This window comes from Methanobacterium alkalithermotolerans (assembly GCF_018141185.1).
Classification (GTDB): domain Archaea; phylum Methanobacteriota; class Methanobacteria; order Methanobacteriales; family Methanobacteriaceae; genus Methanobacterium_F; species Methanobacterium_F alkalithermotolerans.
Genome location: NZ_CP058560.1, coordinates 230,685 through 346,027 on the forward strand (window position 1 = coordinate 230,685; position 115,343 = coordinate 346,027).

The window sequence follows — 115,343 nt, forward strand, 5'->3', positions numbered from 1 at the left end:
AAACTCACCCCTTTTAATGGTTAAATTTATGTTTTTAAGGGCAAAATTTTCCTGATGAGGGTATTTGAAATTTAGATTGGTAATTTGCAGGGCAGGGTTAGTCATGAATATCAACTTAGTATGCTTTAATTTTTAATAGGTATCAATATCAGCTATATTTTAATTCAATATTAACTGGTTAGAAAGGAAAAACAGGGTTATTATCCAGATAAAAGACTAAACCCATGGTTATTATCATAATTCCTAAAAATAGAACATCGTTTTTTCCTATAGTTAATTTTTTAAGGCTGCTACGTGATTTATTACTTTTAAAAGCTCTGGATTCAGCGGCTATGGCTATTTCATCCGATAGTTTAATACTACGAATTATGAGGGGAATGATTATCCCACGATAAATCATGGATGGTCTTCGGATATAGTCCCATTTACTCAAATGAATCCCTCTTAATTTAAGGGATTGGAATATTGATTCTGCTTCCCGGGCCAGGGTGGGTATATAGCGCAGGGTTATGCCCAGGGTGAAGGTGATGGAAGTGGGTATCCTCATCTGCTGCAGTGACTGGGCAAATCTTTGGGGTGGGGTGGTAAAGGCAAATAATAAACCGGCACAGATGATAATAAAAAATCGGGCCAAAAAGGGACTGAAATATTCCAGAGCATAATTAATATCCCGGGTTATAATAGCAGTAAGGGATATGGCTGCTGCTGCAAATATTAAAAAAAATCCCAACAAGGCAGATACCCTTTTTAAGGTTTTAGAAAAAGTCAGTAAAATGATAAGTCCTGCTCCTATACTTAAAAGAAGGAATATGTTGTTAATTATGGTACACATCAGGGTAATGGCCACCACCAGTATCAGTTTAGTCCGGGGATCCAACCGGTGAATCAGGGAATAGTCTGAGTCAAAATCTCCCATAAAAGGTGAAAAGATGGTGGATAGTAGGTTTATTCCATCGCCCCCGCTTTTTTAAGTTCCACTGATATCCGGTACCCAATAAATCCTCCCCCGGCACCCAGTAAAGCTACTATAACTGCCGATACAATAATAATCATGGGGCTGAGGATATTGGTTGAAAAACCCAGGATGAAGGGAAAAGTTAAGATAACCAGGGTTTCCATAAATTTACCCACACCACATGCTCCTAAGAGTGAATTTCGGCTTCCATATTCTCCAAAGAATATTTTTGTGAATCCATCGGCAGCTATTCCCCCCAGTAGTGTGGCTGGAAGTAAGGGTAAAAATGCAGGTAAGATGAATCCACAGATGATACCATTTATTAATCCTATAATGGTGAAAGTTCCAATCTTTTTTACTTTAGAAAGACCAATGGCAATAACTATGGATACAAAAAAGGCAGATACAATTGATTTTAAAGGATCAATAGGTGTAAGGGCAGATATCCCCAGAATTGTTATGGTTTGCACGATATACATTAAAGCTATGATTATTCCAATAAAAGAAAGGTCTCTTGTGGTGAATCTTCCAGTTGAATTTTTATTCATATTATTTCCTCCAGATAGAAGCAGGGTGACAGGAAGCAATCTGCCACTTCCTCCAGGATGCCCATACTTCGGTTTTTGGTTTCAGCATTGACAAATACCATATTAATGTTTTTATTAAATTGTGAGAGCTTTCTCAGGTCCTCTTCCAGGTTGGATTCCATGAAGACATTACATCGACCATCAGAAATCACCACCAGGGTAGGTGTAACATTTTTTTCATCCTGGAGTATTTCCAGAGCCTGGTAAATAGCAGGAGTTAAGGGAGTCTTACCTCCGGTAGGTAGTTTTTCCAGGGCCTCTTCAATACGCTGTACATCCCGGGTGGGTGCTGATAATAGTTGTGCTTCATCACCCCGGAAGGCCATGAGGGCTATCTTATTTTTCTTTTCATATGATTCCTTGAGGAGTAACCAGGAAAGGGATTTGGCCAGTCTTATTTTTTTCTCCAATCCCATGGATGATGATGAATCCAGTAGAATCAAATAAAGGGCATCACCCCGGGAAACCCTGACCTTTTCCATTAAGTGTTCTGGTAGAACCTCCAGTTTGCCATTTTCTCTTATGGCTTTTTTAATGGTGGCATCAATGGCCACACTGGTAGGCTTTGAGTTTTCCCGGGCTTTAATGTATTTACCCCTATCTCCCACTACCGGAGAGTTACTTTTTCCTTGAATGGCGCTGAAGGCTTTTTTTTGGTTAATATCTTTTTTTATCCTTTTTTTCTTCTCGAAATCGAAAATTTCTTCTTTTTGGTGATTTTGCTGCTGGATAATCTGCTCCAGGGTTTTAAGATTTAGTTCCTCTTCTTTTTCGAAAGGCAGTTGCTTCATCCGGTGTTTAAGGGCCATTATAGCTGCTTCTTTCACATCTTCAGCTGTGACATCCTTTCTACCATCCAGGGCCGCCAGTGCCCGGGATGTTTTTTCCATAACAATATCTGCCCGATGGGTCTTAATTCCCAGCCCCGTGGTTATATCCACGATCATCTCCAGCATATCTTCTGAAATCTTAACCAAGGGCAATTGCTCTTTGGCCTGGATAATTTGCTCTTCTAGTTTTTTTTGCTTTTTAAGGAACCTATTTTCAAATAACCAGGGGTCTGTATCAAATTCTCGGCGATACTCCATGATTTTAAGGCGTTCTTTTTTGGTATTGAGAGCCTGGATATCAACACTCAGACCAAAACGATCCATGATTTGAGGTCTTAGCTCTCCTTCTTCCGGGTTCATGGTTCCCACCAGTATGAAGCGGGATGGGTGGTAGATGGATATTCCTTCCCTTTCCACGATATTTACCCCCATGGCTGCTGAATCCAGTAAAACATTAACCAGGTGTTCATCCAGCAGGTTAACTTCATCAATGTAGAGTATGTTACGATTAGCCCGTGCAAGAATACCCGGTTCTAATGCTTTATTACCCTCTTCCAAGACTTTTTTAATATTTATACTGCCAATTACCATGTCTTCTGTGGCCGATATGGGTAAATCAATAATTTCCATGGGTTTTTTCTGTGAAGGGAGTTTTCCATTTTTTTTGTGTTTTTCCTGACAATCAGGACACATCAATTTTAATTCCCGGGGATGGCAGTTAAAGGGGCATTCCGAGACTACTTCCAGGGAAGGTAAAAGATGAGATAGAGATCTAACAGCAGTAGACTTTCCAGTACCTTTATCTCCTTTGATGAGAACTCCCCCAATACCCGGATCAACTGCATTAATAAGTAACGCTTTTTTAAACGAATCCTGCCCCACCAGGGCTGTAAAGGGGAATATTACAAATTTGTGATGCATCGATTATCACCTTTTTTACCTGAACTAATGCTAAGCAACTTTAATCACTGTTTTTCTAATTTGAAGTAAATTTAAAGTAATACTCTATATAATATTTTCTCCATCTCAATTATTATTACAAATCAAATGAAACATGCTTCCACAGTAATAATGATTCAAAAAATTAATACTTTCAGTACGTTAATATATAAAAGAGTTAATAATAGGGCAGTAAAATACCACTTTAATAGATAGTTATCTAATGAATTACTGCTTCGTAGCAGTAAGGAGTGGTAAATTAATAATACTTTTTTTATTTTACACCGGTAGATTATAATAAGATTAGTTCTATCTCTTTTTAGTCAAATTAAAAATTAGTAAAAAAAATCTGAATTTAAATGGATATTAGTTAACCTTCAAAAAATCATCCAAACGTTTTAAGGCATTTAATCTGATTTTAGAATCTAATTTACTATTGTCCAGTGCATCCTGCAGAGTCTGGATGGAATTATCATAAGTTTTTTTATCTACTGGGTAGGGAAAACCATCCTTGCCTCCGTGGGTGAAACTGTATTTGACTGGATCTTCCCAGCTGGCTGGTTCTCCATATATCAAATCAGAAATAAGAGCCAGGGCCCTTATTTTTTTAGGTCCCATACCCTTTAACATTATCAATTCTTCATAATTTTCCGGCTGAATTTGCCAGGCTTTTTCCAGAACCTCAAAGTCCTTGCTGCTAAGGTCCATATCCAGAACAGGATGATGGGCAGGCATATCCAGTTTTTTTGGAGGAATAGTAAAATCTGTTAGCAGTGATTGGGAATTTTTATTCTTAAAATATTTTTGCAGATGGCGGGGTCCATCACAGATTAAATCCACACTTATATCCCGGGTGTTTTTACTAAATTTAGAGGTCATATCCAGGGTTTCTGATTCTTTTTGGTCGCAGGATATGGCACTGTGAGGTTCTTCCAGGTAATCCTCCACCAAAGACCCCAGCCAGTGATAGCGACGGGCATAATTATTCTTCTGGTTCATTCCCTGTTGTACCACCGCCCAGTTACCATTTTCATTTAAAAAAAAGCTGTGTTGATATAACTGGTAGCCATCCTGTATACAGGAGTTATCAATTTTAGCAGTTAATTTACTGGATAAAATGAGTTTTTCACCCTGGTAACTGTTTATGGTGAAAACATCCAGGGCTTCTTCTATCTCCTGAGGAGTCTTTCGGGAGTGCTTACCCTTACCCCCCAGTACCAGAACTCCCTGATTTCCTCCAAGAAGAGCAGATTTTAAAGCAGCGCAGGTAGTGGTGGTGGTACCAGAGGAGTGCCAGTCAAAACCAAGAACGCAGGATAGTGCCTGAAAATAAAAGGGGTTGGAAATGCGATTTAAAAATTCATCCGTCCCATATTCTTCAATGGTGGCCTGGCTAATAACCCCGGCCAGTTTAATCATACGGGTAAATAGCCAGGAAGGGGGATGGCCCCCATGTAATGGTAAATGGGCGATTCCTTTTTTTTGCATCTGAATCATTTATAAATTAAAAGAAAATATACAGCTGGGAGATCCAGAGGCAATAGTGGACCGGCGATTAATCTCCCCTTCCAGATTGGTCCATTTAAAACTGCGGTTAATCATGGACTGGCAATTTAAACAGAATATGGGGTTTTTACAGGATTCATCTATCCAGGGGCAGTTGTCAAATTCTATAAAAAAGCTGGTGGTTTCAGATTTTAATCCTATTCTGATACCTAAATCAGAAAAAACCGAGGTAATCCAATCCACATATGCTTCAAAGATTTCTTCTGCAGAGTCATAATCAATACTATTATCGGAAAGTGCTTTATCAAAACCCGGTCTCATATCTAATTCCATTCTATCTGCAAATACATTGGCCAGTAATTTGCGCATTTCAGTTTCATCCGGAGTGGTTGATCCCGGCATGGCCCGTAGAATGAAATCATAAAAGTCGGCTAGAATCCTTTTTTTCAATATTTCATTTTGTTTTTTAGAAGAAGCATGTTTATATATTGCCATTTCGATATTAGCATTAATTTCACTTGATTTGAAAGGTTTTATTATGTATCCATAGGGTTCTGTTACCTTGGCCCGGGAAAGCATCTCTTCATCAGCATAGGCAGTCAGATATATCACCGGTATATCCTGCTTTTTTCTTATTATCTGGGTGGCCTCAATACCATCGATTTCACCTTTTAACACAATATCCATTAAAATAATTTCAGGATGATTTTCTCGGGCAGATTTTATTGCATCTTCCCCGGTGGCCACCATATCCACCACACTATGGCCTAAATTTTGAAGCTTATGTTTAATACCCATGGCCACAATACTCTCATCTTCCACCACTAATACTCTTGCACCCATTAATTACACTCCTATAATATTTTTTATGGAAATTCAATTATAATCAGGATAATTAGTCAATTTAATATAGGTAACCGCTTATATTCTCTTTTTATATTTAAGTTCTTTAAACAGTATCCGGTAACTGGAAGGTCTTTCAATCTCCAGTTTGCCATCGATTTGATTAACCAGGTTATTTACTATCTGTAAACCCAGGGTATCAGTTTTTCGAATATCCAGATTCTGAGGAAGACCAATACCATCGTCAAATATCTCCAGAGAGTAATTACCATCACTTAGCTTGTGTAAAGAAACATTAATTTTTCCCTCACCCTCAGGGAAGGCATATTTCAGGGAATTGGAAACCAGTTCATTTATAATAAAACCACAGGGTATGGCGGTATCTATCCCCATGGAAACATCATCCACATCAAGTACCGGTTCAATCAGTTCTTTATCAGTCCCATAGGAAAAAAAGAGGTCACTTACCAATGTTTGCACATAATCCGGTAAATTTATCCGGGATATCTCCTGGGACTGGTACAATTTTTCATGTATTAAGGCCATGGATTGTATACGGTTCTGGCTCTCTTTATATAAATCAATGACTTTCTGGTCTTTAATTTGAGCAGACTGCAAAGTTAAGAGTGTGGATATGATTTGTAGGTTATTTTTCACCCGGTGGTGGATTTCCCTTAAAAGGAGTTCTTTTTCCTTTAATGACCTTTTAATTTTATTTTCTGCAATCTTTCTATCGGTGATATCCATAAATGATATCAAACCCTGATTGGTGCCAGGTATCATATCAAAATTTGCAAAGAAATTTTTTTTCTCACCATCTTTATTTACCAGGCTAACCTCGTAGTTTTTAGGTATGGCTGATGAATTAAGGCGTAAAATACGGTGATAGCCTTCCATCCTTTCAATATCTTCTGGTGCCACAAAATCAAGCCAGCTGAGCTTACACTCAACTTCTTTTTGACTGTATCCTGAAAATTTTAAAAATTCACTATTCACCAGAGATATGGTCATATCTTTTTCAAAAATTAAAGTTAGAGTACCGGTATTTTCAAATATGGCCCGGTATTTGCTTTCAGAATCTTTTAGTGCTTTTTCTGCTTTTTTTTGCCGGGTGATATCCCTTCCCACACCTACAATGGATATCACTTTACCCTCCTTATCCAGAACAGCTTTGTTGGCCCAGGAAATACATCGTGTTCCATCTTTGGTGAAGATTTCCTGTTCAATTAAACCAGAATATGGAGCTTTGCACAGGCGTTCTAAGAAGTTCTGCATTATATGACGATTATTATGAGGAAGTAGATTTAGAAAATTCTCTCCCAGGAGATCCTCTTCTTTTTGGGAGAAGATTTCACAAAATGATTTGCTTATAAATAATAGCCTTCCCTCCAAGTCCAGTTTTATTATAAGATCGGTCTGGTTTTCCACCAGTAACCGGTATTCTTCTTCCCTTTTTTTTAAAGCTTTTTCGGCAATTTGCCTTTCCCTTTGTTCTTCAGATTCTTTTAATGCCCTTATAACTGAGTGAGGAAGTTTAGATAGATTATTTTTCAGTACATAATCTGTAGCACCTTCTTTAAGCATTTCTACAGCGAAATCCTCCCCAATTTTACCACTTACAAAAATAAAAGGGATGTGAGGTGATTTCTCCAGGGTGATTTTCAATGCAGATAAACCATCAAAATGGGGTAGAGAATGGTCCGCCAGTATAATATCCGGTTTAAAAACAAAAAGAGCATTTAAAAAATCATTTTCTGTATCCACAATGAGGGGAATGTAATTTAATCCTTCCTTTTTTAGTTCCCTCTCCACCAGTTCAGCATCTAAAGGAACGTCCTCTAGAATTAAAACCTTTATTTTATCTTTCATTTACAGCCTCATATTTCCCCAAATAATGATCTATCAGTTCTTATACAGCAGGAGGGTTGTTTATGAGCATCCAGTAAAGTCCCAGGGTGGATACAGCATCTATGAATTCATCAAATTCTACAGGTTTACTGACATAGCTATTGACTCCCAGTTCATAGCTTTCCACAATATCCCGGTCTTCCTGGGAGGAGGTCAATACCACTACCGGTATTTTACGGGTGTTTTCCTGGGCTTTAATTTTTTGTAAGACCTCCAGTCCATCTACCTTGGGCATTCTCAAATCCAGTAAAATCAATTTAGGTAAGTCTTCTGGATTTCTATGGGAATAATCCCCTTGAGCAAAAATGAAGTCCAGGGCTTCTGCTCCATCTTTAACCCAGGCCACCTGGTTTGCCAGATTTTTTCTCTTTAGCGCCCGCATGGTTAATTCCGCATCAGTGGGATTATCTTCCACCAGTAATATTTCCACTTCATCAAAACCCATTAAATCACCTTTTTTAGTTTATTTTGATATCATACTAATTATTTATAATAAAGTGAGTATTAATTTATTTTTATTATCTAATATTTATCACTTCATTTTTGTTTGGAGAAAATATGTCAGTCCCTTCGATTATTTTAAAGTATTATAATTTTTTTTAAAATATTCTTCCATCCCGGCATTATTCATTTTCATGTGGCAGGGTAAAAAATATGGTGGCTCCTTCATCAACTGCTCCTTCACCCCATACTCTTCCATGGTGACGTTTAATTACTCTCTGTACAATGGATAGGCCTACTCCTGTGCCTTCAAATTCTTCCGGGCTATGTAATCTCTGGAATAGTCCAAATAATTTATTTATATACTTCATATTAAAACCAGCCCCATTATCCTTAACAAAATAGGTGGTTTCCTTTTTACCCTCTTCAAAACCCACTATTATTTCGGCAGGATTTTTATTACGGGTGAATTTAATAGCATTGCCAATAAGGTTGCTGAATACCTGATATAAAAGTGCCCGGTCACCATAGGCAGGAGGAAGATCTTCTACTATGAAATTTATTTTTCTGCCCTCGGTCTGGTTATCAAATTCTCTATAAACAGATTCTACCAGGCTTTTTATGTCCACATCCCCCTCTTTCATTTCCTGTCTACCAGCACGGGATAAAAGGAGAATATCATCAATTAACTGGCCCATCTTTTTTGTATTTTCCCGTATGATATTTAAAAGCCGTATTCCCTCTTCATCAAGGGTTTCCTCATAGTCTTCAACCATTATTCTTGAAAATCCATCTATGGCTCTTAAAGGCACTCTTAAATCATGGGATACTGAATAAGCAAAAGATTCCAGTTCCTGGTTGGCATCTTCTAATTTTTCTGCCTGTTCTTTTAGCTGTTCATTTAAGCTGCTCAGGCTTCTTACCTTTTCTATCCTCTCAGATAGTAGAGCCACCATAACCACAATCAGCATAAGGGAAATCAAACGGAAAAGACTATCAGAAATATCATATCCTAAAGTACTGGATAAAGGCTGGAGTATGATTAATATAATGGCCACTGCAATAGGTATAACTATTAAAAACCTCTTACGAGACCCAGACATACCCATTACCAGGGGAAAAGTTAAAAAAGCAGAATAAGACTCTCCAGGATTAAGAAAATAAGAAAAATCAAGGGGATTATAAAAATTAAAAACCATAAGCCCCAAACCAAATAAAATAATAGCGAAACTACCCCTAAAGACAGGGGAATGATGGTAATTAGAAATCATAACTATAGTATATCTTTTTAATTAATAATAATTTACTATAAGTTCTTTAAATAGGGTATTATATGAGAAAAAGAGCAGGCGGGTTTATATAAAACCTTTAATTTTTTTATAAAAAATATGAAACCAGTAATAATAAAAAAAGTTAAATAATATCTTAAAATAATTAAGGGAGTTAATCCATGCTTTTTTCTCCCTTAAGCTGAGAATTTAACTCCCTGGATAGAGGAGTGGAGTTTTTAGTTAATATTTCCTCTAAATAATCCCCGGTAAAGGTTCCGCTTTTTGCGAGCTCTTCTGGTGTTCCCTGGGCTACCAGCAGTCCACCACCATCTCCTCCCTCCGGTCCCAGGTCAATTATATAATCTGCAGTTTTAATTACATCCAGGTTGTGTTCTATTACCACCACAGAATTTCCAGAATCAGTTAAGCGACCCAGTACATGTAACAAACGTTTAATATCAGCAAAATGCAGTCCCGTGGTGGGTTCATCCAGTATATACATGGTTTTACCGGTGCTTTGCCGGGATAATTCTTTAGCCAGTTTAATTCTCTGGGCCTCTCCTCCCGAAAGGGTGGTGGCAGATTGTCCTAAGCGTATGTATCCCAATCCCACATCATCCAGGGTCTGTAATTTTTTCTTAATCCGGGGGATATTTTCAAAAAAGTGCAGTGACTCTTCCACCGTCATATCCAGTACTTCGGCAATATTCTTACCTTTATAACGAATATCCAGGGTCTCTTCATTGTAGCGCTTACCCTTACAAACCTCACAGGGGACATATACATCAGCCAGAAAATGCATTTCAATTTTTATGATCCCATCCCCACTGCAGGCCTCACATCTACCACCTTTTACATTGAAACTGAATCTACCAGGCTTATATCCTCTCATCTTTGATTCTGGTGTTTCAGCAAATATTTCCCTGATATGGGTAAATACTCCGGTATAGGTGGCTGGATTGGAACGAGGGGTTCGTCCAATAGGTGACTGGTCAATGATGATGATCTTATCCACATGTTGGGTGCCTTCTATTCTATCATGGGCCCCGGCATGCATGTGCTTGCCATTAATTTTCTCATAGAGGCCCTTGTAGAGTATTTCATTTATGAGGGTACTTTTTCCTGACCCGGATACCCCGGTGATGCAGGTGAATATTCCCAGAGGTAGTTCCACATCAATATTCTGGAGGTTGTTTTGCCGGGCTCCATAGATGGTGAGGTATTTGCCGTCAGGTTTTCGCCTGCTTTTGGGGACATCAATGAATTCTCTTCGGGATAGGTAATTACCGGTGATGGAATCCTCACATTCCATTATCTCTGCCGGGGTTCCGGTGGCCACCACATGACCACCATGTTCCCCTGCCCCGGGACCAATATCCACCACGTAATCCGCAGATAGTATGGTTTCCTCATCGTGTTCCACCACAATCAGGGTGTTTCCAATATCCCTTAATCTTTTAAGGGTTTCTATAAGCCGCACGTTATCCCTTTGATGCAGTCCAATACTGGGCTCATCCAGTATATAAAGCACACCCACCAGCCGGGAGCCAATCTGAGTAGCCAATCTAATCCTTTGAGCTTCTCCCCCAGAAAGGGTACCTGATGATCGATTTAAGGTGATGTAATCCAGACCCACATCCACCAGAAATTTTAACCGCTCATTAATCTCCTTTAAAATCTCCTGGGCAATGAACTCTTCCCTTTGGCTTAATTCAAGACTCTGGAAGAATTTCTGAGATTCTTTAATAGGCATTTCCACTGCCTGGGATATGGATATCCCTCCAATGGTAACTGATCTGCTCTCGGGACGTAAGCGGGTACCATCACACAGGGGGCAGTTATGGTCACTCATAAATTTCCCCATGTAGGTACGCATGTAATTAGATTTAGTCTCCATGTAGATCCGTTCCATACGGGGTATGACACCTTCAAATTTACGTTTAACATGATAGGAACGGTTTTTCCTTTTAAAGCTGAATTCAATTCTCTCTGGACTACCATAGAGTATGGCTTTCTGGTATTTTGCATCCAGATTTTGGAAGGGAGTGTCCATACTGAATCCAAAATGACCAGCTACCGCCTTTAACATCTGCTGGTAGTAATTTTCCTTATTTATGGATTTACTCCAGGGTACTACTGCACCTTCATTTATAGATAACTCAGGATGGGGTACCACCAGATCAGCGTCGATTTCCAGTTTACTGCCCAGGCCATTACATTCGGGACAGGCCCCATGGGGACTGTTAAAGGAGAACATACGGGGAGAGATTTCTTCAAAATTTATGCCACAGTCCACACAGGCAAAGTGTTCACTGTATATTTTTTCCTCATCAGGGAAAACTACCACCACCAGCCCTTCACCTAATTCCAGGGCGGTTTCCACTGAATCAGCCAGCCTTCTTTTGAATTCCACATCCAGCCGGATAACCAGCCGGTCCACCACCACTTCAATGGAGTGTTTTTTATTTTTATCCAGGTTGAAATCTTCTTCCAGATCGTGTATTTCACCATCAACTCTTACCCGAACAAATCCTTTGGTGCGTAGGTTTTCAAATACTTTATGATGTTCTCCTTTACGGTCTTTAACCACTGGAGATAGTACCTGGATTTTAGTACCTTCACCGGCAGTTATTATGCTTTCTGTGATTTGTCCGGTGGTTTGCTGTGATATCTCCTTACCACAACTGTAACAATGGGGTATGCCTATCCGGGCAAACAGTAATCGGAAGTAATCATATATTTCAGTGATGGTACCTACCGTTGACCGGGGATTCATCCGGGTTGTTTTCTGATCTATGGATATGGCGGGTGATAAACCTTCAATATAATCTATTTCCGGTTTTTTCATCTGCCCTAAAAATTGCCGGGCATAAGCAGATAGTGATTCAACATAGCGGCGCTGTCCTTCAGCATATATGGTGTCGAAGGCCAGGGATGATTTGCCCGATCCACTTATTCCGGTTATAACCACCAGCTGGTCCCGGGGTAGGGCCAGATCAAGGTTCTGGAGGTTATGCTCCCTTGCTCCTTTCAGGACAATTTTTCCTTTCTTATCCCCTGTTTTATTTTTCATTAGCATATAACTCCCTTAAAAATCTTAAATATACGTTTAATTAATAATTTCCTGTAATTTTTAACAAAAAACTCATGTGAAGTAGATAATTAATTTCTCTTAAATTTTTCATTAATCGGATATGATAAGGTAAGAATTTAACTTTATTTTATTATAATTTTTAGTAACCAGATTAGATTAATCAATTTAAAAAAGGATAGTTATTTAGCAGAAACTCCCTTTAATAATATGAGCTGGTCTCTGATTTTAGCTGCAGTTTCAAAGTCCAAATTGGAGGCGGCATCCTTCATATCCTTTTCTAAATCCTTAATTAATAACTTTAATTCGTCTTTAGGTATTTTCTTAAAGTCATCCACATTTTCCAGTTTCTTATCTACTTTTTTCTCTTTAAGGCTACGTACCACATTACGGGCCTGTATTTTATGTTTTTTATTGTATTCTTTTTGCATTTTACGCCGGTGGTTGGTGATATCCACTGCTGATTTCACTGATTCGGTTATCTCATCTGCATATAAAAGAACCTGTCCTTCCACATTACGGGCGGCTCTTCCTATGGTCTGGATTAGTGAGGTCTGGGAACGTAAAAATCCTTCTTTATCTGCATCCAGTACAGCCACCAGGGATACTTCAGGTAAATCCAGCCCTTCCCGTAAGAGGTTTACTCCTACCAGACAATCGAAGTCCCCTCTACGCAGATCGTCAATGATATCTATTCTCTCCAGGGTGCTGATTTCAGAATGAAGGTAGCGTACCTTTATGCCGATTTTAGCATAATATTCTGTTAAGTCCTCAGCCATACGCTTGGTAAGGGTGGTTACCAGTACCCTCTGATTTTTTTTAACCCTTTTCTGGACTTCATGGAGTAGATCATCCACCTGATTAGTTACCGGTCTTACCATCACTTCTGGATCCAGAAGGCCGGTGGGTCGGATTATTTGTTCCACCACATTCAAGCTCCGGGTGAGTTCATAGGAAGATGGTGTGGCTGATACATAGGCCACTTTATCCACCAGGTTTTCAAATTCATCGAATTTCAGGGGACGGTTTTCCAGAGCAGAAGGCAGTCTAAAACCATAATCCACCAGTGTGGACTTACGGGCCTGATCACCATTATACATACCTCTTATTTGAGGTACAGTTACGTGGGACTCGTCTATGATAGTTAAAAAGTCTGAAGGGAAGTATTTTAAGAGACTGTAGGGAGTATCTCCCCATTTTCTTCCACTCATATGCATGGAGTAATTTTCAATCCCCGAGCAATAACCCATTTCTTTCATCATTTCCAGGTCAAATCTGGTGCGCTGTTCCAATCTTTGAGCTTCAACCAGCTTGTTTTGTGATTTTAAAACTGTTAACCTTTCTTTTAGTTCCTGTTCTATATCTTTTAATGCTTTATCCATTTTTGCATCGGCTATAACAAAGTGCTTTGCAGGGAAAATAATGGTTCGTTCCAGGTTTTCAATTTTTTTACCCCTTAAAGGATCTATTAAAGAAAGGGAATCAATTTCATCTCCAAATAATTCTATACGTAAAGGTTGAGTACCATGTACCGGGTTAATTTCAATAACATCACCTCTAACCCGGAAGTGTGCTCTATCAAATTCTATGTCATTACGCTCATACTGCATATGTACCAGCTGGGAGAGGATTTCCTCCCGGGAAATATTATCCCCTACTTTTAAAGATAAGATGAATTCTCCATAATCTTCCGGTGCACCTATACCATAAATACAGGATACACTGGAAACCACTATCACATCATCCCGGGATAAAAGGGACTGGGTGGTGGAATGCCTCATTCTATCAATTTCTTCATTGATAGATGACTCCTTATCAATATAGGTATCAGACTGGGGGACATATGCTTCAGGCTGATAGTAATCATAGTAACTTACAAAGTATTCCACCGCATTATCTGGAAAAAACTCCTTGAATTCCTCATACAGCTGGGCCGCCAGAGTCTTGTTATGGGATATAACCAGGGTGGGTTTTTGCAGTTTTTCAATTACATTGGCCATGGTAAAGGTCTTACCCGAGCCTGTAACCCCCAGCAGGGTTTGCTCCTTGAATCCCTTATTAAAACCAGATACCAGGGAGTCTATGGCTTTGGGTTGATCCCCTAGAGGTTTATAATCTGATGCAAGCTCAAATTTTTTCATATATTTCCACTCGAAAAAAAATCATGTTATTTAATTTAAATCTAAGATTATCAATAATAGGAATAATGTTTATAAAAGAAAATGATATTATCCGGATGGATTTTTGATTATTGGAAAAATAAGATAAATAGCTGATTAATTAAATTTATATTATTATCTAAAATTGCACTTTATCCTATAAAAACTTTGCCCCAATAAAGTTATGATTTTCTAAAAATGTAATTTTCCTTCTTTACAAAGCTCAAAAAACCCATAAACTTTACATTCTCCTTTTTTAACATTTAATAAATTTAAAATCACCTTTTATTCATATAATGTCCCTCGCCTTACAGATTAGTTTTTCCCAGGAGCATTTGAAAAGTAAAACTCTGCAGGAGTAAAAGGGCATTATAAATTTTTCTAAAATAAAATAAAAAAGGGGCTATTAACCCCGGATTCCAAAAAGTGACCGGACTATTTTGATTCTTCTTACCATCTCATAGGTTAGCAGGGTCATAACCAGGCTAATGGCCATGATAAGCACAATCTGCAAGGCAATAGCACCAGGGATAAAGCCAATGATGTAATAAGCGGCAATGTTAATCCAGGCTATGTGGAAAATATAGATAGGAAAGGAAGCCGCTGCCAAATAAAGGGTGGCTGAATTATTAAATTCAAGATAATGCTTACCCATTCCCATAATGCTCATTACAGCCACCAGTACCAGGGTATTGACATAAAATGCCTGGAAAAGAATGGAGAATATATCCGGGGATGCGGTGCTGTTTACACCCTGGAAGTAGATAGTAATTAAAATAGCAGTTAAAACTATAAAGGTAATAAATAAAGGCCATCGGCGCTTTTCCAACTTGTTTTGAATGCCCTCATCAGATAATAAGAAATATCCAAAGAGGAATAATAAGAAAAATTGAACCAGACTTTTTTCAGGGGCCAGGTTAAGAAAAAAACTCCCGATACTCAGAGGTATTATAAAGAGTAACATATGGGGTATGTTGATTTTTTCTAGAGGTAATTTCCAGTTAGCATTTCTATATTTTAAGATTATAGGTAGAGCTACCAGGGAAATTATAAACAAGTATAGCAGGAACCATAAGGGTCCAATTCCACTACCATAGGCATCTCCTGCAAAAGCTGGCCAGTTAGTTAAAAAGTACCACCAGAAAGAGAGGAAATTTCCAGTATAACCATTGTATAAAAAACCGTAATAGACCCATACCGGAAGTACGAATATTATTCCGGCTATGGTTGGAATTAAAAGTTTACTCACTCTTTCTTTAAGATATTCCGTTTTATTTCTTTTTTTTAGAGCGTAAAAGGTGCTTATTCCAGCAATGGCAAATAATAGTTGCATGAACCAGTTAGAAAATAATAAGATAAAAACCGTGGCAAATGTGTTACCACTAACCATTATAATGTAATCAATCCCCAAGTTATTATACATCAATAGAGTATGATAGGGAAAAAGAAGCATAATTATCATCCAGCGCAGATTATCTAAAAAATATAATCTCATATCCTATTCTCCTGTATTTTTTTGAATTCCAAATATAATCCTCCTTAATAGTAGTTTACAATTTTTATAGAACTCTAATGTTATATATCTTTATAAAACCAGGTTTATATGAGAATCTATACCGGAAAACTTATAAAATGCTTCCATTTAAGAATTCTATGGAAAATATGGTTTAAGGGTGATAAAAAAAATTAAGAGTTAAATTGGTTATAAACTATATTAAATATAAATCATTTATAAAACCGTTAATAATATTTTTAAATATATTTTTATTATTTTATAAATATTTTGAGGTATAATATCTTGTCCACCAAAGTTGATTCTGCAGATGATTTACCAGATAAAACCGGGGTTTATATCATGAAAAATGCCCGGGATGAAGTAATTTATGTGGGTAAATCAGTATCCCTGAAAAAAAGGGTTAAATCATATTTTAAAGAGGATCTGGATTCTCCTAAAACCCGGGTTTTAATGAATCAATTCCATAGCCTGGAATATATAATTACTGATACGGAAAAAGAAGCACTTATCTTAGAGGCTACCTTAATTAAAAGGCATCGTCCCCAGTATAATGTACGGTTAAAGGATGATAAACGCTACCCTTATATAAAGATTACCCGGGAAAATTACCCCCGAATCATTATTACCCGGAGCATATCCAGTGATGGATCCCACTACTTCGGTCCCTTTACCGATGTGGGATCTGTTCGGAAAACTCTTAAATTTATAAAAGCCTTGTTCAAAGTTAGAGACTGTAAAAAAATGGATGGTCCATGCCTCAACAGTCAAATTGATCTATGTTATGCTCCCTGTGCTGAAGGTATATCCCGGGAGGACTATCAAAAAATAATTGACAGTATAGATCTTTTTTTCCAGGGAAAATACTCCCGGATAATAAGCTCTTTAAATAAAGAAATGAAAGAAGCTGCTATAAGCCATGAATTTGAAAAAGCCGGTGTATTAAGGGATCAGATTAATGCCATAAAAGATGTGATGGAGCGCCAGTTTGTGGCCTTTACTAACCAGCTGGATCAGGATATCATTGCCGGTTCTATTGATAAGAAAATGGCAGTCATGGTTGTTTTTTCAGTAAGAGAAGGTAAGATAATGGGTAAAGATGATTTTCTTATGGCTGGTGTGGAAAATTCATCACCAGAAGAGATACTGTCTGCCTTTATCAAGCAGTACTATGCCAATCCCCGCTATATCCCTGGAGAAATCATTATTCAGTACCCGGTACCGGATCAAAAAATAATCAGAGAATGGTTATCTGATTTAAGAGGTGCTGCTATAAAAGTAACCATTCCTCAGAAGGGACATAAGTACCGCCTCCTGCAGATGGCATCTAAAAATGCTTCTGTTATAAGAAATCAGGAAAAACAGGTTAAAAATGCTTTAATTGACTTGAAAAAATATTTAAAGCTGCCCCACATGCCCCATATTATTGAGGGTTTTGATGTTTCCAATATTGCAGGTAAATCAGCAGTAGGATCCATGGTACAGTTTCAGGATGCTAAACCCCGTAAGGGAAAATACAGACGTTATAAACTAAAGACTCCTGGTCCTGATGATTATGGTATGATGCAGGAATTGATTACCCGGCGCTACCAGAAAATTATAGAAGATGGAGAATCACCCCCTGATTTAATACTGGTGGACGGAGGAAAGGGACAATTAAAAGTAGCACTTAACGCATTAAAATCACTGGAATTAGTCCATATACCTGTAATTGGACTGGCTAAGGAATTTGAACATGTATTCATACCTCAGACTGCTGAACCCTTGATTTTACCCCGTAATTCAGAAGCCCTCTTTTTATTGCAGCGCATTCGAGATGAAGCCCACCGCTTTGCCGTTTCATATCACCGTAAACTTCGTTCTAAAGAATTAGAGCATTCTCCCCTGGATGATATTAAAGGAGTGGGTTCTAAAAGAAAAATGAATTTGATGAGGCATTTTAAAGATGTGGAAAAAATAAAAAAAGCAAGCCTGGAAGAAATAATGGAAGTTAAAGGCCTAAATCGCCAGGTGGCGGAGAATATATATTATCATTTTCACCCCCACAGCAATAAATAAAAATGGCCATATATTTTTAAACTCAACATAAAAAAATTTCCAGCGCTTTTTTAAGCAAATTCATGTACAAAAACCTTGAAAAAATGTCTGAAATTAGTATAATATTCATATTTTAAGAGTATTTTTCAATATAAAGATTGAATTTAAAAAGATATTAATATCGATAAGAGGCACTGTCAAAAACTTGGGGGTTTTTGATTTTATGTTTTTGATAAAAAATTTTTAAATTCTTCTAAAAACCCGTTATTTTATAAAATAGAAACCTAAAAACTTTTATAATAAATGGAGCATAGTATTTTGCATGCAAAAAACAAAAACACTTGCTCCAATTACTGATTTGTTTGATCCAAGTTATAAACTTTCCTATTTTTGCGAAGGTTTGTCAAAATATGTTGAAAATCAACTAAAATCCTGCAAAAAAGAATATAAAGTATCTAAAACATTAAAAACATGGCATAAAAAAGATATTTTTCATATTGAGATGTTGGAAGCCTTTTGTCCGGAATGTTTCACCAGATCCGTGATCAAAAATGGTGTTAAAGGAAGAAAACTCATATTTTATAATAAAAAAAAGATTAAAACCGAAATTCAAGCATATAAATGCAAAAAATGTAATAAAAAATTTAATACAGATATATCAGAACTTATTGAGAATAATAGTAATTTCACGCGTGATTTTAAGAGTAAATGTCTTGAATTAGTAGGTTTATTCTTTGGATCATTGCGTAACGTTGCTTATAAAGTTAAAAAAGACACAGGAATCCATATTTCACATCAAACAATTGAAAACTGGATCCTTGAATATAAAAATAAAAAAAAAGATTCTAAATATCGTTATTCGGGATATTACATTTTTGATGTAGAGTGGGTTAAAATTAAAGGTGTATGGAATTACCGATTCACTTTAATCGACAGTAAACAGGATATTATTGTTGCAGACAAAATATACTCTAAAGAGAATTCTAAGAACATCAAAGAGTTTTTAGATCAAAATACTCGAAATAAAAATAGAATTGCCATTACCACTGATTTAGATGAGAAATATAAACCAATTATCGAAGAATTAGGGTTTAAACACCAATGGTGTTTATTTCACACATTTAAAAACTTTAACAAAATCATAAAGAACTATATTAAACAAAATAAAGTATCAAAAGAAGAAATAAACAAAATAAAAGAAGAAAAAGAAGAAATATTCAATTTATTTCAAGTTGGATCATTAAAAAATGCTAGAAATAAATTTAACCAAGTTTTAGTTAAAATTAAAGAGTATTCGAAGATTATTCAATTTATTATCATTAATTCGTTGCGTCCTTACTTTAAAACTTTCTTCGCGTTCTTAGATGATAAAAATATCCAGCGAACATCTAACAAAATAGAAAACATCTTTCAAAAAACCTTTCCTAAAAGTGTTAAGAAGCTAATGAAGATTAAAAATGGTGTAATGTCACGAATAAACATCAGAAAAGAAATTCAGTATCAGAAAAAGGTTTTCGACAATTAACCCCCAAGTTTTTGACAGAGCCCGATAAGACCATAAATTATATTAGATTAGGTTAGCATCATAAAAATTAGACTGAAAAGGTATAGTCTGGCTTATTGGCTATAATTTTTAATAATATGATGGATAAAATATTTTCTAATTGATTCATCCAGAATTTCTTACAGAGGGATAGAATGGCAGATACAAAATTACTGGTGGTTGAAGACGAGAGTATAGTGGCCATGGATATTAAACACAGGGCTGAAGGCCTGGGCTACAATGTTCTGGATATTGCTGCTTCAGGAGAAGAGGCCATAGAAAAAGCCAGAGAAACTGAACCTGATCTAATTTTAATGGACATCGTTCTTAAAGGAAAAATGGATGGTATTGAGGCAGCAGATTTTATACGTGATGAATTTGACATACCGGTGGTATACCTTACTGCTTATTCTGATGAAAAAACTCTGGGCCGGGCCAAGTTAACCGGACCCTTTGGTTATATCATCAAACCATTTGAAGACCGGGAACTGCACAGTGCAGTGGAAGTGGCCCTCTATAAGCATAAAATGGATAGTAAACTAAGAGAGAGTGAAGAGCGATATCGATCTCTTTTTGAGTCCTCTCCAGATCCCATACTTTTGCTGAATGTGGATGGTAGTATCAGTTTCATGAACCGTCAGATAGAAAAAATTACTGGTATACGTCGTAAAAAATTAATGGGTAAACCCCTACTTGAGTTTTCAAATCTGGGATTTATGGAAAAGAGGCAGATTAATGACTTCTTGTCTTTAATTCCTTCTCTTATTGAAAAAGGTAGAATGAATCCTCTGGAACTTAGTCTGAATGATAAAAATGGTAAACATCTTTATTTTGAAATACATGCTTCTTATATCAATTCATCTTCCCCTGAACCCCTTATTCAATTAATTGGTCATGATATCACGGATAGAATTAAATCAGAAAAACAAAGAGAAGAACTCATCCGTGAAAAAGCTCGGGTGGAATTATATGGGTTTGTGGTTAGTGCGGTTCCTGTATTTGCCTCATCTATCCCTCCCCAATTACGCAATACTATTATTAAAAATTTTGCAGATCGTTTTGAAAAAAATGTAAAACCCAATTTCTATGAAGAAATGAACCGGCAGGATTTAATTAAAGTCATAGAAGATAAGAATCCTGAAAGGAAAAAAGAAGTATTCGATGCCTATCTGGAATGGATACAGGAACTTTTACTCAACCTGGGTATTCAGACCAGTTTAAAGGAATCTGCACCAAAGTATCGTCTGAAATTTGAAACTTTCCCCTGGATGGATGAAGCCCGGAAGAATCCTATTTTTTCATTGATTTTTAGAGCCATCATGATCAGGAGTTTTACCTGGACTGGAATTAAGGGAAATGTGAACCAGTGCTCCAGTTTAATTGAAGGTTCTAAAAAAATGCAGTTTGAATTTTACGTCCCTTTATAATATTCCTCTTGTAATTGTTATCAATTATCTAAATTTAGGAGGGGAGTTAGTGGAAAGGATAAAAACTGGAATTAAAGGATTAGATGAAATAATAAGTGGTTTTCCACAAGGTAGAACCATAATTTTAACTGGAGATGCCGGATCAGGTAAGACTATTTTTGCCCTGCAATTTGCAAAAAGCAGCTGCCTGCAGAATAAAAAAACCGCTTATATAACCACCGAGGAAGATGAAGGGGATTTACTAAGACAGACTGATTCATTCAAATGGGATATGAAGCACCTTATGGATAAGGGAACTCTTGAGTTTGTGGAACTGGCGGGATTAAGGGCCCGGGTTACAGAAGCTGAAATGAATATTGGTGTGGAAGCCATGAAGGGTAATTTTGAAAAATTAATCCATGATATCAGTCCAGATCGGGAAGTGGTAATAATAGATAGTTTAGGAAGCCACACCGCTAAACTGACCCCTTATGAGTTCCGGGATCGTTTTGACTTATTGATTTATGAATTAAAAGAAAGAAATATAACTGCTTTAATTATCCTCGATAGTGCCACCTCTCAGGAATTTAATGAACTGGCTCTTTTTGCAGCTTATGGTGCCATCAAGCTCATGAAAAAAGAGAACCCTTATACCGGTAGAAGAGAAAGAGTAATGGATATCATTAAAATGAGAAGTACCCGCACACCTATTGAATTTATAACCTATGAAATACGATCAGATGGTATTTCACTTATAAGTGAATCAGAAGATGAATAACTTAGAAAGGGCTTATTTAATTGAAATTCCAATAAATTATTCCTAATACTTTTTTTAATACCTACTTTAAAAATAAAAAAATAATGTTAATTTTTAAGAATAAAAAGTTTGTTTTTAAATTACAAGCATTCCAGGGCCTTAACCAGCAGATTCACTGTGTTTTCAATATCTTCCATACTGGCTATACTAACTGTGGTGTGTATGTAGCGGGTGGGAACAGATACTACTCCTGAGGGTATGCCCTCCCGGGTTAGATGGATTGCAGTAGCATCAGTGGTACCCCCTTCACTTACTTCTAATTGCACCGGAATCTCTTCCTCTTTAGCCGTAGTAATTAACCATTCTTTAATTTTAGGATGCGTAATGATACCCCTTCCACTAGCATCAGTTAAAATGATGGCTGGTCCTTTCCCGATTTTAGCTGGAGCTTCATCTTCTTTCATTCCCGGGTGGTCTCCCGCAATGGTCACATCCAGTGCCAGTGCAAAATCAGGGTTTATTTTAAATGCTGATGTTTTAGCGCCTTTTAACCCCACTTCTTCCTGCACGGTACCCACTCCATAGATATTTATATCACAATTTACTCTTTTAAGAGTCTCCATCATGATTAAACATCCCACCCGGTTATCCAGTGCTTTACCAGTTACCAGGGAATTAGGTAGTTCGAAAAAGTCGTGTTTAAAGGTAATAGGATCTCCAATTTCAATTAATTCTTCTGCTTCTTTTTTGCTGGTAGCCCCTATATCAATGAACATATCCTCATAAGAGGTTATCTTCTTTTTTTCAGCGGCTTTCATACGGTGAGGAGGTTTCGATCCAATAACCCCAATAAGCGGTCCTTTTTTAGTATGGATGTATACCATCTGATTAAGGACCATCTGATCATTGATGCCCCCTATCTTGGAAAATTTAATGAAGCCTTTTTTATCGATATGGCGCACCATTAAACCTATTTCATCCATATGTGCAGCCAGCATGACCTTGGGAGATTCAGGTTTTCCTTTTTTAAGGGCGATGATATTTCCCATACGATCCTTTTCTATGTGGTCCACATGGTCCTTTAATTCACTTTCAATAAGATTTACCACTTCACTTTCAAATCCAGAGATACCAGGTAATTGAGATAGCTTTTTCATTAATTCCTTCATTTTAAATTCCTCATAATTTGTAAAAGTTTTTTTTAAAAAAGGTAAGAAAATTTTCCCTATTTTAATAAGATTTTTTATATGCTTTTTTATAGAATGTAAAAGATTTAAAGTGATTTAATTAAAATTAATATCCCAATAATGATTAATAGAAACTGAGGCCATGCCGCCAGGTATTGTGGTGGGATTAAACCTGTATTTATTGCATACCATAAAAATCCAATAACTATCAGGACTAAACCGGCATAGATACCCAGGTTATTTCTTTTATTTTCTTTATTTTTTTTAAAATCTCTTTTTGGTTTTTCTTCAGACTGGTTAATCTGGATTTTCTCATCCATAAAATCCCTCGGTTATATTTAATAATGATATGTAACTCATTTTATTAACTTATTTACTATTATCTGTTTTTTGGGAAAACTATTATCTGTTTTTTGAGAAAACTATTATCTGTTTTTTGGGAAAGATTATTAAATATTATTTTAAAAGGGGATTATGGTTTTTATTAAAATCCTCTCTGTTGTTGTTGTTTCCATTAATCATTTATATGGATTAGGGCCAAGTTTCTTATATGATACCGGAAAGCCATCCCCGTTATGAATCATTGCTACTTAGAGAAAAGATAGTAAAAGCCTTTAAAAAGGGTATCCTGGCTGATTCCGGGATGATAGCCCATGGAAGAGGAGAAGCATTTGATTACCTCTTGGGAGAAAAAACCAGTAACCCTGCAAAGAGCGCTATAAAAGCCGGAGCAGCAGCCATACTTCTATCAAAAAATCCTGTTTTTTCAGTAAATGGTAATACTGCAGCTCTTGTGGCCGAGGAAATGGTGGAATTATGCCGTATTAGTGGAGGGAAACTGGAGATTAATCTCTTCCACCGCACCCCCCAGAGAGTAAATGCCATAGAACATGTATTAAAACATGCTGGTGCAGAGAAAGTATTAGGATTAGATGATGAGAAATTAAAATATTTAGAGGGAATCGAAAGTCCCCGGGCCACCGCCAGTGCTTCTGGTATCTATGATGCTGATGTAATCCTGGTACCTTTAGAAGACGGTGATAGAGCAGAGATTTTGCATAAAACAGGAAAAATAGTCATAACCATTGACTTAAACCCTCTGTCCCGGACCTCCCAGATGTCATCAATTTCCATAGTAGATAATATTGTAAGGGTTTTACCCCTTTTAATTCAGGAAATAAACCAATTAAAAAGGGAAAAAAAAGAAAATCTACAGCAAATTTTAGATAACTTTGATAATCAGAAAAATTTGAAAGAGTCTCTACATGTTTTTAAGTTAAAAAAATAATTTTAAATTAGATATTTTATTGTTATGAATGCAAAAATGAGACCTATTTAATAGATAATCAGTTAAAATATTATAAACAAATCTACTTTTTAAAAAATAATCATATAATTATTCTAATAAATGAAGTGAAATAATGATAGTAATGGGTATATCAGGAATGCCAGGATCAGGTAAAGGAGTTATATCCCGTATGGCCCATAACAGGGGTCTTAAAGTTATTCGGATGGGGGATGTTATCCGGGATGAGGCCCAAAAAAGGAAGGCCGATGTGGGTGAAACCGCGGTAACCCTAAGAAAAGAATTCGGGGAATACGTGGTGGCTAAAATCTGTGTGGATATAATAAAATCAGATTACGCACATCTGGTTGATGAAGAAAGAAATTATCTTATTGAAGGAATCAGAAGCCATTATGAAGTGGAGATATTCCAGGAAAACTTCCCTCAATTTACTGTGATATCTGTTTTTTCCAGTCCTAAAACAAGATTCAGGCGTTTGAAACGAAGAAGACGTTCAGATGATTCATCAGATTTTTTGGAATTCAAAAAAAGAGATGAAAGAGAATTAGGTTTTGGTATTGGTAATGTTATTGCCACCTCCGATTACCTGATAGTAAATGAGGGCCCTCTGTGGAAATTCAAAAATGAGATTAAGAAAGTTTTAAAAAAGAGCTTAAAATATTAAAGGATTTTGAGATTATGCAATGTTCTCTTAAAGTATATACCCGGGTTAATCCCACTGAAGACCCGGAGAAAGTTAAAAAAGCAATAACCAACATATTTAAACCAGGTGAAATGGAAATTGGGTCTTCCAATATAACCTTACATGCCGGTATAGATTCTCTATTGAAGCTGAAAGAGGATTTAGAACAAAGAAAGATTAGATCCTGTGCCCGGAGTGTGATGAAAGTCCAGGGAAATAAAATAAGTTTCATGCTAAGTAAACAGGCAGCTCTCGTTGATGTGGTTAATCTACTTGAAAGTGACTCACCATTAGGAGAATTAGAAGTAGAAATAACTACCTCTGATGTGGAAGGGTTACTTAATTGGCTGGCACCTGATATAGAAGATGATTATTAAAAAATTTATAAATCGGTTATTAAATTAAAAAGAGTATAAGAGAAGGTTTATTAATAAATTAAGAGAAATAATTATTTATCTTCTAATACTGCCTCTTTTATGAGGTAATATCCACTATCCACCTTAAAGTGGTTTTCTGCTTTAATTATATTGATTTTCTTTTTAAATAAGGGGCCATCCACCACCAGGGTTTCTGCTTCACCACCTTCAAAGGCCATGTGGATACCGAATTTATCATGAAGTTTTTTTATATCTTCTAATGCTTTCTGGTCAATTATTCGACCAAGCCATGATTCATCCAGGCCTTCAGCAGCCACTCCAGTTACAATCACCTGATAGCCCTGATTAATAATATCCTGCATGTATAAGTAGGGATCCACGTCCCATAAAGGGGCTATTGATTTTAAATCCAGCTTATGGCATAAATCATCAATACGACTTTTTTGATAGGTGGAGGAGAGTGCTCCAGAATAAATTCCTTCTACCCCTCTATTTTTAAGTTCGGTTAAAGCAATTTCCAGATCATTTAATTCTTTTTCCTTTTCTCCCCTGGTTTTAGCCTGTAAAAGAGGAATATCCAATGCCTCAGCAGATAACTCAGTTATATGGATATTGGGAACATGATACATGTAGGAATCTGGATTTTCAGATATCATGGAGAGAAGATACAGGACCTGGTGGCCTTCTTCTTGAGCTTTTTTAAGGGCCATGGTACTGTCTTTACCTCCTGAAAATAGAACAGCGACTTTCATTATTATTCCTCTTTTCTGAATTTGTCCTTAATTTTTTGAAGGTAAATTAATATATTATCTATGAAAATCCCTGCCAAACCAGTTATCATCCCTAAAATTCCACAAAATAGAATAACATTTAATTGTCCGGGCATCATCTCTCTTAAATTAGAAACCTGTTCCTGCACCGGGCCTTTTACACTGGTAACCACCACCTCTTCTTTAGAAATTTCATTAGCCAGATTGTCCACCTGGGATGGATCTGCTTCTATTCTTACATGCACATTACTATAACGGGTACTGATACCTCCGGTGAGCATCAGCCAATCAGATAAGGTTTTTATGGCCTTAATAGGGTTGTGTCCTTTTTTTACATTGAGTATAATGGTTCCATTGGTATAAACTTCATAGGACTCTATATTAGGATCCACTATGGCGATTCTCTCCTCAATCATCTTTTGACGTTCCTGGGTGAAGTTATCAGTTCGGATAATTATCCCACTACTCTCCACATTACCCACACCTTCCATAGCCTGAACATCACTTATGAAGCGATCTAAATCAATATTGGTGGATACATCCACCATGATTATCTCGGGAGAATCACTGGTAAGCTGATATAGTCCCCGGGCCATTTGCGGAACATCCTCATATACGGGTGAGATGAAAAACGCACCACCCACTGCTCCTATCATGAAACCTAAAAATATGACAAATAGCAGGTTCTTTTTACCTATAATGGGAGTTAAAAGGGCGATGGAAAATATGAAAATCAAGAGTACTATAAATAGCACTATCATTATAATTGATACCCAGGTGTCCATGTTTATCGTCTCTATTAGAATTCTTTAGTAGCTACTATGTTCCCATTGACCTTATTAACATATACTTCCTTTTCCAGTTTATTCTGTTTGTATAAAGGAACTATCCATACAGAAATGGTTTCATTATTAATTTTTATACTACCTGAGGCAGGTTCCCCGGTACGAAGACCAGTTTCAGCGGCTATTTCTTTGGCCTGCTGGCTGGTTATATTCAAAGAAGTAGTGTTGGTCTGGGTGGTGTTGTTACTTTCACTGGAGCTGGTGGTAAAGGGCATGGTACGCAGTGGTTGAGGAGCAGGAGTATCGTTTTGGACTATTACCTCCCCGGGACTGTGTAACGGATTGTAGGCATATATTAAAATGATAAGAGCTATTACCCCTAATCCAATTAAGGCCTTTTTTTCCCAGCTTAAATCCAGATCCATTTATTAACACCTGAAAAATGAGTTCTCATAAATTTTATTATAGTGTATAGTTGACTATATAAAAAAGTTTTGAATAATTTAAGAAGATGAAATTTTGAAAAAATTAAATAATTAAATTTTGGTGAATTTTATGGTTCCATTATCATTAAAAGCCGTGTATTTTTCCCCTTTATTCATGGTAACCGAGTTTATATTGGTTTTAGGAACCAGACGTATATCAATGGTGCTGCCGGCATAGTTAACTTTTACCCAGCCATTGGTGGTAACATCCACCGATATCTCCATATCCGAGGGTATGGTGATGTTGGCCGAATATCCCCGGCCATTAGTGTATACGGTGTTTATAGTGGTGGCTACTCTTTCTCCCACCATACGGGCTCTTCCCAATTCAGAAGTTGCTGCTCTATCTGTTTCACCGCCAATAATGCTGATTAAACTGCCTATTATGATCATAGCTATTAAGGTGGCAAATAATAAGTCTACGGTTGCTACTCCCTGGTTATCTTTAAACAATTATATCACCATTATGTTAGTTATAGGAACTGGATAGGTCAAAGTAATTTCTATAAAAGGTGGATAGATAAAATATGGAGCCTGCCGGGTCTCTCATTAAAGGCCGGTTATTACCAGATATCCTAACTTCTATTCCTGATCCGGTCCGGTAAATACCCCTCAATCCTAAGAAGTATTCATGATCCACAGCAGAAATGGTTCTACTACCCCCATACTCTTCCATTAAGGGGTTTCCTATAACAAAAGTACTCATTCTAACTTCAGGTGGGCTACTGGAAGTGGTATTGGTATTATTTTCCAATCTATCAAAGAAAGATAAACCATAGGGATCCGGGAAGTAGTAGGGACGAGGAGTAATCCCTGAAGGGTTACCAGTTCCATTTAAATAATTCCATAGCTCATATAATCTAGCATTAGGATTATCCACTACATCATCCATATGGAAGTCCTTACCGGTATAAGGAGAATCCTCATAGTACGGTGATTTAAAAATTACATTGGAGTTTCTTTCTTTAGAATTTACCCAAACATAAGGGTCTTCCAGGCCACTTATAGAAACATAAGAAGTTATAGGTGGTGTAACACCTTCATAAACCTGATCTTTTTGTACCACCTTGATGGGTACGCCTCCCCGTACATGAACATAAAATCCAAAGGGATCATCCTGACTGATAGTTACATCATTCAGGTACAGAGTTTGATTGGTATAATTATTGATGGGAATATTGTTAATAAAAATTTCACGACCGGTTTGACGTTCTAATTCTTTACAGCTTTCTATCAACTGTACATTTAGTGAATTAACAATATTTTGACGTATATGCTGTTTACTGGTCCCGGAACCAAAGAAGGGGTTTGGTTTATATATATTATCATCTATTACTTTCCGGGTGGCATTGTAGGCTGAATTTCTACCTGCATCGGCTGAAGATTTCTCAATAATACTGAAAATATTTTGAGCTGTATTATAGGTTACATCTCCCCCAATGGCTATAGTGGCCAGGGTATTGGATTCATTAACTATTTCTCCAAAATTTATGGCAATAACTAATACTGGTATTAAAATAAGTACTGCTATGGGGCTGAACACATATCCTTTTTCATCCATTTTTATCCCCTCATTGCCTCCATAAATCTAACCTTACCGGTATGTTATTGGGTAAATCACCAGTATATAATGCTTCAGTTCGTAAAAGTGATTGATCAATTGGAATTCCCGATTCAATTAAGGCCTGTTCAAGTTTTTGCCGGGCTAGTTGTTGAGCAACATCAGCATTTGAGGAATAACCAACGGTCCACATGTTTTCTAAAAATTCAGGATAAAGTATGGATACCCGGGTACCAGAATATATTTCGGCATTACCATCCCAGTCTCCAGATTCCCAGTAATTGCTAGGGCCTCTAACCCGAACTCTTATTCTATAGTTTCCGGGGATAAGAGTATAATTTCCAGCATTTCCAGTGGTAAATACTTTGGGGCCGGCGGCATCCAGTGATGCAAGATTAATATAATAAGGAATGGTGGTGTTGGTGGGGAATAAATCAACCCAGGTCCCACCACGCCGAATCTGCACTTGCAGACTTCTGGTGTCCATACCTGAACCTACAAAGAGATAGGCTTCTTTAGCACCTTCTCGTATGTTAACCTGAGGATTTACTTCTTGAGTATAATCATTACTATTAGCCTGGTAGCTACTGAAAGGGAAATTTTCCCAGAGAATAGGTAATTTAGTATAACTAACGGAAGTATAACAATCAACCAATCCTACAAAATCGTAGTCAGTACTGGGGACATGATCCCAAATAGTAATCCTTATTCTATTATTTCCTTCCCGAAGATATTCAGGAGGTATGTATATAATACCGGGAATATTTCCATAGCCATCACCACGAGCACTATAATCTACACCATCAAAATTAAATGAACAGAAGATGGTTCTCCACTGGCTACCATCCCACACCTCCACCATAGCGTTATCAGTACCACCATATATATTCATGTTTACGGTGGCATCCATTATTCGTATAGGTGGAGAGACTCCTGATCGAGGTAAATCAAATTCTTGTATTACACTTACCGCTGAACCTGCACGAGTACCACTAACAACAGATGTAGGAAAATTTGTTATTACAAAGGGCGTACCATCATCGAAGTTATCCAGTTCATTCCGATTACTTACAAATGTTGGCCAGTTCATTACCCTCCTTGTAGTAAATGAGGACACATTACCTGTATTTAAATCATATATTCTGCCATATTCATTGGCAATGCCATTTCCACTTAGATCCTGAGGGTTAGGCACAGCTAATCCAGCAGCATCAGTGAAATTAAATCTATCATTGATTATTCCCTTAGGAACTTTGAAGGTTGTAGTGTAATTACCTATAATTGAAAACCAGGGTAAATTATACCTATTCCGATTTGAATAGCTAATATCGCGGAAATTAACATAATAATTATTAATACCTGTTGAAAGGTGAGCAGGATTAATTATTCCTCTATAATTATACATTCTAGTATTAGTACCGGGCCTATAATTTAAAAAATTGAACTGATTAGGATTTGCCAGATAATTATTTCCATTAATAACTGTATTAGCACCATATGAGGATAAATTATTGTCCGCACTGGATCCAATTAGAAAATAAGCTCCGGTAATAGTAGACCCCTGGGGAACAGAAAACGGTATGTTTTGGATGCTAGATCCTCTACCCCAATAGGGATAAGAATACAAACCACCGCTATTTCCCCAGGGATCAAAATTAGTAAGCCAGTTGTGAAAATTCCATAAGGTGGTGGTTACATTAACCTGTTGATCCTCAAATTCAGCTTTTTCCAGTTTATACCAGGCCCTGCCCATCCAACCTTCCTGGGGAGCAGAAACCACTTCCACCCGGGAAGTAACATCATTAGCCAATAAAAGTCCCCGGTTATCTTCAACAGCAGGATTAGAACCTAAAGTTAATTTATATCCAGTATTAGAGGGAATAAGATAATCTAAAGACTCTCTTAATAATTGATCGCCTTTTGCAGTTTCACCCTGAGCATAATAAGTTGAAGCGGTGGTCAAAGTACCATCCAGCTGCATAACCCGCAGTGCATCGGCTGCAATAGCATCCAGACTCTGCTGGTCCTGTCCGGCAAAACCAGGTACCATGTAATATGATATGAAGGCTGCACTAAAGACCATGAATATGGCCAGGGCCAGAACAGCATCTGTGGTAAATATTAATCCTTTATCATCCATTGTAATCACTTAACCCATACATACATCACGAATCTTCCTAGTATTGGCCGGGCATTTTCCAGGGTAATCTGGTCTTCTGGTGTTCCTTTTGGAACTCGTACCACATAAGCATCAAAATATTCACCTGGTTTACTGGCCACCTGCTGAAGCACTACACTATTATCCCGAAGTTCAGTCTGATTTTGTAAGATATTACTGGGAATTATTCTCCGTACAAAGGGAATATTATTTTGAAAATCATTTGGGGGTACAATAGTCTGCCCATTAATCACTACCCGGGCTGAGGTTATTCCATAATTATAAACCAATACATAATAATTGAACTGATTGTTATATGCCATATTGGTTTGAAAGGGGTTAGGAGGAGATGTGAAATCCCGGGGAGATCCAGTATTTCTAACCCCAGTTCCTTCTGATACCACTTCGAATTTGGCCAGCTGCACCAGTCTTTCCACCCGGGCAATATTTTGAGCAGAATTATTATAAGTACCTAAACTGTAATAGGGAGAATTATTCCGGGCAGTGGTAATATTAATAAAATACCCATACTCGGGTCCAATCAACTCATTCAGATTAGTTGAATTTAAGCCACCCAGCTTGGCCGAGGATATATCGTTTTCAATAGGGGCCTGGGCACTGTCACTGAATTTGGCAATACCCACTACACTTGGATTTCCTGTTTGTTCCCAGTTATGGGGTGTTCCTGATGTTTCCAGAAGAGCACTTGCGGCATCAGTGGCAACCCTTTGCAGAGAACTTTGATAAACCCCTTCCTGGGTTAAATAAAACATAGCATCCATATCAGCAGTAGCCATTCCTAATAAAATGGTTAAGGGTATCAGGGCCAGTAGTAGATCCAGAGAAAAAACATATCCTTCTGAATCATCTTTTATTTTTCTCAATTTCTTCCCCCATATCAAACTATTTCTTTAGCATTGTTTACATCTTTATTTAGCAATATTTATATAACTTTCGCCCTAATAAATAGATATATATTATGAAACAATTTAAGGAAATATTTTAATGATTAAAATGGATAAAAAAGGTCAACTATCGGCAGAATTCATATTATTAGTGGGCTTTATACTGGTAATAGTTTTGATATTTGCTTCAATTGCTGGTGATCAAAGTGAAGTGAATTCGGTAGTTGCTTCTGCAAAGCAAGGTGCTTCCGAGGCTGTTTCAGAGAGGGTTTTTGTAAATAATACTGCCACCTCGGTAAGGGTAACCACGGTAACAGTTACTGGTAATGAAAATAAAACCATACAGATTCGTTTATCTAAAACTATTAGTCCAGAATTTAAAAATTTTGTTTTAAATAGTTCTTTGAATGCCGTGGATGATTTAGGTTTCAACCGTACTGGTAATGTCATAACCAGCAATCGTTATCAATACACCATAACTATAGTTCCTTAATTATTTTTTTTATGGATTTGATAATTTGATATAAAATAGCTATTTGATGTATTAAATATAATAAATCATTTTTATTTTAAGAATAAGTAATCAGGATGATGGATGGAGTTTATCCAGTATACTCACCGGCTTATTGCCATTCATACTCAGTAAACCACCCTCCAGCTGGAGTTTTACCCACTCATTTTCTGCCACAGAATGGTTATTATTTTCCACAATGTAGATATCTGGTTTTACATTGGATCGTATATCATAATCCACCCGGACATAGGCCGTTTTTTTGCCTGGTTCAATGACCTGGCCATAAGTATAGTTACGGTGATAGCGTATACGAAATACCAGAAAGACTACCGCTACACAGATTACTGCAAAGAGTAAAACTGAGAGTGATGGTAAAAACTGGAAGGGAAAAGCGGTAGATAGAGCAGGGTTGTCGCCCACCAGTACCAGGACAATTCCCACTGCCAGGTACATTAAAAAGAAATCCCGGTAAGCATTGAAATCCTCAGAATACATTAGTTTAACCTTTTTAAATAAAAGGTATAAGCTTAAAGCCACAATTACTCCTCCCACCAGGATTAATAATATCCAGGAAAAGAAGTTGAAAATATAGAGTATGGATACCACTATAAATGAACCGGATATTATCTGGAGTTTAAGTATAGTCTGTTCTTTTTCCTGGGAACTGAATTTATCCAGGGCGGGAAATGTAATTTCATTAGCAGGAGAATCCGAAACAGGTGAATTATTAATATTTTCACTTGAATTTGAGTTTTTTAAATCTTCTTTAATTGAATCACGGTTAATCTGATTATTGATTTGTGATTTCATTTTAGATAAATCAATACCGGATATTTTTTCTTCTATCCCGGATTCCCTGCGGATATTGGAAATATTCTCCTTAACTTCCTTTGTATCAATACCTCTTAATTTTTGGGGAATATGAGTAATTCCAATAACACCTGCTCCAATTAATGAAAAGAGTTTGAATAATAAGTCGCCAAATTTGTTAAAAATATCCATTATTACACATCCGAATAATAATTTTTTAAATATTATTAATATTCTAATGATTAATATAATTTGTTATTATAATAAATATATAGGGAAGTTATCTTTTTAAATTTGAGTTAAAGCCACATCCAGATAATTTCTTCCAATAACCCAGTTTACGGTTACCCGATACCATCCCTTGCTTACTGCAGTGGTGGCATTATTTAAACGATAATTTACAGTGGAATTAACAAATTTAGTCCCTTCAGAATAAGTTATATTCATGCCCACAATATTATTGGCAGTATTGAGATTAGTACCCTGGGGGATATAGATATCCATGGTCCTTCTGGAACCGGGTCCATTGGAGTAAACTATATCTGCTGCACTGGAAATACTCTCCACTGCGGTTTTTGCATCAGAGACCATGGATACATCCATACTAGCATCAATAGAATTTCCAATTAAGGGAATGGTCACCGTTCCTAAAATAATTAAAATAATCAAAACAAGCAGTAAATACTCCACTGAAAGCTGTCCTCTCTTGTCCATTCTTATCATGAAATTCCCCTAATTTATATTTTATAAATATAATTATATCCCCTCTAATATAAATATTGATGCATGTACATCACCATTTAAACTAGGTAAAACTCTGTATGAGTCTAAGAACTATAAAGGCCAGGTCCCCCAGAATCAGGGATATTAAAAGACCGATTAAAATGGCCGGTGCAAAGGGTACTCCCCTTTTTACCCGGAAACTATCTTCAATTTTTCCTTCATCCCTTAATTTCATTAAAAGCTTAATATTATCCGGGGTAAGACCAGCTGCCAGGGTACCTATAATCAATTTACCCTCAGGCATACTCATCCCGGTTAAATCACCTTTTTTGGCTGAAGATTTAATTTTACTTAAAACCCCCTCCTCATCAAAATAGTATTCGCCTTCCCTTTCATATAAACTATATGCAGAGATCATACCCTCTTTTAAACCCTTGATTTTTAAATCATCCTGAAGAGCTTCCTTATTAACCGAGGTTAATAATTTCTTGATGATGCCAATAAGGGTGAGAACTAAAAATAAAATAATTATTCCAGTGAGAGTTAGTTCCCAGTTATCATATAAGGCATATGCCATGGTTAAAATGATAACCGTGGCCTTTACATAATCTGGTAGTTTAGATATCACCAGAACCAGGACCAGGATAATAATAAGTGAAAGTAGAATAAACTGGAAAGGTATAAAAGGTAAAAGCAAGAGGGATAGGGTGGCAGCAGAGGTAATTATCAGGGTGCGCAGCAGGGTTTCTTTATAATCCTTTAACGGTGAAATCAGTTCCTGGAGTACCTGTGGTTTTTCCCGGTAACCTATATAGAACACAAATAAGAGTAAAAAAGGCAGAGTGGATAGTATACTATTTACAATCACAGTTAACGGGAAGGGGTAAGTTGCCACAAGAGGTAGATTAAATCCAAACATAGTATAATTTACAATAAAAGGTTGGAAAGGTAGAAGAGCAGCTAAAGCCGTGAATAATTTAACATCTCCTCCTGCCCAGGCACCTAATCTCCAGAAAAGGTATCCTAAACCAAAGATAAATGCAGTGAAAATTACACCATAAATTATGAAAATATAAAAACCAGTTAAAATGGAAAATATTCCGTTAAGGAGAAGTCCCAATCCAATTAAGGGGAAGGTGAGTTTGTTGGAAATCACTCCCTCCTTTATATCAGAGTAAGATGCATACAGGCAGGCTAAAATAGCAATTATGGTACATAATAGAGGAATATTGTAGATCATTAATATCACACTTTATAATTATATTTATCATAAAAATTGCAGGGAAAAACCCCTGCCTGAAATGATGAATTATTTTTTCTTATGGTCCAGGGTGGCCTGCATAAAGGATACAAATAGAGGGTGGGCCCGGTTGGGACGTGATTTAAATTCAGGATGGAACTGGCAGCCTAAAAACCAGGGATGGTCTTTTAGTTCTATTATCTCCACTAAAAAGTCATCCGGAGAAGTACCTGAAATAATAAGTCCCTCTTCTTTTAACTGGTCCCGGAATTCATTATTAAGTTCAAAACGGTGCCGGTGCCTTTCCTGGACTATGTCCTGCTGGTAAGCCTGGTGGGCCAGGGTACCATTTGCCAGTTTGCAATCATAGGATCCCAGGCGCATGGTACCCCCCATGTGCTTGATTTTTTTCTGTTCTTCCATCATATCAATTACCGGGAAGGGTGAATCTTCCAGAAATTCCGTACTGTGAGCTTCTTCTAGACCCTGCATCCGGGCAAACTCTATAACCATACACTGCATACCCAGACAAATACCAAAAAGAGGTAATTGATTTTCCAGGCAATAGCCTACCGCTTCCAGCTTTCCAGAAATTCCCCTTTCTCCAAAGCCTCCTGGTATGAGGATGGAGTCCAGTTGTTTAAGTTTTGCTAAGTCAATTGTTTCTTCAGCACTAATCCATTGAATGTCAACTTTAGCCCCTATGTGGGCTGCAGCGTGTTTAAGGGATTCACGTATGGAAATATAGGAGTCTTCTAATTCGATGTATTTTCCCACTATTCCTACCTTTAATACTGGTTCTTCTTTTTGCAGGGATTTAACAATATCTCTCCACTGGGAAAGATCATGGCTATCTTCTCCCACCCCTAACTTAATTCTTTCAATAACGTATTTACCCACATTTTCCCGATCCATTACCAGAGGTACCTCGTAGATAGAGGGTACATCCGGAGCATTGATAACTGCTGTGGGTTCCACATCACAAAAATGAGCTATCTTCCTTTTTAAGGGATTATCTATTGGTTTTTCACTCCGGCAAATAATCATGTCCGGGTTAATACCTGTGCTGCGTAGTTCCTTGGTGGAATGCTGGGTGGGCTTGGTTTTAAATTCTCCTGCAGCTTTTAAGTAGGGAACATAGGTTACATGGACAAACATGACATTGTCATGACCTTCTTCATTACGCAGTTGCCTTAGTGCTTCTAAAAAGGGTTGGCTTTCAATATCACCTACGGTACCTCCCACTTCTACTAACACCACATCGGCCTGGCTCTGGGTGTCGATTTTACGAATCATTTGTTTGATTTCATCGGTGATATGCGGTATAATCTGCACACAGGATCCCAGATAAGAACCCTTTCTCTCCTTATTTATTACGGAATGATATACCTTTCCAGTGGTTATATTGGATTCTCCGGAAAGATTAACATCCAGGAATCGTTCGTAGTGTCCTAAATCCAGATCAGTTTCCATTCCATCATCAGTCACAAATACTTCTCCGTGTTGATAAGGATTAAGAGTCCCTGAATCCCAATTTAAATAAGGATCAATTTTAATTGCCGTTACTTCCAATCCATAAGATCTTAAAATTCTCCCAATAGATGCAGCAGTAATTCCTTTTCCAATTGAACTTACCACACCACCGGTTACCACGATATATTTAGCCAGATGAATCAACTCCTCACTTTACCATTAGAAAAATATTGTTATACTTGAATAAAAATTATGAAAATAGTTATGAGTATTAATTTTTTAGTTATATTATCAACCCTTTAGTTACAGGAAAAAAGGATTTAATAAAATATTTAAGAATTTTAGAGTAATTAAGTTTTTTTATAGTCTGCTCCTTACAAAGACATCAGTTTATGGATTAACTGATAGGCATAATCCAGTTGTAGAGACCCGGATTTAGCTGAAAATTCATCATATTTAGATACCCCATCCCCCTTATTCAAAGAAGAATAAATAGCACAGGGAATTGGATCCATGGTATGGGTTTTAATGGGAATAGGGGTGGCGTGATCAGGTAAAAGAGCCAGGGCAAAGTCCTCATAAGAAGGTAGATTATCCAGTAAAGGCCCTAAGATTTTAGCATCTATTTGTTCTATGGCCTTTATTTTTTCGGTGATATCACCAGCATGTCCTGCTTCATCAGGAGCTTCCACATGTATAAAAAGCAGGTCATGATCTTTTAAAGCTTCCACTCCATATTCACCCTTAGCCTTATAATCGGTGTCAAAGTATCCTGTGGCCCCTGGTACATTAATATTATTCAATCCCAGATAAACTCCCAGTCCTTTAATTAAATCCACTCCAGTTATGGTAGAGCCTTTAAGCCCATATTTATCTTTAAATGATTCCATATGTGGTTTTCCACCCTGACCCCATAACCAGATCATGTTGGCTGGTTTTTTACCCTGTTTAATACGTTCCTCATTAACAGGATGGTTCTCTAGAACCTTTTTAGAATCCAGAATTAAATTATTTAATGTATGGGCCGGGGGATTATCCTCAGGAATCAAATAATCCTTAATAGGGCTACCTACAATATCATGGGGAGGAGTGGTTTTAAAAGAGCCGGAAATCTTTTCATCATATAAAAATAAATGACGGTAACTGATACCTGCATGAAACTTTCCTGTATTTAATTCTTTATTTAAGGTTTTAATCAGGATTTCTGCTTCTAAGCTGGATATGTGCCCGGCATTAAAATCTTCCAGAATCCCTTTATTTTCCGTAATTAAGTTACATCTAAAGGCAATTTTATTACCAATATCCACCCCCATACTGGCAGCTTCCAGTGGTCCCCGACCAGTATAATATTTTTGGGGATTATAACCCATGATAGAAAGGTTGGCCACATCTGATCCTGGTGGCATACCCTGTGGTATGGTTTTAATCAGCCCATTTATTCCCTGGTGGGCTACTTCATCCATATGGGGTTTGTGGGATACTTGTAAAGGGGTTTGATTATTAAGTTCTTGTAGAGGGTAATCCGCCATTCCATCCCCAATTAAAACTACGTACTTCATTTAAATCTCCATTAATATATCTATCTAATTTATATTCTTCTAATTAAAACAAGATTAAAAAAGTTCCCAGAAAAAAAATATCTATCATTTAACTAAGTTTTTTTCCAGATATTAACCAGGTCACTTAAAATAGCAGAAGCAGTTTCCAGTGATCCTGCTCCCAGGCCTACCACCGTGACTTCATCAGCCAGATCTGTTTTCAAGGTAGCCATATTCAGGGTGCCGTCCACCGCATAGGGTGAGTCCTCTTTAACCAATCGCGGGGATACCGAAAGAGAATAAGGAGATACTTCTGCAATTAATTTGATTAAATAACCATCTTTTTTAGCCAAAGCTATGGCTTCAGAGGTTATGTGAGAAATACCCTCCACCTTCACATCTTCCAGAGTGAAATCCGTTCCTAAAATAGAATTAGCAAGTATAACCGTCTTACAAGCAGCATCAGTTCCTTCCACATCTTGAGTAGGGTCTGTTTCGGCAATTCCCAGGGCTTGTGCTTCCTGTAAGGTATGTTCATAGGAAGAACCCTCCCGGGTCATACGGGAGAGTATGAAGTTGGTGGTTCCATTTAAAATACCCAGAATAGATTCAATCTCACAGCCAGGTAAGGTGTCATGGGCAAAGTTAATTATGGGCATGGCCCCTCCTACTGATGCTTCATATTTAAATTGAACATTATTTTCCCGGGCCAAGCTCATGAGTTCCTTATAAAATAATGCCAGGGGTCCTTTATTAGAAGTAACCACATGCTTTCTATCTTCTAGAGCTTTTATTATTAAGGATTTAGCTGGCTCGGCATCTTCGATATTGGTAGGAGTTACCTCCAGGAGTACATCGTAGTCCACCATATCCATGGTTTTGGAATTTTTCAAGTCAGGGATTCCAAATTCAGGGTATTTGCAAACCTTTCCAGTCAGAGCTTTAGTTTCTAATAGTAAATCCACATCCAGACCTTCGGAGGATATTGCTGAACCAGAAGTATCAGTTACAGCCACTAACTTCAAGTCCAGGCCATATTTATCATTTAAATAATCATTTTTCATGGATATGACCCGGGCTACTCCCTGGCCAACTGCTCCAAATCCCATTAAACATATACGCATAAAAAATCACACCTGATAAAAAAATTATATTTGTTCAAAAAAAACCTGACTCCAATAACCGATAATAATATTTCTAAATTAAACCTCGTTGATAACCTTGAAATCTTTAATATCTGCTATTTCCTCTATTTTATCTATGAATATGTCCCGGTTTCCATATTCAGCTTCTACCACAATTTTAGCAGAGGAATCCTGATTATTTTCCGATAATTTTAATTCCAGATCTGCCACCCGTACTCCTTCTAAGGAGTTTATATTATCCATGGTGTCCTTAACATCTCGATCCACAATATTTCCAATTAAGAGGGTGGTTATTTTTTCTTTTAAAACTATACCATCCACGGCCATTACCTGGATGTTAAGTTCTTCTAATTTCTTTAAGACCACATCCAGAGTATTTTGATCCCCTTCAATAGTTATTTGAACTGGAACCATCCCTTTATCTGTTTTTATATCTCTCTGGTGAATAACAGTTACAATATTCGCACCTAAAGTTCCAATGGGACCTAAGACTCCCACCAGCTGCCCGGGGACATCCTGCAATTCCAGCACCAAATTTGTTCGCATCATATCTCCTCATAAATATTAAATAAAAATAGAATTATTTAACCCATTTACTCTTCTCAGCAATGATATTTCCGGCTTCATCCACCTTAGCATTGCGCAGTATTTTTTCAGGATTTTTTTCATAGGCAATATCCTGCCGGGTGAGGTTAAGGTTGTCCACAATGTAGTGGGTTTCTTCCAGTTCAGGTATATTCTCCAGTGTACGGGAAAATTCTTCCAGGATCTTTTCTGCTTCTTTTTCGATTTTCATGTTTTCCCTCCCAAATATATATGGATAAGATGTATTTTTAAAATCTATTAATCAATAATAAACATGCTTCTTTACTTTACTATGGGATATTATAATTAATAAACCCCTATAATTCTAAATAATCATTATATATTTTTTTTAATTAAAAAAACATTAGGATCATGATATTAATCTTGATTTTTCCTCATTTTAAATTTATGCCCTGATTTAAAAGATCCCTGGTTTAAAATATGTATTTTTTTTAAGTCCAGCCTAACACAAACACAACAAATCCACTAAAAACCCCTCAACATAACCCCAACCAACACCACTAAAAGCCCCTTAAATCTTTCAAAAAGGATTCTTCATCAAAATTTTTAAGTACTTTTTTAATAAGTATTTTATGAATCCCTGATCCATATTGAGCTGCTTTTTTGGGGCGTAAAGCAATAAAGTCCGGCATCCCACAATCCTGGGCTACCTCCCGGAGGATGTGCTTTCTTAAAGGATCATTTTCATCCTGGATTTTATAGTCCACAGGTGTATCCAGGGCCACTTTTATAACTTCCCTATCCAGATAGGGAACCCTAAGCTCCACACCATGGGCCATGGTAACTGCATCATCCCTTTGCAGGTTAACCTTATATATGTTCTCTATATCATGCTTTAAAACTTCCTGAACATAATCTTTCCCTGAGGCATAGTCCTTCAAATAACGATGGTAACCCCCCAGGAGTTCATCCGCACCCTGACCAGTTAATACCACTTTAAGGCCATCACCAGATGCTAAAGAAGATGCCAAATATAAAGGCATACCTACTCCTATTTTCATTACATTAAATTCTTCTATGGCATTTATGACCGGTTCTAAAGTGGATTTAACCACATCTTCATCCACCACATAGGTTTTTAGTTCCAAATCCAGAAATTCAGCTGCCTGGCAGGCATAATCCATGTCCGGTGAATTTTCGGTTCCCACCGTATACAGTGTAGTTTCCACCCTCAATTTTTTTAATAGTAGTGCCAGGAGGGTGCTATCCACCCCACCAGAAAAAACCAGCCCCGCCTTTTCAAGGCCTCTGGTTCTTTTTTCCACTGCATTTATCAGGGATTTTAAAAGCTCTTTTTTTAAGATTTCTTTACTGGGAGGCTGATTTAAAGCAATTAGATTGTCCTTAAATGGTTTTTGTAGTTGAAATATTTTTTTATTAGAGATTACATGTCCGGGTAAAAGTGCATGCACTTCTTTTATTCCTATTTTCCATAGGGCTTTACGTTCTGAGGCAAAAGCCCAATATTTAGATGGTATTTCTCCATAGTAGAGTGGTTTTACCCCTACCGGATCCCGGGCCACTACCAGTTCATCTCCCTTTATTAGGGCAAATGCATAATCCCCATCTAATTCATCCATGGTTCTTTTAAGTGATAAGACCAGATCATCTTCCTGGAATTTCTGGACGAGTTTTAATATCACTTCACAGTCTGAATCGGTTTTAAGTTCCAGATTAAAACATGATTCCAGTTCTTGATAATTGTAGATTTCACCATTACACACAAGTACCATGTCTTTATCCACCAGGGGCTGAGTTGATTCATGACCCACTATGGATAATAGGTGGTGACCCACACCGCGATTTGCTCCCGGTATATTGATTTGACATATGTCTCCTTTTAGGAGGTTCCCCTCAATCCAGTATCCAGAATCATCTATTCCACGATGTTTTAAGGTATCCAGCATCCTTTTAAGAGGGATGGATATATCCTGACCGGTGATTCCTGCTATAGCACACATTTTATCCTTTTTTTTAATCTTAAAAAATAGATTGAAAAAGTAGAGGTAATAAATCAAAAAATAAGTTATAAAATTAATTTAATTTTTCAAAGTAAGTATTCAACTACATTTTGCATCAGATCCCAAACAAGCAGTGCAGTCTGCAGGTATTTTATCTTTTTCTTTATGGATCTGGCATAGAACATCCTCGGTTTTAATCATCTTACATATTTTGCAGGTCCTGGGAATGATATCCTGTTGGGTGGCTGTTTCTTCCTTTAAGTCATGGGCAAATTCTTTAATCATGGCCATAATATGGTCATTGAATTTAATACCATGACCTCGCTTATCACTAATATACTGAGAAACAGCAGGCTGAGTAATATCCAGTAATTTAGAAATTTCTTTCTGTTTCATACCCAGTTTAAGTAACTCTTTAGCAAGTTCAGATCTTATGGTGGGAATGACATACCATACCACCATTTCACAGGGGGGTTTCACATTTATCACTTTAATTTTTAATGTAATTTTTTATAATTTATTTAATTACTTAAATACCTTCACCTTCAGAAAATATTTCCCCAGTTTCTGATTGGCGGGTTAAAATAATCCTACAGGTTCTTTGAATAACCTCGGTGGATGTTGATCTACCTTCCTTAAGTTCTAAAGCAAATTTTTTGATCAAATCCATGGTCTGGTCATTGAATTTAATACCATGACCTCGCTTATCACTAATATACTGAGAAACAGCAGGCTGAGTAATGTTAAGTATCTTGGAAATCTCTTTCTGTTTCATGCCCAGTTTAAGTAACTCTTTAGCAAGTTCAGATCTGATTCCCGGTATGAGATTTACCTGTGAGGTTTCAAATGTTATATCCAATTTTATCACATATTAAATTTTATTATATAACACTTGTAATTAATGTCATATAATAAAATTGTGTTGAGTGTTTATATATATAGTTATATGCCTCCCCCTTCTGAAAATATTTCTTCCAGATTAGTTTTTTTGCTGATAAATTTATTGTCCTTCATTATTTCAGAACTTATTCCCAATTTCTGTATGTTATTTTCCATCTCTTCTTGTCGTTTTAAAATGAAATCAATAACTTCTGCCACAGGATCCGGAAGGGTTCCATGTTCCAGGTCAATAGCACATTTTCGCATTTCCTGAACCACTTTTCCTGGGATACCTACACATGTAGCACCATCTGGAATTGAATTCAAAACAACAGATCCTGCTCCTACTTTAGAACAACTCCCAATGGTAATGTTTCCAATAATCTTTGCACCTGAACCAATTACCACTCCGTCCTTTATGGTAGGATGTCTTTTTTTCCTCTCTAAGCTGGTGCCTCCCAGTACCACACCCTGATAAATTAAGACGTCACTGCCTACTTCTGCAGTTTCACCAATAACCACACCCATACCGTGATCAATAAATATTCGGCGGCCCAGGGTGGCTCCGGGATGAATTTCTATACCAGTTAAAAAACGGGATATGGCGGAGGTAAATCTTCCTAAAAATAATAATTTATGGTTCCAGAACCATTGGGATAGACCATGGAACCATATTGCCCATAATCCCGGATAACAGAAAAATATTTCCAGGGTGCTCCTGGCAGCAGGATCCCTCATACGAACCATATTCATATCCTCTCTTATCCGGTCAAACATTTTACCACCTAATTAATATTTTTATATTCTAATGAGGGAACATGGCCTGGTCATAGGATTTGTATAGTTCATCAAATACCCATTCAGTACTCAGGTAACGTTCTCCAGTATCAGGAAGTACAGCTACGATTAATTTGCCTTCATTTTCTTCCCTTTTAGCCAGTTCTAGAGCGGCCCATGTAGCGGCACCACAGGATATTCCTCCGAATATTCCTTCTTTTCGAGCTAATTTTAACATAGTTGCAGCTGCATCTTCATCTTTTACTGTTATGATTTCATCTATTAAATCTGTTCTTAAAATATCAGGTACGAATCCAGCCCCAATACCCTGAATTTTATGAGGTCCTTTTTCACCTTTAGATAAGACTGGAGAAGCTTTTGGTTCTACTGCTACCGCTTTAAATCCTGGTTTTCTATCTTTAAATACTTCTGCTATGCCAGTTATAGTTCCTCCGGTACCTACACCGGCTACGATCATGTCTGCTTTTCCTTCTGTATCTCTCCAGATTTCCTCGGCAGTGGTTTCTCTATGGATTTTGGGGTTGGCTGGATTTTTGAATTGTTGAGGCATGACTGCGTTGGGTATTTCCTGAGCTAGTTGCTCAGCTTTAGCAATTGCACCACCCATACCTTCTGCTCCGGGAGTTAAAACTATTTCTGCTCCAAAAACTGCCAGAAGTTTTCTTCGCTCTAGGGACATGGTATCAGGCATGGTTAATATCAATCTATATCCTTTGGCTGCAGCAACGAAGCCTAAGGCTATACCAGTGTTCCCACTGGTTGGTTCAATCAGGACGGAATCCTCTTTAATCAGTCCTTGTTCTTCACCGTACTCTACCATTGCCACTCCAATTCTGTCTTTTACACTGCTAACAGGATTAAAAGCTTCTATTTTAACTACTACATCGGCTTTTAGTCCTTTAGTAATATTATTCAACCTAACCAAAGGAGTATTTCCAATGGTTTCGGTTATGTCATTTGCAATTCCTCTTTTAAGTTGGGGTAATTTAACCATTTGATTCACCATTTTTTCTATAAAAACCACTATATAACCATTGTTATATAACAATTGTTATAATTTATCTCATATTCACTTATAAAGTTTTCTATTCTTTAAAGCAAAATATCTGCTTAAATAATAATTTAGAATTAATATTATTTGTTTTTTGCTTTAATTTAATCTCTGCCACCTTAATACATATTCTTGCACCTGATCAAATACCGTGGTAACAGCAATTACCACCAGTGATACCACAATCATACCGGCTAAAACTGCACCGTAATTGGCAAATTGGCCTTGGGACTGGAGATACCATCCTAAACCAGAGCTGGAACCAATGATCTCCGCAACCATCAAGGTTATAAAGGATATTATCAGTCCTATTAGTGCTCCCTGGAATATTGATGGTGCAGCCCCAGGTAACAGTACCTTCCATAGGATGGTCCTATCTGATAATCCCAGTGTCCGGGCTGAATTAATCAAACGGTGGTCAATATTAAACACCCCTCCTACCACTCCCACCAAAATAGGCCAGAATGCTCCGATAAAAATAACAAATACCGAAGAAACAAAAAAGCTGGGTAGAAGAGCTATAGCATAGGGGATATAAACTGTGGGAGGAATAGGTCCCATAGCTTTAGCCGTAGGATATGCAACATTATATAATCTCTTTTTCCATCCTATGATTAAACCCAGAGGTATGGCAGTAACAATAGCCAGCAAATATCCAGTAATAAGTAAAAATAGTGAACTGAATATTCCGGTAATAATCACTTCATAATCCTGGGCATATACCGAGAACACTTTCTCCGAGGATGGTAAAAGGTTGGGGTCGATTATGGAAAACCAGCTTACTATTTCCCACACTGCCAGTATAAGTCCTACCAGCAAAAATATATCATTTACTTTATCATATTTAGTACTGCTTCTGAAAAGCTCTAGGGCAAATAATGCCAGGATTATAATTATTAATCCTGTAAATAATATTCTACCTTCTTCAAACTCCGCCCCAGATGGTTTAATCCAAGTAAAGGCTAAAAGAGCCAGAAAAATAAGAATTACGGCAATAGACTGTAAATTGAATTTAATTCTTAAACTTCCTGATCTACTTTCTTTTTTAAAAATCAAGCCAGATCCCTCATGTGTTTTTCCTGTTCAGATAGCGCATCCAGCATTTCTTCATTTAATATGGATAAAAGATCAGATCTTAGCCTAATATATTCCGCACACTTTACCAGATTACTCCTGCATCGGGGTCTTTCAAATTCAACATCAATTATATCCTTTATTTTCCCGGGGGAGGGAGTTAAAATCACGATCTTATCGGATAGTAATATGGCTTCGTCCACATCATGAGTAACATACAAAGTTGTCTCCCGGGAATGGCCTCTGCTCCACAGATAAAGCAATAAATCTTGCATATGAATACGGTTTAGTGCATCCAGAGCACCAAATGGTTCATCCATTAAAAATATTTTAGGATCTGTGGCGAACATGCGAGCAATAGCTAATCTTTGGCGCATGCCTCCGGATAAGGTATTTGGAAATTTATCCGAAAAATTGGATAGTCCTACTATATCAAGGTATTTTTTAGCCTTGGCAGACATTTCTCCTTTACTGGAATTTTCATTAGTATGTTCAATGGCAAAATATAGATTTTCATAAGAAGTCATCCAGGGAAATAAAGAATAGTCCTGAAAAACAATACCTAAATCCGGACCTGGCCCCTGGACTTTTTTACCTCCTACCCGGACTTCACCCTGACTAGGTTTTTTAAGTCCAGCTATAATATCTATGAGAGTGCTTTTTCCACATCCACTAGGCCCGATAATAGACACAAATTCACCATCTTGCAGATGCAGATTAATATTTTCCAGGACGAAAAAACTTCGGTCATCTACTTCGTAATGCATGGAAACATTTTCAATCTCTATTTTAGTCATTTTTATCACTTAAAAGAAAATAAAGGGGATATTCCCCTTATTTATTCATTCAATTTGGCGTATTGTTCTAAGAGTTGTTGGTATATCTGATTATTCGGATTTTCCTGGGCTAATTGATCCAAGGCGTCCTTATAAATGGTGGTATCGATTGAATTTTCCAGAGCAGTTGGATCCTTAATCTCATCATATCCTAAAATTTCCAATAGCTCCCAGTATTCCAAAGTACCTTTTTTATTAGGGTCCGGTGACAATGACAAGTTTTCATCATATAGAGCTTGTTTTAAAGCTTCAGGATCCATTTTTACATATTTTCCCACGGCTTGTACACTACCATCTGGGTTATTCTGGTAATAATCATAGGCTTTTATTAAGGCCCTTTCAAATCTTACCCATTTATCCCGATCCTCTTCCACCTTACTAGAGGTGGTAACTATTCTGCAGCAGGGGTGATCTGGTTCATACTCATTGGAAGACTTTACAATATATAATCCCTGTTCTTCAGCAGTAAACTGAAATGGAGGCCATACTAATCCAATTGGTGCTTTACCACTTTTAACTGCCTGAACAACATCTGCAGCAGTTTTAAATTCTACAAAATTTATTTTTTCAAGATCAACTCCGTCTTTTTTAAGGGCACCCTTAATGACCACATCGGGAGTGGACATCTTAACTGTTGCCACAGTTTTACCTTCATATTCCTTAGGGTTATTTCTCAATTCTTCAGCTAGTTCAGGACTATTAGCAATAGATGCGGAACCTCCTCCCATTGCTCCTCCAATAATATACAGATCCTTACCATTATTGATGAAACTCAATGGCTCTCCTACTCCCCCTGCTTCAACATCCAGTTTATCAGCTAAAAGTGCATTTATTTCATCAGGACCTGTTTGAAATTCATTTAGTTCAACTTGCAGCCCTTCTTCTTCAAAAAATCCTTGTTCATAGGCGATGAAATAAAGAGCATGACCAGTGGAAGGTAAATAACCCACTCTTAGAGTATCATCAGCACTGGAAGTACCTGTATTCAATATTATACCAATACTAAGGCCAATTATCAGAATTAATCCAATAAATAACCCTATTTTTTTATTTACCATGGAAATTATCCTCTTTTTAAGTTTATATTTTATTTTCTGTAATTAATTAATTGAATAATGATTCATATAGATTAAATATTTATTTAGATTTTTATAATACGTTTTTTTAATTATTACACATTTATTAATCCTCCTTTTTTATTTTAAATACGTGATTGCCAATCATTTGTAATCATAACAGCTTTTAAGTTATATCAATGCCCATTTAAACAAGTTTAAATTATAACAGCTGTTAAGTGAGGTATTGTTATTTTCCCATTCGTTTATTACATTTAAAAAAATTAAATTTAATTTAAAATCACTTACAGCAATCATCGGATGTATTGTTATGATCTAATAATTCATCCTTTTTCACTGATTGATTTTCAGGTACTATACAACATTCATTGGAAGTGTTTATAGATAAAGAATCATTACAGCACTCATTCAAGTTTTCAAGACTACCACTCTCGGAATAAGATATCACCGCGCCAATAGAGATTAATACTATTAATGCTGCAACGAAAAATCCGATTTTTTTATTTAACATTTTATCCCATCAAATTTTTTAATACTATTTATACACCGCTTCCATCATCCTGAATACCTTGCGAAGAGGTCTTCTGGTGGAGCAAAATCCTGCTTACCCAGGTGGATCCCCAGTTATTTAAGTCATCTGCATCAAAGGGTTTTGGTATAAATTTTTTTTGATTATTGATAACTTTTCGCGCCAATTCACGATAAACTTCCGCCTGTTCAGAATCAGGATCACCCTCTATGGTGGTTTTTCCTTCTAGTTCACATTTGGTTACAGTAGGTGAACGTGGAACATATTGGATAACTTCCGAGTCTGTTTTATGAGAAAAATCTTCAATCATTTCTTTTTCTGCCAGACTTTTTATCGAGTTTCCTATAATGCCCCCCAGGAGGCCACCACCACTTCCAGAATATTTCAATATTCCCTTAAAAAGATTGTTTACAGCATATATAGCCATATAATCAGATGAAGTCACGGTATATATCTGTTCTGCCAGACCCTGACGAATAGGAATAGCAAATCCACCACATACCACATCTCCCAGAACATCATAGATAACTATATCTGGATCATAATCATCGATAATGCCGTTATTATCTAAAAGTTCTATGGCGGCAATAATACCTCTTCCTGCACAACCCACCCCGGGTTCAGGGCCACCAGCTTCAACACAAAGTATACCATTGTAGCCTTCATGAATGACCTTTTCAAAATCATTGGATTCGCTTCTAAGGGTGTCCATAACTGTGGGTATAGGTTTACCTCCCCTTAATGAGTTAGTTGAATCATTCTTGGGATCACATCCCACTTGCATTACACTATACCCTATGTCTGATAAAGCCGCAGAAAGGTTAGAGGTGGTGGTGGACTTACCAATTCCTCCTTTTCCATAAATGGCGATTTGCTTTCTTTTACTCATTAACATTCCTCATATAATTACATAATCTAATTTTTATCCATTTTCTATAAAATTACAGTGGCCCAGCGAAAGTACTTATATAATCCTCTATTAGTCTTAATCCCCCATCATAACCCGCATAACTGTCTGTTAGAACTATACGATTATAGGAAGGGAAAGCCACGGTAACGTGAAGAGCTCCTAATTCAGGTGCCGAATTTGCTTCAATTGAACTGGCAAATAAAAACTGGAAGGGCCTATCTTTTAATTTTTCACGTGCAAGGTGAGAATCTACTTCAAAGACCACTTCTGGTTTAATTGTTGAGGTTAAATCTTCACTTAATGCCTTAATTATTTCTTCACGATATTCTTCTGGTGGATTATCAGTTAACTGAATAATGTCAGGCAGATAACCCATTTCATTAACCAGGAACTTGTTGATGGCAATAGCGGTATTACTATCTGCCACCACTGCAAAGTAAGAATGAGGGCGTACAATTAAAAGTGCGTCCCCTGAATACTCAATGAAACGATATGATCTTCTTTCCTCTTCTTTAATGAAATTCTCCACTTTATCTGGAGAAATATCTAATTTTTTCCCCACAGTTCTCAAAAAGTGGCTGGTCTGTTTAGGGCCCAGGGGTACACTGGGGAAAGTTATGGAGGGAATGCCAAATTTTTCTTCCAGTTTTTTGGCAGTACGATGACCATTCCAGGTGGAAAGAACGATATTATATTCAGCAGCAGGCAAGTTTTTTAACTTTTCAAATCCATTTGCCTCTGTGAAAATAATATTAGGTTTTAATCCAATGTTTTCTAAGAGTTTTTTAATAGTAAGCAGTTCACCTTTCCAGAAGATATGCTGATAAGGCACCACTCCCAAAATATTTACCACACCTTTTTTTGTGGGAAGGGGGGTTAAAATCTGATCAATTAAAGCTTCAAAGAAGAGCTCATAACCTTCATAGGAATTCCCATTGAATCCAGGGGCATTGATATGGAATATAGGAATATCATTCTGGTATTCCCTGATAACAGCATCCACATCATCTCCAATTAGGGCCGGTATACAGCCAGAGATAACCACAAACCCATCACCTTCATAGACCTCATTAGAGGCATTGATTAATTTACGGAGTTTATCTTCCCCACCAAAAATCACGTGTTCTTCCACCAGTCCGGTGGTGGCAGTGCTGGTTCCCCCTACCGGTCCTCCTGCATTTTGTCCTCCTGCATATAACTGGCCAAAGAGTTGTCCCAGTCCACAACCTAATCCTGCATGGAGTAAGGGAACTAATCCATAAACCCCTAAAGCAGTTCCATACGCCCCTCCCAGAGCGCAGGAATATTTAGGTGCTTCTACATGATCTTTTCCTAATTCATGACTACTAAAATCTTCTTTGGGATTATTTTTGTTTTTTACCTCACCATTATCATTATAGCTCATTTTGATGACTCCGTATTAACATATTTTAGTGGATTGGGCTGATCATACCATGAATCTTTGTAACTATCAGCAGTTTTTTCTTTCATGGTACTTTCAAAGGCCTTATTTTCAAGGGATTGAAGAATGAATTCACCAAATGCAATAGCACCGGCATAGCCGCTTTGAGTACTCCATGGATCAGGGTCACCCCTCAGAGCATGTAATCTGGTAACTGATTTTTCACGTTTATAAGCTCCGCCCTGGAAGGGGCAGGTTAAGGTTATATCTGGATCTCTATTCCGGGTGATGTGTCCCTGTTCAGCTGCCTGGAAAGTGTTAACCAGAATATCAAAGTCTCCAGTTTCTTTAACTACATTTTCGATATCCTCCAGAATGAGATTATCAAAATCCTGGGTTAGAGCCGCTGAAGAACTAAGTCCTAGCTCGTCAAAGTAGGGTATCTGAGATAATAGTCTCCCCTGACCAAGGGACCCTAGCACTTCCAGTTTTTCTCCATTACCTTTGTAATTTAAGAGTTTTTTTCGTATTGCTTTTAATTTAGGAGCCCATACTTTATTTTCTTCTTTTATAAGGGCTTCAATTTCTTCTTCTTTTCCAGTGTGCTTACCAATCTGGCGCAACCACTCTTCCGTATTTTTGATACCCACCGGTGAAGGGTAAAGGAAATAAGGAACTCCAAATTCCTGTTCCAAACCCCTGGATAAGTAATCTGTATAAGTGGGACATAGTGGTGCGGTAACAGCTGCTTCTGATAGTTCTTCTAGCTGTTGTACTGATGCAAACTCAGGAATGAAATTTACTCTTAAGCCTACTTTTCCCAGTAATCTTTTAATTTCCAAACGGTCCTGCCAGGTGTAAGATAGCATACTGGCCACATTGACCAGGTCTTTTTGCTTTTTTTCTGGTTTTTTTACCAGGTATTTTAATACTCCATGCCAGAAAGCATCATATCCTGTTTGTACCAGCCTGGAACGGACTCCTTCACAGTGAACCGGTACGATTTTTGCCTTAACTTCCGGTTGTATTTCATTTACAGCCCCTTCAATGTCTTCTCCAATTACACCTGAAGTACAGGTAGTTAGAATGAAGATAGCTTTAGGATCATACCTTTTCTGTGCTTCTAGTACTGCATTTTTTAGTTTTTCGCTGGCACCATAAACCACGTCGCTTTGTTGCAGATTGGTGGTTATCCAGTTAAGTTCAAATTTTTCTGGTCGGCCCAGTTCAGGAGGCACAGATCGAAAAATCTCCCTGTATCCTAGAGAAGAAGAGGAGCAACCTAATGGCCCATGATATATAATAGCCGCATCTCGGATAGTGGATACCCTTACCGTTAAGTAAAAGTTTAATACACAACCTGAGGTTTGCTGCAGTTCCCTATCAAAACATTTAGTTTTTCCTGCTTTGGCATCTTCAATTAGCTGGGTGGCTTTTCCATAGTACACATTGGTACCATTTGCTCGCTGTTCCCGGTTAGGGCAGGTATTCTTATCCAGATCTATTTTATGGTCCGGATCATATTCTTTAGGTGGCATTCTTTTTCTCCATTTTAACTATAACAGCTGTTATAATATAATATAACATGTGTTATCTTATGATTTAATATTCTCTAATTCTAAACGGTTTACTTAAAAAATCTCTTCACACCACTATGGCTGAGGATGTGATATTCAACTTATAACAATTGTTATATTTAAAGTTAACGGCTGTTATATTTGAACCCACTATTCTGGTAGTGATCAGATAAGATACTATATAACAATTGTTATATTTAAACTTAACGGGTGTTATATTTTAATTATAAAAAATTATTCAAACTTATCCAGGTTGAGACTAATCTCATTTAAAGCCTCTTCAATAAATCCCGGATACATGAGGGGAATCATATTAGCATCAATTACTCTTTGCGATGCACCGGGTCCAATCTGACTAACCACCACTACCCTGGAATCTTTAAGTAGGTCCACCGTATCAATTAACTCCTCTTCATCATGCTGCTGGTAACTCACACAGCTAGGAGCAGTATTTCGTACTTCCACAAATTCAAATTTACCTTCTGCTTCAATATCAAATATTAAAAACTTGGTGGCCTTTCCAAAGTGCTGGTTAACAAATTTTCCATCGCTACTGGCCACTGCTACTCTAAGGGTCATATCATCACCAGGTAATTAAAAAAAGAAATATAATGGGTATTCAAGCTATTTTTTTACCTGCTTCAGGTCCAGGTTTAACTGAATAAATATCTTCCACAGTAAAGAGAATAGCGGATTTAGGTTCCAGTTCACTCATCACATTCTGAGCCCAGTCCACTACCTCATCAAAATATTCCCCTGATTTAAAAATTTCTACCGTTCCTTTAAACTGATACGGAAGAGATTTTGCATCCTGTACTATCAAAGATAGCTTGTGATTGTCTTCTAAATTTTTAATAGTTTTATTCATGTAATTATCAGCAATAAGAATTGTATTTTCATTTAAAGGTCTAGCAAATCCAATAGGTACCACATTAGGAACCCCTTCTTTACTTACTGTAGCTAGAAAAACCAGATTTTTTTCTATTGCTTCCATCATTTCTTCATTTAGTACCATCATAATCACCATATTTATTATAACTACTGTTAGAATAAATAATCTTTGAATCTAATAAATTCACGCTGAACTGAATTTTTACTTAAATTAAAGGTTTCTAGACAAAAATTATATATTCATAACAATAGTTATATTACAATTGTTATACTAGTATTTAAATAGAACATATTAATTTATAGAATTCTCAAAAAAAAAAGGTGATTTGTTGACTAAAATAAAATTTCTAGGTAGTATAAGAGAAATTACGGGAGAAAAGGAATTTAATATAGATTTTAAAGGTAATCTAGGAGATATTTTAGATATTTTGGATGAAAGATATGGAAAATTCAAAGAAAATATCCTGGATGATAATGGAAAAATAAAAGACTATATTAAAATCCTTATTAATGGAGAAAGTCCGGATTCAGAAGACTTTTACGCATATTCCTTAAAAAATAGTGATGAAATAGTTATTTTCCAAACCATAGCTGGTGGTTAAGTTGCAAATTGGATATTTATCCACACTGTATCATACCTCCTTTCAAATAAAAAATATCCAAACTAAAATTCAGGGCAATACCCTGGAATGGAAGTTATTTTCAACTGGTCCAGCCATGTTAGAAGCTTTTTCATCCGGTGAAATTGATCTGGGTTATATTGGATTACCTCCTGTTATAATAGGTTTATCTCGAGGGTTGAAATTAAAATGCGTGGCAGGAGGGCATATAGAAGGTACAGTTTTAGTAGCTACTGAAGAATTTGATTCCTATAATAATTCTACCGATATTGATAGTTTAATATCTCAATTTAAAGGAAAAACGATAGGAGTACCATCTAAAGGAAGTATACATGATGTTATTTTAAGAAAAATAACAGCAGGAACAGATATTCAAATAAAAAATTATCCCTGGGCAGATTTCATACCCAGCGCACTCCAGGATGGAGCAATTGATGCGGGAGTAGGAACACCCGCCCTGGCTGTAGCTTCCTCCCATTTAGCCTCAACCCACATCGTAATACCTCCAAATTTTTTATGGCCCTGGAATCCCAGTTATGGAATAGTTTCATCAGAAGACCTGATAAATCAGAATCCAGAATTTATAAAAGATTTTTTAGTAAATCATGAAAAAATGTGTAATTTTATCAAAAATAGCCCCATTCAAGCAGCGGAAATTGCCACTAAAGAATTGGGGATTAAGGATGTTAATTTTGGTGTGGAAATCTTTAAAATATCTCCCGGTTACTGTGCCAGTTTACCTCCAGAATATATAGAATCCAGCTTAAAGTTTGTTCCAGAGTTACAAAAACAGGGTTATATTGAGTCTAAGTTTAATAAAAGCGATATATTTTACACTGAAATTATTAAAGAAGTTCATCCTGAAAATCACCACTACAAATAATTAAAATCTTTTATTATTTATAGAATTAAGAATCATATGCATTTTTTAATTATCACTTTTTAAAATTATTCTAAAACAAAAAAAAATTACGTAAAAAATAAAAAAGGTATATTCAAGAAAACACCCGGGGTGGTTTTTGAATATTTTCCAGAAATTTATTTTTTGATCTGCTACTTCCCAGACGTTTCAGGGCATTTTCTATGGGCATATTAATTCCAAATGATCTAATACCTTGAAGAGATAATTTATTATTAGCTGCTGGACCAATTTGAGATGCCAGGAGATATTTGCAATCACTGATTATTTTCATGCTATTATATAGCATTTTTTCATGTTCTTCCAATTTCTCCGAAGGTGGGCTATTGTCCCTGGTTTCAATATACTGGTAGGAACCGTCTTCATCTATCTTGTATATCAGAAATTTAGTGGCCCTTCCAAAATGTTCGTCAATCATTTTTCCATTTTTACTACAAATTGCTACTTTAAATGATATTTCAATCACCATAATAAATTATAACAATTGTTATATTTTAGTTCGGTATTTATAAATCTATCGTAATTATATAAGGATAATCAAAAAAATTTATATAACAATTGTTATAGGATATTATAATTAATTGGGAACCTGAAAATGAAATACGATTTTAATCAAATAATTAATAGAAAAAAAACCAATTGTTTAAAATGGGATGGAATATCTTCCTATTTTGAGTGTGAAGACCTCCTTCCTCTATGGGTAGCAGACATGGATTTTCCAGTGGCCCAACCCATAGTTGATGCCCTGAAAAAAAGAGCTGCCCATCCTTTTTATGGATATACCCTGCCTGGAAAAGGGGTTATTGAATCTGTGATAGATAGGATGTGGAAAAAATTCAAGTGGAAAATCAAGCCAGAATGGATTTTATTCACCCCCGGGGTGGTTCCCGCTTTGCATGTAACAGTAAGATCCCTTACCCAGCCTGGAGATGAAATTCTTCTACAAGAACCAGTATACCACCCTTTTTTTGGTGTGGTAAAAAATAGTGGTTGTCACATCATTAATAATCCCCTTAAATTAGTTAAGGGTAGATATGAGATGGATTATGTAAATTTAGAATCAAAATTTCATAAAAATACCCGCCGTTTAAAAAATAAATCCCGTATTAAGGCTATTATATTCTGCAATCCCCACAATCCAGTAGGGAGAGTATGGGAAAAAGAAGAAATAAAGAAAATGGGTGAAATTGTTATTGGTAATGGTGCCGTGGTAATATCTGATGAAATACATTGTGAGATACTATTTAAGGGATATGAACATATCAGTTTTGCCACCATATCCCCTGAATTTGAACAAAACTGCATAGTTTGCACCTCTCCTAGCAAAACCTTTAACCTGGCTGGACTGGAAGTTTCTGCCATAATAATTCCCAATGATGAAATCCGGGAAAGATATATTAACACCCAATCAGGCATTGTACCTTTACCCAATTTATTTGGATATACTGCTTTAGAAGTAGCATATAAACAGGGAGATGAGTGGCTAGAACAGGTAATGAGTTATTTACAGGAAAACCTCGAATTTTTAAAAAAATATTTCACATCCAGAATACCTCAGATAAAAATCATAGAGCCCCAGGGGACTTATTTAATATGGCTGGATTGCCGGGAACTGGGCCTGGATAATGAATCACTAAAAGATTTTATGCAGCATAAGGCTCGGGTAGGGTTGGAAGATGGTTATATCTTTGGGGAAAAAGGCAGTGGATTTATGAGGATGAATATTGCCTGTCCAAGAATAATCCTAGAACAGGCAGCAGAGAGAATAGAAAAACAGGTTAGTCTACTTAAAAAATGATTTAGCCACCATGAACAAACCTACCCACCATGAATATCCACCATGAACAAACCTACCCACCATGAATCATTTTTAAAATTTTAATCTCATCCCTGGAACTTAAAATTTCACTTTCACGAACAATTTCCCCGTTTTTAATGATGGTACCCTCAAATAAACTAATGCCCAGTTTATGCATCACTTCTTTTCCTGTGAGTTCATCACCAGCTATCTCTTTTTTTGTATTATTTCCCATACCATCGGTAATAATAATGTGCAAGGTTAAGCCTCCTTTAATATAACTATTGTTAACTTAAAACATAAATTTTATGGTCATGGATATAGCATCCAAACCTAAAAAATTAAATTTCCCTCGTAATATCCTCAAAAAAGCGGGTAAATTGTTGGGCTAATCCCCGGTAGTGAGGGGCATAAGCTTTATAGAATCGTAATCTATCAGAGGGGATTCCCTGATTTTTAACTGACTCGCTTAATTCTTTTATCTTGGCTTTATGGGCCTCCAGCATACACTCATCTGGATATTCCGCCATAAGTACTCCATCTGCCCCGTGCAAAAAGGCATACATCAGATGATGAGGCATAATCCGGTTAATAGAAGGTATTTTAATAATACGTATAGCTTCCGGGTAACATAATCGGTTATTTCCTATGGCATCAGCGGCGGTGTAGCCCACATTATCCAGGAATGCCAGTATACGTATTTCTCCCTCTTTTTTATCGCTTAGAAGTCCCCTTATCTGAGCATAGAGTTCCAGATCATTTATACCTTTAATTTCAATGGCTTCCTGAGGGCATTGCCCGGCACAGGCCCCGCAACCCCGGCAGGCCATGGGATCAATGGCCATATTCTCTTCATCACGGTAAACTGCCTTGAATCCACAAATGTCCATACATTTACCACAGAGATTACACTGAGAGGTTTTAATTACTGCTACAGGGGGTTCAGCTTCAGTTCCGCTTTTTATCTGTTCTGATACTTTAGCTGCAGCAGCATTAGCCTGAGATACACTATCGGTTATATCCTTAGGTCCCTGGGCTGTTCCACATACAAAAACCCTTTCCATATCTGTATTTACCGGTTTAATTTTGGAGTGTTTTTCTTTGATAAATAGATCCTGGCTGAGTCCCACATTGAATTTCTGGGCAATGCGCATGGTACCTGGAGAAGGTTCTATGGCTTCAGAGAGTACCACCATATCTGTTTCAATTTCCAGGGGTTTTCTCTCCAGTGTATCTTCTACCCGCACCACCAGTTTATCATCTTTTTTAGTTACTTCACCTGGTCGACCTCTTATGAGTTTTATGTCTTTATCCTGTACATAGCGGAGGTAATTTTCATACATTCCCACGGTCCGCATATCAGTGTAACATATCACCACTTCTGTTTCAGGAAAACGTTCCCGGATGATACTGGCATGTTTTAAGGCTACCATGCAACATACTTTAGAGCAGTACCTTTTACCATCATCTTTTTCATCCCGGGATCCGGTGCACTGCACCATCACCACTCTTTCTGGCCTTTTTCCATCAGAGATTTTCAATAGTTCACCCTGAGTAGGTCCATTAACCCCCAGGATTCGAGCCAGGTCCATCTGGGATATTACATCATCAAAACGCTGGTAACCATATTCTGGTCTTTTATTCAAATCAAAACTTTCATGGCCGGTGGCAATTACCACGTTACCTGCCTCTAAGGGAATGATTTCTGATTTTAGATTGAAGTCAATAGCCCCCACGGTGCAGACTTTCTCACATTTTCCACAGCGTATACAGTTTTCCAGGTCAATGTTATACACATCTGGAACTGCCTGGGCAAATGGTTTATATATGGCCTTACGGGTGGTCATCTTCTGGTTCCATTCATCAGGAACATCCACCGGACAAACTTCCACACAACGACCACAGGAAATGCACAAATCCTCATGGACAAATCCAGTTTGTTTTTCTAATATAATTTTAAAATGGGTGGAACGTCTTCCGGCACGTAGGAGGTTGGTTTTAGTAAGAATCCGGATATTTTTATGGTTTATTACCTCATTTATAATGGGATTTAAAATACAAAGGGAACACTCCTCGGCTAATTTTTCCGGAGAAAAAACTTTACCAATTTTTACCATGTTACCCCCAATGGTGGGGTTTTTTTCAATAATACAGGTTTTGACTCCTTGATTAGCCAGTGATAAAGCCGCGGTAATACCAGAGATTCCTCCACCAAAAACAGCAGCGCTTTTTTCAGTTTGACGTATTATTTTATCCAATGCCTGGGCCTTTTTAACCTTTTCTACACCAGATTGAGTTAATTCAATGGCTTTTTTGGTGGCTTTAGCTGAATCTGAGTGTACCCAGGAGCACTGTTCTCTGATATTAACCATTTCCACCATGTAGGGGTTTAATAAATCAGCATAGTTCTGGAAAGTTTTAAGGTGGGTGATAGGTGAACAGGCCGCAATAACCACCCGGTCCAGTTCCTTATCAATTATTTCTTCCCGGATATGGCGCCGGCAGTTAAGAGAACACAGGTTTTCAAATTCTCCTACAAAGTCCGCCTGGATACTATCCTTTAATTTAGCCATGTCCACCGTATGGGATATATTTCCTCCACATCGACAAAGGAATACCCCTACCTTTTCTGGATCTTTAGTATCTTCCTCTTTAGTAAGAGGATGGTTTTTTTCCAATTTTGATTTGGTGGTGCTCATTATAATCAGATTTTTAAATTTATTATTCTACAGGGGATTTATTTTTTATTTTTTCCAGTATCCCTTCTACCGGGACAGAATGGGTTTGTATCCCTGCTATTTTATAGGGGTCCGCGCCCATGGCCAGGGCCATTAGCTGGGCAATATTTAAATGAGTCAGATTTAGTTTTCTTCCCAGTTCTTTTTCCACTACAGGCTGATAGCGATCCAGTTGCATCTGACAGTTGGGACACATGTGCAAAAGCAGGTCCGCTTCACCCTCCAGGGCCAAAAGCTTATCTGCGGTGGCAGATAATGATAAATCCCGGTTGGCAAATCTCTGACTAAAACCTGCCCCACAGGTGGCTTTTTTAAAATCATACCAGTCCACCACCTGGGCCCCGCAACTACTGGAGAGTTCATCCAGTACCATGGGGTTACGGGAAGGGGTTATAGAATCTTCAGGATAAACCTTGCAGTAGTGGCAGGCATGGTGACTGGCTATTTTAATACCAGATAAATCCAGTTTAATCTCCTTAGAAATTTTTTCTTTCAGGGAATGGAATACTTCCACCACATGGAAGATATTATGCTCACTGCTTAGATCACCGGCCTGGTATTGCATATGGGATAGGCCTGCTTTTTTTAATATATCATTAACTTCCTGGCGGGCATTTTCATTGGAATTTAATAATTTTATGGTTTTTTTCATAATTGCATAGCAGGTGGAACATAAGGTGGTTATATTCTCATGACCACTGCGGCGGGCCAGATAGAAATTCCGGACGGCCAGGGCGGTGGTGGATAGCTGGTCAAAAAGATCATAGTAATATCCCAGACCGGTGCAGCAGGACTGGTCTGGATCAACCCGGTACTCCACTCCCATTTTATCAAAAATGTACCGGGTGGATGACTCCACTCCCGGGTATTCCACATTAACCAGACAGCTTTTAAATAAAAGAATATTTTTGTGAGGAATTTTTTTCATCTTATATCCTTACTTAGTTTTTTAAATAAATTAGGGAATTCTTAAATAAAAATAATTAGACTATTCAGGATTCATGGCATCTTTTAAATTCTTCTAGACGACTGGTAAATCCAGATGAGCTTAGGATACTTTTAACTTCTTCTAAGGCCTCTCCTTTGAGATTGTAGTCTTCAAGTCCCAAATCATGGCGGATATCCTCCAGGTTGATTTTAAGTTCCACATACTTCTGGCCAAAGTCGGCTACCAGACCATCGAAAAAGTCGCTGGGAATGGAACCCACCCCAAAGTCCAGGTAACTGTAACCATATGCCAGGAATTCATAGATCCGGGCATTGTTTTCCCCTTTTAGTAGAATTTTTTGTCTTAAAATCTGGTTAACTATACAGGGACTGTTGTTGGCCGGGCAGTTACTGCCGCAGGTATAACAGTAAAAACAGTTCCATATATCAGGGTTATTCATTATTTCTGGATTATTATCCCGGACCATTTTAACCATTTCCCGGGGATCATAGTCACTGTGCCGGGCGGCAGGACAATTGGAGGTGCAAAGACCACACTGTAAGCATCGTTTAATTCCCATTTCAGGAAAAGCCCGATAATCGTTTCTTACATCTTCTAATAGAGAATCTGTATCTCCTTTAGGGTCTTTTTTTATCATTAAATAGGACCTCATAAAACAATCAGTATTAATTAAGAGTAAATCATTATAGACTTAGTTCCAATTAATATACTTTGTGGTTAGATTAATATACCTGGTGCTTAAATCCCACCATCACCTAATTTTAAAAAATCAATTCCCTATATAACGTGCATACAATGATCGAGCTATATTACCATCACTGGTTCCCTTGATTATGGCCCTGGCATCTCTGAATATGGAGATTTCATAATCATCGATTTTAAATAATACCAAAAAGTCTGAGGCCTTTACCTGTCCTAATGGCTCCAGTTGCCCAGCTAATTCTTTTAGTTTTAATTTTTGGGGGCGAGCAGGAGTAATTTGAATGGCGTTTCTACCACACAAAGAAGTGAGTACTTCCTTATCTTCTGCATTTAAAAATTCATAGTCTCCTTCACCACAGCAACTGCAATCTTCCACCTTTTTAACCACTATGTGGTCTATGGAATTGTTCCATGCATCATAAACCACCAGAGTACCATCTGCATTAGAATCAATTTCTTCTAAAAGGATTTTTAGAGCCTGAGTACTTTCCATGGATCCCATTATAGCAGTAGCTGTATTTAAAACCCCCATGGTATCACAGGTGGGTAGAGCTCCTGGGCTGGGTATATGGGGATAAAGGCACTTCAGGCAGGGGCCGGAGGGTAATATATTCATAATCATTCCCGAGGTGCCGATAGCACCGGTGTATATCCATGGTATTTTATGGATGGTGCAAAAATCATTGATTAGCATCCGGGTCTGGATATTATCTGTGGCATCCAGAACCACATCAGCATCAACTAATAATTCATTTATATTGGTATGATTCAAATCAGCCACCACGGGATGGATATTGATATCAGAATTTATAGCCTCCAACCTTTTAGCAGCAGATAAGGCCTTAGGTTCTCCCACATCCTCTTCAAAAAAAAGCATCTGTCTTTGCAGGTTACTTAATTCCACAAAGTCCCTATCAATAATGGTTATATTCCCTACACCTGCCCTGGCCAGGTTATTGGCTGCTACGGTGCCCAGAGCACCACAGCCCACAATAACTGCTTTACTATTTAGAAGTTTTTTTTGACCTTCTTCACCAATATTTGATAAAATAACCTGTCTGGAATATCTTTTTAGCATTTATATTTCCTCTTAATGAATTTTAACTTGTAATTAATCCTAAATCTGGTTAATTAATTAAATAAATGATTTTAATATATTAAATAATAAAAATAATTGAAATTTAAAGAATTATTTAATAATAATTTCATCCCAAAAGCAATTAGACACATTCTTCTAATTCTTGAGAGTTTTTCACGCCCTTAGAATTTTCCTGAGCAATAATTTTGGCCAGTTTCTTTGCCAGGCCCACAATGGTCAGGATTGGTGGCCTGCCAGGAGCCCGGGGAATTACACTGGCATCAGCAACGAATAGTCCTTTAATAGATGTCTGAAGGGAGTTATCCACCACTTTACCCATGGAAGCAGTTCCTCCCGGATGGGCACCTCGGATAGGACTTATTACCAGGGAATTAGAATCGGCACCAATTCCAAATAAAATATCTGATGACTTTTTAATTCCTTCTTTAAATAAATCAATATCTTTATTGGTTAAATCTTTTATAACATTTCCATCTTCGTCTAAAAACCCATTTGATTCATCAGCAATTTTTATCATGAATCCTACCACATCTTCTGGTTTAACCTCAATTTCTCTGCCCTGATTTTTGAATTTTTCTTCAATTAGTGGAGGAAGATAAGCAGAATAATGGGGAGAAATGAAATATGGACCAAATTCAGATTTAACTCCCATAGGAATTTCTTTATTAAATTTAGAGTCTTTGAGATAAGCCCCGACAGTTATAAATAAATCACAGAATAAATCTTCACCAACACCATCTTTGATGTTGGAATTTCTTAATATTAAAGGAGTATTTAAAGCTCCGGCCGAAATAATTACTTTATCTGCTTTTATAGTCACTTTCCTTCCATTATGAATTCCTTCTACTCCAGAAACTTTTTTTCCATGATGAATAATTTTTGTGACTTCAAATTCAGTTATTAACTCTGTTCCAGATTCTATAGCATCTTTTACAAAATGTGATGAGTCCCACTTGGCCTGGGGCTTACAATCAGCCAGACAGTTTCCACAGTTGATACATTTAGAAAAATCAATGAATTTTGGCATGGCTTCCATGAAAAAGCCTAAGTCTTCCGCTGTTTCGGTGATTTTTTGAGTGATTGGGCCTCTAAAATCATAGGGGAGGGGGTTAATGTGCATTTCTTTTCCAGCATCTAAAAACTCATTATATAGCTCTAGATCATGCACCTGAAACTGGGTGGTGGTTGAATCAGCGTAACAGGTACTACAAGCATAACAAGCATTAGCCAGAGAAACAGAAGTGGTTCCCCCCACTCCCTCAAGATACATCAACTCGATATTAAGTCGATGAACATTGTCTGTAATGTCCTCACTGTTTTTATCCGTATTTTTATCCCCAATATCAATATTCTCTTCTTTTGCAAGTTTTTGAGAATCTGGATTCTGTGAGTTGGAAATGGTTTCTTCTAAATTAGATTTTGAAGTATTATCATAATTAGAAGGGCTGATTTCTTCAACCAGACCATTTAGCTTATTGTATAATGCTTTTTCATCCGCATCTGATGAATTGGAAATCACCTTCTTATTAATAATATGGCCTGCTGCTTGGCCAGTTTCATAATAATTGCCTTTCTCTAGTAAAACAACTTCATTTCCTTGTGTTGCTAATTCACGAGCAATTGTTGCTCCTCCAGCACCACTACCTATTATAACAATTTTTTGGCTCATTTTACCACGGGTATAATTATAAATTTCTTATTTTCTAATTAATTTAGTAAATTTCAGTCATGATTTTTCAACTAAAATTTTCTGACTTTTTCTTCCCTATTAACTATTGTTATATAACGATAGTTAAATATATAGTTTTGGATGGAATTTAAAGCAAAATATAAAAATTTATTTTTTAATTAAAAATTTATTAATTAATTTTTAATAAAATAATAGAAAAATAAGGAGAAATTAATTTGAATTTTCTCTTCCAATTCTTAGGGCATTGAGAATAACTGCCAGAGTTAGTACCATGTCTCCAAAAGTAACAGCCATCCATAATGATACAAATCCGAATACTGCAAAAACTACCAGGGATATTTCAATTAATAGGGCTGCTGCTACATTCTGTTTCACAATATTCATTGTTTTATTGCTTAAATGTATTAGGTAGTTGATTTTAGAAATATCATCATGCATTAATGCTATATCCGCGGTTTCTATTGCCACATCTGAACCGGCAGCACCCATTGCTATGCCTACATTAGATCGTGCAAGTGCTGGTGCGTCATTTACGCCATCACCAACCATGGCCACAGATTCATTCTTAGTTAATAATTCATCAATGATTCTAACTTTATCTTGTGGTAACAATTCAGCATAATATTCATCTATTTCCAGATTTTCCGCGACTGTTTTGGCAGTTCTATCATTGTCACCAGTAAGCATTACAGTTTTAATTCCATTATTTTTTAATTCCTTAACTGTGCTTTTTGATAGGTCCCGAATCTTGTCTCTTAATCCAATTAAACCTACAATATGTTTATCATTACCTACCAGTACGGCCGTTTTCCCCTGATTTTGAAATTTATGTATTAAATCATCTGGAAATTCATAGTGAGATTTAAAAAGACTTTTTTTACCAATATAATGCATTTCACCATTGATTTTTCCTTTTAAACCATTTCCAGTAATTGATTCAAAATCTTTTACATCATTTAATTCAATATCTGATTTTTCTACCTGTTTCATGACTGCTTGGGCTATTGGATGCTTGGATTTAGATTCTAATGAACCAGCTATCTTAAAACTTCATTTAAGGAATGATTATTTAAATTGATAGTATCTGTTACTTCTAATTCGCCTTGAGTTAAGGTTCCGGTCTTATCAAATACCATTACCTTAATTTTTTGCATTTCTTCAATGTATTTAGACCCTTTAATTAAGACACCGTTTTTGGTACTTGCCGTTATTCCAGAAACCATAGCTACCGGAGTAGATAAAAGAAATGCACAGGGACAGGATATTATGAGGAGAACTAATGCCCGGTAAACCCAGGTATCTAAAGGCAATCCAAATATTACTACGGGTACTGTGGCAACCATTGCTGCTGTTAAGATTGCAGCCGGCGTGTAGTATTTTGCTAATTTATCTATGAAATTTTCTGTGCTGGATTTTCTTTTTTGTGATTCTTTAACCAGTTCCACTATTTTTGAGAGAACGGTTTCATTAGATCTTTTTGTTACTTCAATTTCCAGATAACCTTCTTCATTTAATGTTCCGGCAAATACATCGTCGCCGATGGTTTTGGTCACCGGTATGCTTTCTCCAGTTATTGGGGCTTGATTTATGGCAGAGATACCTTCAGTAACTATTCCATCTAATGGTATTTTGTCTCCGGGTTTAACAACGATAATGTCACCAATACTTACTCTATTTACCTGAGTTACCTTATTTTTTCCATCTTTTTTCACAGTAGCTGTATCTGGTGCGAGTTCTAGGAGTGCTGCTATTGATTTTCGTGCCTTTTCCCCGGCGTAATTTTCTAAATATAATGCAATATAAAATAAGAAGATTACTACTGCTCCGTCTGCACCAGAACCTATTAAAAATGAACCTAAGACTGCCAGGGTCATTAAAAAGTTCACGGTAAAATGACCTTTTAAGAGCGCTCGAATTCCGTTTTTAATTATTTCATATCCCGCAATGGCAATTACTGACAGAAAAAACAATTCAGGCAATATTTCGGGACCTTTAAAGAAATCAAGGTATAAACCTAACACCAGTAAAATTGCTGAAGTGGATATAATTATTAATGGTTTTCTATTCCATATCTGTTCTTTTTCTTCCAGCAGGTCCTCTTCACATCCACAGGTACTGCAAGATTCACCAATTTCACAAGTATCTGGCTTATCTATTTCATTTTTAGAATCTTCATTGCATCCACAGGAATTATCAATAGAATCCACATTATTTTTAGAATCTTCATTGCATCCACATCCACAGGATTCTTCGTCTTTTTTAGTGTTTATGGTATTTATGGCTTGAGAATTAACATCAGAATCTTTTTGAGGAGAATTGACGTGTTTTTCATTGGTTTTGGGCATTTAATTCACCGGATTGATTAGAGTATTTTTCTAATGTTCATATTATTATATATTCATATGTATTCTACTTATTTAAATCTTTCTTGTAAGAAAAAAATCTTAAGTGAAAATAATGGTATTTCCGTAATTAAACCTTTATTTGAATAAATTCATTATAATTAGACTTATTGATTAAATTTAATGAAAATAATAATTTTTACAGTAGAATAAACAATTAAAAATGAAAAAAAATTTTGAAAATATGAATTCATTTTTTTATGCTCAAAGAATGAAAAAATGAAAAAAATATTTAAAGTTTTTTAGTTCTGATTACTCATTCAAATACAATAAACCAGTAGATCGGGCCATGAAAATGGTCAGGAATGGCAATATTATAATGGGAACCAGAATTATACCCACCAGTAATAGTCCCAGTACATAAGAAACTAAAACGGCCATAGTAGTCACGAAGTAGGTAGCAATAACCCGTATTATAACTTTTCCCCACCGGATACTGCTTATTCTTTCTCTAATCTCGGAAATTGCAAATGCAGATCCCATGTTATCCTGATAGGCCATATTGGAAATACCAATAAATGTTACAATATAGTATAACAATCCGACAGGAATCATAATCAGGTAACTTAAGAATATTCCCAGATACATTACCCAAATGAAAACTCCAGAACCTGCTAAAAATGCCGGGCTTAATGTTGAAGGATCGGCCATAGAACCGGCTATTCCCAGGAAACTGCCAATAAGGCCTAATATGAGGAAAATTATGAATATAGGAATAACGGCTAAAATACCAAATATTATGGTGTAAATTAATTGTACCAACAGTACTTTTAAACCATCCACTGTCAATTCTCCCCAGTCATCAAAATCAGGCATTTCATCCAGACCGGCCAGAGTGGATTTAATTACTCTAAAAAAGTAGCCGTTAACCAGGAAAAAGGCAATAAGCATAATTAATATCCCTATAAAAATTAATAATCCTAAAACAAAACCATTATTGGAAATTGCACCAATAAAAATAAAAACAAACAAAATTAAAAACGGAACAAACAAAATACCTCCAAGAGTGGCCACTTTGCCCCAGCTTGATCTGGCATATTCCAACGAATTAACAATATTCTGATCAATATCCATCAAATACCTCCTAAAATAATTATAATTGATAATATAATTCAAATCAGAATATATTTTTATTTATTTAATTATTATAGGCCCATTTAATATAATTTAATAAAATTAGGATTATGAATAGTTATTTTTTTAAATCGGTAAGGCCTGGAGCTTATTTAACTCCAAATCTTATTTTCCATTTATAACATTCGTAATCTCAGAACAATCTACTCAGAAAAAGATAGCATTATAAACATTAAGATTTAAGGAAATTTTATGAAAGTTTATCTATACGTATTAAATACATTAGCAGATTGGGAAATAGCTTATTTAACTGCTGAAATCAATAGTGGCAGATATTTGGATAAAACAAAAACTCCGGTTGAGCTTATAAAAATTGGGAATAGCACAGAACCCATAAAAACCATGGGCGGTATTACAATTACTCCAGATGAGGATATTGATAATATCAAGTTTGAGAAAGGTGATTTACTTATTTTACCTGGAGCAGACACCTGGAGCGAAGAGGAAAATAAAAAAATAATAGATATTGTTTCCAGTATTATAAATGAAAAAGTAATCATTGCCGCAGTTTGTGGAGCCACCATAGCCCTGGCCAATAAAGGAATATTGAACCATAGAAAACATACCAGCAATGACCTGGAAGTTTTAAAGATGTTTTGTCCGGATTACGCCGGAGAAGATTTCTATATAAATCAACCAGCAGTTACAGACGACAATCTAATAACCGGCAGTGGCCTTGCCCCCTTAGAGTTTTCATATGAAGTATTAAAACGAACAAATCTAATGAAAACTGAAACACTGGAAGCCTGGTACCAATTATATAAAACCAATGAACCAAAGTATTTTTATGCCCTAATGCAATCCCTTGAAGAAGCATAGGAATCTTTGAATTAAATATTATTTTTTTCTAAAATTTTAGTTTTTATAAAAAAAATTTCTAGAAATATCAACCATAAGGCAAAATATAGTCAATATATCGATTTATAAACCATTTCAATATTACTTGCTCTTTTATGAAAGCCAAAATTAATTTAATGATATCCCTAATATTTTAAGTAGAATTTAGATGATAGAATATACATCTGCAATTTAATTTAGCGTGGTTTCTGATTTTTAGGCTTTAAATCAAACTTCGTAAAATTCCGGTTTAGCGAAGATGGTTTTGAAATTCTATTTTAGATTAAAAAATTCAATAAGTTTTGGTTCCTAGAACTTCATATCAATAAATTCGCACATCGTGAGCTACCAAAGACGACAATATTTCATCTTTAATCTTTTCTTTTCTTTCATCAGATATATCTGCATGTAAAATTAGTTGATCATTATTAAGATTAATATCAAAAACAGTGCCTGGAAATCCGTCAAAATCATGCTTTGGTCTTTCCCAATCTTGTAAACAATCTGAAAGTTTTAGAAGAAAAGCAACAGGAGCTTTTGAACGATCAATTTTGGCATTCTCAAAACACCTTTCAGGAAGATTGTGAATATAAATCGCGGAACATGCAGATACAACATCGCTCTCAAAATATGTTTGGTTCCAGTTTATTTTCTCAGAAATTCCATATGTATCTGAATATTTTCTTTCGGGATTGTATTTTTGGTACATAAGATCAATCACGTATAATAAAGTAAGTGAACTAATCATACCGTGACAAATATCACCCGATTTAATCATCTGATTATATTCGTCTTCAACGTTAATTTCAAGCTCCCATTCATTGATTCGATTTTGAATTAAATCAAAGCTATTACGATTATTTGTCAATCTTTCAAGTCCAACTGGAACAACCTTAATAACAATATCTTCTGAGGTTACGTTAAGTTCTCTCTTTATTTCGTTGATTTTATTTGAATAGGGATTTAATACATAATTTGCAATTTCTAATGGATAACCAATATCATGGAAAAGGCCTGCAAGTTTCCATTGAAATTCATCCACGTGAATTTCACTTATAAGATTAAGAAATTTTTCATTGAGATAAATTCCCAAAATAAAACTAATCAATGCATGTACCACATGATCCCTAACCCATGGTTGGAGTTCACGAATACCATATTCGACTTTGGCCAGTTCAACAACATGTCTATAAAGTTTCTCTTTCCCATGTATTCCCATTATATCTTTTATAATATCACTTGCTTTCTCTCTTCTTTCCTCGAATGATTGACAATGGAACAAAAATTGCTCCATTTCGTATGGATTACAGTCATAATCACAAAAATAGCTTTTAGTTTCATTAAATAATTTCCTATTTATGCTCAATGTCATCCCCCACATTAATTATAGTTATTCTATGTGAAAAGAATAATGAAAGAGTATTAAGATGCAAAAGTTTCCTGAGCTTGCTCTTCCTTCAAAACTTCTTTAATTTCAGGATCACCTATATCTGTAATCCCTTTAACATCTTTAATTTTTTCTTTAAGATCTAAAGTCCTTATTTTAGCATTTCTAATAATAGTATCATAAGTAAAAGGATAAATAACAGATTTCCCAAATGTTAATTCTTCATCATCTTCAGGATTTACCTTAGATCCTAATACATAGCATTCTATTTCAGTATCTTTCTGAAGTTTTCCATGTGTTCTTATTTTTTTAACATAGAATTTTGCCTGATCTATTTCTTCATCAGTTATTACAGATGCTCCCTTTTTGAGTTCTAGAATTAGAACTTTTCGATACCCAATGACCTTAGATTTTTTTAGTTTATCACTTCCGTAAATATCCCAAATATCTCCTTCAGGTGTAGCTACAAAATCAGGTCTTTTATTTGAACCTTCAAATTTGGTTTCTACACCTAAAACTTCTCTAAGGGCTCTTCTTAAGGATTTATTTGATGTGAAGTTGGTAGAACCTTCATATTCCGGTCCGAACATCCAAAGACCTTGTTCAAATAATGGTTGTAATTGATGCAACTCATCAGTATTTATATCATCAACTAGTTCCTCTAGTTTAGCTATTAATTCTAATCTCCAATAAAGCTCATCTAAAACAGTATATGCGTCTTCTACACTCCATTTATCCAAGATTTCTACCATTTTATCCATATCATCAGGATCCATTTCATCCAACTTTTCTAAAAGTTCATGTTTTCTAGTTGATTTTTCCATAGTGGCTAAAATAGAAACTATTTTAGATAAATCTTCTATCCCTACAGAGCATTGATCAAGAACTACATCTATAAATTCACCAATTTCTCTTTGATTTACAGGATTTAATGCTTTTAAATTTTCCTTACTTTTTTTTACAACCTTAATTTTTTTATTCCTATGAGAATGTTGTAAAAAATCTTTTGCTATGCTACTTATTTCATCTTTAACAAATTTTTTTACTTTCTGTACAGTTTCAGTGTCCTCAAAACCTGTCCAATCTGTCTTTACATGATTTTCCAAAAAATCCGCAATGATACAGAAAACATACTTATTTTCTAAAGAATCTTTTCCACTTAATGGAATTCCCAATTGTTTCCACGTATTTACTTCAGCACATCTTTGATCTACCCACCATGCAACTTGATATTGGGATAATCGTTTGTTATACCTTTCACGAGGAATTTGAACTATAGTAAGTGGATTACCATCAAAAGTACGATCGTGTTTATCATAATTTGCTAAATCTAACAATTTTATCTCATTATTATTGATATAAACTTTAAAATGAGGATCTGCTCCAAAACGAGTACTAATTGCAGATTCTAAATCCCCTAACCCCATATAATTACCGTAAATTGGACATTCAATCAAGGTACCTGAAGACTCATCTTCATAAGATTCATTAGATTCAAGTATTATTTCAGCATATTCGCCTTTTTCTTTTGATTTCTTTACCGTGAAGATGAATTTCTCATTATTTTTCCAAGTAGTAACTTTATACTGTTCTGAAAAACCAAAAAGTCCTAAACGTCCTTTACCGTTCCTTCCAAGTACTTTCCTACTGACTTTATTTTCTAATTCAATTGCATTACCTATATTTTTTCTTTTATCTCCACCTAAAGCCGTCCAAAACTCAAAAAATTCATCTTCATTCATGCCATGCCCATTATCTTTTATAGAGAATACACTACCATCTGCTAAACCATCTATAATAGGCCAATCGATTTTTACTTCAGTTGCTTTTGCGTCCCATGAATTAGATACTAATTCAATTAAAGTTATATCCGGATGTTGTGTAATCTCTTTTGCAAATTTCTCTTCAAAATTATCCCCAAATTTGAAATATTTAGTGAGTTTTTTTCCCATCAGATCCCCTTTTTTGAATTTTATGAAAAAATAACAAATAAATATAATTCTAAAATAAAACAATTAAAACTTACTATTTTCTTTTCAGATTTTATTAAAAATAGTCATGTTTTTTGTTCATTTTAAATGATAAAATATTAATAAGTATTTTAAAAAATTTATTTTAATTATCTTCAATATTTATCCCTAAATCAGTCAAACGACTGCAAATATCATCGGATAATTCCATTCTTTCTTATCACTGAGTTTCTGCCGGATATCCTTGATGATGTTAAGATAACTGAAATCAGATAAATAAGTAATAATAGAATTTTATTTACTACTCATTTTCTCAATTTTCAAAGTATCATAATACTCCTGTGCCTCTGGTTTATCAGTGAAACTATGCACTAACTCTTTGTTCTCTTCAACAATTGTCTTAACATCATCATATGTGATATTGAAAAATTCTTTTCTACTATTTACTTTATTCACTCTTTTATGATCAAATCGGTTATGTAAATCTTTTTCTAACTCAAAAGCTTCTTTACTGAAAATAAATACATGAGAATCGAATTTAAATGGAACTGAAGCATTGGATAATTCTCTTACTCTATCTTGAGGTTCATCTCTTCGTGTTACCCCTATTTTATACACATCTTCTCCAAAGGAACCTATATTGGATAAAATATATACATACCCTGCACCTGTTCGCTTTCTTCTATCAGCTATCTGCTCAATATCATCATTACTTTTTGCTAAAGCTAGCTCTAATTCTCTGATTTTAAGTTTTAGTTTTTCTTTCTCTTCATCAGATGAACTTTCTCTTAATTCAGCCCCTATTTTATTAAGATCATTTTCCAACTTCTTTTTTTGTGCATTGATTCTTTTCTCTTCAGCATCTAATTGTTTTTGTATTTTCCGCTCTTCTCTTTCCTGTTCCCTTGCTTCTCTCAGTAACTCTTTTTCTTCTTGCTTTTTCAACTCATATTCAATAGCTACGTCAAGTTCTTGTAATTTCAAATCCAAATATTGTGGAGTGATTTTTATAGCATTTCGTTCATTTAATTTATTTAACGTTTCGAATGATTTTCTTATTCTTTTAACTGAATTTTCTCTATTTGAAATCTTAACTTTGCTTATTGCCATTTCACAATCTAAATTGAAATTTCTAAGAATTTGTTTTATATTGGCATTAGTCATTGCTCTACCTTTTTGTATACTATCATCAACCCTCCATTCAGTTTCACATATTGCCGCCGTTTTATTTTTTATATGCTCTTTTTGTTTTTGCCTTATTTCATCCCATTTTTCTTTATATGATACAGCTGTTAAAAAATCATATTTTGGTTGATATAAACCAACTTCTTGCATTTCTAGCGCATCATCTACGAATATTAATCCTTTCTTTTTCTCGTTTAACTCATTATTTAAATTAGCTAATTGAGTTTCTTTTTCTTTAAATTTAAGACTCAATTCTTTCGCCATTTCTTCCTCTATCTCTCTTAAGGTATTATCAATATTAGCTAAATCTTCTTTTTTATCCCTCAATTGAGCATCTATTTTTCTATCTTTTTCTGCTGCTCTTTTTTCAAATTCAACATCTAAATTAGCAAATTGATTTTCTTTTTCCTTTAATTTATTATCAATATTGGCCAATTCTTTATTTTTATCCTTCAATTTTTCATTTATTTCATTTTCATCTTGATTGGCTTTCTTGTTTAAAAAATATGCTCCAATTATTATCAGTGGAATTCCTAAAAAGAATAGATACACAGATATTGTCAAAATTAAACCAATGATTATTAATGCTAGTCCATGATCACTAAATTTAACCAAAAAAATCACCCATCCAATTTATCATATAATATGATTTATTACATAATATAATAATTAATATTTACTATTTAATCTATAACATATCATAAAAAAGGAGAGATATTAGATTGATTAGTTTGTCTGATGCAATTGCTACATTAATTATTGCATAATTGCTACAATTTTTACTTTTTGTTAATTTTTATCCAATGGAAACAAAAACTAGATGAAAAAAATTATAAGAATGTTTTTAAAAATGAAAGCCACATTGGGAGCTATACGGAAATTTCTTAGATATATTAATTAATCCTCAACATCAATACCCAAATCATTCAATCGGGCCCGAATATCATCAGATAAGGCCCATTCTTTCTTTTCCCTTAGCTTCTGCCTAACATCCTTAATAATATCCAGTAATTCTCCAGAAATATCCCCACTATCAGACTTACCGGCCAAATCAAAGCCCATAATTTCCCCGAATTCATTGAAAAATGAAATTATATCTTTCAATACTTTTTCTGAAGGTTTTTTATCATCAAAGGCCTTATTCAATTCTTTAACAAAATTAAATATATGTGCTAAAGCTTCAGGTGTATTAAAGTCATTGTCCATGGATTCAAAGAATTTAGTCTGATAATCTTCTAACAATCCACTGAAATAAGCATCATCATTACCATCAGAACTACCCACTAACTCATTTAATTTTTCCAAGGTCTTTTGAATTCTCTTCAAGCTTTTAGCGGCCTGTTCTAAGGTTTTTTCACTGAAATCTATGGGACTGCGATAGTGAGTGGACAAAACAAAGAATCTGAAAATTTGAGGATCATAATCTTCCAGTAAATCCCGGATGGTGATGAAGTTCCCCAGTGATTTGGACATTTTCTCCCCGGAAACATTTAAAAAACCGGTGTGCATCCAGTAGCGTACCATGGGGCTCTTATCAGAAGCGGCCTCCATCTGGGCAATCTCGGCCTCGTGGTGGGGGAAAATCAGGTCCAATCCGCCGCCGTGAATATCGTACTGGGGCCCGAAGTATTCTTCGGTAATGGCCGTATCCTCAATGTGCCAGCCCGGCCTACCCGGTCCCCAGGGTGAATCCCAAACAGGTTCTTGATCCTTTTTTTTCCATAGGGCAAAATCACCAGGGTTTTTCTTACTGGAATCTAAATTTACCCTGTGAACATTTAAATCCTCTAAATTTCTCCGGGAGAGTTTTCCAAAGTTCGGAAATTTAGATTCATCAAAATAAACCCCAGATTCGGTTTCATAGGCAAAACCTTTTTGGATAAGGGTTTCAATTTGAGTTATAATTTCTGTAACATGATCCGTGGCCCGGGCAAAGAAATTAACACCATTGACACCTAATGCTTCCATGTCCTCCTGATAGCGTTTCTCAAATTTCAAGGCCAGTTCTTTTGGATCTGTACTTGATTCTAAAGCCCGGATAATTATTTTGTCATCAATATCAGTGATATTTTGCAAATAAAAAACAGTGTACCCTTTAAATTCTAAGTACCGCTTAATAATATCAAATGAAATATAAGTACGAGCATGGCCAATATGGGCATCATCATAAACCGTGGGGCCGCAGACAAAAAGTTTGACCCTTTTCTCATGCATTGGCTCAAAATCTTCTTTTTCCCGGCTCATGGTGTTGTAAATTTTCATTATGATCCCTGCTGACAGATTTATATCAATAATTAATTTTTATATTATTTTTTGATAAATTTTGATTATATTGATTAATTTAGATATTGAATAAAATAGTTAAAATTAGGCCAAGATTGGGATTTGAACCCAAGTATCGTGGTTTGCAGCCACGCACCTCGCCTCTCGGTCATCTTGGCATGAGAAATTCCCTTAATATATATCTATTTTCAGGTATTTACTTATAGTGCATTGTTAACGATTGTTATATATATAGTTTTCTACAGTTTAAAATGAATAATCTTAAAATAATAAAATATTAATTTATATTTACTTAGCCTATCCATTAAGTCCAGATTTAATAAAAAAATTAAATTATGTAGTGGATTCTGGAATTAGTAATCCATAAAAGGAATTATAAGAAAATTAGGAAACATCTTTATCATTGTGCTTATGTAGAATATAATCTATTGGTTAGAGCCAGGAGTATGAGCGAAACATTTATAAATAAAAAAATATAACAATTGTTATATTGTAGTATATTCTACAAACCCTATAACAAAAGAGTTTGTTTCCACTTAAAATGTATGAGAAATGCTTTAATTAATTAAAAGGAAAAAGGAAAATATTGCAAAATAGTAAATAGGAGTAGAAAAATGACAAATAATGAAAAAAAAGAATACGGATTAAGTACCCTGGGTCTGCATGTAGGTCAGGAAGAACCAGATCCTGCTACAGGATCCCGGGCAGTACCTCTCTATCAAACATCTTCTTATGTTTTTGAAGATACCGACCATGCTGCAGATTTATTTGCACTTAAACAATTTGGGAATATCTACACCCGGATTATGAATCCTACCACAGATGTTTTTGAAAAAAGAATGGCAGCAATTGAAGGTGGAACTTCTGCTTTAGCAGTATCCTCAGGACAGGCCGCCAATACCTATGCACTTTTAAATCTCTCTCTACCTGGAGATGAAATAGTATCTGCCAACAACCTGTATGGTGGAACCTATCAATTATTCAATTATACCTTCCCGGAACTGGGTAGGAAGGTAAAATTCGTAGATTCTACTGATTTAGATGCTTTTAAAAATGCCATAACTCCTAAAACCAAAGCAATATTTGCTGAATCCATTGGAAATCCTAAACTGGATGTTCCAGATTACAAAGCCATTGCAGAGATTGCACATGAGGCAGGGATTCCCTTTGTGGTGGATAATACCACCGGTGTGGGTCTGGTTAGACCTATTGAACACGGGGCAGATATAAGTGTTTTATCTGCCACTAAATTTATTGGAGGACACGGTACCTCTATTGGAGGAGTAATTGTAGATTCAGGTAATTTTGACTGGAGTAATGGTAAATTCCCCGGATTTACAAATCCTGATCCCAGTTATCATGGATTAAAATACTGGGAAACATTTGGAGATTTTCCAGGAGTGGGTAATATTGCCTACACTATTCGGGCCAGAGTAAGGTTATTAAGGGACATGGGGGCGGCTTTAAGTCCATTTAATAGTTTCCTTTTCCTGCAGGGTCTGGAAACACTGGATTTAAGGGTTCAAAAACACTCAGAGAACGCTTTTGAAGTGGCTAATTTCTTGAAAAATCATCCTGCAGTAAATTGGGTTACCTATCCTGGATTTGAAGATGACCCTGCCCACAAATTAGCTTCCAAATACTTGAAGGGAGGATACGGTGCCATTATAGGCTTTGGTATTAAAGGAGGTCTGGAAGCCGGGAAAAAATTCATAGAAAGCGTTCAGTTATTATCCCACCTGGCCAATATAGGGGATGCTAAAAGTCTGGTTATTCATCCTGCTTCCACCACTCACCAGCAGTTGACCCCGGAAGAGCAAAAAACCACCGGAGTAACCCCGGACTTTATAAGGTTATCCATTGGACTGGAAAATGTGGAAGATATAATTGCGGATATCAACCAGGCCTTAAATAAGATTTAAGGATGAGAATCTAAATAGATTTATAAAGGATTAGCCAGATAATGGTTATGATAATATAACTATTGTGATAAAAAATGAAAAAAGAATCTGTAGGACTGGTGGAAACTAAATACTTCCAGATAGATGGATATCTAAATTTGGAAGGGGGAGAATCATTACCCTCAGTTACCCTGGCCTATGAAACCTATGGTAAGTTAAATAAGGAAAAAAATAATGTCATCCTGGTTTGCCATGCCCTTACCGGAGATGCCCATGTGGCCGGATGGTTAGAAGGCCAACCTAAACCGGGATGGTGGGATATTATTGTAGGACCGGGTAAATGTCTGGATACTGAAAAATACTTTATAATCTGCTCCAATGTCCTGGGAGGATGTAAGGGTTCTACTGGCCCGGCCTCTATAAATCCTGAAACTGGAAAAGAGTATGGATTGGATTTTCCTGTAATCACCATTAAAGATATGGTGAATGCTCAAAAAGCCCTTATAGATTCTATGGAAATAGATAATATATTCGCCGTTATCGGGGGATCAATGGGTGGGATGCAGGTATTGGAATGGGCAGTTTCCTATCCAGATATGGTCAGAATGGCCATACCTATTGCTACTGCAGCCCATTCTTCACCACAACAAATTGCATTTAATGAAGTGGGAAGAAGAGCCATTATCTCTGATCCAGACTGGGAAAATGGATCTTATTATCACAAAAATCCTCCTAAAAAAGGCCTTAGTCTGGCTCGTATGATAGGCCATATAACCTATCTTTCCTCAGAATCCATGTTAGAGAAATTCGGCCGTAATTTACAGGATAAAGAAGAATACAGTTTTGATTTCGACCTGGAATTTGAAGTGGAAAGTTACCTCCACTACCAGGGAGAATCATTTGTAAAGAGATTTGATGCCAACTCCTACCTCTACATTACCCGGGCCGTGGATTATTTTGACCTCAAGAGTAATGGTTCTCTGGTGGAAGGTTTAAAGAATGTGAAATCCAAGTTTCTGGTTATATCAGTGGATTCCGACTGGTTATATACTCCTCAGGAGTCCAAAGAAATAGTAATGGCCTTAAGTAGTAATGAAGTTGATGTAAATTACACCGAAATTAAATCACCCTATGGCCATGATGCCTTTTTACTGGAAGCAGGCCAGCTTAACTATATCATAGGAAATTTCTTAAGCGATACCCTGGTACAGGATGTTATGGCTCAAGAAATAGCACTAATTAGTGAAAAAACTACTATTGAAGACGCAGCTAATCTAATGATGGATTGTAAGGTAACTCATTTGCCGGTGGTTGATTCTCAGAAAAAATTAATTGGCATAGTTACTGCCTGGGATATATCTAAATCTGTGGCCTTAAAATGCAGTACCTTAGAACAGATTATGACCAGGGAAGTGGTGGTTTCATATCCAGATGAACCTATAGAAAAAGCCGCAGCTAAAATGAAAGCACATAATATATCATCCCTCCCGGTGGTGGACTTAGAAAATAAAATTAAAGGCATAGTTACCACCGACCATATCAGTACCCTGATAACCAAATATTAAAGGGTGCTTATAAATTATTTTTTTAAAAAAAAATATAGTTCAGCAGGACAATATATTAATTGTTGAAGTCTTATCGTATAACCATTGTAATTGAAATTCATGTTAATTAAATGGAGGTAAATTAAATGATTTACTTGGATCACTCTGCAACTTCACCGGTAAATCCAGAAGTTTTAAAAGCTATGGAACCCTTTTTTTCCCAGGAATTTGGTAATGCATCCACCTTTTATTCTCTGGGTAGAACCGCCCGGCAGGCTATGGAAGCTGCCCGGGAGAATGTGGCTTCTCTTATTGGGGCCAGTCCTCAGGAAATAATTTTCACCAGTGGTGGTACTGAATCAGATAACATGGCCATTAAGGGGACTGCCTATAAATGGAAAAATAAGGGAAAGCATATCATCACCAGTGCAATTGAGCATCCGGCAGTAGAAGAAACCTGTCGCTACCTGGAAAAACAGGGCTTTGAAGTTACCTATCTTCCTGTTTATGAAGAGGGAATAGTAAGAATAGAGGATGTTCTGGCTGCTATCAGGGAAGATACCATTCTTATTACCATTATGCATGCCAATAATGAAATAGGTACCATCCAGCCTATAGCCGAAATCGGTGAGATTGCCCGAAAAAAAGGAATCATATTCCATAGTGATGCGGTACAAACCGTGGGTAAGATACCGGTGGATGTGAAAAAATTGAATGTTGATTTATTATCCATCTCCGCCCATAAATTATATGGTCCTAAAGGTATCGGGGCCTTATATGTAAAAAAAGGTGTTTTCTTAGAACCCCTGATTCATGGTGGGGGCCATGAAAGGGCGCTCCGGCCTGGTACGGAAAACGTTCCAGGAATTGTAGGCCTGGGTAAGGCCTGTGAAATAGCCCTTAAAAATCTAAAAAAAGATCAAGAATATGTAACCCGACTAAGGAACCAGTTAATTGCAGGAATTTTAGAGAATCTGGAAGAATCATATCTTAATGGTGATCCCGATAAAAGACTGCCTAATAATGCTCATTTACGTTTCAATGGTATTGAAGGCGAGTCACTTGTTTTACACCTTGATGCAAAGGGTATTGCTGCTTCTACCGGTTCTGCCTGTTCTTCCAAGAAACTGGAACCATCCCATGTGCTGATGGCTTTAGGACTGGAAAAAGTGGAGGCCCATGGATCTCTTCGTTTAAGTCTGGGTACTGAAAACACCCCGGAAGATATTGAATATACTATTAAGTCCATTAAAGAGGCAGTTACTACTTTAAGAAACTTATCTCCTCTGTGGAATCAATAATTTAAATGGTGAAAAAAAATGTATACTGAAAAAGTTATGGACCATTTTTCCAATCCCCGTAATGTGGGAGAAATACCTGATGCTGATGGTGAGGGAACCGTAGGTAATCCTACCTGTGGAGATTTAATGACCATCTATATCAAGGTAAAAGACAATGTGATTGAGGATATTAAATTTAAAACCTTTGGTTGTGGAGCAGCCATTGCCACCAGCAGTATGGTAACAGAAATGGCCATGGGAAAAACTATTGAAGAAGCACTAAAAATCACCCGGGACGATGTGGCTGATGCCCTGGAGGGTTTACCTCCGGTTAAAATGCATTGTTCTAATTTAGCAGCCGATGCCCTGGAAGCAGCCATAGAAGATTACAAGAAAAAACAAAAAGAAAAGGAGTAGACAATTCATTAAATATTTAATGAATTCTACTTAATTTTAATTGATTATTACTAAAGTCATAACCTGTTTTTAAATTGATTTCCCATCCCGACAGTAGTATCCCAATGGTTTATTTTCCATCAAGTTATTTTCCTGGAATACCTCACAGTCCATACATTTACACTCTTCATGGTAATATAAATCATCACATGAAGTTTTTCCACTGGCGCAGTATAATCCTGGAACGTCAGATGGTTGAACTGGAATGGCACTATCAATATCTTCTGCCATTTTTTCCTGTATAATTTTCATTTTACCTTTAACACAGGAACTGTCTTTTTGTACTCCACATATTTTGCACAGGCATTTATTCACATTTTCCATATTAAATTCTACTTTCCCCATAATTATCCCCTCCTGATATTTAATAAATATGTTTTAATTAGGTATTAAATTGATTTATTAAAGTGATAAGCAGGTTTTAAAGGTATTTATATATAAAATAAGATTTCAAGGTACCGCAAAATAAAAAAAATAAAGAATTTAATAGTAAAAATAATAAAAAATAATTAAATTTCAAGTTTTTTAATTTCCACCGGCATTTTACTGTTTGTACAGTATTCATAGAGGTGACCACAACCACTGCATCTTATAACTCCCACTGATCCCTGGGGAATGTGTGGAATGTAAAATGCATCTTCACTTGATTCTGGATTCCTTTTATGGGATATATTCTTATCCTGACAACCGCATTCTGGACATTTTTTATTTAGTTCCTCAAATTTCATATAATATGACCCCTTTTTTTTTAGTAAATATCCCGAGGGGAAAAACCCCCCCCCCCCTAATTAGTTCGCTATATGGCGAATTTATTATATTTTAATAAAGGCATTATATAAATTTTTTGGATATGTTCAAAATTAAGATTAATCTAAAAGGACTTTTATTTCATCACCAATTTTTACCTGGCCCCCCCTGATAACTCGGGCAAATATTCCCTCAGTGGGCATCACGCAGTCCCCCACCTGATGATATATGGCACATGGATTGTGACAGATTTTACCCTTCTGAGTAACCTCCAGTATAGCAGTAGCACCTATTTTTAATCTATTCCCAATAGATAGTGCACTTAAATCAATATTTTGCGTGGTTAAATTCTCTCCAAAGTCTCCGGCTTTAACTTCCAGGCCTTTATCTTTCATTTTATCAATGCTCTTTTGGGAGAGTAAAGATACCTGGCGGTGGTAAGTAGTGGAGGCATGGGCATCATTTAAGAGTCCATAATTATCCACCAGTAAGCCTTTATTAACATTATTTTTTCTGGTCTGCTTTTTAAGGGATAGGCAGACGGCAGTTATATGTCCCATATTAATCACTAAAATAAAATTAAAAAAATAAGTAAATAATTATATTATTTACTGGCCTTTACTGCATCTTTAGATGCTTTAAAATCACTCTTATTTTTAAGAATTTCCAGGGCTAGTTCTGCTACTCGATCTCCAGATAAGAGCATACCTCCAAAGGTGGGTCCCATACGTGGTTGTCCATAGGCGGTGGCCACAGCCATTCCCGTAACCAGCAGTCCCGGGTATACTTCCTGGGTATTTTCCACAATGGCATCTTCTGATTTTTCCACCCACATGGACTGGTATCCTGGTGTTTTTAAAAGACCTCTCTCTTCTAAGGAATTAACCACTACTGCGTCATGTCCAGTGGCATCTATAACCAGTTTTGATTCTATGGCTACGGGATCCACACAGGTTATAGCCCGGGGTAGGGCCGAAACAGGGGTCCAGTTCATAACTATGCCTGAAACCCGATCATCTCTTAAAACCACATCATCAAATTTGGTCATATTTATGATTTTAACACCAGCATCACAGGCACTGGCAATTAACTTGGAACAGGCATGAGGTCCGTCTGCTACATAAAGTCCTTCTTTAAATTGGGTGTAAGGTACTCCGATTTCATCTAAAACTTTTTGTCCCGGGGCACGGACGGTGAGTTTGTTCATCAGGTATCCACCAATCCAGAATCCTCCCCCCAGATAATTGTTACTTTCAATTATTAAGGTTTTTACTCCAGATTCAGCCAGTTTTTTAGCTGCATAAAGACCACTGGGGCCTCCACCTACTATTATAACATCACTTTCAATGTATTCTATTAATTCGTCGGCAAATTCTGAGACGATTGCCTTAGTTACATCTTTTTCAGATGCACTGGAAAATATTGCCATTATTTTTTACCTCCAAATATATTTTTTTTGATTTTTAATGAATGGGATACAAGAATTTATACTTCTATCTGGGTAATGGTGGAATACACCTCACGGAGTGAAGATTCCATTTCAATCTCCTCCTGAACTTCCAAAACTTTTTCTAGTATAGCATTGGTTTCTGGATAACGGGGAGCGGCTTTACATCCACTATCAGGTAAGGTGGAAATCTCAAAAGTACCTATCTTCTCACCAATTGCTGAAATCTCCAGTTTATCAAGACCTATCAGGGGGCTGAGTAAAGGGAGGGGGGAAGAATATCTGGTGGCCAGAATATTAGGAAGGGTCTGGGAAGCTACCTGACCTAAACTACTACCATCAACTATGGCCAGAGCTCCTTCAATTTTGGCCAGCATCCCGGCCACCTGGTACATTCCACTTTTGCATAGTACACAGGTCATTCTTTCTGGTGCTTCTTCTTGGCATTTTTTAAGGAATGGTCCATATTTAACCTGATAAAGTTTTAATTGGGAGCCAGAAGCATATTCTTTTAATTTTTTAACTATTTTAATAACTTTTTGTGAAGGTTCAGTAAATGGTGCATTGTTGAAATTTAAAATGGTGACCTCACATCCCCTTTTCATCATGAGGTAAGTGGCCACAGGTGAATCTATACCACCTGATACTAAGGATATGACTTTTCCCTGGGTACCAACAGGTAAACCCCCTGGGCCCTGGATTTTTTCATGATAGATAAAAGTTTTATCTCCTCGTACTTCTACAAAAATTTCAAAATCAGGATTGGTTAAATCCACCGGGGATTTGGTAATCCCATATACCACTGATCCGCAGTAGGCTGCTATTTCCTGGCTGGTGAAATCATGTTCACCGACTCTACGAGCCCGGATTGCAAATGAATCTTCGCCTGAAAATATCTTTTTTTCAACCAGGTAATGTACATAAATTTGCAGTGTTTTTTTGATTTCATCTTTTTGGGATGTGGTTTCTACTGCGGGAGAATAGGAAACAATGCCAAAAATTTTAGGTATTTTTTGGAGTGCTTTTTCCAGATTAGCACTATATAATAAAAATCTACCTCCATCATTAATAATTTTACAATCCAGAGAGGCTTTAATATTATAGATAAGTCTATTTTCAAACCTTCTCCTTACAGGAGGACTTTTTACACCAATCTCTCCATATCTTAGCAATAATAATTCATAATCCATTTAATCTCCTCAAAAAGATTTAATTAATTTATCCACCGTAAATTACCTGAATGATTTTTATTTTATCCCCTGGATTTAATATGGTGTTTTCCAGAGCAATATGGCTATTTTTTTTAACTATCACCGTTAAGGGATTTAACTGGAGGTTATCCAGAAGTTCCTTAACTGTGAGGCTTTTTTTAAAAGTTAGGATAGCATCCTGAAATTCGACTTCCATGTAAAGTTCCCTGGTACCTTTAAGCATCTTTGAGACCGGATTTTCATTAACAATTGTTATATGACTATTGTTATATAAAGATTTTCATGGTGTTAATGAATAAAAAAATGATAATAAGGCTCCAGGGCCACATTTTTAATATTAATTAATTTTTCCACTGGCACCTGTTTATTCCAAGGCTAGGGATAAGTCTTCAATTAAATCATCCTGATCTTCTAATCCAATTGAAAGCCGGATTAACTTATCACTTATCCCTGCTTTTTTACGTGCCAGAGGAGTCATGGAAGCATGGCTCATGGTAGCAGCATGTTCCACCAAAGAATCAGCACCACCTAATGACTCCGCCAGAGAAAATATCTTCAGTTTATTTAAGAATGGCTTCACCTCATTTTTTAAATTAAAAGATACCACTCCCCCAAATCCTTTCATTTGTCTTCGGGCAATATCATGCCCGGGATGGGAAGATAATCCGGGATAGAATACTTCTTCAGTCCGGGGATGATCATCTAAAAATTCCGCCACTGCCTGGGCAGCGGCAGCATGCTGTTTCATTCGCAAAGGCAATGTTTTAAGACCTCTTAAAATCAACCAGGAATCAAAAGGCGGTGCATTAGTACCCAGTCCATTTAATAAGAAATGAATATCCTCAGATAGCTCAGGGGATGTGGTAATGACTGCTCCTCCTATAACATCACTGTGTCCATTAAGGTATTTAGTGGTGGAGTGCACCACCAGGTCAATGCCCCATTCAATTGGTTTTAGAAAGTAGGGAGTGGCAAAGGTGTTATCAGCCACCGTTAAAATATCCTGGTTACTTTCCTGGGCCACCTGGGAAACCATTTCCAAATCAGTGATATTTAAAAGGGGATTGGAAGGTGTTTCACTCCAAATCATTCTAGTGTTGGGTTTTATTGCATCTCTAAGAACATCCTCATTATCAAGTCGCACGAAAGTGAAGTCAATACCAAACTTAGGCAGGATTTCCGCAAATAAACGATATGTACCTCCGTATATATCATCACAGGAAACCACGTGATCTCCTGCTTTTAAAAGATGGAGAGTGGTGGAGATAGCAGACATTCCACTGGAAAAAGCAAAGCCATCATGGCCTCCTTCTAAAATGGCCAGGGCACTTTCCAGGCTACTGCGAGTAGGGTTACTGGTACGGGAATAGTCATGTTCTTTGGGTTGTTTATAATCATCAAATACGAAAGTGGAAGTCTGATAAATAGGGGTTGAAATAGCCCCGGTAACAGGATCCGGTTTTCGGCCAGCATGTACTGATTTTGTTTTAAATCTCATAATAATTCCTCATATTAACTAATTCTTTGTAATATAACTGTTGTTATAATACTATATATAACAATCGTTAATTAAGATGGGGTGCTATAAAAAAATTTCTATAAAAATAGTAATTTATGGGTTTTTATTTTATATCACTGGAGATTTAAAAAAAAAAAAAAATTATTGTTGATCAGCTGATCCGTCTCGACAATGGAATGAACTGGAAAAACCATAGCTAGATGGAACTGAACATTCACTGCAATCGCAATTAACAACATCCTTTAAGCAATCTCTAGCATCGCCTACAGAACAAAATACACCTAAAGTACCTTCTTCCATACACTTAGTATATGAAGAACAGGAACTGCAGATGCATTTTAGCATGGTTTCCTCATTCTTAGGTATTTTGGACATAAAACACCTCCTGCCTATAATATATAACTATCGTGATATTTATAACTATGGATAATATTATATCAAATAAAATATTTTAAAAAAAAATTATTTCCGGGCCCTGGCTACCTTACGAGCAATAACCAGTTCCCCAATAGCTATTAAACCTACAAAGAATTTTTCCAACCCACCTGTAGCCCATATGGCTTCTCCAAAGGTTGAATCCTTTATTCTCTGTTCATATTCCTGTGGTTTTATCCGGTGGCCGGTTCTACGCCGGGTGATGATTGCCGCGGCTTCCATGAGTTCATCCCAGCTGACCCCTTTTAGCTCCTGTTCCATGGCCTCGAATATCTTGGCTACCTTTATTTCATAGAGATGGGAGAGGTTATCCACAATATCATAGGTGCGCACCAGACCCACCACCACATCATTATCACCTAAAACCGGCATACTTACTAATTTATGCTGTGAGGTCTCCAGTACCGCCATCCGGGCCGGGTCATCCTCATGGATATGGATTACCGATTCCTTGCTATGCATTACATCAGCAACTGTTTTAAGATTCTCCCTTAATCCACGGGTAACATCCAGGGAAGTAATCCAACCCACCAGTACCATGTTCTCATCAACCACAGGAGTGGTGAATTTACGGCTTTTTTCCATTTCAAGGGAAACCTGCACCAGCTCCTGATCCGGGGACACACTAATAAAATCCTTATCCATAATCTCTTTAACTTTCATGGGATAACCTCTCAAGTTTTAAAGCACTCACAGGACATTTGGTAGAACAAACCTCACATAGAATACATTTATCTTTATCCAGCACAATTTTTTCATCATCATCCAGTTTTATGGCGCCGGTGGGGCAGCTTTCTTCACACATCTGACACTCTACACAGGCTTTTTGATCAATATCCAGTCTCCTAGTTTCTTTTACTGGTCCCAGAAATCGTTCCAGGCTAATAGCATCAGCCTCGCATACATTTGCACAGGCCCCACACCCTACACATAAATCCTGATTAATAAGGGCCGTCTGGTCATCTTCTACCGTAATGGCCTGGGTGGGACAGAACTTTTTACAGGTACCGCAGGATATGCATTTATCAGGGTTTACTTCAATATTTTCACACCTAATAACCCGGTGAGGTATCTTAAGGTCTTTTAATTCATATTCCACCTGATCATTCACATGGGCCCGGCTTTCCACCACTCTTATACATCGAACCGGACAACTTTGAGCACATATCTCACATTTGACACAGTTATTCAATATTTTAGCAGGTTTTATAGAATCTGATTCTGCAATGGCATCCACCGGACACTCCTGGGCACATAGATTACATCTAACACATCTAGAAGAGATGGTTATGAATTTATCCATCACCGTGCAGGGCTCTATTTCCACTGAAAAGTCCTCCAGATTATCCTCCAGATCAGCTGATTTTAAGGCAACTTCCTTATGGAGGTCCTCAATCTTCTTTTTAAAAGTTACATCCATCTTCCAACCTCTTTTTAGGTATACTTTTTTAAAATTTATCCAATGAATTCCCCATAAATTTGAATAAAGGTTAGTTAATTTTATTTATATTATGCAAGTTTATACTTAGTTCTAATTTAATGGTGTTATTATTTATCATCATATACTTAAAAATTTTCAAATATGGAATTATCCGGAAGTCCGCTGGTGGCCCCTTCACTCTGGATACACCGGGAGGCAATTAAATTACCACTACGGCAGGATTCTTTTAAGGAGAAATGATTAAGGTGAGCATATAAAAAACCGGTATTGAAAGCATCCCCTGCACCGGTACTATCCCTGCATTCCACCTGAAATGGTGGAAGGTCCACTTCATCTTCTCCATTAGTAGCATAAACCCCTTCTGCCCCTCTTTTTACCACCACAATTTCTAAACCCTCTTTTTGTAATTCTACTGCAGATTCCTGATAAGAAGAAGAACCGGTGAGTACCTGTAATTCTATTTCATTAATTAAAAGTATATCTGTGCGTTCTATTATTTTTTTTAGTTTTTTTAGACCTTTTTCCACATAGATACGTCCTGGATCAAAACTTAAAATCAAATCATCCTCCAGTTCACCTACCAGTTTTAACTGGGTCTTAAATGAATCCCCTACAAAAGAAGTAAGGTGCAGAACCTGGCTCTGATTTACATATTCCAGGTCAATATCTCTGATGAGGATATCATCATTGACTCCCGGATCAACATAGAGGGCTCTCTGGCCTTTAAGATCAATAAAACCCATAACCCGGCCACTTCTACCATGAGATGATAGGAGTAAATGGGAAGTATCCACATTTTCTTTTATGAGATTGCTTTTAAGGATTTTACCCGGATCATCCCGGGCAACTTTACCTATGTATCCTGTTTTAAGGCCTAATTTAGATAAACCAATTATGGTGTTGGCTGCTGATCCTCCACAGGATGTGGTGACATTTTTAATAAAAGTTTCCTCATCAGCACCGGCCAGATAATCGACCTGATGCAGGAGGTCCATATTCAAAGCTCCAAAACCCACCACCTGTGGTTTTCCAGTTTTAAAATTTTTGGATTTCATTTCTAAAACAGATCCCTTAAATTAATCTGATAGTCACCCAGTTTACCCTGATAGTTTCCAGCAGAAACTCGAAGTACATCATCCACTTCCAGTACTGCCTTTAACCCTGCTTTCATGGCCATTTCAACTTTATCCATGTCCAGCCCATTTATCACTATCTCCGGGACGTAATTAACATCATCAGGAACTAAGGATTCTTCTTTAAGGCGTGGTTTTAGTGAAGGGCAATAGGGATGGTTGGTGGTGGGCCCAATCCATGGGTAATTGGTTTCCACTTTAGAAGCTGCTGAACAAATATCAAAGGGAGTTATAACTCCTTCTATTTCTCTTATGGCTTCCAGGGCTTTATTTCCTGCTTCCATAACTCCTTTTTTAGTGCGGCACATATACCAGAAATTAGCACCCATAACTGCCGACTGATAACCCAGCTGTTTTTCAATTTTAAAGTCCGGCAGGGCAATAGGAACCACAATCATCTCCCTACCATATATATTTTCTTCCCATTCATAGCCATCTCCACAGTGCCCCACCTGTTTCATCATACCCAGATAACCTTCCGGATGAGGGGTGGCATTATAAAGAGAGGTGAATGGTTTAACCAGGATGTCCTGTCTTATTCGGTAGGATAATTCCACTTCAAATTTTTCCAGATCATCCAATCCAAAGTAAAACTGGACGATAGCACCAGGGCGGTTATCAGGGGTTTGGGATGCATCTAAAAATCTTTCCACCCCTCCTTCCACCCTTCCAATAACTGCCCCTGGCGTTGAAGTAGCATCAAAGGCTGCTTTTTTAACTATCTCTTCATCCTCTGCAGTTATAATGGCCCTTACACATTTTCCCGTGAAGGCCTCTGCAAAGGTATTCTCTATTCTTTCATCATATGGCACTAACCCAGACCCCCTATAGCTTCTCCTCTAACCTTTTTCCGGTACTCCCTGCTCATTTTTATCAAATCCTGCTGATTATCACCACTAATAAGTTCCAGCAGGGGCAGGTCTTTATTTTTAAATACGGTTTCAAATTCTTCTAAAAGAGGTATACTAACCCTGAAATTAGCCAGAGCCCTTTGAGGATTAGCAGCATAAGCATCCACAAATTGAAATACATATTCCGCACTGAACTTATAATATAAATCAACTAAAAGGGAAGTTACAATAGAGTGGGGTGATATTACTGCGATATTTGCTTCCCGGATAGCATATTCATTACCATTAAAGGCTACCGCCAGTGAATCATTTTCCCGGGCAAAGCGTAGTGGTTCCACATCAGTTATACTATCCCCAACATACATAAAATCTAAAGTTTGGTTCTTTTTTAGAATATCCTGAACTGCTAATTTTTTACCTTCTCCTCCCACGGTTATAACTGCATCTATCAGCTTTCCACTTTCCATAGAGGGGAGTTTCTTAAAAAAGATTTCATCCATGGACTTAAAATCTGCACCATTAACAATATCTTCTTTAAATTGTTTTAGAGATTCTATTTCATTCTGGATGTTTATTTTTTCCAGATCCAGGGTGGTGGAGTAAGTATTTTCATAGGAAAAATCTGTTACCTGGCACAGGGCATTTATATATTGCTGGTAGCTGGTGCTAACAATATAGGAGGGCAGCATGGATTTAACCAGTTGAAGTGTACTGCCAGCTCCAGGTAGCAAAGAAACATTTTCTTTAGAAAAATCAATAATTTTTTGATTGGTGGCCCCATATGCCTTTAAAAATGGGGCAATGAGTTTTAAGGTATCTCCGGCATGATAATCTTTTCTTTTTATTTCTTCTACCAGAAAATCATCGTACTGACTAACCCTGGTGAAAAATTCTTCTCCTTGAGGTATGAAGTGTCCTGATAGTTCAAAAGCATTATCATTAAGGGATAGGGGACCCTCACAATCACTTATAAATAATTTGTTAACCAAAGTGGTTTCCTCCCTGATATAACCCTGATTGGGATTAAATCTTAATTTATGTTTTCATTTCCATTTCAATAGCTTTTACCGGGCATATTGTTTCACATTCCCCGCAAACAATACATTTCTGACGATTAACCTGCAGATCATCCTGTTTAAGGCTTAAGGCATCTACCGGACACTTATTAACACAAACTCCGCAGGATTGGCATAGATCATTATCCACCTTTACTTCTCCCTGTTTCATACCCTGGATGGTTCTTCTTCTAAATAAAATCCTGTTTTCATCAGTGGCAAAGTATTCTTCTTTAAGATCCACCGCATCCATTGGACAGATTTCCACGCATTTTCCACACTTAACACATTCTTCTCCAATGTGAATAGGAGAGGGCATTTCCAGTTGGATGCACCTTACTGGACAGGGTTCTATACAGGAACCACACCCGATGCAGTTTTCATCCACCACTTTTATGATACGTTCCGGGGAGGTGAACTCCAGGATATCCTTAACATCCCCTATTTCCAGGTCATTATCCACCAGGCCCTGGATCTTATCATGTAATATGTCAGTTACATCCTCTATGAATTCACCTTCTTTATGCCGGTAACTGATATCCCGGGCCAGCCTATTTAAGACTTCGTCAATTTTTCCAGCATCATGGGATAGTTTCTGGGAATCTTTTTCTAAGAGTTCTGAAACTATTTCCATGGTTTTTATTTTACTGAAATTTTCATAGGCCCTTTTCCGGGAGGAGTATTTAATAGCTGCAGAAGGACAAACTTCCATACATTCCTCACACCGGGCACAGTAAGAAGGATCGATAAAGGGAAGTTTACTCATTTTCCCTACATTAATGGCTCCCCGGGAAGGACATACCCTGGTACAGGTCATACACCCGATGCAGTCTTTTTGATTAACCACAATGGCCTTACCTCCCACCACCGATCGGGGTAAGATTTCACCATATTTAATAGCATCAGTGGGGCATACCCGGGAACAGTACCCGCAGCGGACACATTTTTCCTCATCTATTTCACTGTGAGGTTCATGGTTTCCTGAAGAGGTAAAATGAATAGCACCTGTTTTGCAGGCCCCTATACAGGCACCGCACTGTCTGCACAGCTTGGGATTGATATTGGGAACATTTTCCCTGATAGGTTCTGATAAACGAGTCCGCATGGTTATAGCATCATAGGGACAGGCTTCTCTGCATAAAACACAGCCAAAGCATTTTTCATCTATTTCTATCTGATTATCAGGGGGTATTTCATGGACTGCGTCCACAGGACAGGATTTAAGACAGGGACGATCAGGGCAACTTTCGCACTTGCTGTGGTCTATTTCATAATCCACTTCCACTTCCCGCAAGGGCTTGAATGATTTTTTAGTGGTAATTGGGATATTATCATCTCCTAATAATAATTACTTGGACTCCTGTAGAGTTTCCGGGATAGGTTCGGTGATAGGTAAAAGGGAGGGTTTTAAGGTTATCATGATTTTACCATCATCTTCCTGGTCATCCATTAAGAATTTAGCCACAAAGTATCCTGCCACTCCAAAGGGACATGTCTGGTAACAGGTACTGCATCTTAAACATTTATCCGGGTCTCTTTTTACTCCACTATCAGGGGAATAGGTTATAGCTCCTGAAGGACACTCTTTCACACATAAGCGGCACTGGGTACATTTACTCTCATCCCAGGTAATTATTCTAAGTTTCAGCCTATCGGTTACTCTTTCAATTATATCGTGAACCAGTTCTTCATCAGATAGTATTTTTAAGGAATCTTCCATAATAGGTTTAAGAGGTAATTCCATTTTGAAGAGTTTATCTCGAGGTAAATCTCTTATTTCTTCCTCCTTATCTTCCAGGGTCTTTTCCAGTTTACTAACCACCAGGTTGATTATTTCTTTTTGCTCATCCAGGTTAGCGATATGTATGCTTTTAAGGGCGCCTTTAACCGGACAGCTTTCCAGACAATCACCACAGGAAATGCACTTTGCCTGGTCAATTAATATGCGGTTATCTTCTTCTCGAATAGCACCTTCCACACAGCAGGCTTTCATGCATTTTTTACAGCGGATACATAGATAATCGTCAATTACATAGCTTTTTTCCACTGGCAGAATGGTGAATTCTTCCCTTATCAGGTGATTTTCACCACACTCGATGGTTTTAGGTTCAGTGGGGCAAACCTCAGCGCAAAAACCACACCTGATGCAGGCCCTATTATTAATAACCGGATATACCCGACCTACTTCTTCAGTTGTGTCTTTATCACGAACCAGTTTTATGGCAGTGGGTGAAGGACAAGCAGCAGTGCAGGCTCCGCAACCAATACAATATTCTTTAAGTACCACTGGAAAGTCTCTAAAACGGTCTGGTTTTTCAACTATATCGTGTTCAGATTTTGCACCAGTGAACTTCTCGGCCCAGGATTTCTGAGCAAATTCATACAAGTACCATATTACAGAAGACATAAGACACCTTCATCATTTTTCATTAACTAAATTAGTTTTAAGGTTCATGTTGTGTATTCCCTGGTAAGAAGTTTCTCCTTTCTTTTCATCCAGAATAACCACTCTTTCAGTACAGGCAATGCAGGGATCAGAGGTAGCATAGGTAGCCACCGCATCAGCTACAGTGGCCACATCCTTTAGCATGTACTTAGCACAGGCATCAATATTCATGATACTGGGAGTCCGGATGGATATCTCTTTTATGAGATTTCCATTGGTTTCAATCATGTAGGTAACCTCTCCCCGGGGAGCCTCATTTCTCCATTCGCCGTAGCCGGCCCCGAAATCAATCTTGCTACGTATATCCCCTGGTGGTATATTGTCTATTACCTGTTTTATCAGGTCCAGGGAGACCCTTAATTCATCGAAACGATTCATGGTCCGGGCAAAATTATCCCCTTCCTTTCGATAGATTACCTTAAAGTCAAAATTATCCTTATAGGTATGGTGATCTTCCCGGAGATCATGTTTTAAACCAGAAGCCCGACCTATAGGTCCCACTGCCCGGGCTTTAATAGCCTCATCATAGGTCATTTTACCCACATCCCGGGAACGCAGGCCCATGAGGGGTCCGTGTTCAAACATTTCCACGTATTTATCGTATTCTGATTCCAGTTTAGTGACTATTTCCCTGATTTTCTGGAGGTGGGATTCCTTGGCATCCATACGTACTCCCCCAACCACATTCCAGCCCATGTTAACCCGGTTTCCAGTTAATAATTCTATAGCATCCATTACCGGTTCCCGGAGGGCCAGCATGTACATAAACAGGGTTTCATGTTCCAGAGCCTTGAAATAGGTGGAATTAGCTAAAAGATGGCTTTGTGTACGGTCCAGTTCATTGGTTAGTACCCGCAGGTACTGGGCTCGTAGTGGTGCCTGCTGGCCTGCTATTTTTTCAAAAGTCTCAGCAAAGGTCTGGGTGTGGATATAGGAACATATCCCGCACACTCTCTCTGCCAGGAAAATAGATTTTTGCCAGGTTTGACCCTGCATTATCCTTTCTATTCCCCGGTGAACATATCCATAATCAATTTCAGCACTTAAAACCTTCTCACCCTGAGTTTTAAGTTTCAATCGCAATGGTTCTTTTAGTCCAGGGTGTATAGGTCCAATTGGAAGAATCATTTATTTTGCCTCCCTTTAAGGGCTATGGCACCAGGTGCCACACTCAATATAGCTTCCAGTATCTCAGAAGGTCGGGGTGGGCATCCTGATATTTCAGCATCCACCGGTATAAAATCAGATACAGGAGCAGATACACTTCCTCCTTCCTGATTAAAAACATCTCCAGTTAAAGGACAGTTACCAATAGCCACCACCACTTTAGGTTCCGGGGCCTTGGTATATATCCGTCTTAAGTTTTCTAACCACTGGTCGGTTACCGCTCCTGTTACCAGGATTACATCCGCCTCCCGGGGGTTATTATGTACGTATATACCGTACTGTTCCAGGTCATAACGTGGTGATAAAAGGGCCACTACTTCAATATCGCAGCCATTGCATCCTCCCGTATTAACCAGACATACGTGAATTGAACTCTTTCTTACAATATCTTTAAGAGTATTTAACATTTCTTTACCTCTTAGTTGCCTCAAGATAGATGTTTAAAAAATAATTTATTTTAGTTTCCGGGGGCAACATTTTAGATCTGATCCCCCAGTAATATTTCTAAAAGTTGTTTTTTGCCATCCTCCAGGGCTTGATTATAAGGTGTACCATCTAATACTTCCTTACTTATTTTAGTGGTGATTTTTTCTGAATCATCACCAGATACAATCTCCATAACATCAGATAAATAGCAAAGTCTTAAATCAGCATGAATCCTTTCTTTTAAGCACCGAGGGCGTGCTGATTCGAAACGAGGGTGCAAAGCCTCCAGACTGGACATGTCCAGGTTCTTAATGAGAATCTGTTCCATTTCCTCTTTTTTGATACCTAATTCATCAGCTAGAGGTAGTACTATGTCTTCTCTCCAGCGAAAACTGGTAACTATTCTAATTTTCATTAATTCCAGAAGTGATTCATTATTATCCATTTAATCACCAGAAAGCTAGATATTCATCGTATATTGTTTACATTAATTATTATTAACTTATATAATCGTCAGAGCCAGCCATACTGCAGCTGAAATTAAAATACCAAAAATGGTTTCATAACGGCCGTATCCGGGCCTCATCCCCAGGACAAGTGCTACCATGAAAAGACCCAGGCTTATGGATACAAAAGATGGTAAGAAAAACAGGAGGGCACTATTTAATACCAGAAACCATCCTGCAATTGAAATTATTAAAGCCACTGGATCAATTTTTTTTATTACAAAGGGCTGGTTATATTTTTTATAGCTTAATAAAAGCCCCAGCACTGATCCCAGTACAAAGGAAATGATGTATATTAAATATGTTATTTCATCCACTATTATCACCATTATGCTTTTTCATATTTTCAGCATGTCTCATAAATATCATGCAGGTTGATAGAGTACCACCAGGGCCACTGCCAGGAAGATAAGGGTTATCAGGAAAACAGCTTTTTCCAGTTTTTCTGAGAGGTGTACGGCCTTATCTTTATTTTGTTGTAGTAAGAATATGGTGAATATTAGTCCCACCAGGGTTACCGGTATTACCACCATCCATTGCAGGAAGGCCACCAGTCCACTGGCAATCATAATCCCCAGAGCAACCAGAGCCATCAAGAATACTAAATCTTTTTCCTGTGCCATCTTTAAGATTCTCCTTTTATATGAATATTAAATTTTATTTTCATTTCTTATCTCACATCACCATCATCAGGACCAGGGATCCCACAATTCCAATAAAAGCAAAGGTGATTTGCGCCATTATAGAATGGTTAGGATTAAGTAAGGGGGTGATGGAGTTTATAAACGCAATCAAAACACTGATAGCCACCATACCTACCAGATAACCTAAAATGCCCAGCGGTCCTATGAAAACAGTTAAAAATACCCAGAGTAGCATGTACCATGCTATGGACTCGGATATCATCAGATAACCTCTTAGTACTCCAAAATGCTCAGTTTCATATCCAGATACAATGTCTTTTCCTTTAGTTATGGCAAAAGGGGAGTAAGGAGATTTGGATAAAATCAGCACAAAGAACATCAGTGCCGCCAGGGGAATGGTGAAGATTAATGGTCCATTAACTGCCTGGTAATTGATTATATCACTGATTACCATGGTCTGGGTTTGCAGATAGATAATAACCAGTACTGCAAATAGAGGAACCTCTGCTGCTGCAGAAAAAACTGCCCGGACACAGCTCAGTTTCCCATAGGGTGATCCTGAGGATGAACCGGCATTATGCTCCACGATTTTTTGAAGGGCGTATATTCCAAAGAACAATAAAAGAGAGCCTTCTATTACCGGCCCTACAATCACCGCTGATACCCATATGGCACAGAGCATACTGGCTATGGCTATATAAAAGGGCATGGCCGCAGTATAAGGAAATGATGATTCCTTTATAAAAAATTTAAGGGTGTGCAGTAAGTGCTGTATTATGGGAGGTCCCGGTCTACTCTGTATTCTGGCCATTACCTTCCTCTGGAGTCCAAATAATAGGCTCCCAATTAAAAAGGCAATGAGAACATTTAACAGTATATTTGCCATTAGATTCATTTAATCACCGGTTTTATGAATGAGAGATTGTTTAATATCCAATAAATGGTTCGTTCCTTCTCTCATCTTCCTCCTCTTTTTTAACCTGGGCCATCAAAATAAGGCCCAGGGATAATATAAATGTGGGAATCAACACTATGGATATGGCATAAACTATCCAGTCGGCTGGATTAAATACCAGGGCATAGATGATCCCTGATATGGATAATAAAAATATTGCATAGCTGGACACTTTTAGAGTTGTCATTTTTTCACCTTAATACCAGTCCTGATTATTTTTCTATTCTTATCATGATTATTAGAGATTTCCTAAGGTATCCATTCTTTTATATTAAAATGGTTTATTTATGATTAAAAGTATCTCTATTGCCCTTACAATCACCAGAAGAGAACTCAAGTGAATTATAAGTATAAAGGGGGATCCAGGGGTTCTAAACATCTCTGCTTTAGTGGCATAAAATGGGGCGATTCCCGTCTCACCGGCAATACCCAGTAGGAGTAACACCGAAGCAAAAAACATCATAGGGGTGGTAAAACTTAGTTGAGCAATTTCAAGTATACTCAGGGTTCCGGTACTGGCCAGTATAATCGCTGCACCACCAAATAAAGGTAAAGAGGCAATCATAGCAATCAGACCATACTGGAAGGCTGCGTTTAGTACATCGATTTGTTTAACCGCAGATACTATACCGATGTTAACAATACCAATGAGGGCCACCAACAGGGTGAAGTTGAATACATCCCCGGTAATCATGGCCCCGGCGGTGGCCAGTCCACATACCACTGCCAGAAATCTTCTGATTTTAAATTCTTTTAATCCAACTTTCACTTCATTATCATTTAGTGATCCGAATTCTGCTTCCACCTGGGTTTCCGTTCGGCTAATAGCAATTAAAGTGGTGAATATGAGGGCACCTGCAAACATGAACAGGTTGAAGGGAGTAAGGTAGAGTACTATATCTCCTAATGGTATCTGACCTAAAAGTTGCCCGCCTAAAGTTGCAATATCCATTTTTCTACTCCTGGTTTATTTTAATTAGTATAATCATTGATTTTCAAATTCTATTTAATTCAGTTTCTTTTAAATTCTTCCCGGCCCAGAACTCCTATAAGGCCCATTTTTGATGCTACTTTGAGTAATATTCCAAAGGAAGACATAAGTAATCCTAATAACCATATTTCAGGGGCTACAAATAGTATTAAAAATCCAGCCAGCCAGATACACCAGGCCACCCCGGAAATTCCACTAACACCCTCCCATAATTGGAAAGGTAGTCCCCTGGATTTTCTAGCCAGAGCATAGAACAGAATACCTACACCAGCCACTGCACCACCGGTAAATCCTGTTAAAAATATTCCATAAACTATCAGTACCAGTGATAAGAAATTAGGTGCTGTTTTAAGAATTTCCATATCCATTTTAATGGGCATGGGCATGAATGAAACTTTTTTACCGGTTTTTCTCATTTCCCGGCTCATTAATATCTCTGATATGGCCATTATTTCCGCCAGTTCCACCACCAGGCCCGGTAAGATTAAAGCTTCCGCCAGATCGGTTCCCACCGCGGCTACAATTATGAGCATGGCCACCCCTACTATATCAGTGAGGATGAGTGCATGTACATCCTTTTTCTGGAAGGATATTCCTAAAAGGGCTATAAATCCCACAATCAGGGCCACATAAAGGGCAGGTAGGAATAGAGAAACGGTGATAGTCGGTACAACTTCCGGGACAATCATTCTTCTTCCCTCCTCATGGTGAAATTAAGGGCCACCCAGGATGCTATTACAAAGGCCATCATTAATATGGTGGATTCGAGTACCGTGTCAAATCCCCGGGTATAATAAAGAATTTCATCAATTAATCCTCCAGGGGAGGAATAAATGGAAGTACCATAATAAATGGTGCTATTTTTAACAGAAATTGCAATTGGGGTTAAATAAGATGTGATTTTACCCAGGTTTGGTTCGTTCTCAGGATACTGAGATTTCACAATTCCTGGTTCTTTGAGTACTTCTCCCCCTCGATCATATGGGGCTAAGGGATTGCCCTGGTTTATCTGTTCCTGGGGAACCGGTCGGGGATATAGTTGATTATCATTAAGGGCCATGGGTATTAAAAACCCGGTTAATAATATAAAACCCAGTATAATGGAGAATAGCCGGGGTATTCGTTTCGGGTTGGCCAGTGAATTCCATAGTCTGCCCAGTTTCATACTTCAGCCCCCATTTCTTCTAAACGGACCACTGCACGAAGCAGAATCAGGGTTATAATTACTGTAGCGGCAATGAATGTTAGTAAGGCCAGTACATGGTTGTAGGATAAAAATATTAATGAAACCCCCACTGCAGGAATTTCAGTATTCAATATTCGGACAATGGGATCCTTTACACCAGGACCAATCACCGTTCCAATGGTGCCTAAAATTACCAGGGCACAACCAGTATAAAACCAAATTTGCATTTCAAGCACTGGAATCTTCCTCCTGGGCTTTTTTTCCTCTAATTTCATTTATCTTTATAATGGCCATCAATAATATTACTGTGGCAATGGGGTCGAAAATCGCTGCAACCAGGGCCACGTCCAGGTACCTGGCAGCAACTATTGTGCTGATAAATCCTCCCTGCAGTAAAGCGAACATGATAACTTTGTCCAGGGGTTTAGGGAGTAAAATTATCCCGGCCGCCCCAATGAACATCACCGCAGCGGATATAGTTGTTAAATTAATGAAATCCAGGGGATTCATGTTTTTTCACCGATTTTTAATTAATTTTTATTATCATCATTTATCATCAATCATCCAGAAGTATTTCTTCTTTAACCCTACTTAAGGAATAGGCAATGGCATTGGAGGTTATAGTAGAAGATACAAAGAAGGTTATGGCAATTATGGCTCCAAAGGGTGTTCTGATATACAGAGCCATGAGGGCAGATATGCCAAAACTCATGGCATTGAGATAAAGTAGTCTCTCCGACCGGTCCTGAGCGATTAGTGCCCTTAAGGCCATTAAAACTACTATAATGCCTACTATCTCTATTAACATAACATCGTCCTCGTTTTAATAAAGGTTTATTAAAGTAATAAGTATAAATTTAAGCTAATTTAGAGTATCTTCCCATTTTTTGAGCTATTTTACCCAGTAAACGTGATGCTGATTGATGATGGAGTCCCTGTATAGTTACAATGGCAATTACCATTCCCACCACAAACATTTCCGGGGTTAAGCCCACCAGAGATCCAGCCAGTATGATAAAAGTTATACTTAAAGCACCAATGGTTCCCGCATACCCTGGATCAGCACATAAACGGTTTCCTACAAATACCAGTAAGGCGGCAATAAAACCTCCCTGAGGTATACCAATAAGGAAACAACAAATAGCACCTAAAAGGGTTCCGGCAGAGGCATCAGGTGAGCAAACGATATTTCCCTGGAAGAATCCTCCTGAAAGATCGCCTCCTCTTTTTTTAACATCTCTACCTATAAATTCTGCCCCCTTAACTCCCGGGGATTCAGGAAGCCCCATCCAGGTATCAATAACCACAAAATTTATCCAGGATATTATAGCAGCCAGGGCTACTCCTAATAATTCATTCATATGATTCCTCCATATCAAATTTGGGGAAAACATCTTCTAAAAGATATCGGGAAAAAAATGCACTAAATACACCCACTATAACGGCCACATCCCATCCATTATAAAACCCGGTGACATTTAGCTGTAAGAATATTGCTAATAATCCCAGGGCAATAACCGAGGTAGGGAATACTGCACTGATTGTCCATGAATCTCTCATTGGTCCCTCAGGCAATAGTGGAAGTTTCAATAGTAAGGCAACAACCAGTGCCGATACCAAAGTTATTAAATAGCTTATCAATGTATCAACTCATTAACATGAATAATCATGATAAAAAGATATTACTCCAAGATATATAAATGTTTTTAAAATTATATTTACTTAAATAATTATTAATTATTAAGTTAATTAGGGAGTAATTCTCTAATAAAGATTATTATCAAAATTAATTACCCTAATTTAACCATTATATTATCAAGTCCCAGCATGAATACCAGAAGTTATATCATCCCCGGAAGATAGGGCCATGATAAATTAAAATATACCCTGAGGCTATAATAATATATTATGCTATAATTAACTGGATATATAATATATAACTACAATTTCAGGAAATTATTGAGTGAAATTAATATTCTAATTAAGAGAAAAAAACAATTAATCCCCACTAGAGGCATTATATGGAATCAACTAAAAACCAGGAATATAACTCCCTTCGCCATGATATATACCTTTTAATAGTCAGCCTGATTTGTATCGCTATTTTAAATATTACTTTATTTCAAGAAACTCTTATAGGCATTATTTCGGGATTACTGCTGGTATTTTTCCTCCCGGGATATGCTGCTTCCCACTTATTTTTCTATAAAAAAGAGGATTTAAACCCTTTACACCGGATTATCATCTCACCCTTAATCAGTATATTCCTGGTGGCATTCTGGGGATTGATTATCAATTACACTCCCTTCGGCTCTTTAAGTATTTCTTATGAAATTCTTTCCGTAGTCCTGGTGGTAGTGCTATTAACAGTTAAAATTATCTTAAACTTTAGGATTAAAAGGCAGGAAGTATCCCCTCCTGCCGGGGATGAAACCCAGGAAGATAAAACTAAAAAATTAAGGGAAGCTGCACTTAATGCTGCTAATAGGAAAAAAGATAGCTTACATGCATCTAAAAAATCCCCCTCTCCAAAAAAAGTGGAAATCACCCGTATAAAAGAATCATCCCGGGATCTTTTAATTTTGCTGCTTATCACCCTTAGTGGTGGATTAGTAATTTATTTTATAGGAGATAGCCTGATTAGAATACCCTTTGCACTGGGACTGGCCTTCTTCCTGCCGGGTTATGCCTTATTATCCCTTTTAAAATTATCTTACCGGGAAAAGAAATGGTTTATAAGAATAATCACTGCAGTGGGATTGAGTTTTAGTATCACCCTGATAGGGGGAGCTATTTTAAATTTATTAAATTATGAAATGTCCTCCCAGAACATCCTGCTTATTTTAATGTTTATTTCTTTAATAACAACGTTTTTAGCATATATCCGAAGATATATCCATCATCAGAGACTTTTAAAATCTATTAAACCACCGTCTAAAATTTTCACTCCCACAAAAAGCACCATGCGAATTTATAAGCCAGAATCCCAACTCCCTGCTGAAAAAAAATCACCGGTTTCTAAAAAACTTCAGTCTATGGTAAGAAGCTCCTCACCAAAGGATATTCCTGAAAAAGAGGATGGTGCTTCAGATGCACCTTTAAGTGAAAAGTCATCTTTTAACACATCTTCTGATGAAGTTAATAAATTTAAGGGTTTAGCTTACTTTTTAAAGTCCCCGGGAGGATTGGTAATCCTATTGACTATTCTGGGGGTTTTATTTGCATTTATGCCCTTTAATTTAATATCAGTTAATAATCAGAATCTGCTTCGAATAATTTTCACCATACCCCTGGTGTTGTTTTTGCCCGGATATGCTATTTTAAAAGGAATTTCATCCCCGCAGGAGACTAAGAGAAGTGTTAAAAGAAAAATAGTTATATTTGTCTTTAGTGTGATTTTGAGTATATTACTGGCCCTGGGATTAGGAATGGTACTTGCACCTTTCCTGGAACAGGGCGCAGTATGTATAATATTACTGGCTTTTATTTCTCTATCCGGAGTGGGAATATATTACTTTAGAAAAAGAAGGTTGAGTGTACTTCCCGCTGAAAAAGAAGTCCCTGAAATTGATTCAAATGAAGATGATGACGATGAGGAATTTGCATACTATGATGAAACTGAAGTAGAAGATTTAGAAGAACCAGAACCAGAACCAGAACCAGAACCAGAACCAGAACCTTATAAGGAGACTCCACTAGCAGCTGATGATTCAATTATAGAAACCCTGCCAGAAATATTATTTTCAGATGAGGACAATGAGGAACTGGAAGAAGAGTTAACTCCAGAAGAAATGGAAATGGCCAATAAATTGTTATTAAAATATCAGGGAAAGGATTTAAAACCTATAAAACCCCATAAAAAGGAAAAATTGGAAAAATATCCCGCTGATAAAAAAATGGAGGAAAAACTGATAAAAGCATTTTCGGCATCTATTGAAGATGAAGATAAAAAACCACCGGAAAAATCAGGATTTTTAAGTAAAACCAGCGATCTTTTAATAGTATTTGCTATTACCCTGCTTACCATCTCTAGCATTTTCTTACCCTATTTAAATGATAGTCCTCTGCGAACTATTTTAGGACTATTATTCGTACTATTAATTCCAGGCTATGTTCTGGTAAGTGCCCTTTTCCCTCGAAAAAAGGATTTAGATGGTATTGAAAGACCCGCCCTTAGTTTTGGTTTAAGTCTAGCAGTATCACCCCTTATCGGGCTTTCTCTTAATTACACTCCCTGGGGGATTCGCCTGACCCCTATAGTAATATCTCTCACATTATTTACTCTGATAATAGGATTAGTGGCCATTTTAAGGAGGGTTCGTTTAAGTCCTGAAGAGGTTTTTCAGCCCCAAATTTTAAAGCACTTCCATTCTTTGAAAAATTCTTTCCAAAGTGAATCCCGATTAGATAAAATACTCTCGGTGGTGCTTATTATCAGTCTCCTGGTGGCAGTTTCCATGACAGTTTATATTGTGGTGGCCCCTCAAGAAGGAGAAAAATTCACGGAATTCTATATACTGGGACCAGATGGTAAAGCCAGTGATTACCCCACCAATTTAACTGTCGGGCAAACCGGTGAACTGATTATAGGTGTGGTTAACCGGGAGTATGCCAATGTGACCTATGTCCTGGAGGTTAAACTGGATGGAGTACTTATTAGTGAAAAAACCATAAATCTGGCTAATAATGAAAAGTGGGAAGAAGATTTCAGTTTCGTGGCCAATACTTCTGGAGAAAATCGTAAATTGGAATTCTTGCTATATAAATTACCAGACAGAAGCGAACCTTACCGGAGTTTGCATCTGTGGGTTACCGTTACCGGTGCACAGGTAAATGAGATAGCACCAACAAATATAACTGATTGACCACATAAAACTGGTCTTTTAGTTTAACTATTTTTAATAGAATATTAAACCTCTTAAAAAAAATCCGGGATTCATTTACCGGAATATTAATACCTATTAGATAAAAAAATAATCTTCTTTAGAATTAATAACAGTTTTCCATCATATATAAGGTGAATTAATGAGTACTGTACGTAAATTAGCAAAAAATACTGGATGGTTAATGGCCTCACAGCTTATAACCAATTTCCTGGCATTTTTCTGGACCATTCTGATTGCCCGTTATCTGGGAGTGGATGGTTTTGGTCTTTTATCAGCGGCACTGGCTGCCACTGGAATCCTTGGTATTTTTGCTGATCTGGGGCTGGGTACCTACACCACCCGTGAAGTATCCCGGGACCCGTCACAAGGACCTCGCTTACTGGGTAACATAATCATCATCAAAATAATCCTCTCCACCATCATCATAGGCATTATATTAGTTTCCCTGATGTTACTGGAATACCCCCTACCTGAAGGATGGGTATATGCCCTTATTGGAGGATATGCCATATTATCATCATTTTCCACTCTTTTTTATGGTTTGTATCAGGCCCATGAAAAAATGGAATACCAGGCCATAGGGCTGATAATAAATAGTATCATGCTTTTTATTGGATTTATAGTATCAATCTATCTCCAGCTTAGTGTGGTGGCCTTTGGTGCGGTTTACCTGATTACCAGTTTTATAACCATGTTATACACTCTTCTTATAACCAGGTGGAAATTCGAAGCCCCTGCTTTTGAGGTTAATCTATCCTACTGGAAAAAAACCATTCTATTGGCCCTGCCCTTTGGAGTGACTTCCATATTCACCCTGATCTATTTCTGGATAGATACGGTGATGCTAACTGCCCTGCAGGGAAATGCCGCTACCGGACTATATAATGCTTCCTACAAATTGATAATGGTCTTACTTTCCATCTATCATGTTTACATGATAGCCATATTCCCGGTTATGGCCAAGTATTATAAAAAATCACCCCAGTCCCTTAAATTAACCTACCAGAGATCGGTGAAATATATACTGATTATAATCATACCGGTAGCTATTGGAACCAGTTTTCTGGCCCGGGATATCATATTACTGGCTTATACCAGTGAGTTTCTACCAACAGTGATGGCCTTGCAGATACTAATCTGGGCAGTGGTATTCATGTTTGTTAATGGCCTATCCACCAATCTTTTAGGTTCAGTTGATAAACAGCTAACGGTATCCAAGATTACTGCCATAGGAGCTACCTTTAATATACTGACCAATTTGATTTTTATCCCTTATTTGAGTTTTATAGGGGCCAGTATCACCACAGTAAGTACTGAAATTTTAATGTTCATTCTCTTTGGTTACATTGTTTCCAAAACCGGTTATTCCCTGGGAGAAAAAACCGTGCCTCTTCTATGGAAAATATTGATTCCCAACCTGATTATGGTAGGAGTTCTGGTGTTTGTACCGGTTTCTCTTGTACCTATGGTGATTATCTGTACGGTGGTTTACTTTACCGCTATATTTTTAATAGGTGCGATGGATGAGACGGATATTAACATAATAAAAACCATTTTTAGAAAGTCAGATTGATTCTTTTAAGAATTAAATTAACAAAAAAAAATGTGCAAAAAATTATAAACATTCCTGGTATATTTCATCCAGTTCATCCACTATTTTATCCCAATTAAAAGTACTCATCACTCTTTTCCGGGCGTTTTGGGACATCTTAATCCTTTTATCATTATCATTAACGAGATCCAGTAAGGCTCTTTTTAATTCCAGTTTGTCATAGTTTATAACCACACTGTTATCCGGGTTTAGCCATTCTGAAACCCCACAGGTACGGGTTACCACCACCGGATTAAAAGAAGCCATGGCTTCCACCACCACATTGCCAAAGGATTCTGTTTGGGAGGGTAAAACAAATATATCAGCGTCACAATAAGCTTCATCCTTTTTTTTACCATATAATGGTCCAGTTATAAGAACCCGGTCTTCTATTTTTAGTTGGGATATCATTTCTTCCAGTTTATCCTGGTAATGATCATCAGGCCCGGCGATAACCAGGCGGATAAATGGTTTGTCTTCTATTATTTCACTAATAGATTGAATCAGGATATCCAGGCCCTTGGTGGAATAGAGCCTGCTCAAGTATAGGATAATCATTTCTTCTTTTTTTATACCATACTCCTTTCTAAACTGGCCTTCAGCTGGAAGTACCTTATAAGTATCAAGATCAATGCCATTAGGGAGTAATTCCACTTTATCCATATCCAGAAGGGGGAAGTAATTTTTATACTGCTCCTGTTCCATTTTAGAGGTGGCCAGGATTTTACAGGAGTGATATACAATATCATTGCCAGCTATTTTATCAAAAATCTCTTTTAACTTATTTTTATTTACCTTTGGTGCTGATCCCCGGGGTTGTAAGAGGTAGGGTAGGTGATATTTATGGGCATAGTGATGGGCCACCATTGCTAAGAAAGTACGGTGCTCATGTATGTGGATTATATCAAATTCCTTTATTTTTTTACGGGCCACCAGAGGCAGGTAATAAGGCAGGGTGAAATTTAAAGCTCCGGCCATGTAAAGGGACAGGTTGCGGAAATAATAGGTTTCTATACCCTCCACATCCAGGGGCTTGTTTTTTTCCACATCCAATCGTTTTTTAAAACCATCAGTAGTAAATACCGTAACATGATGTCCCTTTTTAACCTGACGCCGGGCCAGTTCATAAACTGAACGGGGAGGACCACCTGCTTCCCAGGATGGTTTAAAAAAGGGAGTTACATGTAGAATTTTCATATCATTTTCTCCAGGGTATCCTCAAAGCGGTTGGTGATGTCTTCCCAGTCATTGGTTTCCACGAATTTACGGGCCTTATGGCCCTCTTCTTTAATCAGATTATTATCTTTCATTTTTTGAGCCAGAGGTAGTACTTCCCCGGCATGGTCAATGTATTGTAATCCCTGTCCTTCTCCAAATTCCATGCTGATTCCTGGCAGGCGGGTTACAATCACCGGTTTGGCCATGGCCATGTACTCATATATCTTGATAGGAACTATGTCCTGCATGATTTCTTCATCCTGATAGGCCGGGAGAAGGCATATATCCGCAGCAGCCACAAAATCAGGTATGCGATCATAGGGTTGTTTTCCAGTTAATATTAGTTGATCCTGGAGGCTGTACTCTTCCTGGATCCGTAGCAGGTCATCATAGGCATCCCCATCTCCCACCACCACCAGTTTAAGATGGGGATATTTTTCCTTATTCTCCCCCATCTCCCTGGCCAGTTCTTTAATTCCGGCAAAGTGATATATCCAGCCCATGAAAAATAGAACCGTGTCCTCTTTTTTAATATTATACTGTTCTCTTAAAGAGCTTGCATCACGTTCTGGATCAAATTCCATAAGATCAATACCTGCATCAATAACCAGGGTTTTATCTTCATCTGCTCCCAGTTCCACTGCCAGTTCTCTCAGGCGCTGGTTAATGGTGATAATCAGGTCTGATTTTTTAATTGTGCTTTTTTTAAGGGATTTACCCAGTTTCTGGAAGATTTTTTCCGGTATGAGGGCATATAAAACATCAATTAGATAATATATAAACGGTATATTATGTTTTTTAGCAGATTTAGCAGCATAATAAGCATTTAAAAGTCCAAAGGCAATTATCACATCTGGCTGGAATTCTTTAATTTGTCTTTCAATCTCTTTACCATGGTAGTAAGGTATGGATAAATAGTCCAGTACTGGTATTTTGATAATGGACGGTCTTATGACCTGTATATTGGCCTGGGGATTTACCTTGTGCACATGGTGATACACCTTTCGATCCACCAGGAATCCTTCCCTTTTTTTATCTTTCCTTCTCCAGTCAATACCATAATCAATAACCCTTATCTGATGTCCCCTTGCGGATAAACGATCCATTAGATGATGTTGTTGGTGCGGATTGCGCTCTATCCAGTCAGATTCCTGTACAAGCAGTATTTTCATGATGATTACCTGATTTAGTTTTTAATTTAAAAGTAAATATTAAAAAAAAAGTATAAAGGTTTTGAGAATATTAAAACTCGGCACTTCTTTGGATATCTTCCCAGTTATCCACAAACCAGTTATGGGTCTTTTTGAGGCCTTCTTCAAATGATACCTGGGGCTGGTAATCTAACAGTTTCTGGGCCTTTTCTATGGAGGATAATAATTTGGTTTTAGCATCCCAGTTACGGCGGGCCATATAGGCTATGCCTTCCTGGTTACCGGTGAGTTCATTTACCAGATTGGCCATTTCTATGACCTGATGGTCCTGGGCAGATCCCAGGTTTATGGCTTCCCCTATGGCTTCTTTTCTTATTCCCATAGATAATAATCCATTTACAATATCCTCCACATAGGTCCAGTCCCGGGTTTCTGACCCGTCCCCGGTAATAGGTAGAGGCTGGTTGGTCATGGCCCAGTAAAAGAAGTTGGGTATCACATTACGGTATTTACCTGGTACCTCCCCGGGTCCAAATACATTGAAAAAACGGGCATTAACAATGGGTAAGTCGTAAAGATTATGGAAATAATTGGTGTATAATTCCCCTAAAAGTTTAGTTACCTGGTAAGGAGTATGTAGACTGATGGATATATCATGTTCTTCAAAGGGCATCCTGGAATCCAGTCCATATACTCCGCACCCTGATGAAGAGTACACAAAACGTTCCACTCCAATTAACTGGGCGTACTCTAAGACCTTCAGAATGCCTATACCATTAACCATCAAATCCTTTTCCGGGTTATCCACACTGTTCTGGTTGGCAAAGTGCGCTGCTAAGTGGAACACGTAATCCGGGTTTTCCTTAAAAACCCTTTTAAGGGCAGCATCATCCATGATATCGCCCTGAACAAACTCAATATTATCACTATCTGGAATATTCCACTCATAAGCAGAAGAGAGATTATCCAGTATTATCACCCGGGCTTCTAATTCTCCTAAACGGCGAGTGAGATTACTACCCACACATCCTGCTCCACCAGTAACCAGTACTGTTTTATCCTGAAACTCATCAAATTGAACCATATTAAAAAACCTCGATATTCGTTATTTTGTACTTATATTTAAACTGGAAAAGTCTGAATATAGATTAATTAAACATTTATTAAAAATCTTATAGCATGATTTAATTGTTAGAATCCCTGTTACGTATTCCAGGGACTATTTATTATTAGTTAGGTTTTTTTCTTTTTATAAGACTTTCGAAAAAAATAAGAAAAAATTTTATTCCCGGCTCCCGGTGGTAAAAAAATATAATCCATAATTATTATCCTCCCTATTCCAGGAATTTTATCTTCCCTGTCACTATTAATACACAAATCTTATTTATTTAAATCCTGAATAATAATATAATTAATACTGCTTAAGGAAGAGTTTTATGAGGGGAGATGATTTTGTATTACCGCCTTTTTTGCAACAGATTGTTATAATAGCAGTTATTTTTGTGGCTATTATCGGAATGAAGATGACATCTCCTATATTGAGCCTGGTGCTCCTTTCCATCTTCATCAGCATATTATTATACCCCCTATTAAAATGGCTGGAAAAAAGAGGATTATCCTATAATGTAGCTATGTTGATGGTTCTGGTGGGGGTTTTTGCCCTGGGACTGGGGATATTGGCATTTCTGGTAGTTTCCTTATCCCAGTTAATAATGGAAATACCTACTTTTTCTATAAACACCAGTACTTTGTTTGCAGAATATGGTAATCAAATCATCGAATTTATTCTATCCCTGCTGCCCCTGGGCAGTCTCACCGGAATTATAGCAGATGGAACTTTCATACTGTTTGCCGTGATATTCCTGGTTTATGAGCTTCCTCAAATCAAAAAAAGACTCATAAAAGGCTTGGGTGAAGATAATCCTTCTTTAATTAAATCTTTTGCCCTGGTTGGTGATTTCATTAAATATTTCATAATCAGAGCGAAAGTTAATCTTTTTTATGGTGTGGGGGTAGCCACTATTCTGTTTCTATTTGACATTAATTTGGCCCTGTTGTGGGGATTATTAACCTTTATCCTGGGATTTATTCCATATATAGGTATCATCTTAGCCGCCATACCACCAGTATTAGTTGCCTGGAGTAGATATGGGATTGAATCGGCCATTTTAATGGCCATTTTCTTTGTTATACTTAACACCTTTGCGGAGAGTTACCTGTTCCCTAAACTTACTGGAAAAGGTCTTCAATTATCAGTTTATGTGGTTTTCGCCTCATTATTTGTATGGGCCTGGATTTTAGGGCCGGTGGGATTCTTACTGGGTATCCCTCTAACCCTGATTATCATCAAATATCTGGAAAACTATGAAGAAACCCACTGGCTGGCATTGCTGCTTATGAGTGGGGAGGGTGAAAAAAAAGATTGACTAAAAATAATTAGGGATAGTGATAAGTTTCAATTATATGCTTAAATTCTCAAATTAGATTTAAAATATGCTATTAATAATTTTTAAAATATCTAAAAGCTTAAATTATAATAGATAGTTTTCAACAAATTCTTTAGCATTTTTCCGGGTTTTAGGACTTCTACTATTCAATTGTGCTTTAACAAAATCATTTACCTGTTTTTTATCTTTTAAGTGGGGATAAATGTGGGAAAAAACTTGTATAATATCTGCTTTTAAGAGTGCTTTTTGTTTTTCCGGGAAATTAGATTTTTTATCCATATAAAGAAGAATATTTATGATTTTTTCCCTTAACTTTTCCTTATTTTCCAGGATTATGCTGGTGTTTTTAATGCATTTTTGAGCAGTGCTGAATTTTTGATCATGTATATGGCTAAAATAATCTTCAAATAGAGGATAAAATTTATCTTCCCTATCAACCCGGGTTAAATTGGCCAGTAAAAAAAGGGCAAAATCCCTATGATATGAATTTTCATGATTTAAAAGAGATCTAAAATCATCCCAGTACTTATAAAATAAGTGGGGATGTAGTTTAGCTGCCCGGGATATTATATAATAAGAGTGATAGTAAACCATTATTTGGGGGTGATTCAACATTAAATTAACAATCTCATCCCGCAGTTCAGGATCATCCACTATTTTTTTAGCAAATTTATTTATATTTGCGTTTTTACGAGATATTTCTAAGATTAAATCATTTTTGGAATTCATTTTTACCCCAGCGCTAAGTGAAATCTCTCAATTTAAGTCCTCTGATGTCCAGACCATCTATTGATTAAACTTATTTTTTCGAAACATATGGTAAATGGTTATTCCTTCTGCCTGGAATTCTTCAAGGGTTTCATATCCAAATTTTTCATAAAGAATCTGATTTTTCTTATCACCGGTAAATAAATAGATGCCTGTGATTTTTGAATTATTTTCTGCAACTTCATTTACTTTATTTAGGAGCATGGTTCCTATTCCCTGACCCTGATGTTCCGGGCTAACACCTATGGCCTCTAAGGTGTAGTATGGTTTTTTTATAGATGATGGTGGTTTTATGTACTTTGAAATTCTAATTACCCTTTTTAAATTAAGTATGGAAATCATGGGCATTATCAAAGTTAATATGTCCGGGAAATAGGATTTAAGTTTATCTAAGAAGGTTATTCCACCACCCTTTTTTATAACTGCCGCTCCCACTATCTGCTGATCCATTAATGCCCCAAAAAGGAAGTAATCTTTTTTATAAAACTCCTTTATCTTTAATAAATTAAAGCGATAAAGAGTTTCCAGGGCATGGTGTTTATTGAGATTGAAAATGAAGCTGGTTATGGCCTCGGATGTAAATGAAATGGTGACTATTTTTGTTACTTCTTCTTTTAAGGTTTCATCCGCATTTATGATGGTGGGTTTATCCCTGGATTTCAAAATATCTCCTCATTTAGATTAAGTTCCAAAAAAAAAGATCTGCTAAAATAAATAAAGTTTTATAGTTGATTGCGGTTTTGCTGCAGCATGCGGCTCATGGAGTCTAATATAATACCGGTAAACATCATAAAGGTCCCGAATAAGCTGAGCATCACCGCCACCATGGTGGGGCCCATGCTGATACTGGTACCGGTAAGGTAGTCTCTTAAGAATATTAAACTCAGGGAAGCCCCGACAAGTACAATCACTATCCCCGGGATGGTGAAGTAGTAGAGGGGTCTTTTTAGTTCCATGTCCTGCAAGATGTGGAATAATACCCTGGCTCCGTGACTTATAGGGTTCTGGGTGGATCCATCCACATCGTATCGTACCCCGATTTGTACTTCCACTATTTTTAATCCGGCCTGGGAGGCATCCACCAGCATTTCACTTTCTACTCCGAATCCTGACTCTTTAAAACGGAAGTAGGGCAGGCTTTTTTGGGAAAAGGCACGAAATCCACTCTGGGTGTCGGTGATGTCCAGTCCACTGGATAGGTTGGTGGCAGTATCCAGTACTTTTTGACCTACCCGGCGGTAGGCCGGGGTGTTTTCATCTACTCCAGTGATGTAGCGGCTGCCATTTACCACATCAGCTTCTTTTTTTAAGATGGGTTCTGTAAGTAAGGGTATTTCATCCGGATCATGCTGGGCATCAGCATCAATGGTTACAATTATATCATATTCTTTGGCTGCTTCAAAGCCAGACCTTAAAGCCGCCCCTTTTCCTAAATTGGTGGGATGTTTTATAACTTCTGCCCCGGCCAGCTGGGCTACTTCACTGGTTTTATCTGTGGATCCATCATCCACCACTATTATTTTTTGGGCGTGTTGTTTGGCCCGGAGTATAATACTTCCCAGGGCTACTTCTTCATTGTAAGCAGGTAATATCACTGCGATTTTTTTCATAGTTAGTCCTCGATGCGGTAGTACCATTTCATCCAGTCTACAGTTTTTTGTATTCCTTCTTTTGGTGGGACCTGGGGGTCATGTTTTAAATCACGTATAGCCTTGGAAAAGTCCATGGTCTTAACCTTGGTGGTGAAATCCTCCGCTTCATGATAAGTAACCAGACTATCATCTACTCCCACCGCCTCTAAAACCATATCCGAATACTCCCGAATATCATGCTCCCACTCGGTTTTACTACCCACATTATAAGCTTCACCTGGAATAAAATTATCCACAATATTAGCAAAAGTTCGAGCCGTATCCCCTACATAATCAATAATCCTCTTATGACCTTCATATACCTCATAAGGTAAACCCATCAAAGCACGATAAATAAAAATCGGAATAAAACCTTTATAAGGCGAATAAGCTTCATGAGGACCATAACAATTAACCGGCCGCACCCGTACTGTTTCAGTTCCAAACATGGTGGCCGAATTCATACACATTAGCTCCCCGGCCCACTTGGTAATAGCATAATCATTCATCTGATAAGTATCACGGATAGGATTATCCACCATCACATCCTCACTCATAACCCCAGTATAATCACCATACACTTCCGCCGAAGAAAAAAAGATCATCTTAAAACCCAGTTTTTCCTGCAAACGAATCATATGCTTGGTACCCTTAACATTAGTATCCCACAAATTCTCATAATAAGCCTCACCATTCCACCGACCATACTCCGCCGCTAAATGATAAACATAATCAAAAGCAGGATTATCATCAAAAACCCGCTCCAACTGCCGGTAATTCTTAACATCAGCCCGCACATAATCATCCAGCTCATGATGCAACAAATCCAGAGCCAAAACCTCATGACCCCTGCTCCTTAACTCACCAACCAGATTAGTCCCAATAAAACCAGACCCTCCAGTAACTAAAATTCTCTTGGTTTCCATGATAATTATCTCCTGTGTGATTAATTCTATAAAAATATAAGATTAATTAATAAAGTTTTATCCTTAATATAAATTAAAGGAATATTTTATTCCCCTTAAAAACATATTTTTAGATTATCCTTTGGTATTAAAATATATTTACCATCTATTTATTTCGTTTTCAAATTCCTTGAGACGGTAAAAATCGTGCTCAGGATAATAAATGAATATTAACCAGCCCCCATATAAAAACTGTTTTTAGAATAATGAATATTATAACAACTATCTTACTATAAATAATCTTAATATTATGCAATAATTAATATATTCCAGGAAATATAGGGAGAAATTATAGATGGTGGAAGATAAAACTAAAAAAGAAACCGTTACCATTAATGTTACCGGGATGCACTGTACCTCCTGTGCTTTGAATATTGAAAAAAAGCTTAAAGGAACAGATGGTGTTAGTCAGGCCCAGGTGAATTATTCCACCGGAAAAGCAAATGTGGAGTATTCACCAGATAAGATTGCTAAAAAGGAAATTCTGGATGCGGTAGAAGATAGTGGTTTTAAAGGTTTTTTCATACATGAAGAGGAAGCAGAATATGCTACTGATCCCATCACCGGTATGCGTCTTTTAAAGTCCCGGGCTATAAAAAAAAGTTTTGGAGGCAGGGACTATTATTTTACAGATGAACACTCCCTGCGTAAATTTCAGGCCCCGGAAGAAGAATTAAAAACCATGAAAAAGAGGGTGGCCCTGGCTTTAAGTGGGGTTATCATATTAGGTGTGGCCCGTGTGGTGGCCACCGTTAGCTTGGCTGCTGGTGTTTCCCTTATCAGCATGGCCCCTATACCCTCTTTGCCATGGTTTACCTGGGGTTACTGGTTATTTCTTTTAACTACTCCTATTCAGTTTATTGCCGGTTATGGTTTCTATAAAGGGGCCTATTATGCGGTGAAAAATCGTTCCCTGAATATGGATTTTCTGGTGGCCATGGGAACCCTTACTGCCTGGACCTACAGTAGTTTTGTATTGTTCTTTCCAGGGGTGCTCCCGGTTACTGAAAGGGATGTGTACTTTGAAGTATCAGCGGTGATTATTGCCTTTGTGCTGGTGGGGAAGTTCATGGAGGACTATATCAAACAGCGCAGTTCAGCAGCAGTTAGAAAACTCCTGGATCTTCGACCAAAAACCGCTCAGGTAATTCGTGATGGAGTAGAAACCACGGTGCTGGCTGAAACAATTAGGGTAGGGGAAATTGTGGTGGTAAGACCCGGAGAAAGCATTCCAGTGGATGGTGTGGTAACTGAAGGAGAGAGTTCCATTGATCAATCCATGGTTACTGGGGAGAGTATTCCTGTATCATGTAGAGTGGGTCAGGAGGTGATTGGAGCCACCATTAATAAACAGGGTCTGATTAAATTCAGGGCCACCAAGGTGGGTTCCCAGACCACCCTGATGCAGATAATTAAACTGGTGGAAGATGCCCAATCCTCCAGTGCACCTATACAGAGGTTGGCTGATCGGGTGAGTTCTTATTTTGTTCCCATTGTGGTTTCTATTGCCCTTCTTACCCTGGCCGGCTGGACCCTGGCCGGAGATTTTACTGCCGGAATACTGGCCTTTGTGGCAGTTCTTATAATATCATGTCCCTGTGCCCTGGGGATAGCAACCCCTGCGGCATTAATGGTGGGAGTGGGTAAAGGAGCTGAAAATGGGATTTTAATCCGTGGTGGAGAATATCTGGAGAGAACCCACCAGTTAAATAAGGTATTTTTTGATAAAACCGGGACCCTTACCCGGGGAAAACCAGAGGTAACACAGATAATATCCCCTGATCCTGATGAAACTTTAAAACTGGCTGCTATGGCAGAAAAAGGCTCCGAGCACCCTTTAGCCGAGGCTATAATAAAAAAGGCAGAGGAAATGGATGTGGAAATTCCAGATGCTGCTGGTTTTAAAACCACCCCTGGTCAGGGTATAACTGCCTGGTGGGATGATAAAGCTCTGGTATTAGGTAACCGTAAAATGATGGAGGATAATAATCTGGATATAACACCCCAGGAGGATGAAATTCAGGGCCTGGAAACTGAGGGTAATACGGTGATTATGGTGGCCTATGATAAACAGGTCAGGGGCCTTATTGCCATTGCAGATACCTTAAAAGACCACTCTAAAGTGGTGGTTAAGGAATTGGATAGCATGGGTATTGAGTCTGTGATGCTTACCGGGGATAATGAACGTACCGCCCAGGCCATAGCCTCTCAAATAGGGATAAGAAATGTTTACTCTGATTTACTCCCTCAGGATAAATTGGAAGTTATAAAAAAATTACAACAGGAGGGTAATGTGGTGGCCATGGTAGGAGATGGTATTAATGATGCCCCGGCTCTGGCCCAGGCAGATATTGGTATTTCCCTGGGTTCTGGTACTGATGTAGCTAAAGAAACTGGAGGAATTATCCTGGTTAATGATGATCTGCGGGATGTGGTGGCGGGTATAAAATTAAGTAAGGCCACCATGAAAAAGATAAGGCAGAACCTGTTCTGGTCCTTTTTCTATAATACAGCAGCCATACCGCTGGCGGCTTTAGGATTTTTAAATCCTATGATAGCAGCAGCAGCCATGTCTTTAAGTTCTCTTTCAGTAGTTA

At 37.2% G+C, this 115,343-nt stretch carries 114 protein-coding genes and 1 tRNA gene (2 of these 115 cut by a window edge); 20 read left to right on the forward strand and 95 right to left on the reverse strand.

The window, feature by feature from the left end; all coding sequences use genetic code 11:
- The 12 genes from HYG87_RS01110 to HYG87_RS01165 all read right to left on the reverse strand — a co-directional run.
- Positions 1-105 carry the start of an ABC transporter ATP-binding protein gene (locus HYG87_RS01110; protein WP_211533403.1) on the reverse strand. The gene continues 1,377 nt to the left of window position 1, outside the view, so 105 of the gene's 1,482 nt are visible here — the first part of the coding sequence; the start codon lies at positions 103-105; its stop codon lies off the left edge, out of view.
- A gap of 73 nt (positions 106-178) precedes the next feature.
- Positions 179-916 (reverse strand): energy-coupling factor transporter transmembrane component T family protein, encoded by a 738-nt coding sequence (locus HYG87_RS01115; protein WP_211533404.1) that lies wholly within the window; start codon positions 914-916, stop codon positions 179-181.
- A gap of 29 nt (positions 917-945) precedes the next feature.
- Positions 946-1,503, reverse strand: a complete 558-nt coding sequence (locus HYG87_RS01120) for an MptD family putative ECF transporter S component (protein WP_211533405.1) — start codon at positions 1,501-1,503, stop codon at positions 946-948.
- On the reverse strand, positions 1,500-3,293 hold the full coding sequence (locus HYG87_RS01125) for a magnesium chelatase subunit D family protein (RefSeq protein ID WP_211533406.1): 1,794 nt from the start codon (positions 3,291-3,293) through the stop codon (positions 1,500-1,502). The genes HYG87_RS01120 and HYG87_RS01125 overlap by 4 nt, the downstream gene beginning before the upstream one ends.
- 384 nt (positions 3,294-3,677) lie before the next feature.
- Entirely contained in the window at positions 3,678-4,799 is a 1,122-nt protein-coding gene (locus tag HYG87_RS01130) for a DUF763 domain-containing protein (RefSeq protein ID WP_211533407.1), read from the reverse strand.
- 9 nt (positions 4,800-4,808) lie between these two features.
- Positions 4,809-5,660 carry a methanogen output domain 1-containing protein gene (locus HYG87_RS01135; RefSeq protein ID WP_211533408.1) on the reverse strand — a complete coding sequence of 284 codons (852 nt, stop codon included), beginning with the start codon at positions 5,658-5,660 and terminating at the stop codon, positions 4,809-4,811.
- A gap of 78 nt (positions 5,661-5,738) precedes the next feature.
- A complete protein-coding gene (locus HYG87_RS01140; protein WP_211533409.1) occupies positions 5,739-7,529 on the reverse strand; it encodes a response regulator in 1,791 nt (596 codons plus the stop codon).
- A gap of 40 nt (positions 7,530-7,569) precedes the next feature.
- A complete protein-coding gene (locus tag HYG87_RS01145) occupies positions 7,570-8,013 on the reverse strand; it encodes a response regulator (protein WP_211533410.1) in 444 nt (147 codons plus the stop codon).
- Positions 8,014-8,191: 178 nt separating this feature from the next.
- Entirely contained in the window at positions 8,192-9,208 is a 1,017-nt protein-coding gene (locus HYG87_RS01150) for a sensor histidine kinase (RefSeq protein WP_249164866.1), read from the reverse strand.
- A 244-nt stretch (positions 9,209-9,452) separates the two neighbouring features.
- Entirely contained in the window at positions 9,453-12,353 is a 2,901-nt protein-coding gene (gene uvrA, locus HYG87_RS01155) for an excinuclease ABC subunit UvrA (protein WP_211533411.1), read from the reverse strand.
- Between the two features lie 200 nt (positions 12,354-12,553).
- Positions 12,554-14,512: an excinuclease ABC subunit UvrB gene (gene uvrB / locus HYG87_RS01160; protein ID WP_211533412.1), complete on the reverse strand. Its 1,959-nt coding sequence runs from the start codon at positions 14,510-14,512 to the stop codon at positions 12,554-12,556.
- 424 nt (positions 14,513-14,936) lie between these two features.
- The gene (locus HYG87_RS01165) at positions 14,937-16,025 is read right to left on the reverse strand and encodes an acyltransferase family protein (RefSeq protein WP_211533413.1); all 1,089 of its coding nucleotides are present in this window, start codon (positions 16,023-16,025) and stop codon (positions 14,937-14,939) included.
- Between the two features lie 303 nt (positions 16,026-16,328).
- On the opposite strand from HYG87_RS01165, the gene uvrC reads away from it, so the two are divergent.
- From uvrC to HYG87_RS01185, 4 genes are all read left to right on the forward strand, one after another.
- A complete protein-coding gene (gene uvrC / locus HYG87_RS01170) occupies positions 16,329-18,101 on the forward strand; it encodes an excinuclease ABC subunit UvrC (protein WP_211533414.1) in 1,773 nt (590 codons plus the stop codon).
- A 301-nt stretch (positions 18,102-18,402) separates the two neighbouring features.
- Positions 18,403-19,605 carry a hypothetical protein gene (locus HYG87_RS01175; RefSeq protein WP_211533141.1) on the forward strand — a complete coding sequence of 401 codons (1,203 nt, stop codon included), beginning with the start codon at positions 18,403-18,405 and terminating at the stop codon, positions 19,603-19,605.
- Positions 19,606-19,778: 173 nt separating this feature from the next.
- A complete protein-coding gene (locus HYG87_RS01180) occupies positions 19,779-21,050 on the forward strand; it encodes a methanogen output domain 1-containing protein (RefSeq protein WP_211533415.1) in 1,272 nt (423 codons plus the stop codon).
- A 49-nt stretch (positions 21,051-21,099) separates the two neighbouring features.
- On the forward strand, positions 21,100-21,807 hold the full coding sequence (locus HYG87_RS01185) for an ATPase domain-containing protein (protein WP_211533416.1): 708 nt from the start codon (positions 21,100-21,102) through the stop codon (positions 21,805-21,807).
- 119 nt (positions 21,808-21,926) lie between these two features.
- On the opposite strand, the gene HYG87_RS01190 is transcribed toward HYG87_RS01185, so the two are convergent.
- A complete protein-coding gene (locus HYG87_RS01190; protein WP_211533417.1) occupies positions 21,927-22,955 on the reverse strand; it encodes a M42 family metallopeptidase in 1,029 nt (342 codons plus the stop codon).
- A 104-nt stretch (positions 22,956-23,059) separates the two neighbouring features.
- Complete coding sequence (locus HYG87_RS01195) at positions 23,060-23,293, reverse strand: hypothetical protein (protein ID WP_211533418.1); 234 nt, start codon at positions 23,291-23,293, stop codon at positions 23,060-23,062.
- Positions 23,294-23,523: 230 nt separating this feature from the next.
- Between HYG87_RS01195 and HYG87_RS01200 the strand changes: the two genes are divergently transcribed.
- The 3 genes from HYG87_RS01200 (at position 23,524) to HYG87_RS01210 (ending at position 25,338) form a co-directional block, all read left to right on the forward strand.
- Positions 23,524-24,261, forward strand: a complete 738-nt coding sequence (locus tag HYG87_RS01200) for a 4-phosphopantoate--beta-alanine ligase (protein ID WP_211533419.1) — start codon at positions 23,524-23,526, stop codon at positions 24,259-24,261.
- Between the two features lie 133 nt (positions 24,262-24,394).
- Positions 24,395-24,943, forward strand: a complete 549-nt coding sequence (locus HYG87_RS01205) for a nucleoside monophosphate kinase (RefSeq protein ID WP_211533420.1) — start codon at positions 24,395-24,397, stop codon at positions 24,941-24,943.
- Between the two features lie 14 nt (positions 24,944-24,957).
- Positions 24,958-25,338 (forward strand): RNA-binding domain-containing protein, encoded by a 381-nt coding sequence (locus tag HYG87_RS01210; protein WP_211533421.1) that lies wholly within the window; start codon positions 24,958-24,960, stop codon positions 25,336-25,338.
- A gap of 71 nt (positions 25,339-25,409) precedes the next feature.
- Here the strand turns inward: HYG87_RS01210 and HYG87_RS01215 are convergent, their stop codons facing one another.
- The 7 genes from HYG87_RS01215 to HYG87_RS01245 form a co-directional block, all read right to left on the reverse strand.
- Positions 25,410-26,090, reverse strand: coding sequence for a diphthine--ammonia ligase (locus HYG87_RS01215; RefSeq protein ID WP_211533422.1), 681 nt, complete (start codon positions 26,088-26,090; stop codon positions 25,410-25,412).
- A gap of 2 nt (positions 26,091-26,092) precedes the next feature.
- A complete protein-coding gene (locus HYG87_RS01220; RefSeq protein WP_211533423.1) occupies positions 26,093-26,893 on the reverse strand; it encodes a hypothetical protein in 801 nt (266 codons plus the stop codon).
- Positions 26,894-26,907: 14 nt separating this feature from the next.
- Positions 26,908-27,318, reverse strand: a complete 411-nt coding sequence (locus HYG87_RS01225; RefSeq protein WP_211533424.1) for a hypothetical protein — start codon at positions 27,316-27,318, stop codon at positions 26,908-26,910.
- Positions 27,319-27,429: 111 nt separating this feature from the next.
- On the reverse strand, positions 27,430-27,831 hold the full coding sequence (locus tag HYG87_RS01230) for a hypothetical protein (protein WP_211533425.1): 402 nt from the start codon (positions 27,829-27,831) through the stop codon (positions 27,430-27,432).
- Between the two features lie 16 nt (positions 27,832-27,847).
- Complete coding sequence (locus HYG87_RS01235; RefSeq protein WP_211533426.1) at positions 27,848-28,939, reverse strand: hypothetical protein; 1,092 nt, start codon at positions 28,937-28,939, stop codon at positions 27,848-27,850.
- Between the two features lie 10 nt (positions 28,940-28,949).
- A complete protein-coding gene (locus HYG87_RS01240; protein ID WP_211533427.1) occupies positions 28,950-31,079 on the reverse strand; it encodes a hypothetical protein in 2,130 nt (709 codons plus the stop codon).
- Between the two features lie 5 nt (positions 31,080-31,084).
- Positions 31,085-31,981 carry a hypothetical protein gene (locus HYG87_RS01245; protein ID WP_211533428.1) on the reverse strand — a complete coding sequence of 299 codons (897 nt, stop codon included), beginning with the start codon at positions 31,979-31,981 and terminating at the stop codon, positions 31,085-31,087.
- Positions 31,982-32,111: 130 nt separating this feature from the next.
- On the opposite strand from HYG87_RS01245, the gene HYG87_RS01250 reads away from it, so the two are divergent.
- Positions 32,112-32,495 carry a class III signal peptide-containing protein gene (locus HYG87_RS01250; RefSeq protein WP_211533429.1) on the forward strand — a complete coding sequence of 128 codons (384 nt, stop codon included), beginning with the start codon at positions 32,112-32,114 and terminating at the stop codon, positions 32,493-32,495.
- Between the two features lie 90 nt (positions 32,496-32,585).
- On the opposite strand, the gene HYG87_RS01255 is transcribed toward HYG87_RS01250, so the two are convergent.
- The 22 genes from HYG87_RS01255 to HYG87_RS01360 form a co-directional block, all read right to left on the reverse strand.
- On the reverse strand, positions 32,586-33,518 hold the full coding sequence (locus HYG87_RS01255; RefSeq protein WP_211533430.1) for a DUF2101 family protein: 933 nt from the start codon (positions 33,516-33,518) through the stop codon (positions 32,586-32,588).
- A 96-nt stretch (positions 33,519-33,614) separates the two neighbouring features.
- Positions 33,615-34,049, reverse strand: a complete 435-nt coding sequence (locus tag HYG87_RS01260) for a class III signal peptide-containing protein (protein WP_211533431.1) — start codon at positions 34,047-34,049, stop codon at positions 33,615-33,617.
- An 82-nt stretch (positions 34,050-34,131) separates the two neighbouring features.
- Positions 34,132-35,289, reverse strand: coding sequence for an A24 family peptidase C-terminal domain-containing protein (locus HYG87_RS01265; RefSeq protein WP_211533432.1), 1,158 nt, complete (start codon positions 35,287-35,289; stop codon positions 34,132-34,134).
- Positions 35,290-35,358: 69 nt separating this feature from the next.
- The gene (gene pyrG / locus HYG87_RS01270) at positions 35,359-36,966 is read right to left on the reverse strand and encodes a glutamine hydrolyzing CTP synthase (RefSeq protein ID WP_320055113.1); all 1,608 of its coding nucleotides are present in this window, start codon (positions 36,964-36,966) and stop codon (positions 35,359-35,361) included.
- 170 nt (positions 36,967-37,136) lie between these two features.
- The gene (locus HYG87_RS01275; protein ID WP_211533433.1) at positions 37,137-38,321 is read right to left on the reverse strand and encodes a cofactor-independent phosphoglycerate mutase; all 1,185 of its coding nucleotides are present in this window, start codon (positions 38,319-38,321) and stop codon (positions 37,137-37,139) included.
- A 92-nt stretch (positions 38,322-38,413) separates the two neighbouring features.
- Positions 38,414-39,424: a homoserine dehydrogenase gene (locus HYG87_RS01280; protein ID WP_211533434.1), complete on the reverse strand. Its 1,011-nt coding sequence runs from the start codon at positions 39,422-39,424 to the stop codon at positions 38,414-38,416.
- A 78-nt stretch (positions 39,425-39,502) separates the two neighbouring features.
- The gene (locus HYG87_RS01285) at positions 39,503-39,991 is read right to left on the reverse strand and encodes an ACT domain-containing protein (RefSeq protein ID WP_211533435.1); all 489 of its coding nucleotides are present in this window, start codon (positions 39,989-39,991) and stop codon (positions 39,503-39,505) included.
- A 34-nt stretch (positions 39,992-40,025) separates the two neighbouring features.
- Positions 40,026-40,241 carry an Asp-tRNA(Asn) amidotransferase subunit GatC gene (gene gatC, locus HYG87_RS01290; protein WP_211533436.1) on the reverse strand — a complete coding sequence of 72 codons (216 nt, stop codon included), beginning with the start codon at positions 40,239-40,241 and terminating at the stop codon, positions 40,026-40,028.
- A 310-nt stretch (positions 40,242-40,551) separates the two neighbouring features.
- Complete coding sequence (gene asnB / locus HYG87_RS01295) at positions 40,552-42,012, reverse strand: asparagine synthase (glutamine-hydrolyzing) (protein WP_211533437.1); 1,461 nt, start codon at positions 42,010-42,012, stop codon at positions 40,552-40,554.
- A gap of 99 nt (positions 42,013-42,111) precedes the next feature.
- A complete protein-coding gene (locus HYG87_RS01300; protein ID WP_211533438.1) occupies positions 42,112-42,492 on the reverse strand; it encodes a transcriptional regulator in 381 nt (126 codons plus the stop codon).
- 49 nt (positions 42,493-42,541) lie between these two features.
- Positions 42,542-42,871 carry a transcriptional regulator gene (locus HYG87_RS01305; RefSeq protein ID WP_249164867.1) on the reverse strand — a complete coding sequence of 110 codons (330 nt, stop codon included), beginning with the start codon at positions 42,869-42,871 and terminating at the stop codon, positions 42,542-42,544.
- Between the two features lie 83 nt (positions 42,872-42,954).
- Positions 42,955-43,668: a serine O-acetyltransferase gene (cysE, locus tag HYG87_RS01310; RefSeq protein ID WP_211533439.1), complete on the reverse strand. Its 714-nt coding sequence runs from the start codon at positions 43,666-43,668 to the stop codon at positions 42,955-42,957.
- Between the two features lie 28 nt (positions 43,669-43,696).
- Positions 43,697-44,683, reverse strand: coding sequence for a cysteine synthase A (gene cysK, locus HYG87_RS01315; RefSeq protein WP_211533440.1), 987 nt, complete (start codon positions 44,681-44,683; stop codon positions 43,697-43,699).
- Positions 44,684-44,839: 156 nt separating this feature from the next.
- On the reverse strand, positions 44,840-45,796 hold the full coding sequence (locus HYG87_RS01320; RefSeq protein ID WP_211533441.1) for an ABC transporter permease: 957 nt from the start codon (positions 45,794-45,796) through the stop codon (positions 44,840-44,842).
- Positions 45,793-46,611 carry an ABC transporter ATP-binding protein gene (locus HYG87_RS01325; RefSeq protein WP_211533442.1) on the reverse strand — a complete coding sequence of 273 codons (819 nt, stop codon included), beginning with the start codon at positions 46,609-46,611 and terminating at the stop codon, positions 45,793-45,795. The genes HYG87_RS01320 and HYG87_RS01325 overlap by 4 nt, the downstream gene beginning before the upstream one ends.
- A 41-nt stretch (positions 46,612-46,652) precedes the next feature.
- Positions 46,653-47,708: an ABC transporter substrate-binding protein gene (locus HYG87_RS01330; protein ID WP_211533443.1), complete on the reverse strand. Its 1,056-nt coding sequence runs from the start codon at positions 47,706-47,708 to the stop codon at positions 46,653-46,655.
- 298 nt (positions 47,709-48,006) lie between these two features.
- Positions 48,007-48,174 carry a hypothetical protein gene (locus tag HYG87_RS01335; protein ID WP_211533444.1) on the reverse strand — a complete coding sequence of 56 codons (168 nt, stop codon included), beginning with the start codon at positions 48,172-48,174 and terminating at the stop codon, positions 48,007-48,009.
- Positions 48,175-48,265: 91 nt separating this feature from the next.
- Positions 48,266-49,144: a nucleotide-binding protein gene (locus HYG87_RS01340; protein WP_211533445.1), complete on the reverse strand. Its 879-nt coding sequence runs from the start codon at positions 49,142-49,144 to the stop codon at positions 48,266-48,268.
- 52 nt (positions 49,145-49,196) lie between these two features.
- Entirely contained in the window at positions 49,197-50,570 is a 1,374-nt protein-coding gene (locus HYG87_RS01345) for a nitrogenase component 1 (protein ID WP_211533446.1), read from the reverse strand.
- Positions 50,567-52,105: a nitrogenase component 1 gene (locus tag HYG87_RS01350; protein ID WP_211533447.1), complete on the reverse strand. Its 1,539-nt coding sequence runs from the start codon at positions 52,103-52,105 to the stop codon at positions 50,567-50,569. Before HYG87_RS01350 ends, HYG87_RS01345 begins: the two co-directional genes overlap by 4 nt.
- 273 nt (positions 52,106-52,378) lie before the next feature.
- A complete protein-coding gene (locus HYG87_RS01355) occupies positions 52,379-52,723 on the reverse strand; it encodes a NifB/NifX family molybdenum-iron cluster-binding protein (RefSeq protein WP_211533448.1) in 345 nt (114 codons plus the stop codon).
- A gap of 40 nt (positions 52,724-52,763) precedes the next feature.
- Complete coding sequence (locus tag HYG87_RS01360; protein WP_211533449.1) at positions 52,764-53,159, reverse strand: pyridoxamine 5'-phosphate oxidase family protein; 396 nt, start codon at positions 53,157-53,159, stop codon at positions 52,764-52,766.
- A gap of 205 nt (positions 53,160-53,364) precedes the next feature.
- On the opposite strand from HYG87_RS01360, the gene HYG87_RS01365 reads away from it, so the two are divergent.
- Complete coding sequence (locus tag HYG87_RS01365; protein WP_211533450.1) at positions 53,365-53,637, forward strand: MoaD/ThiS family protein; 273 nt, start codon at positions 53,365-53,367, stop codon at positions 53,635-53,637.
- Position 53,638: 1 nt separating this feature from the next.
- Positions 53,639-54,538, forward strand: a complete 900-nt coding sequence (locus tag HYG87_RS01370; RefSeq protein WP_211533451.1) for an ABC transporter substrate-binding protein — start codon at positions 53,639-53,641, stop codon at positions 54,536-54,538.
- Between the two features lie 112 nt (positions 54,539-54,650).
- Here the strand turns inward: HYG87_RS01370 and HYG87_RS01375 are convergent, their stop codons facing one another.
- Entirely contained in the window at positions 54,651-55,043 is a 393-nt protein-coding gene (locus HYG87_RS01375; RefSeq protein ID WP_211533452.1) for a NifB/NifX family molybdenum-iron cluster-binding protein, read from the reverse strand.
- A gap of 126 nt (positions 55,044-55,169) precedes the next feature.
- On the opposite strand from HYG87_RS01375, the gene HYG87_RS01380 reads away from it, so the two are divergent.
- Positions 55,170-56,372, forward strand: a complete 1,203-nt coding sequence (locus HYG87_RS01380) for a MalY/PatB family protein (protein WP_211533453.1) — start codon at positions 55,170-55,172, stop codon at positions 56,370-56,372.
- 52 nt (positions 56,373-56,424) lie between these two features.
- On the opposite strand, the gene HYG87_RS01385 is transcribed toward HYG87_RS01380, so the two are convergent.
- The 9 genes from HYG87_RS01385 to HYG87_RS01420 form a co-directional block, all read right to left on the reverse strand.
- A complete protein-coding gene (locus HYG87_RS01385) occupies positions 56,425-56,631 on the reverse strand; it encodes a MoaD/ThiS family protein (protein WP_211533454.1) in 207 nt (68 codons plus the stop codon).
- Positions 56,632-56,713: 82 nt separating this feature from the next.
- On the reverse strand, positions 56,714-59,071 hold the full coding sequence (gene hdrA / locus HYG87_RS01390) for a ferredoxin:CoB-CoM heterodisulfide reductase subunit HdrA (RefSeq protein ID WP_211533455.1): 2,358 nt from the start codon (positions 59,069-59,071) through the stop codon (positions 56,714-56,716).
- Between the two features lie 22 nt (positions 59,072-59,093).
- Positions 59,094-60,038, reverse strand: a complete 945-nt coding sequence (gene hdrB / locus HYG87_RS01395; protein ID WP_211533456.1) for a ferredoxin:CoB-CoM heterodisulfide reductase subunit HdrB — start codon at positions 60,036-60,038, stop codon at positions 59,094-59,096.
- A gap of 64 nt (positions 60,039-60,102) precedes the next feature.
- Entirely contained in the window at positions 60,103-60,696 is a 594-nt protein-coding gene (locus HYG87_RS01400) for a 4Fe-4S dicluster domain-containing protein (RefSeq protein WP_211533457.1), read from the reverse strand.
- A gap of 132 nt (positions 60,697-60,828) precedes the next feature.
- Positions 60,829-61,839 carry a ThiF family adenylyltransferase gene (locus HYG87_RS01405; RefSeq protein ID WP_211533458.1) on the reverse strand — a complete coding sequence of 337 codons (1,011 nt, stop codon included), beginning with the start codon at positions 61,837-61,839 and terminating at the stop codon, positions 60,829-60,831.
- A 142-nt stretch (positions 61,840-61,981) separates the two neighbouring features.
- Positions 61,982-63,529 carry an FAD-dependent oxidoreductase gene (locus HYG87_RS01410; protein ID WP_211533459.1) on the reverse strand — a complete coding sequence of 516 codons (1,548 nt, stop codon included), beginning with the start codon at positions 63,527-63,529 and terminating at the stop codon, positions 61,982-61,984.
- Between the two features lie 231 nt (positions 63,530-63,760).
- Positions 63,761-64,540, reverse strand: a complete 780-nt coding sequence (locus tag HYG87_RS11030; RefSeq protein WP_256438693.1) for a heavy metal translocating P-type ATPase — start codon at positions 64,538-64,540, stop codon at positions 63,761-63,763.
- A 47-nt stretch (positions 64,541-64,587) separates the two neighbouring features.
- Positions 64,588-65,895: a heavy metal translocating P-type ATPase gene (locus tag HYG87_RS11035; protein ID WP_256438694.1), complete on the reverse strand. Its 1,308-nt coding sequence runs from the start codon at positions 65,893-65,895 to the stop codon at positions 64,588-64,590.
- Between the two features lie 309 nt (positions 65,896-66,204).
- Positions 66,205-67,026, reverse strand: a complete 822-nt coding sequence (locus HYG87_RS01420; protein WP_211533460.1) for a DUF4013 domain-containing protein — start codon at positions 67,024-67,026, stop codon at positions 66,205-66,207.
- 252 nt (positions 67,027-67,278) lie between these two features.
- Here HYG87_RS01420 and HYG87_RS01425 point away from each other — a divergent pair, with 252 nt between their 5' ends.
- Entirely contained in the window at positions 67,279-67,905 is a 627-nt protein-coding gene (locus tag HYG87_RS01425; RefSeq protein WP_211533461.1) for a type 1 glutamine amidotransferase family protein, read from the forward strand.
- Between the two features lie 340 nt (positions 67,906-68,245).
- Here HYG87_RS01425 and HYG87_RS01430 read toward each other — a convergent pair whose 3' ends face one another.
- The 5 genes from HYG87_RS01430 to HYG87_RS01450 all read right to left on the reverse strand — a co-directional run bounded on the left by HYG87_RS01430 (position 68,246) and on the right by HYG87_RS01450 (position 74,906).
- Positions 68,246-69,289: a hypothetical protein gene (locus HYG87_RS01430; RefSeq protein WP_211533462.1), complete on the reverse strand. Its 1,044-nt coding sequence runs from the start codon at positions 69,287-69,289 to the stop codon at positions 68,246-68,248.
- 56 nt (positions 69,290-69,345) lie between these two features.
- Positions 69,346-71,262: an ATP-binding protein gene (locus tag HYG87_RS01435; protein ID WP_211533463.1), complete on the reverse strand. Its 1,917-nt coding sequence runs from the start codon at positions 71,260-71,262 to the stop codon at positions 69,346-69,348.
- Positions 71,263-71,574: 312 nt separating this feature from the next.
- A complete protein-coding gene (locus tag HYG87_RS01440) occupies positions 71,575-73,080 on the reverse strand; it encodes a DUF4041 domain-containing protein (RefSeq protein WP_211533464.1) in 1,506 nt (501 codons plus the stop codon).
- Positions 73,081-73,362: 282 nt separating this feature from the next.
- Positions 73,363-74,727: a cysteine--tRNA ligase gene (gene cysS / locus HYG87_RS01445; protein WP_211533465.1), complete on the reverse strand. Its 1,365-nt coding sequence runs from the start codon at positions 74,725-74,727 to the stop codon at positions 73,363-73,365.
- 108 nt (positions 74,728-74,835) lie between these two features.
- Positions 74,836-74,906 (reverse strand) — tRNA-Cys (locus tag HYG87_RS01450).
- 456 nt (positions 74,907-75,362) lie between these two features.
- Between HYG87_RS01450 and HYG87_RS01455 the strand changes: the two genes are divergently transcribed.
- The 4 genes from HYG87_RS01455 (at position 75,363) to nifU (ending at position 79,890) form a co-directional block, all read left to right on the forward strand.
- Complete coding sequence (locus tag HYG87_RS01455) at positions 75,363-76,670, forward strand: O-acetylhomoserine aminocarboxypropyltransferase/cysteine synthase family protein (RefSeq protein WP_211533466.1); 1,308 nt, start codon at positions 75,363-75,365, stop codon at positions 76,668-76,670.
- A gap of 74 nt (positions 76,671-76,744) precedes the next feature.
- Positions 76,745-78,214: a homoserine O-acetyltransferase MetX gene (gene metX / locus HYG87_RS01460; RefSeq protein ID WP_211533467.1), complete on the forward strand. Its 1,470-nt coding sequence runs from the start codon at positions 76,745-76,747 to the stop codon at positions 78,212-78,214.
- 128 nt (positions 78,215-78,342) lie between these two features.
- Complete coding sequence (gene nifS, locus HYG87_RS01465) at positions 78,343-79,494, forward strand: cysteine desulfurase NifS (RefSeq protein WP_320055123.1); 1,152 nt, start codon at positions 78,343-78,345, stop codon at positions 79,492-79,494.
- A gap of 18 nt (positions 79,495-79,512) precedes the next feature.
- Positions 79,513-79,890, forward strand: a complete 378-nt coding sequence (gene nifU, locus HYG87_RS01470; RefSeq protein WP_211533469.1) for a Fe-S cluster assembly scaffold protein NifU — start codon at positions 79,513-79,515, stop codon at positions 79,888-79,890.
- Between the two features lie 69 nt (positions 79,891-79,959).
- On the opposite strand, the gene HYG87_RS01475 is transcribed toward nifU, so the two are convergent.
- The 30 genes from HYG87_RS01475 to ehaA form a co-directional block, all read right to left on the reverse strand.
- A complete protein-coding gene (locus HYG87_RS01475; RefSeq protein WP_211533470.1) occupies positions 79,960-80,274 on the reverse strand; it encodes a DUF2769 domain-containing protein in 315 nt (104 codons plus the stop codon).
- Between the two features lie 164 nt (positions 80,275-80,438).
- The gene (locus HYG87_RS01480) at positions 80,439-80,657 is read right to left on the reverse strand and encodes a TIGR04165 family Cys-rich peptide (RefSeq protein ID WP_211533471.1); all 219 of its coding nucleotides are present in this window, start codon (positions 80,655-80,657) and stop codon (positions 80,439-80,441) included.
- A 138-nt stretch (positions 80,658-80,795) separates the two neighbouring features.
- On the reverse strand, positions 80,796-81,236 hold the full coding sequence (locus tag HYG87_RS01485; protein WP_211533472.1) for an MOSC domain-containing protein: 441 nt from the start codon (positions 81,234-81,236) through the stop codon (positions 80,796-80,798).
- A gap of 44 nt (positions 81,237-81,280) precedes the next feature.
- A complete protein-coding gene (locus HYG87_RS01490) occupies positions 81,281-82,105 on the reverse strand; it encodes a sulfide-dependent adenosine diphosphate thiazole synthase (protein WP_211533473.1) in 825 nt (274 codons plus the stop codon).
- Positions 82,106-82,161: 56 nt separating this feature from the next.
- Positions 82,162-83,313, reverse strand: coding sequence for a tRNA uracil 4-sulfurtransferase ThiI (gene thiI / locus HYG87_RS01495; protein ID WP_211533474.1), 1,152 nt, complete (start codon positions 83,311-83,313; stop codon positions 82,162-82,164).
- Positions 83,314-83,341: 28 nt separating this feature from the next.
- Entirely contained in the window at positions 83,342-83,530 is a 189-nt protein-coding gene (gene thiS, locus HYG87_RS01500) for a sulfur carrier protein ThiS (RefSeq protein ID WP_211533475.1), read from the reverse strand.
- A gap of 168 nt (positions 83,531-83,698) precedes the next feature.
- Complete coding sequence (locus HYG87_RS01505) at positions 83,699-84,832, reverse strand: trans-sulfuration enzyme family protein (protein WP_211533476.1); 1,134 nt, start codon at positions 84,830-84,832, stop codon at positions 83,699-83,701.
- 162 nt (positions 84,833-84,994) lie between these two features.
- Complete coding sequence (locus HYG87_RS01510) at positions 84,995-85,228, reverse strand: DUF2769 domain-containing protein (protein ID WP_211533477.1); 234 nt, start codon at positions 85,226-85,228, stop codon at positions 84,995-84,997.
- A gap of 87 nt (positions 85,229-85,315) precedes the next feature.
- Positions 85,316-85,951 carry a CBS domain-containing protein gene (locus HYG87_RS01515; RefSeq protein WP_211533478.1) on the reverse strand — a complete coding sequence of 212 codons (636 nt, stop codon included), beginning with the start codon at positions 85,949-85,951 and terminating at the stop codon, positions 85,316-85,318.
- A complete protein-coding gene (locus HYG87_RS01520) occupies positions 85,941-86,708 on the reverse strand; it encodes a 4Fe-4S binding protein (RefSeq protein WP_211533479.1) in 768 nt (255 codons plus the stop codon). The genes HYG87_RS01515 and HYG87_RS01520 overlap by 11 nt, the downstream gene beginning before the upstream one ends.
- A gap of 146 nt (positions 86,709-86,854) precedes the next feature.
- Positions 86,855-87,784 carry a carbohydrate kinase family protein gene (locus HYG87_RS01525; RefSeq protein ID WP_211533480.1) on the reverse strand — a complete coding sequence of 310 codons (930 nt, stop codon included), beginning with the start codon at positions 87,782-87,784 and terminating at the stop codon, positions 86,855-86,857.
- A 2-nt stretch (positions 87,785-87,786) separates the two neighbouring features.
- Entirely contained in the window at positions 87,787-88,674 is an 888-nt protein-coding gene (locus HYG87_RS01530; protein ID WP_211533481.1) for a formylmethanofuran--tetrahydromethanopterin N-formyltransferase, read from the reverse strand.
- Positions 88,674-89,702, reverse strand: coding sequence for a hypothetical protein (locus tag HYG87_RS01535; protein ID WP_211533482.1), 1,029 nt, complete (start codon positions 89,700-89,702; stop codon positions 88,674-88,676). Before HYG87_RS01535 ends, HYG87_RS01530 begins: the two co-directional genes overlap by 1 nt.
- A gap of 46 nt (positions 89,703-89,748) precedes the next feature.
- A complete protein-coding gene (locus tag HYG87_RS01540; protein WP_249164868.1) occupies positions 89,749-91,062 on the reverse strand; it encodes a 4Fe-4S binding protein in 1,314 nt (437 codons plus the stop codon).
- Positions 91,063-91,116: 54 nt separating this feature from the next.
- A complete protein-coding gene (locus HYG87_RS01545; protein ID WP_211533483.1) occupies positions 91,117-92,175 on the reverse strand; it encodes a 4Fe-4S binding protein in 1,059 nt (352 codons plus the stop codon).
- 12 nt (positions 92,176-92,187) lie between these two features.
- Positions 92,188-93,342: a hydrogenase large subunit gene (locus HYG87_RS01550; RefSeq protein WP_211533484.1), complete on the reverse strand. Its 1,155-nt coding sequence runs from the start codon at positions 93,340-93,342 to the stop codon at positions 92,188-92,190.
- Complete coding sequence (locus HYG87_RS01555) at positions 93,339-93,788, reverse strand: NADH-quinone oxidoreductase subunit B family protein (protein WP_211533485.1); 450 nt, start codon at positions 93,786-93,788, stop codon at positions 93,339-93,341. The genes HYG87_RS01550 and HYG87_RS01555 overlap by 4 nt, the downstream gene beginning before the upstream one ends.
- A 71-nt stretch (positions 93,789-93,859) precedes the next feature.
- Positions 93,860-94,252, reverse strand: a complete 393-nt coding sequence (locus HYG87_RS01560; protein ID WP_211533486.1) for a DUF1959 family protein — start codon at positions 94,250-94,252, stop codon at positions 93,860-93,862.
- 57 nt (positions 94,253-94,309) lie between these two features.
- Positions 94,310-94,630: an energy-converting hydrogenase subunit EhaL family protein gene (locus HYG87_RS01565; RefSeq protein WP_211533487.1), complete on the reverse strand. Its 321-nt coding sequence runs from the start codon at positions 94,628-94,630 to the stop codon at positions 94,310-94,312.
- Between the two features lie 48 nt (positions 94,631-94,678).
- Positions 94,679-94,936: a hydrogenase gene (locus HYG87_RS01570; protein WP_211533488.1), complete on the reverse strand. Its 258-nt coding sequence runs from the start codon at positions 94,934-94,936 to the stop codon at positions 94,679-94,681.
- A 52-nt stretch (positions 94,937-94,988) separates the two neighbouring features.
- Positions 94,989-95,852, reverse strand: a complete 864-nt coding sequence (locus HYG87_RS01575; protein WP_211533489.1) for a respiratory chain complex I subunit 1 family protein — start codon at positions 95,850-95,852, stop codon at positions 94,989-94,991.
- Between the two features lie 31 nt (positions 95,853-95,883).
- Positions 95,884-96,099 carry a DUF788 domain-containing protein gene (locus HYG87_RS01580; protein WP_211533490.1) on the reverse strand — a complete coding sequence of 72 codons (216 nt, stop codon included), beginning with the start codon at positions 96,097-96,099 and terminating at the stop codon, positions 95,884-95,886.
- 84 nt (positions 96,100-96,183) lie between these two features.
- A complete protein-coding gene (locus HYG87_RS01585) occupies positions 96,184-96,864 on the reverse strand; it encodes a proton-conducting transporter transmembrane domain-containing protein (protein ID WP_211533491.1) in 681 nt (226 codons plus the stop codon).
- Between the two features lie 59 nt (positions 96,865-96,923).
- A complete protein-coding gene (locus HYG87_RS01590; RefSeq protein WP_211533492.1) occupies positions 96,924-97,592 on the reverse strand; it encodes an EhaG family protein in 669 nt (222 codons plus the stop codon).
- Positions 97,589-98,068 carry an EhaF family protein gene (locus HYG87_RS01595; protein WP_211533493.1) on the reverse strand — a complete coding sequence of 160 codons (480 nt, stop codon included), beginning with the start codon at positions 98,066-98,068 and terminating at the stop codon, positions 97,589-97,591. The genes HYG87_RS01590 and HYG87_RS01595 overlap by 4 nt, the downstream gene beginning before the upstream one ends.
- Positions 98,065-98,325 carry an EhaE family protein gene (locus HYG87_RS01600; RefSeq protein WP_211533494.1) on the reverse strand — a complete coding sequence of 87 codons (261 nt, stop codon included), beginning with the start codon at positions 98,323-98,325 and terminating at the stop codon, positions 98,065-98,067. The genes HYG87_RS01595 and HYG87_RS01600 overlap by 4 nt, the downstream gene beginning before the upstream one ends.
- Positions 98,318-98,590: a DUF2108 domain-containing protein gene (locus tag HYG87_RS01605; protein ID WP_394357458.1), complete on the reverse strand. Its 273-nt coding sequence runs from the start codon at positions 98,588-98,590 to the stop codon at positions 98,318-98,320. The genes HYG87_RS01600 and HYG87_RS01605 overlap by 8 nt, the downstream gene beginning before the upstream one ends.
- A gap of 55 nt (positions 98,591-98,645) precedes the next feature.
- Entirely contained in the window at positions 98,646-98,897 is a 252-nt protein-coding gene (locus HYG87_RS01610) for a DUF2109 domain-containing protein (RefSeq protein ID WP_211533496.1), read from the reverse strand.
- Between the two features lie 49 nt (positions 98,898-98,946).
- Positions 98,947-99,450, reverse strand: coding sequence for a hypothetical protein (locus tag HYG87_RS01615; RefSeq protein ID WP_211533497.1), 504 nt, complete (start codon positions 99,448-99,450; stop codon positions 98,947-98,949).
- Positions 99,443-99,730, reverse strand: a complete 288-nt coding sequence (ehaA, locus tag HYG87_RS01620; protein WP_211533498.1) for an energy-converting NiFe hydrogenase A subunit EhaA — start codon at positions 99,728-99,730, stop codon at positions 99,443-99,445. Before ehaA ends, HYG87_RS01615 begins: the two co-directional genes overlap by 8 nt.
- Before the next feature lie 380 nt (positions 99,731-100,110).
- Between ehaA and HYG87_RS01625 the strand changes: the two genes are divergently transcribed.
- Together HYG87_RS01625 and HYG87_RS01630 are read left to right on the forward strand one after the other, a co-directional pair.
- Entirely contained in the window at positions 100,111-102,954 is a 2,844-nt protein-coding gene (locus HYG87_RS01625; protein WP_211533499.1) for a DUF1616 domain-containing protein, read from the forward strand.
- A gap of 160 nt (positions 102,955-103,114) precedes the next feature.
- On the forward strand, positions 103,115-104,548 hold the full coding sequence (locus HYG87_RS01630; RefSeq protein WP_211533500.1) for a flippase: 1,434 nt from the start codon (positions 103,115-103,117) through the stop codon (positions 104,546-104,548).
- Between the two features lie 42 nt (positions 104,549-104,590).
- On the opposite strand, the gene HYG87_RS01635 is transcribed toward HYG87_RS01630, so the two are convergent.
- The 3 genes from HYG87_RS01635 to HYG87_RS01645 form a co-directional block, all read right to left on the reverse strand.
- Complete coding sequence (locus HYG87_RS01635; RefSeq protein ID WP_211533501.1) at positions 104,591-105,763, reverse strand: glycosyltransferase; 1,173 nt, start codon at positions 105,761-105,763, stop codon at positions 104,591-104,593.
- Positions 105,760-106,956: a glycosyltransferase family 4 protein gene (locus HYG87_RS01640; RefSeq protein WP_211533502.1), complete on the reverse strand. Its 1,197-nt coding sequence runs from the start codon at positions 106,954-106,956 to the stop codon at positions 105,760-105,762. The genes HYG87_RS01635 and HYG87_RS01640 overlap by 4 nt, the downstream gene beginning before the upstream one ends.
- Positions 106,957-107,026: 70 nt before the next feature.
- Entirely contained in the window at positions 107,027-108,019 is a 993-nt protein-coding gene (locus HYG87_RS01645; protein WP_211533503.1) for an NAD-dependent epimerase/dehydratase family protein, read from the reverse strand.
- 352 nt (positions 108,020-108,371) lie between these two features.
- Between HYG87_RS01645 and HYG87_RS01650 the strand changes: the two genes are divergently transcribed.
- Positions 108,372-109,361, forward strand: coding sequence for an AI-2E family transporter (locus tag HYG87_RS01650; RefSeq protein ID WP_211533504.1), 990 nt, complete (start codon positions 108,372-108,374; stop codon positions 109,359-109,361).
- A gap of 105 nt (positions 109,362-109,466) precedes the next feature.
- Here the strand turns inward: HYG87_RS01650 and HYG87_RS01655 are convergent, their stop codons facing one another.
- The 4 genes from HYG87_RS01655 to HYG87_RS01670 are packed head-to-tail and all read right to left on the reverse strand — an operon-like array spanning position 109,467 to position 112,707.
- Positions 109,467-110,111, reverse strand: coding sequence for a hypothetical protein (locus HYG87_RS01655; RefSeq protein ID WP_211533505.1), 645 nt, complete (start codon positions 110,109-110,111; stop codon positions 109,467-109,469).
- A gap of 57 nt (positions 110,112-110,168) precedes the next feature.
- Complete coding sequence (locus HYG87_RS01660) at positions 110,169-110,813, reverse strand: GNAT family N-acetyltransferase (protein ID WP_211533506.1); 645 nt, start codon at positions 110,811-110,813, stop codon at positions 110,169-110,171.
- A gap of 59 nt (positions 110,814-110,872) precedes the next feature.
- Positions 110,873-111,760 (reverse strand): glycosyltransferase family 2 protein, encoded by an 888-nt coding sequence (locus tag HYG87_RS01665; protein ID WP_211533507.1) that lies wholly within the window; start codon positions 111,758-111,760, stop codon positions 110,873-110,875.
- 2 nt (positions 111,761-111,762) lie between these two features.
- Complete coding sequence (locus HYG87_RS01670) at positions 111,763-112,707, reverse strand: NAD-dependent epimerase/dehydratase family protein (RefSeq protein WP_211533508.1); 945 nt, start codon at positions 112,705-112,707, stop codon at positions 111,763-111,765.
- A gap of 334 nt (positions 112,708-113,041) precedes the next feature.
- Between HYG87_RS01670 and HYG87_RS01675 the strand changes: the two genes are divergently transcribed.
- Positions 113,042-115,343 carry the 5' portion of a heavy metal translocating P-type ATPase gene (locus tag HYG87_RS01675; RefSeq protein WP_211533509.1) on the forward strand. The gene runs 41 nt beyond the window's last position, so 2,302 of the gene's 2,343 nt are visible here — the first part of the coding sequence; it begins with the start codon at positions 113,042-113,044; its stop codon lies off the right edge, out of view.

Bases quoted from the DNA above. Each gene is read 5' to 3' on its own strand.
- HYG87_RS01400 (WP_211533457.1), bottom strand. From the start codon at position 60,696: ATGATAAAAAAAGACCCTAAAGGAGATACAGATTCTCTATTAGAAGAT.
- HYG87_RS01135 (WP_211533408.1), bottom strand. From the start codon at position 5,660: ATGGGTGCAAGAGTATTAGTGGTGGAAGATGAGAGTATTGTGGCCATG.
- HYG87_RS01455 (WP_211533466.1), top strand. From the start codon at position 75,363: ATGACAAATAATGAAAAAAAAGAATACGGATTAAGTACCCTGGGTCTG.
- HYG87_RS01650 (WP_211533504.1), top strand. From the start codon at position 108,372: ATGAGGGGAGATGATTTTGTATTACCGCCTTTTTTGCAACAGATTGTT.
- HYG87_RS01555 (WP_211533485.1), bottom strand. From the start codon at position 93,788: ATGTTAAATACTCTTAAAGATATTGTAAGAAAGAGTTCAATTCACGTA.
- metX (WP_211533467.1), top strand. From the start codon at position 76,745: ATGAAAAAAGAATCTGTAGGACTGGTGGAAACTAAATACTTCCAGATA.
- HYG87_RS01595 (WP_211533493.1), bottom strand. From the start codon at position 98,068: ATGAAACTGGGCAGACTATGGAATTCACTGGCCAACCCGAAACGAATA.
- HYG87_RS01585 (WP_211533491.1), bottom strand. From the start codon at position 96,864: ATGGATATTGCAACTTTAGGCGGGCAACTTTTAGGTCAGATACCATTA.
- HYG87_RS01220 (WP_211533423.1), bottom strand. From the start codon at position 26,893: ATGGACACCTGGGTATCAATTATAATGATAGTGCTATTTATAGTACTC.
- HYG87_RS01345 (WP_211533446.1), bottom strand. From the start codon at position 50,570: ATGAGCTATAATGATAATGGTGAGGTAAAAAACAAAAATAATCCCAAA.
- cysK (WP_211533440.1), bottom strand. From the start codon at position 44,683: ATGGTTAAATTACCCCAACTTAAAAGAGGAATTGCAAATGACATAACC.
- uvrB (WP_211533412.1), bottom strand. From the start codon at position 14,512: ATGAAAAAATTTGAGCTTGCATCAGATTATAAACCTCTAGGGGATCAA.
- HYG87_RS01260 (WP_211533431.1), bottom strand. From the start codon at position 34,049: ATGATAAGAATGGACAAGAGAGGACAGCTTTCAGTGGAGTATTTACTG.
- HYG87_RS01490 (WP_211533473.1), bottom strand. From the start codon at position 82,105: ATGGCAATATTTTCCAGTGCATCTGAAAAAGATGTAACTAAGGCAATC.
- HYG87_RS01175 (WP_211533141.1), top strand. From the start codon at position 18,403: ATGCAAAAAACAAAAACACTTGCTCCAATTACTGATTTGTTTGATCCA.
- thiS (WP_211533475.1), bottom strand. From the start codon at position 83,530: ATGGAAGTCGAATTTCAGGATGCTATCCTAACTTTTAAAAAAAGCCTC.
- HYG87_RS01210 (WP_211533421.1), top strand. From the start codon at position 24,958: ATGCAATGTTCTCTTAAAGTATATACCCGGGTTAATCCCACTGAAGAC.
- HYG87_RS01340 (WP_211533445.1), bottom strand. From the start codon at position 49,144: ATGAGTAAAAGAAAGCAAATCGCCATTTATGGAAAAGGAGGAATTGGT.
- HYG87_RS01410 (WP_211533459.1), bottom strand. From the start codon at position 63,529: ATGAGCCAAAAAATTGTTATAATAGGTAGTGGTGCTGGAGGAGCAACA.
- HYG87_RS11030 (WP_256438693.1), bottom strand. From the start codon at position 64,540: ATGAAACAGGTAGAAAAATCAGATATTGAATTAAATGATGTAAAAGAT.
- HYG87_RS01615 (WP_211533497.1), bottom strand. From the start codon at position 99,450: ATGAATGAATTATTAGGAGTAGCCCTGGCTGCTATAATATCCTGGATA.
- HYG87_RS01610 (WP_211533496.1), bottom strand. From the start codon at position 98,897: ATGTTAATAGAGATAGTAGGCATTATAGTAGTTTTAATGGCCTTAAGG.
- HYG87_RS01200 (WP_211533419.1), top strand. From the start codon at position 23,524: ATGATACCGGAAAGCCATCCCCGTTATGAATCATTGCTACTTAGAGAA.
- HYG87_RS01590 (WP_211533492.1), bottom strand. From the start codon at position 97,592: ATGATTGTCCCGGAAGTTGTACCGACTATCACCGTTTCTCTATTCCTA.
- HYG87_RS01215 (WP_211533422.1), bottom strand. From the start codon at position 26,090: ATGAAAGTCGCTGTTCTATTTTCAGGAGGTAAAGACAGTACCATGGCC.
- cysE (WP_211533439.1), bottom strand. From the start codon at position 43,668: ATGTTTGACCGGATAAGAGAGGATATGAATATGGTTCGTATGAGGGAT.
- HYG87_RS01235 (WP_211533426.1), bottom strand. From the start codon at position 28,939: ATGGATGAAAAAGGATATGTGTTCAGCCCCATAGCAGTACTTATTTTA.
- HYG87_RS01640 (WP_211533502.1), bottom strand. From the start codon at position 106,956: ATGAAAATACTGCTTGTACAGGAATCTGACTGGATAGAGCGCAATCCG.
- HYG87_RS01285 (WP_211533435.1), bottom strand. From the start codon at position 39,991: ATGCGAACAAATTTGGTGCTGGAATTGCAGGATGTCCCCGGGCAGCTG.
- HYG87_RS01330 (WP_211533443.1), bottom strand. From the start codon at position 47,708: ATGGTAAATAAAAAAATAGGGTTATTTATTGGATTAATTCTGATAATT.
- uvrA (WP_211533411.1), bottom strand. From the start codon at position 12,353: ATGAAAAATAAAACAGGGGATAAGAAAGGAAAAATTGTCCTGAAAGGA.
- HYG87_RS01520 (WP_211533479.1), bottom strand. From the start codon at position 86,708: ATGGATGTAACTTTTAAAAAGAAGATTGAGGACCTCCATAAGGAAGTT.
- HYG87_RS01560 (WP_211533486.1), bottom strand. From the start codon at position 94,252: ATGGATAATAATGAATCACTTCTGGAATTAATGAAAATTAGAATAGTT.
- HYG87_RS01510 (WP_211533477.1), bottom strand. From the start codon at position 85,228: ATGTCCAAAATACCTAAGAATGAGGAAACCATGCTAAAATGCATCTGC.
- HYG87_RS01405 (WP_211533458.1), bottom strand. From the start codon at position 61,839: ATGCTAAAAAGATATTCCAGACAGGTTATTTTATCAAATATTGGTGAA.
- HYG87_RS01255 (WP_211533430.1), bottom strand. From the start codon at position 33,518: ATGGATATTTTTAACAAATTTGGCGACTTATTATTCAAACTCTTTTCA.
- nifU (WP_211533469.1), top strand. From the start codon at position 79,513: ATGTATACTGAAAAAGTTATGGACCATTTTTCCAATCCCCGTAATGTG.
- HYG87_RS01280 (WP_211533434.1), bottom strand. From the start codon at position 39,424: ATGCGTATATGTTTAATGGGATTTGGAGCAGTTGGCCAGGGAGTAGCC.
- HYG87_RS01580 (WP_211533490.1), bottom strand. From the start codon at position 96,099: ATGACAACTCTAAAAGTGTCCAGCTATGCAATATTTTTATTATCCATA.
- HYG87_RS01545 (WP_211533483.1), bottom strand. From the start codon at position 92,175: ATGTCTTCTGTAATATGGTACTTGTATGAATTTGCTCAGAAATCCTGG.
- cysS (WP_211533465.1), bottom strand. From the start codon at position 74,727: ATGAAAATTTACAACACCATGAGCCGGGAAAAAGAAGATTTTGAGCCA.
- HYG87_RS01240 (WP_211533427.1), bottom strand. From the start codon at position 31,079: ATGGATGATAAAGGATTAATATTTACCACAGATGCTGTTCTGGCCCTG.
- HYG87_RS01655 (WP_211533505.1), bottom strand. From the start codon at position 110,111: ATGAATTCCAAAAATGATTTAATCTTAGAAATATCTCGTAAAAACGCA.
- asnB (WP_211533437.1), bottom strand. From the start codon at position 42,012: ATGTGTGCTATAGCAGGAATCACCGGTCAGGATATATCCATCCCTCTT.
- HYG87_RS01550 (WP_211533484.1), bottom strand. From the start codon at position 93,342: ATGATTCTTCCAATTGGACCTATACACCCTGGACTAAAAGAACCATTG.
- HYG87_RS01325 (WP_211533442.1), bottom strand. From the start codon at position 46,611: ATGACTAAAATAGAGATTGAAAATGTTTCCATGCATTACGAAGTAGAT.
- HYG87_RS01480 (WP_211533471.1), bottom strand. From the start codon at position 80,657: ATGAAATTTGAGGAACTAAATAAAAAATGTCCAGAATGCGGTTGTCAG.
- HYG87_RS01635 (WP_211533501.1), bottom strand. From the start codon at position 105,763: ATGAAAATTCTACATGTAACTCCCTTTTTTAAACCATCCTGGGAAGCA.
- HYG87_RS01355 (WP_211533448.1), bottom strand. From the start codon at position 52,723: ATGACCCTTAGAGTAGCAGTGGCCAGTAGCGATGGAAAATTTGTTAAC.
- HYG87_RS01665 (WP_211533507.1), bottom strand. From the start codon at position 111,760: ATGAAAAAAATCGCAGTGATATTACCTGCTTACAATGAAGAAGTAGCC.
- HYG87_RS01120 (WP_211533405.1), bottom strand. From the start codon at position 1,503: ATGAATAAAAATTCAACTGGAAGATTCACCACAAGAGACCTTTCTTTT.
- gatC (WP_211533436.1), bottom strand. From the start codon at position 40,241: ATGAAAATCGAAAAAGAAGCAGAAAAGATCCTGGAAGAATTTTCCCGT.
- HYG87_RS01145 (WP_211533410.1), bottom strand. From the start codon at position 8,013: ATGGGTTTTGATGAAGTGGAAATATTACTGGTGGAAGATAATCCCACT.
- HYG87_RS01205 (WP_211533420.1), top strand. From the start codon at position 24,395: ATGATAGTAATGGGTATATCAGGAATGCCAGGATCAGGTAAAGGAGTT.
- HYG87_RS01125 (WP_211533406.1), bottom strand. From the start codon at position 3,293: ATGCATCACAAATTTGTAATATTCCCCTTTACAGCCCTGGTGGGGCAG.
- HYG87_RS01515 (WP_211533478.1), bottom strand. From the start codon at position 85,951: ATGAAAGTTAAAGAGATTATGGATAAGGATTTTATTAGTGTGTCCCCG.
- HYG87_RS01115 (WP_211533404.1), bottom strand. From the start codon at position 916: ATGGGAGATTTTGACTCAGACTATTCCCTGATTCACCGGTTGGATCCC.
- HYG87_RS01630 (WP_211533500.1), top strand. From the start codon at position 103,115: ATGAGTACTGTACGTAAATTAGCAAAAAATACTGGATGGTTAATGGCC.
- HYG87_RS01225 (WP_211533424.1), bottom strand. From the start codon at position 27,318: ATGGATCTGGATTTAAGCTGGGAAAAAAAGGCCTTAATTGGATTAGGG.
- HYG87_RS01380 (WP_211533453.1), top strand. From the start codon at position 55,170: ATGAAATACGATTTTAATCAAATAATTAATAGAAAAAAAACCAATTGT.
- HYG87_RS01275 (WP_211533433.1), bottom strand. From the start codon at position 38,321: ATGAAGTACGTAGTTTTAATTGGGGATGGAATGGCGGATTACCCTCTA.
- HYG87_RS01420 (WP_211533460.1), bottom strand. From the start codon at position 67,026: ATGGATATTGATCAGAATATTGTTAATTCGTTGGAATATGCCAGATCA.
- HYG87_RS01375 (WP_211533452.1), bottom strand. From the start codon at position 55,043: ATGGTGATTGAAATATCATTTAAAGTAGCAATTTGTAGTAAAAATGGA.
- thiI (WP_211533474.1), bottom strand. From the start codon at position 83,313: ATGGATTATGAATTATTATTGCTAAGATATGGAGAGATTGGTGTAAAA.
- HYG87_RS01190 (WP_211533417.1), bottom strand. From the start codon at position 22,955: ATGAAGGAATTAATGAAAAAGCTATCTCAATTACCTGGTATCTCTGGA.
- HYG87_RS01475 (WP_211533470.1), bottom strand. From the start codon at position 80,274: ATGGGGAAAGTAGAATTTAATATGGAAAATGTGAATAAATGCCTGTGC.
- HYG87_RS01165 (WP_211533413.1), bottom strand. From the start codon at position 16,025: ATGAGATTATATTTTTTAGATAATCTGCGCTGGATGATAATTATGCTT.
- HYG87_RS01350 (WP_211533447.1), bottom strand. From the start codon at position 52,105: ATGCCACCTAAAGAATATGATCCGGACCATAAAATAGATCTGGATAAG.
- HYG87_RS01195 (WP_211533418.1), bottom strand. From the start codon at position 23,293: ATGGATGAGAAAATCCAGATTAACCAGTCTGAAGAAAAACCAAAAAGA.
- HYG87_RS01670 (WP_211533508.1), bottom strand. From the start codon at position 112,707: ATGGAAACCAAGAGAATTTTAGTTACTGGAGGGTCTGGTTTTATTGGG.
- HYG87_RS01570 (WP_211533488.1), bottom strand. From the start codon at position 94,936: ATGGCACAGGAAAAAGATTTAGTATTCTTGATGGCTCTGGTTGCTCTG.
- HYG87_RS01625 (WP_211533499.1), top strand. From the start codon at position 100,111: ATGGAATCAACTAAAAACCAGGAATATAACTCCCTTCGCCATGATATA.
- HYG87_RS01140 (WP_211533409.1), bottom strand. From the start codon at position 7,529: ATGAAAGATAAAATAAAGGTTTTAATTCTAGAGGACGTTCCTTTAGAT.
- HYG87_RS01180 (WP_211533415.1), top strand. From the start codon at position 19,779: ATGGCAGATACAAAATTACTGGTGGTTGAAGACGAGAGTATAGTGGCC.
- HYG87_RS11035 (WP_256438694.1), bottom strand. From the start codon at position 65,895: ATGCCCAAAACCAATGAAAAACACGTCAATTCTCCTCAAAAAGATTCT.
- HYG87_RS01130 (WP_211533407.1), bottom strand. From the start codon at position 4,799: ATGCAAAAAAAAGGAATCGCCCATTTACCATTACATGGGGGCCATCCC.
- HYG87_RS01360 (WP_211533449.1), bottom strand. From the start codon at position 53,159: ATGGTACTAAATGAAGAAATGATGGAAGCAATAGAAAAAAATCTGGTT.
- hdrA (WP_211533455.1), bottom strand. From the start codon at position 59,071: ATGAGCACCACCAAATCAAAATTGGAAAAAAACCATCCTCTTACTAAA.
- HYG87_RS01575 (WP_211533489.1), bottom strand. From the start codon at position 95,852: ATGAATCTAATGGCAAATATACTGTTAAATGTTCTCATTGCCTTTTTA.
- HYG87_RS01645 (WP_211533503.1), bottom strand. From the start codon at position 108,019: ATGGTTCAATTTGATGAGTTTCAGGATAAAACAGTACTGGTTACTGGT.
- HYG87_RS01265 (WP_211533432.1), bottom strand. From the start codon at position 35,289: ATGATCTACAATATTCCTCTATTATGTACCATAATTGCTATTTTAGCC.
- HYG87_RS01435 (WP_211533463.1), bottom strand. From the start codon at position 71,262: ATGGGAAAAAAACTCACTAAATATTTCAAATTTGGGGATAATTTTGAA.
- HYG87_RS01250 (WP_211533429.1), top strand. From the start codon at position 32,112: ATGGATAAAAAAGGTCAACTATCGGCAGAATTCATATTATTAGTGGGC.
- HYG87_RS01525 (WP_211533480.1), bottom strand. From the start codon at position 87,784: ATGAAATCCAAAAATTTTAAAACTGGAAAACCACAGGTGGTGGGTTTT.
- HYG87_RS01485 (WP_211533472.1), bottom strand. From the start codon at position 81,236: ATGGGACATATAACTGCCGTCTGCCTATCCCTTAAAAAGCAGACCAGA.
- hdrB (WP_211533456.1), bottom strand. From the start codon at position 60,038: ATGAAAAAAATTCCTCACAAAAATATTCTTTTATTTAAAAGCTGTCTG.
- HYG87_RS01425 (WP_211533461.1), top strand. From the start codon at position 67,279: ATGAAAGTTTATCTATACGTATTAAATACATTAGCAGATTGGGAAATA.
- HYG87_RS01505 (WP_211533476.1), bottom strand. From the start codon at position 84,832: ATGAGATTTAAAACAAAATCAGTACATGCTGGCCGAAAACCGGATCCT.
- HYG87_RS01150 (WP_249164866.1), bottom strand. From the start codon at position 9,208: ATGGTTTTTAATTTTTATAATCCCCTTGATTTTTCTTATTTTCTTAAT.